Origin of the sequence: Rhizobium sp. B21/90 (genome assembly GCF_019355815.1) — a bacterium.
Taxonomy (GTDB): domain Bacteria; phylum Pseudomonadota; class Alphaproteobacteria; order Rhizobiales; family Rhizobiaceae; genus Rhizobium; species Rhizobium rhododendri.
Genome location: NZ_CP072162.1, coordinates 1,975,007 through 2,089,694, shown reverse-complemented (window position 1 = coordinate 2,089,694; position 114,688 = coordinate 1,975,007). Strand labels below are relative to the sequence as shown.

Sequence of the window (114,688 nt, the reverse complement as noted above, 5' to 3'; positions counted from 1 at the left end):
AAGACTGTCGGACTGGGTCTGCGGCATCACCTCGACGAAGCCGATGATCGACGAAACCAGGAAGAAAATCCCGACCATGGCGAGGATTCCGAGCGCACCGAGCACGATCTCGTTGTCGAGTTCGTTCTTGAACACGACGAATGCCGCCGCCGCTGCGATCAGCACCAGCGCCAGAAGAATGATCCGAAGCACGATACCGGAACGAACCCCGCGATCGACCAGCGGCACGCTATACTCGTCGGACTGACGCAGCTTGGTCATGAACCCCTCGTTGGCCCGCGCCGCATTCCGTCAATGTGTTGACGGATTTGGAATCAGGACTTTGACCTTCTTAGCAAGTTGCGGGATCGGCAAAAAGCGGCCCTTGGTGGAGAAAGGCTTGAATTCACAAGGAACTGCGCCAGCTTTCTTCAGAATATCGTTCAGAATGCGGGCATTGGCTGTATTTTGGGTGCCGGCATCACAGAATGGCCAATGACATCTTGTTTAGGCAGGGATCCTGTCCCAATGATTGCCGCCTGACACAAGCCTAATCTTGCGGCTTCAGGGCCGCACGCCAGATGACGTAAACGTTGAAATCGGAGTATCGAAACTATGCTGGACGAGATCGCTGGAACCTATGGCAGCCGCCTGTTCGTCGCCGCCGGCGGCGTAGCGGTGGCCCTTCTCGTGCTGGTCGCCATCTTGTGGCTGGTGCGCAACCGGGCGCCCTCGCCATTCGTGCGCGGCGGCAAGGGTCGCCAGCAGCGGCTGCAGGTTCTGGATGCCGCAGCCATCGACGCGAGACGCCGGATCGTCCTCATCCGCCGCGACGGCGTGGAGCATCTCGTCATGATCGGCGGACCCACCGATATAGTCATCGAAAGCGGCATCGGCGATACATCGAGGATTGCGGCGCCCGCCCAGCCAATCGCCAGCGCCCCGCCCGTCCAAACAATCACGGCTCCGGAACCGGCCCCACGGCAGCTCGAAGCCTCGACGGAACCGTCGCCTATCGTCGGTCGGCGCCGGGAGCCCGCTGCTCTCTCATCCCCGCCACCCGCACCGCCGGTCCCAACGACCGAGATCGAACGAGCGGCTCCCGCAGTCTCGTCGCCGATGGCAGCGCCGGAGCCGAGGCAGCAGTTCGCGCCACCAACGCCAGCGCCTGGACCGGAAGTGGAAGCCGCCTCTGTCACTGCCAGAGACGAGCGCCCGGTTGCGGCTGCAGCCCCCGTCCAGGCACCGCCTGTGGAACCGGTTGTCTTCGAACGACAGGCGGAGTTGGACGCCGCCGATATTCTCGATGCCGCCCGCAGCCGTGTCCTGCCCACGGAACACGCCAGGGACAACAGGCCGGCACCTGCGCGCGAGGCAGAACCTCCGGCCCCAGCGCCGATGCTCGCGCAGGATGCCTACAGCGGATCCTATGAGGTCCCAGCACCTGCAGTCGCGCAACCCAAAAAACTCGGCAGCGATTTCGAAAGCGTCCTCGAAGCGGAAATGACCAACAACCTGACGGCAGAGCGCATCGTCCAGCCAATAGCGCCACCGCCCGCCGTCCGCCCCGAGCCGACGCCACGTTCGGAGCCCGTTCCGCCGCAGCAGCGCCGCGACCCCGACATGGCGCCGATCACCGGCGGTGACGCCGCATTGCAGAAGGAAGTTGCCCGCATCTTCGGGGAAATGAGCGTCAACCGCGAGAAATAAAGCGTGGGCCTGACGACGACGCGATGCTGAAAAAACAAAAGGCACGACCGTTGCGGGTCGTGCCTTCTTAACAGATGTGGATCGCTTGATCCCTATTCGTCGCGGTAGACTTTTTCGCGACGCTCGTGGCGTTCCTGCGCTTCGATGGACAGGGTGGCAATCGGGCGGGCGTCGAGGCGCTTGAGGCCGATGGGCTCGCCGGTTTCTTCGCAGTAACCGTAAGTGCCGTCGTCGATCCGGGAAAGGGCTGCATCGATCTTGGAAATCAACTTGCGCTGGCGGTCCCTTGCACGAAGCTCGATGGCCCGGTCCGTTTCGGATGAAGCACGGTCGGCGAGATCGGGGTGATTGGCGCTTTCCTCAGCGAGATGCTCAAGCGTTTCGCGCGCTTCTCTCAGGATATCGGTTTTCCAGACAACCAACTTGGACCGGAAATAAGCCTTCTGCCGTACATTCATGAACTCCTCGTCTTCCGAGGGAACGTAGCTGCTAAGATCGATCTTCTCACTCAACGCGATTCTCCTGAAGAACATCTCATATGGCGCGGGGTATACAGCAAGCGACCGTGCCGGTTCAAGCCTAATACAGCCGCTGAACGGATTTTTAAATCTGTCATAAAAAACGGCTAAAGGTCTAATTTTTCATCATTTATTTTGGCGAAGCTTTTGAGCCGAAGCTATAAGGCTTCTGTGGACCAAGCTTTGTTTTCGCCGTTGCTTGGGATGTCGCGGTTGACGGATGGGCGTCGCGAACGCAAGGTCGATCGATAAACTTCACGATGGAACTGACCCCCATGACCCGTATTTTGCCGCCACCGTCCCGCATCTACCTGCTGCGACACGCCGAGGCAGCGCAGGCGCAGCCGGGCGAGCGCGACTTCGACCGGGCGCTTAATGACAACGGTTTTGCGCAGGCGGAAATCGTCGCCGCCAAGGCGGCAGACAAGGGCTACAGGCCGGATCTGGTGGTTGCTTCGACCGCGTTGCGCTGCCGCCAGACCACGGATGCCTTCAAGCGCGCCATCGGCGCCACCACCGAGGTTCAGTATGTAGACGGGCTCTACGACGCCTCGCAGGAGACCTATCTGGACATCCTGTCGGCCCAGGCCGGCGGCGACTCGATCATGCTTGTCGGCCACAATCCGATAATCTCGCAGGTGCTGGAGGTCCTGATCGGCCATGAGGCGATGCAGAAATCCCTGCCCGGCGGCTTTCCGACAGCGGGATTCGCTGTCCTCGACGCAATCCAGGACCCAGACGGTTCGACGGCGACCTGGATTCTCAGCGATTTCATTCGCGAATAGACGGCGAGCGGCAGGAGGCTGCTTCTTTTCACGGCAGCGCTCCCTATATTGCGATTGACTTCAATGCAGGGATGCCGCTTTGCCGCCGAGCCTCACTTCCTTCACCGACAACGCGCTGATTGCCTTTGACAATATCGCCGACCGGGCTGCTAACCTCGTCAATCCGACCATCCGCCTCGGCGTGACGGGCCTATCGCGCGCGGGCAAGACGGTTTTCATTTCCTCGCTCGTACACAACCTCCTGAACGGCGGCCGCCTGCCGCTGTTCGAGGCTATGCAGTCCGGGCGTATCTCGGCCGTGCGCCTCGAGCAACAGCCCGACGATGCCGTCCCTCGCTTCCAGTATGAAGACCACATCCGGGCGCTGGTGAAGGACCGTATCTGGCCGGATTCGACGCGTGCAATTTCCGAATTGCGCATCACGCTAGAATACCAGAGCGCCAGCGGCTGGAATCGCATTTTCTCCCCCGGCCGGCTATCGATCGATATCGTCGATTACCCCGGCGAGTGGCTGCTCGATCTGCCGCTGCTTGCCAAGGACTACCAGACCTTCAGCGACGAGACGCTGGGTTTGGCGCAAACAGGCGTCCGCGCCGAATTGTCCCGGGAGTGGCTGGCGCTCTCCGCCTCCACGGATGCGGCGTCTCCTGCCGACGAGATGCGCGCCCGCGATCTGGCCCAGGCCTTTACCGCCTATCTGCGCGCCTGCAAGTCGGATGAGCGCTCCCTGTCTACGTTGCCACCGGGACGTTTCCTGCTTCCAGGCGATCTCGACGGATCGCCGGCGTTGACCTTTGCACCTTTGCCGACACCTGCGCCGGGCAAGGCTGGCAAGGGCTCGCTTTGGGCGATGATGGAGCGGCGCTACGAGGCTTACAAGTCCGTGGTCGTCAAGCCGTTCTTCCGCGAACACTTCGCCCGGCTGGACCGGCAGATCGTCCTCGTCGATGCCTTGCAGGCCATCAATCGCGGCCCCGAGGCGATCCAGGACCTCGAGCGGGCGCTGGCCGACGTGCTGGCCTGTTTCCGACCCGGGACAAACAGCTTCCTCTCCTCCTTTGTCGGACGACGCATCGACCGGGTGCTGGTTGCTGCGACGAAGGCCGACCATCTCCACCATGAGAGCCACGACCGGCTAGAGGCCCTCACCCGCCGTCTCGTCGAGAGGGCAACCCAGCAGATCGGCATGACCGGTGCCGGCATTGACGTGATGGCGCTTGCCTCGATCCGGGCCACCCGCGAAGCTACGGTCACGCGCGACGGACAGGTGCTCCCGGTAATCGTCGGAACTCCCATTGCCGGCGAGACGATCAATGGCGATGTTTTCGATGGTATCCGCAACACCGCCGTCTTCCCCGGCGACCTGCCCCGCGATCCGCAGCAACTGTTCGCGCTTCCCGGCACCGAGAGCGATCCCGGTCCGCTGCCGGATGTCAACGTCGTGCGCTTTCGGCCGCCGCTACTCGACCGTTCGCCGACCGGCGTGGTTCTCTCGGTGCCGCACATCCGGCTTGACCGCGCCATGCAGTTCCTGTTCGGAGACCGCCTCGCATGACCCCACCGATCGAAAACGATCCGCCGCATTCCTCACGCAGTCCGGCAGCCTTCTCGATGGAGCCGGAACAGCCGCATGCCGATGCCCGTCAGGCAATGCCCGCCCGCCGTCCGCAAAGCTTCGATGCAGACGTCATCCTCACCCCTGACGAGGAGGATCCCTTCCTCAATCCGTCGTCGTCTCTCGAGGGTACGCTGCCGAGCCTCAAGCCCCGCCGGCGCTTTTCCTTTGCCAAGGTGGCGCTCAGTGCGTTCGGCATCCTCCTTTCGCTCGCCTTCGGACTCTGGACGGATGAGCTGATCCGCAATCTCTTCACCCGCGCCGACTGGCTGGGTTACACGGCGCTGACCGTGCTTGGCATCGGCATCCTCGCGGTGCTCGGAATGGTCGTCCGCGAAACAGCCGGCATGATGCGGCTGGCAACGGTACACGCCATCCGCGCCGAGGCGGAGGCCGCAGCGCTGGAGGTAAAACCTGCGCGTGCCCGGGCGCTGGTCGATCGGCTTTCGACGCTGTTTGCCGCCAAGCCAGCCACCGCCCGGGGCCGTGCCGCGCTGAAGGCGACGGAAGGCGATATCATCGATACGCAGGGCCTGATTTCGCTTGCTGAGCGCGAACTGCTGGGGCCGCTGGACCGCGATGCACGGGCGCTGATCCTCACCGCCTCCAAGCGCGTCTCAGTCGTCACCGCCGTTAGCCCGCGTGCGATCGTCGACCTGCTCTACGTGCTGTTCGAATCCACCCGCATGGTGCGCGCCATGGCCGACCTCTATGGCGGCCGGCCGGGAACATTGGGCATGCTTAAACTGATGCGCGATGTGGTTGCCCATCTGGCTGTCACCGGCTCCATTGCCGTCGGCGACGGCCTCGTCCAGCAGATCGTCGGCCATGGACTGGCCTCGAAACTGTCGGCGCGGCTTGGCGAAGGCGTCGTCAACGGGCTGATGACGGCCCGCATCGGCATTGCCGCAATGGACCTCTGCCGTCCTCTGCCATTCAGGGCGCTGAAGCGTCCGGGCATTGGCGACTTCATCGGCGACCTCTCGCCCGGCGCGGCCAAAAGACAGCCATGACAGGCCATTCTTTAAGGCCTGCACCCCAAAAGAAACCAGCTGTTAACCATTCTGAGGCAAAGTCGGAGCTTAGTTTCCGGTACACCTTTGCCAAGGAAAGCCCATGTTTTCGCGTAAGTTTATTCTTGTATGCGGCCTCGCCGTCATGGCCCTCTCCGTCGTCGACTGGGCGCAATCGGCCAATGCCTCGTCCCGCGACAAGGCTTTCTTCCAGTCGGTGTCCGGCGCATGGCGCGGTCCGGGCGAGATTGTTGCCGGCAAATACAAGGGCACCAAATTCACCTGCAATCTGATCGGCACGCCAAGCCAGGGATCCGCGACAGGCGTCAAGCTCGACGGTACCTGTCGCGTCGGCGTCTTCCAGCAGCCGATGTCTGCCGAGATCACACAGAGCGGCAGCACCTATAACGGCAAGTTCCTGGACGGCGCCGCCGGCAAGGGCCTCGACGTGACTTCAGGGTCCGTCAACGACAACACAGTCGTTGTCGGCCTGAACCGCCAGAAGCTGAACGGCGCCATGATCGCCCGCCTGCAGGACGACAAGTCGATGAACGTGACGATTTCGGTCAAGGTCGACGAGCAGATGGTCCCAGTCATCGGCCTCAGCCTGAAGCGCGAGGCTGTCGACACCATGACCGTCGGCGCCATCAAGTAATCGCTGCCATCCATTGGATTTTTAAAGGCCGGGCTATTGCTCGGCCTTTTGCTGTCTAGCCGCGCTGCCACCAGCTGTTATCTGCATCAGCTACTTCGATGCCGCCGATATCGGCGTTTGCAAGCCACGCCGTCACGGTCTTTCCGGCCACCACCAGATCTGCTGCAATATCCGCGAGCGGCATCAGCACGAAGCCGCGCTCGGTCATGCGGGCGTGCGGGATCTGCAGTTTTTTAGTATCGAGCGCAACATTCCCATAGGTGAGGATATCGATGTCGATCGTCCGGGGTCCCCAGCGCTCGATCCGTTCCCGCTTCATGCCGCGCTCGATATCGAGGCAGATGTCGAGCAAGGTCTCCGGCGGAAGCGATGTACTGATCGCCGCGCAGGCGTTGAAAAAGAACGCCTGGTCCGTTTTCCCCCACGGCGGCGTGCGGTAGAGTTTCGACACCGCGACGATGCTGCAATCGGCGCGCTCGTCGAGGGACTGCAAGGCCGTGGCCATCGCTCGGACCGGATCGGCAATATTGCCGCCAAGACCGAGCATTGCGGTGGTGAAATCAGTCTCAGGCAAAGTGCTCGATGCTCACTTGAACGTAGTCGAGAACGCCCGGGACAGGTGCGTTCGGCTTGCGGACGGTCACCCTGACGCGCTTGATCTGCGGAAACTTTTCGCACAGGCCTTTGGCTACGTCGAGCGCCAGCGCCTCGATCAGGTAGCGACGCTTGCCGGTGACGATTTCCTCGATGACGGTGAAGGCGACGCCGTAATTGACGGTGCCGTCGATCGAATCCGTCACCAGCGCCTCGCCGGCGGCAACGTCGAGTTCGGCGTCGACGAAGAACCGTTGCCCTAAAAACTCCTCCTCGTCGTGGACGCCGTGGCGGGCAAAGAATGCACAGTTCTGCAGGGTGATGGTGTAGATACCGCTCATGATGTTTTTATTCCTGATTTCGCCTGCATCTCCAGCATAGCATCGACGACGGCAAGTGCGTCCCTGTTGATTGCGACATTATGCACGCGGAAAATCGCGGCGCCCTGCATTCTGAGCAGCACCGTTGTCGCAGCTGTGCCCGCATCCCGCCCCTCGGCCTCCCGTCCGGTCAACTGGCCGATGAAGCGCTTTCGCGATGTGCCTGCGAGGAGCGGAAGGTCGAACCGCTTCAACTCGGCAAACCGCAGCATGAGTTCCAGGTTTTCATTGCCGTCCTTGGCAAAACCGAAGCCGGGATCGAGCACGATCCTGCCTCGATCGACCCCGGCAGCATCGGCAATTGCCAGCGATTGCTCGAGAAACACCCTCTGATCATCGATAACATCCGCCAACTTCTGGCGTTCGCGACCGGTGTGCATGATGCAGAGGCCGGCCCCGCTCTCGGCGGCAAGTGCTGCAATGTCCGGTTCGCGCTGCAGCCCGAATACGTCGTTGACGATGTGGGCACCGGCGGCAACTGCCAGCCGCGCCGTCTCTGCCCTGTAAGTATCGACGGAGATCAGCGCCTCGGTCTTGCCGCGCAGGGCTTCGATCACCGGCAACACCCTAGCCTGTTCTTCGGCAGCGCTGACGGGTTCGGCGCCCGGCCTCGTCGATTCGCCGCCGATATCGACGATGTCAGCACCCTCGGCGACACAGGCAAGCGCATGGGAGACTGCCGCATCGACGGACTGGAAACGGCCGCCGTCGGAAAAAGAGTCCGGTGTGATGTTGACGATCGCCATGATCGCGCTGCGGCTGAGATCAAGACGACGACCATGGCCCAAATGCCAGATATTATCGCGCATCGCTATCACGAACGTCCGCTCCGTTGAAATTGAAAAAAACCGTCGCCCGATGTTGCGCTCCCAGTGGCTATGCCGCAAGCTTCCGTGAAGTTCAACTGGTCCGATCACGAATGCCGACTGCATCGCGCTTTGCTTGCCTCCCACTCGCCGTTTTGCTGTCATGCGGCGTCTTGCGGAGCGCAGAAGCGGAAGTGGTCGCGCATAAATCCTTCTCTTATTTCGATATCAGCGGCGACACTGCCGACGAACTCGACGAGGCGCTCAATGCCGGCGGCCCAGCGGCGATGGGTGCCAGCAGCCGCCATCCCGGTGCAACCCGCATCCGCTTCGGTGGCCAGGCGACCTATGTGGAGAGCGGCGGCCGGTGCCATATCGGCGGCGCCCGGGTCACGGTTGACATCGTCGTCATCCTGCCGCGCTGGCGGGATCGCCGTCACGCGCAGCCCCGTCTTTCCGCTGTCTGGGACAGGCTGTCGGCCGACATCAAACGCCACGAGGAGCGTCATGCCGAGATTGCGAGGTTGCATGCGCGCAGCCTGGAGAAGGCCATCCTCTCGCTGCCAGCAGAGCGGACCTGCGATCTGCTGCAAGACAAGGTCAGCGGCGAATCAGTGCGCAATACCGTCCTGCACGATCAGGACCAGGCGCGGTTCGACCGTGTCGAGGCTACAAACTTCCAGATCCGCATGCAGCGCCTCGCGCAACGACGACACAGCGAAAAATCGGAAAAGATAGATTAAAAGCATATATTTAGAGAATCGCGACAATCGCTGTCGATCACCGCAACTGTGCGAAATATGACACGCTGTAGCTGAGATAGCAGGGGAAAAGCCGGCTTTACGCTTTACCACAGCCGTAATGTAGGATCATCTTACGTATAGCATCGACGATGTTATTGCGTTCCCATTTTCCTGGGTTCTCCCGGCGTATCCGAAGCCGCAAGCGCTTCCTCCCTCGCCTGTAGGCGATACGCCCGCCTGGCCTCGCTCCGCAAATGGGCGAGGTTTTTTTTGGGGCGCCTTGAGAGATGCAGGACTAGGCTTGGCGCTCCGGCACGTGAACGACAAGGCCGTCCAGCGCCGAGGTCAGCTTGATCTGACAGGAAAGCCGCGAGCTTGGCCTGACATCGAAGGCGAAATCGAGCATATCTTCTTCCATCGCAGCGGGCGGTCCCGCCTGCTCTATCCAGGCATCGTCGACATAGACATGACAGGTGGCGCAGGCGCAGGCGCCGCCGCACTCGGCTTCGATGCCGGGCACGGAATTGCGCACCGCGTTTTCCATCACGGTCGAGCCCTCGTCGGCATCGAAGTCGAAACGCGTGCCGTCGAAAGCAACGATTGTCAGTTTGGTCATGAGATAATCCGGATACGCGAGTGATATTGGCTGGGTGGATTTTCTTCCAACAATTCCAAACAGCAGTCAACATCGCCGGCTCCGAAAGCCACTGGCTCGGCCGGATACCGGTCAGCGATGTTGCCGTCCCTCATGGGGACGGCGCAGCGAATCTAGGCTTAACGGCAAAGCTTAAGAATGAAGTTTTCCGCTTCGACGACGGCGGTGCCGACAGCCGCCATGCAGGCAGCATCGCTGGAGTGCGCTTCGAAAGCCTCGGCGGATTGCGCCACCTTGAAGGCACCGACGGCGCTTGCTGCACCCTTCAGACGGTGGGTCCCGGCCTTCACCTGGTCGGCATTGCCGCTACCAATATCGTGGAGGCAGCTGCGTGCCTGGCGGGCGAACATCTGCAGAACCTCGATTTCGAGCACCTTGTCGCCCATGGTCTGCCGGGCGAGATGGACCAGATCGATCGGCTTTTCCCGCGACGGCCCCATGCCGCGCGAGTTGTCAGGGGCTTCAAATGCAATGTTCAAGGCGGCCATGGGCCCATTCTCCGGTTGTCTCTTGTCGGTGCGTTGCTGCATCCTTGCGGCTGCGGCATGGCCATCCCGTTAAATTCCGGCACAACGAAGGCGGAAAAATGCACGTATGGTTAACGATCGTTAAACACGGTTAAATTATCGGCTTTTCGACAATGCATTGATTTAAAAGGTGTTAACAACACGCTAACGCTTCCGGACGTTTGCCATCCCATAATTGTAACAGTGCTGCTAATGTGTCAGTACGGTACTGGTGTTTCGTGCCGCGGCGTCGCCTTTGCCCGACGCCCCGAAAGTGGTAATGTTTTGGTACCGCCCATTGTGCAAAATTGCACTTCGCGCGGATTGTAATGTGGATGCCGATGCCTTGTTAAGGAAATCGGTAGTACGGCTGGCGAGATGTTGCGTATCGGATCTTGGCGGATTTTCGAAATGCAGGGTCGGCCGGAACGAGTGTAACGAGGCGTATCCGTATGGCGAACAACAAATACAGCGAGTCGGTTGAAGACAAGGCTTTCAAAGCTTTGGACGAAGCGCTGCAAATCGATTTCAGCGATGACGGAATACCAGCTCGCACCGGACCTGCGCCGCGTGCAACGGAGGCAGATTTGGCCGAGACCTCGAATGCGCGTGCACGCCAGGCAAAGGAAGAAGCGGCTCGCAAGGCCGCCGCAGCCCGCGGAATTGCCGGGCGACCGGGCGATACCCCTCGCAATCAGATGTTCGAACCCGCCAACGATACCAGCAGGGCCAGCCCCCAGTCGATCCTGCGCTCGCTGGACAACGCCTCCATCGGCGGCGCCATCCGCAATGCGACGATCTTCTCGGTCATCTGGCTGATTGCCGGCATCGGTCTGACGAGCGTCATCTATTCCCCGCCGATCTGGCAGATCCGCTCGCTTGCTGAACTCGTTGCCCTCCCCGGCGTCATCGCCTGCATCATCGGCATCCTTGTGCCGATCCTGCTGTTCTATGCCTTTGCCATCATGCTGTCGCGCGCCCAGGACATGCGCAATGCCGCCCGCTCCATGGCTGAAGTGGCCCTGCGTCTCTCCGACCCCGAAACGATCGCCTCCGAGCGCATCATGACGGTCGGCCAGGCCGTGCGCCGCGAAGTCTCCGCGATGAACGAAGGCATCGAGCGGACCATCGCCCGCGCCACCGAACTCGAGACCCTCGTCCATTCCGAAGTCAACGCGCTCGAGCGCAGCTACGCCGACAACGAAATGCGTGTGCGCGGCCTCGTCCACGAACTCGGTTCCGAGCGCGACGCCATCGTCAATCACGCCGAGCGCATACGTTCGTCGATCTCTGGCGTCCACGAGCAGATCAAGGAAGACATGTCGCTCGCCACCGAGGAGATCGCCATTCGCCTGGCGACTTCAGGCGAAGCGTTTGCGACCCTGATGGACACGCGCGCCGCTGCACTTTCGGAAAAGTCGAACGCAGCCCTGCAGTCGCTCGGCTCGCTGCTGGCGGCCAAGACCGACAGCCTCATCGAAAACCTGAGTGCTTCCGGCTTCGCACTGAACCAGGAATTCGATACGCGCCTGGAATCCCTCTCCACCACCCTGTCCGAACGCGGCAAGAAGCTTCTCAGCCAGTTCGAGACACGCGCCTCGACGCTGGATGCCAACACCGACAAGCTGAATGCCGCGCTCAACGACCGCGCCCGCCAGTTGAACGAAACCCTGATCGCCCGTACCCGCGAAATTAGCGACAGCCTGAACAGCGGTGAACGCGGCATCACCGGTACCCTCGACAACGTGCTTGCAAAGCTCAACAGCGCACTTGACGAAAAGGGAGCCAGCTTCCGCCAGAGCCTGCAGTCGAGTGTCGACGACACCGTCATGGACCTAGACCTTCGCTCCGGCTTTTTCGAAGAGCGTCTGCAGTCGACGGTCGCGCAGGTGTCGACAAGCTTCGACGAACGTGTCGCGGAATTCGCAACGGCATTCGACAAGCGTGCCGGCTCGCTCGACAGCAAGCTGATAGAAAGCCTTGCGCGCATCAACGAAACGCTGGCCGGCGGCTCGGAAGCCATGGACGGCATCCTTACCACCAGCATCGAGCGTATCGGCTCCTCGCTGACCGACCATTCCTTCGCACTCGCCACAGCCCTGTCGACCGGCCATGAGGTGCTCGAAAGCGCCATCGGCTCGAAGGCAGCCGAAATTACCTCGGCGCTCGAAAGCCGCACCAGCGAATTCACCGCTGCGTTGCGCGGCGCGACTGGCGATGTCGCAGCCGTGCTCGGCACGGGCTCCGAAGAGCTGCAGGCAGCCCTCAGCGCCCGCACAGAGCAGCTGACGTCGGCACTTCGCGGCGCCACGCTCGAACTCTCATCATCCCTCACCACAAGCAGCAACGAACTGAGCAGCACCATCGCAGCCCGCTCAGCCGAGCTGACATCGGCGCTGACAGCCGCCACGACCGATGTTTCGTCGGCCGTCATTTCCGGCACCGAGACCCTGAATGCCACGTTCGAGGGTCGCGCCGAGGCACTGAGCGAGGCGCTTGCTGCACGCTCCGGACAGTTTACCAGCGTCATCGAAACAGCCACGTCCGAACTGACGACGGCGCTGTCTTCCGGTACCCACGAACTGACATCGGCCTTTGTCGGCCGCACGCAGGCGCTCAACGACACCCTGTCGGCGCGCACCGGCGAAATCACCCAGACGCTGGGCTCCGCCCACGAGCGGATCGATGCCGTCATGGCCGAACGCAGCGGCGCGCTTTTCAATGCTCTGTCGGACAGCCAGTCGCGCTTCGAACAGACCCTGGCCAGCCGTTCCGAGACCATCGTCAGCGCCGTTTCGGACAGCCACGAACGCCTGACAGACGCACTGGACGAGCGCACCATGACGCTCGCCATCTCGCTCTCCGATAGCCAGGAACGCCTCGAGCAGACCCTTGCCAGCCGCTCCGAGACGCTTTTGGGCGCAGTATCGACGACCCACGAGCGTCTGACCGATGCCCTGGACGACCGGACGATGGCTCTCGCCATCGCACTGTCCGAAACCCAGGAACGCCTCGACCAGACCCTGGCGAGCCGCACCGATGCCTTCACCAATGCCGTTACCGACAGCCGCGACCGCCTGACGGAAGCGCTGGACGAGCGTGCCATGGCGCTTGGCATCTCGCTGTCCGAGACGCAGGAGCGGCTCGAACAGACCCTGACCAGCCGCACGGACGCCTTCGCTGCTGCCGTTTCCGACGGCCGCGAACGCCTCACCGAAGCCCTGGACGAACGCGCCATGGCGCTGGCGATCTCTCTGTCGGAGACACAGGAGCGGCTCGAAAACACGCTCAGCACCCGCGGCGACGCCATCGCAACGTCGGTTTCCAGCGGTCACGATCGCATGCTGGAAACGCTGGACAGCAAGACCCGCGTCCTCGCGCAGACCTTGGCCGAAAACCACGCTCTGCTGGACGAAACGCTGGGCGTCAGCGTCGAGGCGATCAATGCAGTCGTCTCCAGCAGCCACAGCCGCCTCGGCGATGCTCTCGACGACAAGACCATGGCGCTCGCCATCTCGCTCGAAGAGTCCCAGAACCGTTTCGACAGCGCGCTCGAAGCCCGCACCAACGCCATTCTCGACAGCGTTGCCGGCGCAGAATCCCGCATCGCAGGTACCTTCGGCAAGGAAGCCGAGACCATCCGGGCGGCCTATGTCGACAATCACGAGCGCCTCGACCAGGCTCTCGGTGCCCACACCGAACGGCTGGCCAGCGTCCTCAACAACGGCGGCGAACGCCTCGAAACCGTGGTCGGCCAGTCGACCGCGCGCGTCGAGAATGCGCTTGCCGACACCACGGGCCGCCTCGAGGCCACCATCGGCACCGGCCTGACGCAGATGGACCACAGCCTCGAAAACGCCCACGAGCGCCTGCGCACCACGCTCGACCAGCGCGGCAACGCCATCCAGCAGACGTTGCGCGACGCCCACGAGCAGATCGACGGTACGCTTGCCGAACAGGCCATGACCATCGGCACGTCGATCGCCACCACCGTCGGCATGATGGAAATGTCCCTCGAAGAGCACGAAGCCTCGCTCCGGGGTGCCATCGACACCAGCGCCCGCTCGCTCGAGGAACGCCTGCAGAACAGCGCCGGTGCCATTGCCGGCAAGTTCCAGGACGCCGCCGGTGAAATCACCCGCTCGGCCGAAACATTTGCGTCGCACCTGACGACCTCCGTCGAAGGCATGACGACGCGCTTCGAAGACACGGGCTCGCGCGTCGAGTCCGGTCTCGTCGGCATCGAACACCGCATCCGCGACGGTATCTCCGGTGTCGTCGAACAGGTCGACGCTGCCGGTAACCGGCTGGCGGAAAGCCTCTCAGGCAGTGTGGAGCAGATCGACCGCGCCACCAGCGAGGCAGCTGCCCGCCTGACCGAGACCCTCGACGGACGCACTGCCAACCTCAGCAACGCCATGGAAACCGGTACCGCCCGCATCGACGAGCGCCTGTCCACCATGGATCGCGCGCTCAATCTCGGCCTCGATGCTGTCAACCGCACCATCGAGGGCAAGGCCACCGCACTGGCAACGACGCTGCGCACGGCAGTTGCCGACGCCGCGCAGGGCATGGACAACGAAGCCACGCGGACCGCAGAGCTGCTCGCCAGCACCGGCCAGCAGTTTGCCGATAATCTCGGCAACCGCAGCGAAGACTTCACCCGCACGATGGAAGAGCGCTCGCAGGACATCGTACACCGCGTCTCCGAGACCCAGAACCGCCTTGCAGGCCAGGCGGCAGCCGTCGCCCAGACGTTCTCCGAGGCCGGCAACATCATCGTCAACAAGGTTGCCGAAGCTGAAGGCCTCGTCGGCAACCAAGTCACAGCGCTGTCTGCCGCCCTCTCCGAGGTCGAACAGTCGCTCGAGGCCCGCGGCGCATCGCTGCGCTCGGCCCTTGCCGGCACCGGCGAGGAAATTGCATCCACCATGGCCCGCGTCGAACGCGCGCTTGAGGATCGCAGCACCGCCATCCGCACAAGCCTCGACGAACGCAGCCGCGATATCGATGCGACGCTTTCGGATGTCGACAAGACACTCGAAGCCCGCACCCAGCAGATGCGCTCCACATTGGCCGGAACAGGCGAACAGATTGCCTCCAGCCTGACGCGCGTCGGCGAAGCCCTCGAGGAACGCACCAACGCCATCCGCACCAACCTCGACGACCGCGCCCGCGATATCGATGCGACGCTTGCCAATGTCGACAAGGCGCTGGAAGCACGCGGTTCGTCCATTCGCAATAGCCTCGACGACCGGAGCCGCGACCTGAACTCCATGCTGGCCGGCCGCTCTGCGGAACTGGTACGCATCATCGACGAAAAGGCTCGCCCCGTGGTCGACGCCTACGCCGCCACCGGCGAACAGGCAGCCGAGCGCATCGCAGCGGCAGCACAACAGGCAGCCGAGCGCCTGCGCGCCGAGAACGCCGCGCTGGTCAATGCCATCGCGTCGCGCACCAACGAGACACTGGCCGCCATTTCGGCCCGCACGGAAAGCGTCACCAACACGGTGGATGCGCTGGAAACGAGCCTGCTTTCGAATGTCAACGGCCTCATCGAACGGCTGGGCGACAACAACTCGGCGATCGTTGCCATGCTCAACCGCGCCACGCACGATCTGGCCGAAGTCGATACACGCCTCGGCTCGACCAGCACGCGCTTTGCCGAGAGCGCCGGCAAGGCCTCCGAACTGGTCTCCGCCTCGACCCGCCTGCTCGAAGGCAAGATCGACAAGCTCAGCGACATCTCGATCCACACCCTGTCGCAGGTCGGCGGCATCATCAACCGCTTCGATGAGCACTCCAAGGTCCTGACCCAGGCATCGCAGCTTCTGGGCGCCGCCCAGTCGAACCTGATGTCGACGCTGGAAGAGCGTGAAAGCGCTCTGGAAGGCCTCTCGGTCGGGCTCGTTCAGCGCTCCGAGGAAATCGAAAAGACCCTGCGCGCCGTCGGCTCCATCGTCGAAACCGCATTCGACCGCGCCGAACAGCGTTCCAACCAGGTGTCGGGCAACCTGCGCCAGGGCGTCCAGGCATCCGTGGCCGATATCGGTCGCGTGCTGTCCGAGACGGAAGCCCGCGCCCAGCAGACGGCCGAGACGATGCGTGATGCGCTCGCCAAGGCCGGCCAGGAAGCAAACGACGCGATCGAGGGCACCTTCGCCAATGCCGAGCGTCGCTCCAACGAACTCACCAGCCGCCTCCGCGGTGGGCTGACAGCGTCGATGTCGGATGTCGAGAACATGTTCTCGGAAGCTGGCAAGACGACTGACAATGCCGCCTACTCCATGCGCGAAACCCTGCGCGTTGCCGTCGAGGAGGCCATCGACCGCTTCTCCGGCGCCACCGACGAGATCCGCCGTTCGGCCGGCGACATCCGCAAGGAACTAGACCTTACCCGTACGGAACTGAAGCGCGGTGCCTTCGACCTGCCGGAAGAAGCCAAGGAAAGCGCCGCTGCCATGCGTCGCGCCGTGGCCGAGCAGATCAAGGCCCTGCAGGATATCTCGCAGATCGTCGGGCGCTCCTCGCAGCAGCTGGAAATCGCACCGCCAGTGGCACGGGCTTCCGCCCAGCCGCAGCGCGTCGCTCCACAGCCGGCAGCCGTCGCGCCGCAGCCTCAGCCAGTTGCTCCGCAGCCGCAGCCGGTCGCCCAGCAGCGCCAGCCGATTGCCCAGCAGCCGGCACCGCAGTTCCTGCAGCAGACGGAAGCTGCCGCGCCGCAGCGTCCGATCGAGCCGATGGGCCTTCGCGGCACCATCGCTGCCGACCGCGCGCCACAGCAGCCACGCCAGCCCGCAGCAGCGCCAACGACGCCTGCCCGGCAGGATCAGGCCGGCGGCGGATGGATCAGCGACCTGTTGCGCGGCGCATCGCGCGACGACGCGGCCGACACGGCACCGGCCCGCGCACCCGCCCCGCGTGCTCCCGCCGAGACCGCCGCCCAGGCACCTCGCTCCGGCGATGCCAGAAACCCGCGTCACGTCGTGGAATCGCTGAACTCTCTGTCGGTCGATATCGCCCGCGCCATCGATCACGACGCATCGGTTGACCTCTGGCGCCGTTACCAGCGCGGCGAACGGGATGTCTTCACCCGCCGTCTCTACACGCTGAAGGGTCAGCAGACCTTCGACGAGATCAAGCGCAAGTATGACCGCGAGCCGGAATTCCGCACCGCCGTCGACCGCTACATCGGCGACTTCGAAAAGCTGCTCGCAGACGTTGCCAGCACGGATCGCGACAAATCCGTCACCCAGTCCTACCTGACCTCGGACACCGGCAAGGTCTACACCATGCTCGCCCACGCTGCCGGCCGTTTCAGCTGACAACAGCACCCCGCATAAACTGAAAAATCCCTGATCAGGGACCCCAGCACTTCAATAGAAAGCGGAGCCAAGTACCGATTATTTGGCTCCGCTTTTTATTTCCTGACATCTGCCTATCGCGACAGGGCTCTGGCCAAAATGCTTTCGTGTACGAAATGGGGTCCCCGGCCTTCATTTCGTAACTCTAGGGCTCTGATGATTTTCAGCCCATCATGGCTGTGCCGCCAATCTCGCGAAGCCTCGACCGCCACGCACAGGTAATGCGTGTTTCTGCATACGGTGCGTTTGAACCCGCCTCCGCGATCTGAAATCATTCCCTCTATCGCCTTACGCGGACCGAGAGTAAATCTTCCCGTCAGTACGAACATTCGCTGATCAAAAACAACTTCGTTATGATCCTCAAGTGCACCTTCGATTACGCCGACGTTGCCGAAGGTAGCCAGCCCGGTGTCGGTGGCGCTATCTCCGACCAGATGGGTGATCCACGTACATATGTCGTCGGATTCTTCCGGCGTGATCCTGCCATCGGCGATTGATCGACGCGCCGCATCTCTAAGGTTAGTCACCCGTAGATCAGCTTGGATGTTGGGATAGTTGGCCAATCGAGAAAGCAGCTTTTCTACTTCTCTAACAGTAATACGATTATCGCAGGCTATCCCGGCACAAAATCCATACAGCTCGTTGATTTCGTCTTTATCGTTCTCGATAATGAAATTACGGGATCGCATGGTAACGATATTTTCAACGATGTCGTAAATTTCGTGCGGCTCGTTCTTCCAGATATGAAGATCTTCAATGAGCTCGTGCGCATCTGGATCATGAAGCAGATTGAGAAAATTTCTGGCTTCGACAACTAGCGGATCGTATTCGGCAGTCTCGACCTTGCTACTTGCCAGAATGCCCTTCAGAAAGCCCAGCCAATAAGCGAGCGCCTTCCGATAGTTTGACCCGGCGTTAATTCTATCGAGCGATGCGCCTTCATGCTCGTATTGACCCAGCTTTATGGTGTCGACCATTCTATCCCCCTCGTAAGATGAGATAAAATACAACCTATCAGAGAAAATATTGAAAAGCGAGAATAAGCCTGCGAGACGCAAAATCGACCAATTTTGCGCCACTTAAAGTTGGAGAATTGCGTTAAACTATCCGGACTTTAAGCGAGGCCTATCCGCATCGCGCTCATCATCCCGTCATAACCGTTGCCGACGAGGTATAAGCACATTCTGCAGGCGGAGAGGCCCGTTAAAACTTTCTGTCGCCGTTTCTGGAGCGCGCTGCGAATATTTCGGAGTTCGGTCAAATCCTTCAAAGTATTTTGACGGTAGGTAGTCACGCAAAAATCCAGCGGCCGCTTTAGCGCGCGGCCACGACGCTGAGGATGAGGCCGCTGGTGGAGCCGACCATCAGGAAGCTTCCGCCGATGCGGACCCATCGATAGCCGTGGGGTGGCGTCTTCAGGCGGTAGCGGGTGTAGTCGAGGGGGACGGCGTGGTTGCGGTCAGAGGGCGAAAGCCGATGGCCGCGCGTCCAGCTTCCCTTGTGCAGAACAGGCCGATGAACGTCTTTTGATGGCGTCGCGGCAAGGGCCGCAGGGGCTTGCGCCAGCGGTGCAATCAGGCACGCCGCAGCAAGCAGCGCGGTGATCGTCTTCTTCATGGGCTTTCCTCGTAGTTTTACGTCTTTTAGACGCGCAGCCATATCTGAAAAAGGTGACGGATCGCGGTCAAATATATTAAATTTTGTCAATGCAGTCAGGCGCGACCTGCTGTGGGGCAGGCCGGCCAGGCAAACATGGCCCACAACGTCCGTCAACCTAGAGGATGTCGTAGTTGAACCAGTCGAAATCTGCGGGTTTCGCCCGACCAGAGAGATCGAAGGCAAACATGCCGACAAAGGCGCCGGTGAACGAGCCGTGCTCTCCTCGTCCGCCCTCGTCCGAAATCACGCCAGCGTCGAGCACCGGCCCAATCGCCTGCCATGCACCCATGCCCTCGGCCTGCCAGTAGAACTGCAGGTCGTTGTCGCGTACCTCCAGGGAGAGCTGCAATCGTCCCTCTGGAACGGCGACGCCACTGCCGATGGGGAAGGTAAGGCGTCCCTCCGGATAGTCGCCCGGGCATGAGAGAATGGTCAGGCACCTCCCCAGTTCCTCATGGACGGTGACGGCGAGCGCATAGAACTTGAAGCGGTTATAATAATGGGTCAGCCCCGCTACCTGTTGGTAGGTATCCGGCAGAAACTCGATCACGGTTTCCGCCCGGAACCGATGATGCTCCTGCCGACGGGCAACCAGCGATTGCTCGAACCAGGAGCCGATGCTTTCGCGGCCGAACAGCCGCAGATGGCCCGGCCGCTCGGTAAGACTGAACAGCCGCTCCGGCCTCGGGGTGCGAAGCCACTGGAAATCAGCCGGCAATATCGCTCCGTCGAAATTCGCACCGCTGCGTCGCGGCTTGTCGATGGGAACGGCACCGGCAAGGCCCGGAACGTCCACGTCGCCCACCACGGTGCCGTTTGCGAGATAGAGCCAGTCATCCTTCCAGACGCATTTCTGCAGGGCCGTCTCGCGGCCGAGTGTGCAGCGACGCAACGGCGCCAGCGGACGGCCACAAAGGTGGGTGTGATAGGCCTCGCCGTCAGGGGTCTCGACATATTGGCCATGCCCGGTGCGCTGCAGGCCTGCCTCCGGGTGATCCTTCGCGGTGATCAGGTGGCTGTCCGGATGCAGTTCGTAGGGCCCGCCGATATCGCGCGACCGGGCCATGGTGACGGCATGGTCGTAGCCGGTGCCACCCTCGGCGGTCGTCAGGTAATACCAGCCGTTGCGCTGGAACAGGTGCGGACCCTCGACGAGACCGAGCTGGCTGCCGGCAAAGATGTTGCGGATCGGGCCTTTGAGAGACTTGCTGGCGGCATCGTATTCCTGCAGCAGGATACCGTCGAAGGCAGGCGACTTCGGCGAGCCGCCAAAGCTCTCGCTGCGGTGGTTCCACTGCATGTTGACGAACCACTTGCGACCGTCGGCATCGTGAAACAGCGACGGGTCGAAGCCCGATGAATTGACATAGACCGGATCCGACCAATCGCCCTCGATGGTCTCTGAAGTCACGATGTAATTATGGGCGTCCTTGAAATTGCCGTCGAGCCGTTTGACGTCGGTGTAGACCAGCCAGAAAAGCCCATCGGCATGGGACAGGCAAGGCGCCCAGATGCCGCAGCTGTCCGGATTGCCGCGCATGTCGAGCTGCGCCTGGCGCTCGAGCGGCCGGCGCACCAGCGTCCAGTTCACCAGGTCGCGCGAGTGGTGGATCTGCACACCCGGATACCACTCGAAGGTCGATGTCGCGATATAGTAGTCGTCACCGACGCGGCAGATGGACGGATCGGGATTAAAGCCGGGTAAAATAGGATTGCGGATCATCGGTCTACCTCCTCCAAGGCGATGAAAGCGCCGCCCACAGGCGGCGCCTCAGTTCGAACTATCGGCACACAGTCACCGAGCAGTGACTATTCCAGCTCGGCCGACTTGGCCCAGAGGTTGATATCGGCTTCCTTGGCATAAACGTCGATTTCACTCAGCTCCTCGGCGGTGAAATCGACGTTGTCGAGCGCCTTGACGCAATCGACGATCTGTGACGAACGGCTGGCGCCGATCAGCGCCGAGGTCACCCTGCCGCCGCGCAGAACCCAGGCTATCGCCAGCTGCGCCAGCGTCTGGCCGCGCTTTTCGGCAATCGCGTTCAGCTTGCGGATATTCTCGAGGATCGACGGGCGTATGAATTCCCGCTTCAGGAAATGGTCCTGCGCGGCACGGCTGTCTTCCGGAATGCCGTTCAGATACTTGGTCGTCAGCATCCCCTGCGCCAGCGGCGAAAAGACGATGGAGCCCATGCCGACGTCGTCCAGCGTGTCGAGCAGCTTGTCGTCCTCGACCCAGCGGTTGAGCATGGAGTAGCTCGGCTGGTGGATGAGGCATGGCGTGCCCAGTGATTTCAGGATCTCGGCCGCCTCGCGGGTGCGCTGTGAGTTATAGGACGAGATACCGACATACTGTGCCCGCCCGGAGCGAACGATGTAGTCGAGAGCACCGCAGGTTTCCTCGAGCGGCGTGTCCGGATCGAAGCGGTGCGAATAGAAGATGTCGACATAGTCGAGGCCCATGCGCTTCAGGCTCTGGTCGCAGGAGGCAACGAGATACTTGCGGCTTCCCCACTCGCCGTAGGGACCCGGCCACATGTTGTAGCCGGCCTTGGAGGAGATGATCAGTTCGTCCCGCAGGCCGGCAAAATCCGTGCGCAGGATTTCGCCGAACGCCGTTTCGGCCGAGCCCGGAGGCGGGCCGTAATTGTTGGCAAGATCGAAATGGGTGATGCCGAGGTCAAAGGCGGTGCGGCACATCTCGACCTTGCGGTCATGGGACGTGTCGCCACCGAAATTGTGCCAGAGGCCGAGCGAAACGGCCGGCAGCTTCAGGCCGGATCGGCCGGTGCGGTTGTACTTCATCTTGGAATAGCGGTCTTCCGCCGGTTGCCAGCTCATCGATATCTCTCCCATGCTCGAACGCGGGCTGTTCAGCCCGCGCGCACAATAGCTCCCGCCAGCTTTACTTCAAGAGCGCCTGTGCCTCTTCAATGCCGAGCGCTGCCGGCTGGCTGCAGGTGGTCGTCAATTCGATAAACCGGTTCTCGGCGCCGGAAGTCAGGATCGACGTCATGACATCGACGCCGTGCAGCGTACGGTCGAGCGAGCACCGGGCATCGCGCCCGTCGATCAGCGAGGCCGCCATGTCGGCGAGCCCGGCGGTGCGATAATTGGCGCGCGGACCCTGCGGACTTTCCTGGTTAGCGATGCCGAAGGGATGCTCCCATGCATCCAGCGTCTTGATGTCCTTGTTGCGACCGCTGGCTTCGACCGTTCCACCGAAGAAATTCGGATCGGGCACGTAGAGCGAGCCCTCGGTGCCGTAGAGCTCGATGCTGCCATGCCGATGCGACCAGACGTCCCAGCTGGCCGTGAGCGTGATGGTCGCGCCGCTGACGAATTCCAGCAACGCCTGGATGGTCGTCGGCGTCTTCACCGGAATGATTTCGCCATGGCGTGGCTGGCTGGTGATCGTGCGGGTCTCCGACGCCATCGAGGTCATCGCGCCGACGCGCTTGACGGGCCCGATCAGGTTGATGAGATCGGCCACGTAATACGGGCCGAGATCGAGGATAGGACCGGCGCCGGGCAGGAAGAAGAAGTCCGGGTTCGGATGCCACATCTCCATGCCGGCGCTCATCACATGGCAGGTGCCCGACGTGATCCGGCCGATGCCGCCGTCGTCGATGAACTTGCGCGCCAGCTGGTGGGCGCCGCCGAGAAACGTGTCCGGGGCGCAGCCGACGGCGAGCCCCTTTTCCGTCGCAAGACGCCGCAGCGTCTCGCCCTCTTCCAGCGTCAGCACCAGCGGCTTTTCCGAGTAGACGTGCTTGCCGGCTTCGAGGATACGCTTGGAGACCGCGAAATGGGCGTCCGGGATGGTCAGGTTGACGATCACTTCGAGCTCGTCGTTTGCGAGCAGTTCGTCGATCGTTTGCGCCCTGACGCCAAACTCCTCCGCCCGGAGCTCCGCCGCACCCATGTTGATGTCGGCGCAGGCGAGCACCTTCAATCCCTTGAAGAGCGGTGACAGCGTGAAATAGGTCGTTGAGATATTGCCGCATCCAATGATGCCGACACCGAGTTCCTTGGCCATGATGAGCCCTCCGATCAGTAGGTCTTGAACGATGCGATAGAGCGCGTCACGACGCGGTCCAGATCGTTGGGATTGTCATGCTCCACCACATAATGGCGGGCGCCCGTCGACTTCAACGCCTGCATCAGCTTGGCCCAGTCGAGTGTGCCGTGGCCAACGTCGGCCCAGCCACCCTCGTCCGTGTTTTCGCCGGCCGGCGCGATGTCCTTGACATGGACGGCGGTGATGCGCGGACCCAGCGTCTCTATCCACGCGAACGGATCGGCGCCGCCGCGCACCACCCAGGCGATATCGGCTTCCCACGAAAGACCGGGGCCACCGGCCATGATGTGTTCCATCGGCGTCGAGCCATCGGCAAGCTTGACGAACTCGAAATCATGATTGTGCCAGCCGAAATCGAGGCCGGCATTCCTGAACCGGCGGCCCGCCGCCTCCAGCCGGGCGCCAAATGCATGCCAGCCCTTTGCGTCCGAGGGCCGCTGGTCAGGCATGATGTGCGGTGCGTAGATCGACTCGATGCCGAGCACGCCGGCGATCTCGAGGGCACGCTCGGGGTTGCTCTCCAGCAGGTCGAGGCCGAAGTGTCCGGTCGGCATGGTGAGGCCGTTGCTGTCGAGATCGGCACGCATCGCCTTCAGTCCGGCATCGTCGAGGCTCGCATACATCGCGCCGTAACCTTCGACCTCCTTGTAACCGGCCTTGGCAACCTTGGCGAACACGTCGGAAAACGGCGGGAACTCGCGGGCGCTGTAAAGCTGAAAACCAAGTGTCGTCATTGCTTTCTCCTCCATGGCCGTTCGGCCTGTCGTCTTGGCCGGCTTGTGCCGGTCGGGGTGCCGCCGATGGCAGCAACGTGATCGGGGTCAGTCCAGCGATTGGCAGGACTGCAGGTCGTAGAAACGGAAATCCGGCAGGGCGTCGGGCGCCATCGGCAGCGACGGCATGAACCTGACCAGCCGCGTCTCGCCGGCCGTAAGATCGAATGCGTTGTCGGAATAGCGCCCGTCCGTCTCGCTCTCGATCATGACGAAAAGTGCAAGTCCGCTGGCGGTGAGCGTCATTTCGACCGCCCCGTCCTCCGTGCGCTCGATGCGCCGGACGCTGAGGCCCGATGGCTCGAGTTCCAGCGCCTTGTAGGTACCGTGGACGTAGTGTCCCTGCCCGCCCATGCCGTTCGAAGTTGTGAATGTCCATCCGAGAAGGCAGCCGGGAGCAATCGCCGCGGCATCGACCTCGAAGGCGGCAACGGCAGCATCCGGACCGCAGGTCGCCTGCACCGAGGTCATCGGCCTGACCTCACCGGACATTGTGATGACGTGCAGAGCGAGGTCGATGCTGACCTCGTCGAGTGTGTCGTTGACGACGGACATCCGGATCGTCGCCTTGTCCTCGGAGGGGATCGCGGCAACTGCCACCGGCTGGAAGAAGCGGCGCACCATGTAGTGCATCGCCTTCCAGCGCCCGCCATAATCGAGGCTGGACCAGGAAGCGACCGGCCAGGTGTCGTTCAGCTGCCAGTATATCGTCCCCATGCAATGGGGCTTCAGCGAGCGCCAGTAATCGACCGCCGTCTGGATCGCCAGCGCCTGCTGGATCTGGCTGAGATAGACGAAATTGGCGAAATCCTTGGGGAAGCGGAAATAGCGGAACATCGTTGCCGCGATCCGCTCGTTGCCGCCGGCGTTCTTCTGGTGAAGCTCCATCACCGGCGATGCGACGTTCATGTCCTTCGGCTCGGCATAGGTCCGGATGACCGGCAGCGAGGTGTAGGACTGAAAGCCGAATTCCGAGCAGAAGCGCGGGCGCACGGAGCGGTAATTGTCAAAGCTCTTGTTCTCGTGCCAGACCGACCAGTAGTGCATGTCGCCGGAGCCATCGGCATGCCAGGCATCGCCGAAATCGAGATAGCCCGAGGCCGGGCTCGACGGCCACCAGATCGCCTCCGGCGCCGCCTGCTTCATGGCAAGCTCGATGGTCCGGTTGAGCCGGTCGTATGAGACCAGGTAGCGGTCGCGATCCTTGCGCGATTCCTCGAACCAGGTGAGAGCGCCCACCAGTTCGTTGTCGCCGCACCAGAGCGCGATCGAGGGATGGCTGGCCAGACGCTTTACCTGATACATCACCTCGGCCGCGACATTGTCGAGAAAGTCCCCGGTCGAGGGATAGAGATTGCAGGCGAACATGAAGTCCTGCCAGATCATCAGGCCAAGCCGGTCGCAGATGTCGTAGAACCAGCCGGCCTCGTAGAAGCCGCCGCCCCACACCCGGATCATGTTCATGTGCACATCGGCTGCAGACTGCAGCAGGTCCTCGGTCTTTTCCCGGCTCGAGCGCGAGAACAGCGCATCGGCGGGGATCCAGTTGGCACCGCGGCAGAAGATCTCGCGACCGTTGACCTTGAAGGCAAACCGGCTGCCGGCCGCATCCTTGTCGGTGATCAGTTCGATGGTGCGAAGACCGATCTGCCGTGTCACCACCTCGTTTCCGGTTTCGACCGACAGCCTGTAGAGCGCCTGCTCGCCGCTGCCGGCAGGCCACCAGAGCCTCGGTTCGTCGATATGGAAGACGTGGGTAATGGCGGTCTCGCCGGCCACCACGCCGCAATCAAGCCGCACCCGCTCGCCGTCCAATTCGAAATAGAGCTGTGCCACCCCCTGCCGGCCGGCAAACAAGGCCGCCGTCACCAGGAGATCGACGGTGCCGTCGTCGTTGTGCATCTGGCGCGTCGTCACGCTCTCGATCCGCGCCGTCTCCAGCCGGCGCAGCGCTACCGTGCCGTAAAGTCCGAGCGGCGCGATAGCGATATTCCAGTCCCAGCCGAAATGGCTCTGCGGCTTGCGCAGCATGTTGCCGTTGGCGATGGGCGAATTGCCGGGATGGTAGGGGATGTAGAAGGGCTGCTTCTCCTGCAAGGCGGCGCCGACTGCAATGCTGGAATGCAGCACGATGCTGAGCGTGTTTTCACCGGGTCGCAGAGCCTTGGAAACATCGGGACGATAGCGGCGAAAGCAATTGTCCGCCTCGAGCACGACGGTATCGTTGATCGTAACGGTCGCCACCGTATCGAGAGAGTCGATATCGAGATACCAGTCACCGTCGACCTCGCCGAGGACAAATCGCCGCTGCAGCACCCAGTCACGATGGGCCACCCATTGGACCACCTCCTCGTTGCGCCCGACATAGGGGTCGACAATGATGCCGGCCGCCTGCAATGCCGAATGGACATCGCCGGGGATCTGGATTTCGGCCTGGTGGTCACTGCCCGGTGATGTCAACTGCCATGGGCCGGCGAGATCGATCGAAGTTTCTGTATCCGTCATGCCGTCATTTCCTAAATTCAACGCCGAAAGCGCCTCTCGCTCTTTCTTCGCTCAGTCCTCGGCCAGCAGGGCATGCCTCAGCGGCGCGGAAGCGCCGAAGGAGACCCGCAACCCCTCGCCCCTAGATCCGCAATTCTGTCGCAGCGTCGAAGACCGAGGCCACGGACATGTCGAAAATCAGCTTGATCGCCGCACCCGGCTTGAAACGACGCGCGCCGTTGATGCGCACCGACATGATGTGGCCGGCATGCTTGATCCACAAAAGGTTGTCGGCCCCCATCGGCTCTTCGATATCGACGACCGCATCGTGGACTTCAGCACCGGGACCGGCGGCCTCGTTGACCCCTATATGCTCCGGACGCAGCCCGAGGACGACCTTGCGACCCGCCACAAGGGGGTCGGAAGCCGCATAGCCGTCGAGCGTGAAGTCCACGCCGTTGGTCGAGAAAGCCACCTTGCCATCGCGCTCGACGAGTTCGCCACGCAGGAAGTTCATCGACGGCGAGCCGATGAAGCCGGCGACGAACAGGTTGCGCGGCGCGTTGTAGATCGTGGTGGGATCGTCGAGCTGCTGGATGACGCCGTTCTTCATGATGGCGATGCGGTCTGCGAGCGTCAGAGCCTCGATCTGGTCATGGGTGACGTAGATCATCGTGTTCTTCAGCGCATGGTGCAGTCGCTTGATTTCGACGCGCAGCTCGGAGCGCAGCTTTGCATCGAGGTTGGACAGCGGTTCGTCGAACAGGAAGACGTCGACGTCGCGCACCAACGCCCGGCCAATGGCAACGCGCTGCCGCTGGCCGCCCGAGAGCTCTGCCGGCTTGCGCTTCAGCAGCGGCTGGATCTGCAGGATCTCGGCAGCCCTTGCGATGCGCTTTTCGATCTCCGCCTTCGGCAGACGCGCCACGCGGAGGCCGAAGGACAGGTTCTTTTCGACCGTCATCTGCGGATAGAGGGCGTAGGACTGGAACACCATGCCGATGCCGCGGTCCTTGGGCTCTTCCCAGGTGACGTTCTTGTCCTTGATGAAGATCTGGCCGTCGGAGATGTCCAGCAACCCGGCAATGCAGTTCAAAAGGGTTGACTTGCCGCAACCGGACGAGCCGAGAAGCACCAGGAACTCGCCGTCCTCGATTTCGAGGTTGAGGTTCTGCAGGACATTGACCGCGCCGAAATTGAGCGACAGATCGCGAATGGAAACACTGGATGTCATGATCAACCCTTTACTGCGCCGGCGGCAATGCCCCGGACGAAAAGCCGTCCCGAGACGAAATAGACGATCAGCGGAACGAGGCCGGTGAGGATCGTCGCGGCCATATTGACGTTGTATTCCTTCACGCCCTGAACGGAATTGACGATGTTGTTCAACTGCACCGTCATCGGATAGAGATCGGGCGTCGTGTAGACGACCCCGAACAGGAAGTCGTTCCAGATACCGGTGACCTGCAGGATCATCGCGACGACGAAGATCGGCAGCGACATCGGCACCATGATCTTGAAGTAGATGCCCCAGAAGCCTGCGCCATCGACGCGGGCCGCCTTGAACAGTTCCTGCGGCAGGGATGTGAAGTAGTTGCGGAACAGCAGCGTCAGGATCGGCATGCCGAAGACCGAATGCACCAGCACCAGTCCCGTCAGCGAGCCGTAAAGCCCGATCGAGCGAAGCATGATGACGATCGGGTAGAGCATGACCTGATAGGGCACGAAGGCGCCGAAGATCAGGATCGTGAAGAACAGCTGGGCTCCCTTGAAGCGCCAGTTGGCGAGCGCGTAGCCGTTGACCGAGGCGATGGCGATCGAAATCAGCACCGACGGCAGGGTGATCCTGACCGAATTCCAGAACCCGCGGCTCAGTCCGTCGCAATTGAGGCCGGTGCAGGCGGAGGACCAGGCCTTCACCCAGGGCTCGAAGGTGATCTCCATCGGCGGTGAGAAGATGTTGCCCATGCGGATCTCGGGCATGCCCTTAAGCGACGTGACGATCATCACGTAGAGCGGCAGGAGATAGTAGGCCGCAACGACGAACAGCGTTCCGTAGAGCATGATGTTGCGGGGCGAAACGATTCGCCGGGGCTTGGCACCGCTCGGGCCGGAAAGCGTACGCGGTGCCGCCATGCCGGGGGCTGGTTGATTGACTGCGAGCACGTCAGGCATTCTTCCGGCCTCCGCCAAATTCGAGATAGGCCCACGGGACGACGACGATCACCACCGAGATCAACATCATCGTCGAGGCCGCGAAACCCTGGCCGAGATTTTGAGCCAGGAACATGAGGTCGTAGACATATTTGGCGGGAACTTCCGAAGCGATCCCGGGTCCGCCACCCGTCTGCGCGACAACCAGGTCGTAAAGTTTGACGATGCCGCTGGTGATGATCACCAGCGTGGTGATGAAGACCGGACGCATCATCGGGATGATGATCAGCAGGTAGGTTTTCCACATCGGGATGCCGTCCACCCGGGCCGCCTTCCATATATCCTCGTCGATACCGCGCAGGCCGGCGAGCATAAGGCACATGACGAGCCCGGTGCCCTGCCAGAGACCGGCAATCAGCACACCGTAGATGACGATCCTCTGGTCATAGAGCGGATCGAAGGTGAAGGTCGAAAAGCCTAGGCTGCGCACGATGTGCTGGATGCCGAATTCCGGGTTGAGGATCCACTGCCAGACAAGCCCCGTGACGATGAAGGACATCGCGAACGGGTAGAGGAAGATCGTTCGAAACGTGTTTTCGAACCGGATCTTCTGGTCCATCAGGGCCGCCAGCAGGAAGCCGATCAGCAGGCTGAAGATCAGCGACAATATTCCGTAGATCGCCAGGTTCTCGATGGAGATCAGCCAGCGCTGCGTCCCCCACAGCCGGCGGTACTGGTCAAGCCCGACGAAATTGAGCCGGGGCAGAAGCTTCGAGTTGGTGAAGGAATAAACGACGGTCCAGATCGTTCCGCCGGTGAAGACGCAGAGAGCCGTCAGGATCATCGGGATGGAAGCGACCTTGGCGTTGAGATTTTTGAAAAGCTGCCTCGGGCGAGCATTCTGGGGCATGGGGGCCTCGCGGTCCTGTCTCGGAAAGAGTGGCCGGCCCTGGGGGGGGCCGGCACCAAAGCGAGCTTATTCGGCGCTGCCGATGATTTCGGCATAGCTCTTCTGCGCATCTTCAGGCTTGATGCTGGCGTCGTTGAAGAACTGCGTCATCAGGTTGTTGAGCTGCGTCGTCGTGTCCGGAGTGATCAGTTCGTCCGTACTTTTGACGACGTTGCCCTTCTTCAGGACAGCCAGTCCCTTCTTCATGCAGTCATTGGCAGCCGTCAGGTCGACGTCGCCACGAACCGGCATGGAGCCCTTCTTGAGATTGAAGGCGAGCTGCCCTGCCGGCGACATCATCACGGAGGCGAGAACTTCCTGCGCCTTGGACTGGTCGGCATTGGCAAGCTTGGGGAAGTAGATCGAATCCCCGCCGGTGCTGATGTAAGGATCGGCGGCACCGAGATCGACGAGGCAGGTATAGTCCTTGCCGGCGACCTGGTTGGCCACCTGGAACTCGCCCTGCGCCCAGTCGCCCATGGACTGCGCCCCGGCCTTGCCGGTGATCACGAGGTTGGTTGCCTGGTTCCAGTCCTGCACGTTGGAACCCTTGGCCAGCTTGCGGGCGTCGTCCGCAGCCTTGAAGATCTTGGCCATCTCCGGACCGGCCGCTGCCTTTGCGTCCTTCTTCTCATAGACACTGAGATAGAGGTCCTTGCCGCCGAGGGCGAGAAGCAGGTTGTTGAACAGTCCGGTGACCTGCCAGGACTGCTGACCCAGCGCCAGCGGAAGAATGCCGGCCTTCTGCAGCGCCGGACCGGCCGCGACGAATTCATCCCAGTTCTTCGGAACAGCAACGCCAGCCTTTTCGAAAGCGGCGTTCGATAGCCACAGCCACTGCCAGGCATGGATGTTGACCGGTACGCAATAGATCTTGCCATCGACGGTGCATCCGTCGAGAAGCGATGGCGGGTTGATGACTGATTTCCAGTTTTCCTTCATCGCGACATCGTTGAGATCGCGCATCAAGCCGGCCTGGACGAGCTCTTCTGCCTGCCGACCATGGTTGAACTGCGTGGCACCCATCGGCTTGCCGCCGGTAATGCGCGAGACCATGATTGGCCGGGCTGTATCACCGGAGCCGGCAATGGCACCGTCCACCCAATGGTTGCCTGTCGCATCGAATGCTTTCGCAAACTCCTTGACCGCCGCAGCCTCCCCGCCGGACGTCCACCAATGCGTCACTTCAAGATCTGTAGCCTTCGCCGAAACGGCAGAAAGCGCCACGGAAGCCAGCATGGCGACCGTCAAAAAACGCATATTCATGAGTTCTCCTCCCTCACTGAAACGTTACAGTAAAAACGTAGAGCAATCGTTTTGAGGGCGCAACTACCTGGGCGCAATTTTCTCAGAAAAAAGCCTATCCTTCCCATTGTGAGCATCTGCTAAGCAAAAATGAGCGTTGCGCTCAGCAAAAAGGCAAATCCGATTCACGCGCCTTATTATCGCCAATGCATTGTTTTCGTGCATTTTTCTTTTTCAAGAGACCCCTCTATTTTGGTGGTTATTTCGCAGCCGCACAAATTTGCGGCATTGCAGCAGAGGCAGCAGGGATGGAGATCTCCAATGAAGAAAAGCAAAATATGGGCTCGACATCGGAACTGTATCGTTACAGATTTAGCACCTCAGATCGCCACAGGCCCACCCGTTGACGCTTGCGGTCCAAGCGCCATCATACTAAGGCGTCCCATCAGGAACGGCGTTGGACAGCATGGACAATCAAGAAAATTCAGAAGGAGACCGGCGCCCAGCCGCTATCCGCGAGCGACCGACCTTGAAAACCATCGCCTTCATGACGGGCCTCGGCATCACGACCGTGTCGAGGGCGTTGAAGGACGCCTCCGATATCGGCGCAGAAACGAAGGAGCGGGTGAAAATGGTTGCCCGCCAGCTCGGCTATCAGCCGAACCGCGCAGGCGTGCGCCTGCGCACCGGCAAGACCAACGTCATCGCCCTGGTGCTCAGCATTGACGAGGAAATTCTCGGTTTCACCAGCCAGATGGTATTCGGCATCTCCGAGGTCCTATCTGGAACGCAGTATCACCTCGTGGTGACACCCTATTCCCACGACCGCGATCCGATGATTCCCGTCCGCTACATTCTCGATACGGGGTCGGCCGACGGCGTCATCATTTCGCGCACGGAGCCGGACGATCCGCGCGTCCGGTTGCTGGCCGAGCGCAACCTGCCCTTCGTCACCCATGGCCGCACAGACATGGGCATCGTCCACCCGTTCCATGATTTCGACAACGAGGCGTTCGCCGAGGAAGCGGTCAGGGCGCTCACCGCCAAGGGCCGCCGCCGCATTGCCCTGCTGCCTCCGCCGGCGCGGCTGTCCTATTACACCCACACGCGCAACGGCTTCCAGAGCGGCTTGCTCCGCTATGGTGCCGAGGAAGTCCCGCTGAAGATCACCATCGATGCGCCGCTGGAAGAAATCCGCAACGCTATCGAGCAGCTGATGCGCTCCCCCAATGCGCCGGACGGTATCGTCTCCACAGCCGGCGGCGGTGCTATCGCCGTCAACGCGGGCATCGAGGCAGCCGGCCTGCGGCTCGGGCACAATGTCGATATGGTCGCCAAGCAATCGAGCCATATCCTGAACTGGATCAGGCCCGAGATCGTCACGATCTACGAGGACGTACGTCACGCCGGCCGCGAACTGGCGCGCTCGCTGATCCGCAGCATCGACGGCACCGGGCCGGCAGAGCTGCAAAGCATCAGCGCCCCCGTCTGGCCGGACGCCTCGTAGATAACGTCGCGACTTCAGCCGCACCCAACGAGAAGAGCCCGCCGAAACGTCGGCGGGCTCTCTCATTTTTCTAGATGGCATCTAGGGCGAAATCAGCCCTGTGCGCCGCTGCCCCAGGGGCCGTGGTGGATATCCTTGCCATCGACCCGGTCGAAGCCGTGGGCGCCGAAGAAATCGCGCTGGGCCTGGATCAGGTTGGCGGTACCCCGCGCCTGGCGATAGGCGTCGAAATAGCCGAGTGCCGAGGCAAGTGCTGGAACCGGCAGACCGGCAGTCACGGCGGCGGAGACGATGCGGCGCAGCGATGGCAGCGATTCCTTGACCATGTCGGAGAAGGCCGGCGTCACCACCAGGTTGGCGGCATCCGGCGCCTTGGTGAAGGCGCTGGTGATTTCATCCAGGAACTGCGAGCGAATGATGCAGCCGGCGCGCCAGATCTTGGCGATAACAGGCATTGGCAGCGACCAGTCGAACTGGCGCGATGCCTCGGCCATGACGGCGAAGCCCTGCGCATAGGCGCCGATCTTTGCCGCGAACAAGGCCATTTCCAGATCGTTCAGCAGGTCGGCGCCAAATGTCATCGGAAATTCGTTTGTCGGTGCGCCAAAGATCTTTTCGGCGGCCTCGCGCTGCTCCTTCATCGACGACAGGCTACGGGCAGCCACGGCTGCCTCGATGGCGGTTGCCGGGATGCCCATGTTCTGCGCTTCGATCACCGACCACTTGCCGGTGCCCTTCTGGCCGGCCTTGTCGAGGATGATGTCAGGCATGGCAGTCCCTGTGGTCGGGTCTTTCGCCGCCAGCACCTTCTCGGTGATCTCGATAAGGTAGGAGTTCAGACGACCCTTGTTCCAGTCGCCGAAAATCTTGCTGATCTCGTCCGCGCTCTTGCCGAGACCGTCGCGCAGGATGCCGTAGATCTCGGCGATCATCTGCATGTCGGCATATTCGATGCCGTTGTGGACCGTCTTGACGAAATGGCCTGCACCGTCTGTGCCGAGCCAGGCGCAGCAGTCCTCGCCGTTGTATTTGGCCGAGATCGAGGTCAGTACCTTCTCGACGCGCTTGTAGCTTTCCTCGGTGCCGCCGACCATGATCGACGGGCCGTGGCGGGCACCCTCCTCGCCGCCGGAGACGCCCATGCCAATAAAGGTCAGCTCGGTGTCCTTGAGGCGGTCGAAGCGGGCCATGGTGTCGCGGAAATTGGCGTTGCCGGCGTCGATCATGATGTCGCCCTTGGACAGATGCGGCTGCAGCGCCGCCATCTGCTGGTCGACGGGTTCGCCGGCCTTGATCATGATGATGATCGGCCGTGGCGGCCGGATAGCCTCCACGAACTCCTCGATCGTCCGGCAAGGGATGATCTGCTTCTTGAGGTCACCAGCACTCTCGTAGAACTCGTCGGTAACCGAGGTGGTCCGATTGAACACGGCGATCCGATTGCCTTTTTCAGCGATGTTCAGTGCGAGGTTGGACCCCATGACCGCAAGGCCGATGAGACCGATTTCTGCCTTTTCCACGACAACTCTCCCTTGTTGAAACTTGGACGGACTTTGTCGCACCACCATCGGCCATGGGCAAGCCTTGCCGTGTTCAAAACGGATCGATTGACAGAACCAGGCAGGATTACCGTAGGATCGGGCAAGGGGTTTTGCGGCCGCAAATTGCGGCACTGCGCCTATATCGCGGAACCTCATAGGAACAAGGGGACGCCAGGAGGGAAAGATGTCCGCAATGGCGGCAAAGATTGTCCATGTAACCATCCATCGCGACTGTCGGGCGGTCTACGACTTTGCATCGAAGCCGGAAAACATGCCGCTTTGGGCATCCGGCCTGGCGACTGCCCTCGTGCCCGACGGTGCTGACTGGATCGCAGCCGGAGCGCTTGGCACCGTGCGGATCGCCTTTGCGCCGCCGAACGACTTCGGCGTCATCGACCATACCGTCACCGAGCCTTCCGGCCGGCAATTCTACAATGCACTGAGGGTCGTTAGGAACGGCGCCGGGTGCGAAGTGATGTTCACCCTGCTGCGCGTCGAAGGCATGACGGATGCGCAGTTCGAAGCCGATGCCGAGCACGTCGCCAGGGATCTGGCGACGCTGAAGGGGCTGATGGAGAGCGAGGCGCCCTAGATGCTTTTCAGCGTCCAGTCGACGATCTGAGCCGACACGGATGCGAAGGCCTTGTCGAGCGACTTAACATAGGCGTCGTTGGTCGTGCCGGTCGTCGGCACGGCGACGCGGAAGACGTCCTGCTTGCGCACGGTGCCGGTCTTGTCGTTGAGGATCTTGGCCGAGATCTCTACGACTGCTGCCTGCTTGGTGGTATCGATCTCGAACGCGCGGATATCGGTCACGACCTGGTAATCGATTGCCAGACCCTGGCCGGGAACGCCGACGCCGCCGACCTTGCCGGAGTTCTCGAAGGCTTCCACCAGCTTCGACTGCACCATGCGGCTGAGCTTGTCGCTCCACTGCGCCTTGGCGAGATACTGCAACTCGGAGCCGCTGACCCGCACAACGATCTGGTTGCTGTCGATGGCGCTGAGCGCCGTCGGTGCAGGTACCAGGATCTGCTTGCCATGGGCTGCCGGACCCTTGCCGCTGACATTGGCAGCCAGATCGAACGTATCGTTCTTGGCGCCACCACCACAGGCCGTCAGCAGCACGGCCACCAATGGCAAAGCCACTGCGGACCTGCGTGCCGCGAACCAACCCTGAACCGAACCATATTCGAACATGCTGCGCCTACCCCTTGAAACCTTGCCGCCGGTCAATGCCGTGTCCGCCCGTTATACTGCTTGACGGTGTCGCCACCGAACAGCAGGCGCTGCGGGTTCTTGTCGAAATTGCTGATCGTGTCGTTCAGATTCTGTACCGTCCGCCTTGTATCGTTGACCAGCGTCTGCACGTCGTTCAGGCCACCGGCCGAAAAGCGCTGCAGGTTGTCGGCGATCGGTCCGATACGCGAGTTGATGCTGTCGGCAACCTTCTTGAACGATTCCAGCGTGTCACGTGCTTCCGTAAACAGCGACTGGGTGTTGTCGGTTCCCAGCAACGCATCGACTTTGATCAGAATTCCATCGACGCGGGTCGAAGCAGAGTTCAGCTTGTTGGCCATCTGCGACACATCCTGGATCGTCTGGCTGATTTCGGCCTGCTTGGCCGACACGCTGGCGGTGATATCGCGGATCGAGGCGACAGCAACGCGGGCATCCTTGGTCGCCTGCGAGATATCGTCTACCGAGCCCTTGATCTTCGAAGGATCGATCGAGGCCACCAGCTGGTCGACCTTGTCGAGCGTCAGCTGAGCCTTCTTGCCGAATTCGTTGTAGGTATCCGACGTTTCCTTGATGCTGGTGATCGTTGCCTTCAGGTTGCTGGATGCATCGGCGACGTTCGCTGTCAGCTTGTCCACGTTTTTCACGACGTCGTTGATGCTCTGGGCGTCGACCGCACGAACCAGCTTCTCGACGGCATCGAGCGTCGAATTGACCTTGCCGGAGACGCTGCTGAAGGTCTTGGCGAGTTCACCAGCACTGGCAAGAAACTGATCGATATTGCCGGCATTGTCCGCAAGCGCCTTGGAGAAGGTATTGGCGTTCTTGACGGTATCGGTGAGCGGCCCACGGGCATCCTTCACGAAGCCCTGGAAATCGCCAATAGTGTCGTTGGCGCGGTCCATGATCTTGTCGGCGGTCGCCAGCAGATTGGTAACGCTCGATTGGTCGGCGAGCAGAACGGCCCGCTTGCCGGTATCGAGCGAGCGCTTGAGGATGTTTTCGTCGCCGGTGCGACCGCCGGAGAGTTCGATATAGGCAGCACCCGTCAGGCCCTGGATTTCGAGAACGGCCTTGGTCGTCTCATAGACCGGCGCATCTGCCCGCACTTCGGTGAAGGCCAGCGAATAGCGCGGATCGTCGGCATCGATCGAAAGCGTCTTGACGCTGCCGACCTGGATACCGTTGAAGCGCACCGGCGAGCCGACGCTCAGGCCGTTGGCAGATCCCGGGATACGCACGATCAGCTCGGTCATCGTACCGCCACGGCCGTATTCGGCCATCCAGTAGACGAAGCCGAATGCGGCGGCGATGACCAGGACGGTGAAAATTCCGACGATCGTGTAGTTTGCTCTGGTTTCCATGATCTCAGTTCTTCTCGCGGCTCTGGTTGCCGGGTTCTGCAGTCTCTTCGTGGCGGACGACGGTACGAGCCCGTTTGCCGCGGAAATAGGATTTCACCCAAGGTTCGTCGCAGGCAAGCATGTCGTCAACAGTTCCCTCGATCAGGACACGCTTTTGTCCGAGCACGGCAATGCGGTCGCAGACGGAAAACAGGCTGTCGAGGTCGTGGGTGACCATGTAGACGGTAAGGCCGAGTGTATCGCGCAGCTTGGCGATCAGTTCGTCGAATTGGGCAGCGCCGATAGGGTCGAGGCCGGAGGTCGGCTCGTCGAGGAACACCAGATCCGGATCGAGCGCCAGCGCCCGTGCCAGCGCCGCGCGCTTGATCATGCCGCCCGACAGTTCCGACGGATATTTGTCAGCCGCATCCGAGGCGAGACCGGCAAGCCGGATCTTCATATGCGCAAGCTCGTCCATCATCGAAACCGGCAGGTCGAGATATTCGCGCATTGGCACCTGGATGTTTTCCTTCACCGTCAGTGATGAAAACAGCGCACCTTGCTGGAAAAGCACGCCGAGACGCATGTCGAGCTTGTTGCGGTTCGATTCGTCGAGCGAATCGTAGTCTGTACCGAGAATTTTGATCGTCCCGGCGCTGCGCGGCAGAAGCCGCAGCACGGTGCGCATCAGCACCGACTTGCCGGCACCGGAGGGACCGACGAAGCCGAGGATTTCCCCGCGATAGATGTCGAGATCGAGCTTGTCGAGCACGATTTTCGGGCCGAAGTTCACCGTGACGCCACGCGCCGACAGCACGACGTCGCGGCCATCCGCGGCGCGTTCCATCTGTGTGTCATCCCGGTCTGGCTGAGGCGCGTCCAAATGCTGGTCCTTAAAAATCGATTGCGGCGTAGAAGATGGCAAACACACCGTCCATCATGATGACGACGAAGATCGACTTCACCACGGAAGATGTCACGTGCTGACCCAGAGACTCGGCGCTGCCGCCGACCTTCAGGCCTTCGACTGCGGCGACGATACCGATCACCAGCGCCATGAAAGGCGCCTTGATCATACCCGATATCACCGTCGATACGCTGATTGCCTCGTGCAGACGGGCAATGAAGGTCGCAAAAGTGATGCCCGAATAGGTGTAGGTGACGGTCGCGGCACCCAGCAGCGATGCAAAGTTGGCCAAGACCGTCAGCAGCGGCAGGGCGATGGTCAGCGCCACCAGCCGCGGAAAAATCAGCACGCCGATCGGGTTCAGGCCCATGACCTTCAGCGCGTCGACTTCTTCGCGCATCTTCATCGAGCCGATTTCGGCCGTGATCGCACTGCCCGAACGGCCGGCGATCATGATGGCGGTCAGCAGCACACCGATTTCACGCAGCTGCAGGATGCCGACCAGATCGACCACGAAAACTTCGGCGCCGAAATAGCGCAGCTGGAAGGCGCTCTGCTGGGCGATGATGGCGCCAATGAGGTAGGACATCACCAGGATGATCGGCACGGCGCGAACGCCCATGTGATCGAGCTGGTTGACGATGGATGCCGGAGAAACACCGCTGCCGCGACCGAGCTTCAGCTGCGCACCGCGCACGGCCGAGCCCAGGATGTACATCGCAGCCACGAAGAAGCTGCCGAGCTCGGCGACTTTCTCACCCATCGGCGAGAAAATCCGGTCGAGCAGCGGCACTTTCGGCTTTTCCTGGGCCGCGATCTCGCTTGCATCCTCGTCGAAGGATTTCAGCAGTTCGTCGATGTGGTCGTTCGATCCTTCGATCGTGACGGTCGCATCGTGCGATTCCTGGCTGAGCTTCAGCCTGCGGATCAGCAGCACGCCCGCAGTATCGACATCAGACAGGCCGGTCAGGTCGATGACGACGTCACCGCCGCTCGTGCGCTTGGAAAGGTCGTCTATTCGTCGCAGCACGCCGTGAATGCTGGCGCTGCGCCAATTGCCTGCAAGCCGGTAACGATGACCGGAACCATCGGCCTCATCGTCGATCGTCGGCGCATCCGGTATGTTTTCAGCTACGCTCAAACTCATGCGTCTTTCAGATTGGCGGCATCATGCCGACTCAGCGATGTATCGCATCCCGCTCATTACGCGACTATACAGAAACGATCTACAGTCTCGTGCCGCAGAAAGAGCAGATATGTCACGCCTTCTCAATGTCCAAATGAATTCCTGGCCGATCGCCGGCACATTCACAATTTCGCGTGGCAGTAAGACCACAGCGGAGGTCGTCACATGCAACATTAGCGAGAGCGAATGGCAGGGAAGTGGCGAATGCGTGCCGTATCGGCGCTACGGCGAGACAATCGAAAGTGTCATTTCGGAGATCGAGTCGGTCCGGACTGCCGTCGAATCAGGCATGACTCGCGAAGAGTTGGCGGTCGCCATGAAGCCCGGCGCTGCCCGAAACGCCGTCGACTGCGCGCTCTGGGATCTCGAGGCAAAGCGCTCCGGTATATCGGTGGCGCGGACCATTGGCCTCTTGACGATGGAGCCTCGCACGACCGCCTTTACGATTTCGCTGGGCGAGCCCGAGGTCATGGCGGCAGCAGCCGGCGCACAGGCGCACCGCACCCTGCTGAAAGTCAAGATCGGCACCTCCGACGACGAAAGCCGTATCCGCGCGGTACGCATGGCAGCGCCGCAATCGGCGATCATCCTCGATGCGAATGAAGGATGGACGGAAGACAATCTTGCCCGCCACCTCGAGATCTCCGCCGAAGCAGGGATTGCCCTGGTCGAGCAGCCCCTGCCCGCCGGCAACGACAGGCTGCTGGCAACTATCAGAAGGCCCGTCCCCGTCTGCGCCGACGAAAGCGTCCATCACACCGGCGATCTCGAAAGCCTCCGCGACCGCTACGACGCCATCAACATCAAGCTCGACAAGACAGGCGGGCTGACGGAGGCCCTCCGCATGAAGGCAGATGGCGAACGGCTCGGCTTCCGGATCATGGTCGGCTGCATGGTCGGCACCTCGCTGGCGATGGCACCGGCGCTGATGCTGGCCCAGGACGCGGCCTTCGTCGATCTCGACGGACCGCTGCTGCTTTCCCGCGACCGCGAACCCGGATTGCGCTACGAGGGGTCGCTGGTCTTTCCACCGCTCTCGGAATTGTGGGGCTGAAGGCGCGAGGCGACGACGATCATGGCGAGCCCGGCAGCGGCGATCAGCGCCATCAGGTAGAAACCCGACGTGCCAAGCCAGCCGTAGACATAGCCGGAGGCGATGGTCGCGATGCCGAGGCACATGCCGTTATAGAAGAAGTAGACGCCCTGGGCCGACGCCTCCTGCGTTTCCTGCACCGTCGCCACGATGCGGCGCTGCACCCCGATATGGACGCAGGCATAGGTGAAGGCGTGAAAGCACTGCAGCACGAAGTGGCCGGCAAAGCCGAGGTCCATCGGAAAGACGATCCACCGGCAGACGCACATCGCAGCGCCGAAGCGCATCAGGGTCCAGGCGCTGAACCGGCGCCCCAACCGCTTGGAGAGGAAGAAGATCGTCACCTCGGCCGCCACCCCGGCGCTCCAGAGTATCCCCACCTGCGTGCCGGAAAAGCCGATCTGGTGCCAGTAGATCGAAGCGAATGTGTAGAACAGCGCATGGCTTGCCTGCTGGACCGAAACGCCGATCATGGTCAACAGCAGGCGCGGATTACTGAGCGCATTGCCGATGGGCGGCGCCTTGATGTCGAGCGGCAGGCCGCGCCGCCGCGTCGGCCCGATCCGGGGACAATAGAGCGCCATCGCAGTCGTCAGGATGAAGCCGATAACCATCAGCGGCAGAACCATCCTGCCGCCGAACGCGCCGATCACCTGGCCGCCAATCAGCGTCGAGACAATGAAGGCTATCGATCCCCACACCCGGGTCGAGCCGTAGTCGATCCCCCAGCGCCGGACACCGGAGATGGTAATCGACTCGACCACCGGCAGGTATGGCGCATAGGTGGCGCCCTGCAGCGCATAGACCAACAGGACGGTCGCGAAGTCGTCGGTCCAGAACAGCGCGATAGCGGTCAACAGAGACAGGCCTCCCGACCAGAGAAGCACGGTCGCCCGCTCCCGCATCCTGTCGGCAAACAGCGCCACGACAGGCGCCACCAGCACACGCACGACCATCGGCAGGGCGAGAATGATGCCGATCTGCTGGTCGTTGAACTTCAGGGTCGCGAGGAACACAGGAAAGAACGGCAGGGCGATGCCGTTGACGATCAGCGGGGCACAATAGGACAGGGCGCTGCGCAGCCGGAAATAGGCAGGAGCCTCCCTGCCCGTCGAAGTCATCGTTGCGGGAATCATGACAATGCCTGATTTGGAAACGCTGATTCCCTACCACGCATTCGCCATCGCGCCTACGGCGCCTTCAGGTCGGTGGGAAATTCAAGGCGCTGGAAGGCCTTGTCCGCTCACTCGGCAGCGGTCATACCGGACGCCGCCTTTGCTTCGGCCATCATCAGCGCAAGGTCCATGGCCGGGCGCGACGGCAGGCGATCCTGGCGGCTCTCGGCCACGGCAGTAGCAGGCTTCGCGTCGAGGATCTGGCGCCAGGTGATCAGTTCGAAGCTTCCATCCTCATGCTCGGCAATCGCCGTACAGCTTTCAACCCAGTCGCCGGTGTTGATGTAGCGCAGGCCATCGATGTCCTCGATGACGGCATGGTGGATATGGCCACAAATGACCCCGTCGGCATGGTTGCGCTTGGCCTCTTCGGCCACCACGCGCTGGAACTCGCCGATGAAGTTGACCGCATGCTTGACCTGCTGCTTGGCCCAGGCTGAGAACGACCAGTAAGGCATGCCGAGCCGGCAACGAATGCTGGCGAGCGCGATATTCAACACAATGGCGACGTCGTAGGCCCAGTCGCCGAGATAAGCGAGCAGCCGGGCGTTGCGCACCACGACATCGAACTCGTCGCCGTGCAGCACGAGATATGTCTTGCCGTCGGCAGTGGTGTGGATCGCCCGTTCGGCGACCTCGATACCGCCGAAATGGTTGCCCGGGAAATCGCGCAGGAATTCGTCGTGATTACCGGGGATGTAGACGATGCGCGTGCCCTTGCGCGCCTTGCGCAGGATCTTCTGGACGACATCGTTGCAATCCTGCGGCCAGTACCAGCTGCGCTTCAGCCGCCAGCCGTCGATGATGTCGCCGACGAGGTACAGGGTATCGGCTTCGTGATAGCGCAGGAAGTCGAGAAGATAGTCCGCCTTGGCGGCCTTCGATCCCAGATGAACGTCGGAAATGAACAGGGTTCGGAAGTGTCGAGTGTCCATCAATGTCTCCACGAACGTAATGCCCGTGCCCCAATCTTCGCTGTGCCCGGAATAATCAGACTCGTGTTTCAGGAAGATGACATCACATCCAATTCGAGCGCGAAGATGGCGTAGCTTACCCTGCCGCGCATCGGCAAAATCTTGCCGCCCTGCCACAATTCCGTACTGTGCACCCCCGAGGATTGTTGTATGCAGTGACGTGAAATCGTTAGACGAATGGTAATGGAGAAGCGTGATGGACCCGCAGGATGCATCGAAGGCACAGAAGAACATGACCAGCGGTGACCTCGACGAACAGGCGCTTTTCTTCCACCGCTATCCCCGTCCGGGCAAGCTGGAGATCCAGGCGACCAAGCCGCTCGGTAACCAGCGCGACCTGGCGCTCGCCTATTCGCCGGGCGTTGCCGCTCCCTGTCTCGCCATCCGCGACAACCCTGAAATGGCTGCCGAATATACATCGCGCGCCAATCTCGTGGCCGTCATATCGAACGGCACGGCCGTGCTTGGCCTTGGCAATATCGGTCCGCTGGCCTCAAAGCCGGTGATGGAAGGCAAGGCCGTACTGTTCAAGAAGTTCGCCGGCATCGACGTCTTCGATATCGAGATCGAGGCACCGACCGTCGACGAGATGGTCTCGACGATCTCGGCACTGGAGCCGACCTTCGGCGGCATCAATCTCGAGGACATCAAGGCGCCCGAGTGCTTCGACGTCGAGCGCCGCCTGCGCGAGATGATGAAGATCCCGGTCTTCCACGACGACCAGCACGGCACTGCGATCATCGTCGCCGCCGCCATCCTGAACGGCCTGGAACTGGCCGGCAAGACGATAGAGAACGTCAAGATCGTCGCATCCGGTGCAGGCGCTGCCGCCCTCGCCTGTCTCAACCTTCTCGTCATCCTCGGCGCCAAGCGCGAAAACATCTGGGTCCACGATATCGAGGGCCTGGTCTACACCGACCGCAACGTGCTGATGGACGAGTGGAAATCCGTCTATGCCCAGCCGAGCGACAAGCGGACGCTGGCCGAATCGATCGGCGGCGCCGATGTGTTCCTCGGCCTGTCGGCCGCTGGCGTGCTGAAGCCGGAACTGCTGGTGCAGATGGCCGAAAAGCCGCTGATCATGGCGCTCGCCAATCCCAACCCCGAAATCATGCCGGAACTCGCCCGCGCCGCCCGGCCTGACGCGATGATCTGCACCGGGCGCTCGGATTTCCCGAACCAGGTCAACAACGTCCTCTGCTTCCCCTACATCTTCCGCGGCGCGCTGGATTGCGGCGCGACGACGATCAACGAGGAAATGAAGATGGCGGCGGTGCGCGCCATCGCAGCCCTTGCCCGCGAAGCCCCCTCGGATGTTGCCGCCCGCGCCTATACCGGCGAAACGCCGATCTTCGGCCCGGAATACCTGATCCCCTCGCCCTTCGACCCGCGCCTGATCCTGCGCATCGCTCCGGCCGTCGCCAAGGCTGCGGAAGAGAGCGGCGTGGCGCTTCGCCCGATCACTGATTTCGACGCCTATCTCGATACGCTCAACCGCTTCGTCTTCCGCTCCGGCTTCGTCATGAAGCCGATCTTTGCAGCTGCCAAGCTCGCTCAGCCGAAGCGCGTCGTGTTTTCCGAAGGCGAAGACGAACGCGTGCTGCGCGCCGCCCAGGTGCTGCTCGAGGAAAACACGGCCGTGCCGATCCTCATCGGCCGCCCCAGCGTCATCGAGACACGCCTGAAGCGCTACGGCCTGAAAATCCGCCCGCACACCGATTTCGAAGTCATCAACCCGGAAGACGATCCGCGCTTCCGCGATTACGCCGACCTCTATTTCTCGCTTGTCGGCCGCAGCGGCGTCATCCCGGAGGCAGCCCGCACAATCGTCCGCACCAACACCACCGTCATCGGCGCACTGGCGCTGAAGCGTGGCGACGCCGATGCACTGATCTGCGGCCTCGAAGGCCGCTACGAGCGGCACCTGCGCGTTGTCCGCCAGATTATCGGCAAGCGCGCCAATGTCCGCGACTTCTCGGCCATGAGCCTGCTGATCTCGCAACGCGGCAACACGTTCTACACGGACACCTACGTCAACTTTAATCCGACGGCCGAAGAGATTGCCGAATCGACAGTGCTGGCAGCGGAGGAAATCCGCCGCTTCGGGATCACGCCACGCGCCGCCCTTGTCTCGCATTCGAACTTCGGCTCGCGCGAATCGGAGAGCGCCACGAAGATGCGCAATGCCCTCAGGCTCATCCGGCTTGCAGCCCCCGATCTAGAGGTCGATGGCGAAATGCACGGCGACAGCGCGATTTCCGAGCATCTGCGCCGCCGCGTCATGCCGGATAGCACGCTGACCGACGAGGCCAACCTGCTGGTGTTCCCGAACCTCGATGCGGCCAACATCACGCTTGGCGTTGTCAAGGAGATGATCGACGGGCTGCATGTCGGCCCAATCCTGCTCGGAACGGCCCTGCCGGCCCATATCCTGTCGCCCTCGGTCACCTCCCGTGGCGTCGTCAACATGGCAGCCGTGGCCGTGGTCGAGGCATCGCAGCCCGGCTGATACTGACGGGACCGCCGGGCATCATCCCGGCGGTCGACCACCTGCTGCCGAGCGCAGGGCTGGCGCAAGTCTGTGGGCGCCATATATCTTGCGCGTGATAATGGATGAACTGCAACTTCGCCCCGGCTGAGGCGGACACCATCCGAACGGAGCAGGCCAAAGGCGTGACAGTGGGCTGGAAACATTCATTTTGGGCGCTTGCCGCATCCTTGGCGATGGCAGCGCCACTGGCTGCCCAGACGAACGCAATCTGCGACGACCTGCGCGGCCAGATGGCCAATCTCAGCGAAACCGTCGGCACCAACCGCCAGCTCCGGCAATACCGCACCGCCATCGCCCAGCAGATATCCGAGTTGCGCCAAGTCGAGAACGACCTTGAGGACAACGAGTGCTCGTCCGGCAGCATGGTGATCATAAACGGTGACGACGACGGCACCTGCGCGCGGATCGAGGATACCCTGCAGCGCATGCAGGAGAACCTGCAGTATCTCGTTGCCAAGCGCGACCAGATCCAGCGCGGAGACGTTTCGGAAGGACCCACGCGCAACCAGCTTTCCGCAGCGCTGCGCGCCAACGGCTGCGAAGATCAGGATAGCGGCGATACCATCATCACCAACCGCCCGGCCCCGCAGGCAGGCATCGAGCCCAGCTACCCCGCAACCCCAGGGGCAACGACGCTGGACAGCAGCGGCGGTCCATCCGGCAACGAACCGGCACCGCAATCGCCGATCCAGAGCTACGCCTTCGGTCAATCCTATGGCGGCGGCAATGTCCGCACGGTCTGTGTGCGCACTTGCGATGGCGGTTTCTTTCCGATGACCCAGAATGCATCGCCCGGCGATTTCCAGCGGGATGGCGAAACCTGCGCGAGGATGTGCCCGGGCGTAAAGACCGAGTTGTTCTTCCACCGCCTGCCCGATCAGGAAACATCGGCGATGGTCTCCGCCTCGTCGGGCACCCCCTACAGCGCCATGCCCTACGCCTTCGCCTTCCGCAAACGGCCGCCGAACGAAAAGACCAGCTGCACCTGCAATCTGCCGGCCTATTACGAGGAAATGCGAAGGCAGAACGCACTGACAAAGCCGCCAGCCGCAGGCACGCAGCAAGGCTCGATCACGACGATCATTCCAAAAGAGTCGCCGCCGGCCGTGCCGACCGCACCCGCAAAGGGCGATGCGCCGCCGGTGGAACGGCCGTACGATCCGTCAGCCGGCAATGTCCGCCAGGTCGGCCCGGCATTCCTGCAGCCCGACCAGCGCAAACTAGACCTCACCCGTCCGGCCGTACCCGGCGAGCAGCCCCAGCAATAGGCCTCAGCCCTGCGGCCGGCCCCAGCCATTCTCGAACACCAGATCCTCCAGCGGCAATCGCTGCCGCCAGCCTTTGACGGCGAGTTCCGGTTCGCCATAGAGCTCGTCTACGAACCCCAGGCAGAGCCAGGCGATCATCTCGATCCGCTCCGGTATGCCGAGCAGCGCCCGGATATCGGCGTCGTGAAAAATGCTGACCCAGCCGACGCCCACACCCTCGGCGCGCGCCGCAAGCCAGAGATTCTGCACGGCGCAGACTGTCGAATAGGCATCCATGCGCGGATTGTGGGTGCGGCCGAGCACGACGGGCCCGGCACGATCCGGATCGCAGGTGATGCAGATGCTGAGCGGCGCCTTGCGGATCCCCTCGAGCTTCAGCGACCGGTAACTCTCGCGGCGGGCACCCTCGAACTGCAGCGCTGCCTCACCATTGGCGCGCTCGAAGGCTTCGAAAGCCTTCTCGCGGATACCGGCGTCGCGCACGAGAATGAAATTCCAGGGCTGCATGAAGCCAACCGAAGGCGCGTGATGGGCAGCGCCCAGCAGCCTTGCGATCAGGTCGTCCGGCAGCGGCTGCGGCAGGAACTGGTCCCGCACGTCCCTGCGCGTTTCGATCGCATGGTAGATGGCGTCGCGCTCGGCGACGGAAAAGGCTTGTGCGCGGACGAGATCGTCCCTGCAGTCAGGTCGCATCGTTTATATCCCCAACAATGCCAACCGCCCGCCGTCCTCGCGGGATCAGTCTATCTTATCAGGCCGGTCTTCTGGCTCGGCTTCATCTGGCGATGCTGCCTTCCCGGTCGAAACCAGTGGCATATCGGAGAACTGACCGTTCCCCCTGCATCGCCATCCGCCTTACAGCGTTGGGCACGCGCCGGATTTACACCGGCTTCCCGATTCTCCCGCCTGGGCGGGCACCTGATGAAGGAGATATGCGCGATCCGGCTAGCGATGGCAAGCGGATCGCAGGCCTGCTCAGCGCTCCGGTTCGTACCGGACAAAGGCGAACTCCTCGCCATCGGGTGACCAACTCGGTACGTTGATTGTCCCCTGGCCCCCGAACAGCTCGAACAACGTCGTGATGTTGCCGCCATCCATGTCCATCAGGCGCAGGCGGACGTCGAGATCGCGCGGATGATCGAAGACGTCGCCGTCGTAGGAGAGCAGCACGACCTTGTCGCCCTTCGGCGATGGATGGGGAAACCAGTTGCCGAACTCGTCGTCGGTCACCTGCTGCAGGTCGCGACCGTCAGGCCGGATCCGCCAGATCTGCATACGGCCCGTCCGGCTGGAGTTGAAATAGATCCACGCGCCATCGGCCGACCAGTCCGGCCCGTCGTTGCGGCCCTCGCCATGGGTCAGCCGCGTCTCCGCACCGCCCTCGACCGAGATCGTGTAGATGTCGAAGAGATCGCCGCGAATGCCGCAGTAGCTGACATGCTTTCCGTCGGGCGACCAGCCGTGCCAGTAGGACGGCAGGTTTGCCGTCACCTGCCTGGGAACGCCGCCTTCCGCCGGTACGAGATAGATGCAGGACTTGCCGTACTGGACCTTGTCGCAGAGCGCGATCAGCGTACCGTCGGGCGAGATGCCATGGTCGTTGTTGCAACGGTTGGCAAAGCCTGTATCGACGCGCTCGACAGTGGCGAGCCCGTCGAGCGACAGGCGGTAGAGAAGCCCGTCATCGTTGACGAGCAGGTAGCGTCCGTCCGGCGCGAAGTTCGGCGCCTCTACGAGACGATCGGTCTGCCAGACGACCCGCCTCTGACCTGTTGCAATGTTGAAGATCTCGACCGAACTGCGCATGTCTCACCCATCCTCGAAGCCGGCGCCCGAACCAAACAGCGACCGCGGAGGTTTTAACGGCTCGCCCAACGGACATCAACTGGCTCGACCGGACGCGATTGCGTGAGGCATCGCCATTCCCATGTTTTGCCGTTGCAATTCATCGTGGCAACCGAATACTGCCGCTAACCAGCATCGGAGCCACGCATGCCCAATCTCCCGAACTTCTTTCACACCCACTTCGATAAATCGTCGGACGATCTCGGCGTCATCGAGAAGCGGGTGCTGAAGCGAGCCCGCGAACGCAAGATCATCTCGACGGATGTCAACGCCGCCTTTTCCGCAAATGCCTCCGTCGGAGAGCGGCTCGCAGACGGGATTGCCCGCGTCGGCGGATCATGGGCGTTCATCGTCTCCTTCCTGTTGTTCCTGGTCGCCTGGACGGTGCTCAACACCATCCTGCTCTCGTCACGCGCCTTCGATCCCTACCCGTTCATCTTCCTCAACCTGATCCTCTCGATGATCGCAGCCATCCAGGCGCCGATCATCATGATGTCGCAGAACCGCCAGACCGAACGCGACCGCTTCGAGGCTGCCAAGGACTACGAAGTCAACCTCAAGGCCGAACTGGAAGTCCTGTCGCTGCACGAGAAGATCGACCTGCAGGTGTTGACCGAACTGTCGGCCCTCAGGGAGGAAGTGGGCCGCATTACGAGGCTGCTGGAGGCAAAGGCCTAGCGTCTGCGGGACTGCCCCTTGCGGACGATGGCTAGTCGGATTTCGGGAACTGGGGCAGACCGTCGTGGAGGCCGTAGAAGCCTGCCTTGTCGGCGCAGTAGATGTGATGACCCATCTTCAGGTCATTCGGATCATCGAACAGGCCGGCCATGATCGAGATCTGGTCGGCATCGTCGGCGACCCAGAACAGCGCGGAACCGCAGGTCTTGCAGAACCCGCGGCTGGCAGCGGGACTGGAGCGATACCAGCTGACATTCTCACCGCCCTCGACCGTAAGGTGGTCGGTCGCCGCGTTGGTGGCGGCGAAGTAGAGGCCGGTCTGCTTGCGGCATTGCGAGCAGTGACACCCGACCACATCCCTGAGCGGACCTGTCGTCCGTATTTTCACCGCGCCGCAAAGGCAAGATCCGGTATGGTCGTCCTTCATAGCGCCTTCTCGATCCTTGTCGTTAGGTATCATCCTGATGGTGCGGCATGCAGCTGTCAACTTCAGATTTCATGACTGCAGCATCAGCCACGCTGATAGCAGACCCTTTGCTGAATGCTCCCGGCATGCCCTCGTCGAAAGACGGTTAACAGGGCATTAAGCCACCTTTTCCCCCCGTCGTTGCCATGGCCGCACCAAACAGCCGGGTCCGTCGGCCAAGGTGCGATTTTGGGACAACCTATTCTGAAACGCGCCATTCATGCGTGCGTGTGGTTCAAAAATAAACCCGCCCAAAAATTGTATAGGTAACCTAATATTAGGATATCGCAATTCAAATTAAACCAGCAGGAATGGGAAGGTTGCGGCGACCGAAGGGGAGACGGAGACGATGATCAAGACCAAATTTCGCCATTGCGAACGTGGTACCGCAGCCCTCGAATTTGCGATCATCTTTCCTGTGTTCATTCTCGTGCTGATGACGCTGATCGCCTACGGCATCTATCTCAGCGCCGCCCATTCCGTTCAGCAGATCGCGGCCAATGCAGCCCGGACAGCCATCGCCGGCGTCACCGCGGCAGAGCGGGAGCAACTGGTCAACACCTACATAACCACCTCCACCCTTAACGATGCCATTCTGAACCCGGCTAAATTCACAGTCACGGTGCAGCCGGATCCGGCCAACGCCAACCAGTTCACGGTCAAGTTGTCCTACGACGCTCAGGACCTGCCGATCTGGAACCTCTACAGCTTCGCCATGCCAAGCAAGACGATTGTACGCACCGCAACGATCCGCATGGGAGGCATCTGATGCCGATCGGAACCATCCTGCGGCGCTGGACCCTGAGCGAGCAAGGCAACGTCGCAATCCTGGCTGCCATCACCGCACCTCTCATTCTGTACTGCATGAGCCTGGGTCTCGATTATGGCATGCTGACGCTGCAGCAGCGCCGCCTGCAGCAGACGGCCGACCTGTCCGCAATTGTCGCGGCATCCGACGTCAACAATGCCCAGGCCAATATTCTCAACTACTTCAGCACCAACAACCTGAACATGGCTGTCCAGACGGCAAGCGGCTATGTCTCGAACACCGGAACGTCACCTCTTGGAGACGCCGTGAGTGCGGCAAAGTTCGACGGTATCGCAACGATAACGCTCGGCACCTACGTCGCTGATCCGACGATTGCCCTCGGCAGCCGCTTCGTGCCGGGCGCCACGCCATACGACGCCGTCAAGGTGAAAATCGAGCAGACCGGTGGACTGATTTTTGCCGCGAGTTTCGCAACCCCGCCGACCCTTCAGGCCGTCGGCACTGCATCGACGGAGAAGATTGCGGCGTTTTCGATCGGCTCGGGGCTGGCAAGCGTCAACAACGGACTTCTGAATGCCGTCCTGGGTGGCTTGCTCGGAACCAGTCTTTCCCTCAGCGCCATGGATTACAACGCGCTGCTGTCCACCAAGGTGAACGCCCTCTCGGTCGCCGACAAGCTGGCGACCAATCTCAACCTCACCGCCGGCAGCTATGCCGACACACTGGCGGCGGACGTCAAGTTCGGCGACGTGCTCAATGCAATCGGTGGTCAGGCCGGTCTCAACTCGGCCACCCGGAAAGCCATTCAATCCGTACAGACGGCGGCAAACAGTGCCCAGCTCCGGCTCAAGCTCGCCGATATATTGTCGCTCGGGCCTGTCGCCCAAAGACCCACCGGCAGCGGCTCGCAAATCAGCCTCGCTGCCAACGTCAGGGATCTGGTCACGGCCGCCGCCCTCGCCGCCAATGGCAGCAAGCAGGTTTCCGTCAATCTCGGCGGCACCATACCAGGCCTCACCACGGTGCAGATGACGATGGCCATCGGCGAACCGCCGCAAAGCACACCATCCCTGGCCGTTGGCGCCGTCGGCACGGTGGTGCGCACCTCCCAGACCCGTATCAAGCTATCCATAGCGATCGACGCACTGGCGGCGCTGGCTGGCACCAAAGTGCAGCTGCCGCTTTACGTGCATCTGGCCAATGCGACGGGAAAGCTTTCGGCCATCACCTGCCTCGGCAACGGCGCGCAGAACGCCAATGTCTCCGTCAGTACCATACCTGGCGTCGCCGATCTCTACATCGGCAACGTCGACACCACGCAGTTTTCCAATTTCGCGACCGGCCCGGACGTGACAGCTGCAACCTTGGTCAACGTGCTGGGCCTGATCACCGCCACGGCCAGCGCCCACGTCGCCATTACAAATATGACAAAGACGACGCTCACCTTCACGCCAGCCGACATAGCTGCCGGGGTGACAAAGACTGCCTCCACCACGGACACACTGACCTCCGCGATCTCGTCCCTGCTCGCCAACACCAACTATTCGATCAATATCCTGGGCCTCACCCTCGTCACCAAGGCCGTCTTTCAGCAAGCTCTGGCCATGACGCTTTCGAGCGTCAGCACGCCGCTCAACGATCTGCTCAGCAACGTGCTGCTTCTGGCCGGCGTCAAGGTCGGCCAGGCCGACGTCACGGTAACAGACGTCCGCTGCCAGCAGCCCGTACTCGTCCAATAGACGACGTCCCCAAAAAAACGGGCCGATCTTTCGACCGGCCCGTTTTCAATGTGATGTAGAGACTGCTCAGCCGTTGGCGACAAGTCGCTTTTCGTCGCGACCGCCCTTCATGCGCTCGGCCAGCAGGAAGGCGAGCTCCAGCGCCTGGTCGGCGTTGAGGCGTGGATCGCAATGGGTGTGGTAGCGATCCTGCAGGTCGTCGGCGGTGACGGCGCGGGCGCCGCCAGTGCATTCGGTGACGTCCTTGCCGGTCATCTCGATGTGGATGCCGCCCGGATGCGTGCCTTCGGCGCGGTGGATCTGGAAGAAGCTCTCGACTTCCGACAGGATGCGCTCGAACGGCCGTGTCTTGTAGTTGTTGAGCGTTATCGTGTTGCCATGCATCGGATCGCACGACCACACGACCTTGCGGCCCTCGCGCTCGACGGCGCGCACCAGCTTCGGCAGGTTGTCGGCGACCTTGTCGTGGCCGAAGCGGCAGATCAGCGTCAGGCGCCCGGCCTCGTTGGCGGGGTTGAGCACGTCTATCAGTTCCAGCAGGTTGTCGGCCGTCAGCGACGGGCCGCATTTCAGTCCGATCGGGTTCTTGATGCCACGGAAATACTCGACATGGGCGTGGTCGAGCTGGCGCGTGCGGTCGCCGATCCACAGCATGTGGCCCGAGGTCGCGTACCAGTCGCCCGAGGTCGAATCGACGCGGGTCATCGCTTCCTCATAGCCGAGCAGCAATGCTTCGTGGCTGGTGAAGAAATCGGTTTCGCGAAGGCTCGGATTGTTCTCTGCCGAGATGCCGATGGCCTTCATGAATTCCATGGTTTCGCTGATCCGGTCGGCCAGCTTGCGGTAGCGCTCGCCCTGCGGGCTGTCCTTGACGAATCCGAGCATCCATTGATGAACGTTTTCGAGGTTGGCATAGCCACCCATCGCGAAGGCGCGCAGCAGGTTCAGCGTCGCGGCGGACTGGCGGTAGGCCATGATCTGCCGTTCCGGATCAGGAATGCGGGCCTTTTCGGTGAACTCGATACCGTTGACGATGTCGCCGCGGTAGGCCGGCAGCGTCACATCGCCCTGCGTCTCGACATTCGACGAGCGCGGCTTGGCGAACTGCCCGGCGATACGACCGACCTTGACGACAGGCAGCTGGGCGCCGAACGTCAGCACCACGGCCATTTCGAGAAAGGCGCGGAAGAAATCACGGATGTTGTCGGCGCCATGTTCGGCAAAACTCTCGGCACAGTCTCCGCCCTGCAGCAGGAAGGCGTTGCCTTCGGCGACATTCGCCAGGTGCTTCTTCAGGCGACGCGCCTCGCCGGCAAAAACCAGCGGAGGATAGGTCGCAAGCTGCGCTTCCATTACCGTCACGGCATCCTTGTCCGGGTATTCCGGAACCTGGCTGATAGGCTTCTGCCGCCAGCTGCTGGGGGACCAATTCTGTACCATCGTGCTCACCTGTTTTCCGCCCGGTCTCCGCCGGTTCTCCCGCTATGTCGAAATAAGCGCGGCTTATATCCCTTTGCGTGCGACTTGCATAGCGGGGCTACTCTCTGCGCGTTCCGATGCAGATTTTAACCGAATACAAACCACGGCAATTGCCGGATTGTTGATGAAACTACCCTATAAAGCGCGCAAACGCCGCGACGATGATAGCCGCGACCGATCGCCATGACGGCAAAGCTGCGAACGGGCTATCGACGATGCGCATTCAAAACCTCTGGAAAGACAGATCCGGCAACTTCGGCATCATGACGGCACTGCTGCTTGTGCCCATCGTCGGCACCGCGGGCATGGCCGTGGATTTCGCCAATGCGCTGAATATACGCAACCAGCTATATGCTGCAGCCGACGCCGCTGCCGTCGGTTCTCTGGCCGAAAAATCGGCTGGCGTGACCGCTGCCATGGGGATGACATCGGATGGCACCGTCGCGGTTGCCCAGACCGATGCGAATTCGCTGTTCTTTGCCCAGAACAGCGCGGCACTCACCAGCAGCAACGTCAAGGTCGCCATCGCAGTCACCAAGACCGGCAACACGCTTCAGTCGAATGTCAGCTTCACGGCAACAGTGCCGACGACGTTCCTGCACGTAATCGGTCAGGACACCATCTCCATCGCAGGCAAGGCCACGGCGCAAAACCAGACGCAGACCTACATGGATTTCTACATCCTGATCGACAACACCCCATCCATGGGCGTTGGCGCGACGCCTACCGATGTGGCGCTTATGGAGGGCAACACCCCTGACAAGTGCGCTTTTGCCTGCCACGAAACCGGCGTGAACGACGGCAAGGATTACTATACGCTCGCCAAGAGGCTGAATGTGAAGAAGCGGATCGACGTCGTCCGCGAAGCCACAATGAGCTTGACGTCCACCGCCAAGACGCAACGGACCATCGATAACCAGTATCGAATGGCAGTTTATACCTTTGGCAAATCAGCGGATGAGGCATGGCTGACAACGATATCGCCGCTGATTTCCGACATGGACAGTGTTCAGGACCTTACAAGTAAGGTCGACCTGATGACAACCGTCGGACAAAACTACAAAAGCGATGCGCAGACCAGTTTCGACACGGCCCTGACAACCTTGAATACCACAATCCCGACACCGGGAAATGGCTACACCAGCAGCAGCCCCCAGAAGACCTTGTTCTTCGTGACGGACGGCGTCGGCGACAGCATAAAGCCGGTCGGCTGCACTGCACCGTTGGATGGTAACCGCTGCCAGGAGCCGATCGACACATCTTTCTGTACGCCCCTGAAGAACCGCGGCGTCAAGATAGCCATTCTTTATACGACCTATCTGCCGTTGCCGAATAATGATTGGTACATGCGGTGGATCAATCCGTTTAGCAAGCAGATCCCTGCCAAGCTGCAGAGCTGCGCGTCACCCGGCCTCTATTTCGAGGTCAGTCCGACCCAAGGCATCAGCGATGCCATGAATGCGCTGTTTATGCGGGTGGTCAACGGGTCCAGGCTGACGAGCTGATACCAGGTAAACTGGAGGCGAGCGCGAGATAGCGCGCTCCCTCCATAATCTTGATCAGACGCGCACGCCGTTCTTGATCAGATAGCTCGGCGTATACATCGTCACCAGCTCTTCGGACGCAGTCGGGTGGACGGCCATGGTGCGATCGAAATCGTCCTTGGTGCAGCCGGCCTTCAATGTGATGCCGAGCAGCTGCGCCATCTCGCCGGCATCGTGGCCGAGAATGTGGGCGCCGACCACCTTGCGGTCGGCCGCATTGACGATCAGCTTCATGATGCTCTTTTCGGCCCGCCCCGATAGCGTCGCCTTCATCGGCCGGAACTGGGCGCGATAGACTTCAAGCGCCTCATATTTTTTAGCGGCCTCCTCCTCGCTCAGGCCGACGGTGCCGATTTCAGGCTGCGAGAACACGGCGGTGGCGATCAGCTGGTGATCCGGCTTGGTGGGATTGTTCTTGTATTCGGTCTCGATGAAGCACATCGCCTCGTGAATGGCGACCGGCGTCAGTTGTACCCGATCGGTGACGTCGCCGAGTGCAAAGATGTTTGGCACCGAGGTGCGCGAGTATTCGTCGACGACGATGGCGCCACGACCGTCGACCTTGACGCCGGCGGCCTCCAGCCCGAGCCCCTTGGTGTGGGGATCGCGGCCAAGCGCCAGCATCACCGTGTCGACGCTCAGCGTATCGCCCTGCTTCGTGCGGGCCTGCAGGCCCTCCGCCGTCCTAGTGACTTCCTCGATGACATCATGGCAGCGGATCTTGATGCCCTTGGCGACCATTGCCTCATGCAGGCCCTGGCGCATGTCGTTGTCGAAACGCGACAGGATCTCGGCGCCGCGATAGATCAGCGTCGTATCGACGCCGAGGCCATGGAAGATATTGGCGAATTCGACGGCGATGTAGCCGCCGCCGGCAATCAGGATCGACTTCGGCAGCGTCTTCAGGTCGAACGCCTCGTTCGAGGAAATGCAGAACTCGTGGCCCGGAAGCGACTGGTGCGCATTCGGCATTCCGCCGACGGCGATGACGATGCGCTCGGCAGTCACCGTCTGGCCGGTCTTGGTGAGGCGCACGGTATGGGCATCGACGAGCTCGGCGCGGCTGTCGTATATCTCGGCCTTGGCATTATCGAGGCCCTTGCGGTAAAGCCCTTCGAGACGGGTGATTTCCCTGTCCTTGGCCTCGACCAGCTTGCTCCAGTCGAACGTGCTCTTGCCGACAGTCCAGCCGAACCCTTCCGCATCCTCGAAATGCTCGTGGAACTGCGAGGCGTAGACGAACAGCTTTTTAGGAACGCAGCCACGGATGACGCAGGTCCCGCCATACCGGAATTCCTCGGCAATCCCGACTTTCTTGCCAAGCGACGCCGCGACGCGGGCGCTGCGCACGCCGCCGGAGCCTCCACCGATGACGAAAAGATCAAAATCGAATGACGGCATGGGAGCTCCTGGAATTTCTATGCCGGCGAGCCGGCTGGATCGATGCTGATATAGGAATACCGGCGATAAAAAGAAAAGCCCGGATGAACCGGGCTTTGGAATAACAGATATGCGAAGCGATTAGGGCTTCGGAGCAGGTGCCGGCTTTGCAGCAGGTGCCTTGGCAGCCGGAGCCGGTGCGGCGTCGGCAACTGGCGGAGCCGGCGGAACCTTGACGATCTTCTCGAGTGCCTTGTTGCTCTGGTTGGCGAGGTCACGCGAAATGCCCTGTCCCCAGATGTCGGCAGCCTTGTAGAGTTCGCGTGTGGCGATCGGGCCATCCTTCAGCAGCTTCTTGCCCGCTTCCGAATTGTAGAAGTCGGCCATTGCCTTTAGTTCTTCGGTTGTGAACGACTTGGCATAGGTTGCAGCCGCTTCCTTCTCGAGGTCGGCGCGGCGGGCAGCAAGCGCGAGCGCCTGCTGGTCGACGGTCGAGCTGATGGCTTCCTGGAAATTCGGGTTGGCCTGGATCATCGTGCTTTTCAGCTGCTCGGCCAGCGTCGGCAGGATGGAATCGAACTGATTGGTGATGCCGAGCGCGTTGATCGCGGCACGGGCAGCCTTCATCTGTTCTTCGGAGATTTCCTGCGCGCTGACTGAACCGAACGCCATGCCGGAAAGAAGAACGGTTGCAGCGGCCAGGCGGCCGAAACCCGCTATTTTGATCATGTGTTCAATCTCCTGTATGATGCGCGTGAAGCGTGTGCGCGCCTGCCGGGCCGGCAATGACCGCAAGCGTCGCCAAGTTGATAAAGAGCCCGTGTTCGACAACGCCGGGTATGGAATGAAGTGCGGCTGATAGCGCCTCTGCATCAGCAATGCGGCCAAAAGATGCATCGAGGATGTAGTGCCCGCCATCGGTCGTAAAAGTCTGGTCGCCCGCTTGGCGCAATGCCAGGGCGCCGGATAACCCAAGTCTGGCCGCAGCCTTTTCGATCATCAGCCGCGTTGCCGTCAGCCCGAAGATGTTGACCTCGATGGGCAATGGAAATGCACCCAGGGTTTCGACAAGCTTGCTCTCGTCGGCAATGACGATCATTCGGCCGGATGCGGCAGCGACGATCTTTTCGCGCAGCAGCGCGCCGCCACCGCCCTTGATCAGTCGCAAGCTGTGGTCGAGTTCGTCGGCGCCGTCGATGGTCAGGTCCAGTTCCGGGCGCTCGTCCAGTGATTTGAGCGGCACGCCCAGCTCCATGCAGAGCCGCGCCGTGCGCTCGGATGTCGGAATGCCTTCGATCCGCAATCCGTCGGCGACCTTTTCGGCAAGCAGCCTGACGAATTCCTCAGCGGTGGTGCCGGTGCCGACGCCAAGCCGCATGCCGCTCTCGACATAATCGAGAGCCACTGCCGCAGCTTTGATCTTCATTTCGCGGGCGTCCATGCGCCACGTGCTCCCACCGTTTCGATGGAGTGCTGTTTACACGGCCCGCTTGGCAAACGGAAGCCAAAATTCGGCGGTGCGGAAGAATTGCGGCGGCATCCCGAGAGGCGCGCAAGAGGCAGCCGGAGTTCGCCGGCGTTGCATTGGCAGACGCGATCTTTTACTGGAAAGGCTCGTTTTTCCCTCCCCGTTAGCCAAGGCGGTCTGCCCGTGAAAACTCCCACTGTAGTCTTCGATCTCGATGGAACGCTGGTCGATACCGCGCCGGATCTCGTCGCCAGCCTCAACCATACGATCGCCGCCCTCGACCTCCAGCCGGTCGGCTATAACGACCTCAGCTATCTGGTAGGCCACGGTGCAAAAACTATGATCGAGCGGGCCTGCAAGCTCGGCGGTTACGATCTCGAGGAAAAGGACATGCCGCCTCTGATGGAGCGCTTCATTGACTTCTACGGCAAGACCATGCCGGGCGACAGCAAGCCTTATCCCGGTCTCGTCGCCGCCCTGGACCGCCTAAGGGCCGAAGGCTTCGCGCTTGCTGTCTGCACCAACAAGATGGAGGCGCTGGCTGTCACCCTGCTCCAGAAGCTACGCCTCGACCACTACTTCGCAACCATCGTTGGCGGCGATACCTTCCCTGTCCGCAAGCCTGACGGCCAGCATATCCTCGGCACCATCGACAAGGCTGGCGGCGATGCGACGCGGGCAATCATGGTCGGCGACAGCATCAACGACATCCTCGCCGCCCGCAATGCCGCAGTTCCGTCGATCGCCGTGCCCTTCGGCTACTCAGACGTGGAGATCGCAAGCCTGTCTCCAAACCATATCATCCAGCACTACGAAGAACTGACGCCCGAACTGGTCACAAGGCTGCTCGCAACGCGCTGAGGCATATCTCCGAAACGAAACAGGCGACCCGAGGGCCGCCTGTCGAAAGTAATTGTCCGAGGGACGCGATCAGATCTGCGCTTCGCGGACCTTGGTCGTCGTAGCGAACGCCTTCATCGTGTAGGTGTCGCGATCGTAGACATCGTCGAAGTAGCGAACGACGCCATCCTTGTCCGGCCACGCCGTGAAGTAGGCGATGTAGACCGGGAAGCGCTGCGGCACGGGCACGGCCTTGTTCTCGCCGGTGGCGATCTGCTTGGCGACATCGGCAACAGTCGTGTTCAGCACTGCCGCTGCCATGGCGCGCGGATCGGCCAAGCGGACGCAGCCGTGGCTGAGGGCGCGCATGTCCTTCTTGAAGAAGCTCTTCGACGGCGTATCATGCATGTAGATCGCATGGCTGTTCGGGAACAGGATCTTCAGTTCGCCCAGCGCATTGTCGCTGCTCGGCGGCTGGCGCACGGCAATGTTGGTGGTCGATCCGTACCAGTCGACGCTGGACGAAGGGACGGCGCGACCGTTGACCTCGACCTGGTAGCCGGTCTTGTCGAGATAGTTCGGATCGGCCCTGAGCTTCGGCAGCATCTCGTTGACGATGATCGACTGCGGCACGCCCCAGTACGGGTTGAACTCGACGGTCTGGATCTGGTTCTCGAAGAAGTTCGTCTGGTGCCCCTTGGCACCGACGACGACGCGCATCGACAACGCTTCCTTGTTGTCGTTGTAGTAGTAGACCATGAAGGCCGGCTGGTTGATGAAGACGTAGCGCGGGCCGAGCTGGTCCGGCAGCCAGCGAAGCTGTTCCATGGCGATGGTCAGCTTCTGCAGCTTGGCATCGCTGTTTTCCCCGACGATCGCACGAACGGTCGACTGGCCGATGACGCCATCGGCCGTCAGGCCTTTTTCCTTCTGGAACGCTTCGACCAGCGAAACCAGTTCCGGCGTGTACAACGGCGTCTGCTGATAGGACGAGAACACGTCGGCATGAGATGTCGTCAACGCATCGGAACCCTTGAGCTGGATGCCCTTGACGATGTTGGCGATCTGCGGCGAGGTATCGCCGGGCTTGATGATGCCGCTGAGGGTAATCGCGACGCGGTTGGCATCGTTGGTAGTCTCGGCCTTCAACCGGGCATATTCAGCCTTCAGGGCATCGAACTGCGGGTTCTGCGGGCTGCGGCTGTTGAGGTAGGCAGTGACGTCAGGGCTGAGCGACAGGTTGCCCAGCACGGGCATCAGGTTGACGTCCTTGCGCTTGAAGTCGTGATAGCCGGACAGCTTGTTCGGATCGATGCGGCCGCGCTGGTTGTCCTGCACGAAGGCGAGAACCTTGGCCGACAGCGCCAGTTCGAACTGAGTCAGCGCCCGGTCACGGTCGGCAGGATTGACGCTGCCCTCGTCGATGACGGGAACGGCAACCTTGTAGTCGTCGGGATCGAGACCGATGAGATCGGCCTGCGCCAGCACAGCCATGGCGGCCTTGGCCTTCTCGGACACCGCGTTATCGGCAACCCAGACCATCGGCTTCTTGCTGTCGGCGTAATAGTCCTCCAGAGCCTTGGCGACATCGTTGGTCGCCGACACCCGGGCTTCGGTGAGATAACGACGCTGGGCGCTGGACGGGTCGACTGCGACAGGAGCAGAAGACACATCGGCAACGGCACCGGTGACCACCGGATCCGCGAATTTGCTCGTTGCGACCAGGCGCATCGGCTCGGGCTTGTAGGTGTAGTAGGTCGGCGAGCTGACCTTCGGAGCCGGGCCACCACCACCCGCACCTTCTCTGGGGACGGGAGCAATCGGCATGCTCGGAGGCAGGATCTGATTGCTGTCAACCTGCTGCTGCGACCGACCCTTGCCGCCACGAATGAAATCCATCAGCGTCATGGCATGCGCAGACGTGCCAACGATCGTCAGGCCACAGGATAGTGCCAGGACGGATGCTGCTGCTTTCGTCAGAAATGTCGTTCTCAATTCAGTCCCCTGTCATGGGTGTGTCGGACAGCCCGAGCTCATGTCAAATAATTCAGCGATACTAGAAGATCGGGCGGTGAATTGGAAGAAAACCACCCGGTCGGAACGACGCACGAATACTTGCTTTTCGCATGGGATTCGGCCGCGTCGAACGCTCAGAAGTTCACACAAAATTATGAAATTATTGGTTAATTTTTTGTGGAATTTTGCGTTGCAATTGAGGCGTAAAAATCGGCCGAAAAACATTGGCAAGGCGCGTGATATAAATAGCACGGGAATTTGCGGCCTGGAAAGATCGAGTCGACGCAACTTTCAGGAGACTTCTCTTTGCTGTTTTCTTACCGGCGGATCGGCCTTATAACAACGCGGATTTTCGAACGGAGCGGCAGCTCCACGGTCCCACGAAAGGCAGCAGAATGACTTCCACCCGTAAGGAAACCGACACGTTTGGCGCGATCGACGTTGCCAGCGACCGGTACTGGGGCGCACAGGCGCAGCGCTCGCTCGGCAACTTCAAGATTGGCTGGGAAAAGCAGCCGATGTCGATCGTCCGCGCGCTGGGCATCGTCAAGCAGGCAGCCGCCCGCGCCAATATGCAGCTCGGCGGGCTCGACGCCGATCTCGGTAAAGTGATCGTCGCCGCCGCGCAGGAAGTCATCGACGGCAAGCTCGATGCGCATTTCCCGCTGGTCGTCTGGCAGACCGGCTCCGGCACCCAGTCGAACATGAATGCCAACGAAGTGGTTTCCAACCGGGCAATCGAAATGCTCGGCGGCGTCATGGGCTCGAAGAAGCCGGTGCATCCGAACGATCACGTCAACATGAGCCAGTCGTCCAACGACACCTATCCGACGGCGATGCATGTCGCCTGCGCCGAGCAGATCGTCCACCACCTGCTGCCGGGCCTGCGCCACCTGCACGAGGCTCTGGAAGCCAAGGTCAAGGCTTTTGCCCACATCATCAAGATCGGCCGCACCCACACGCAGGATGCCACGCCGCTGACGCTCGGCCAGGAATTTTCCGGCTATGCAGCCCAGGTCGGCTCGGCCATCAAGCGTATCGAACTGACGCTGCCCGGTCTCTATGAACTCGCCCAGGGCGGCACGGCCGTCGGCACCGGCCTTAATGCACCGATCGGCTTTGCCGAGAAAGTTGCCGAAGAGATCGCGGCGATCACCGGCCTGCCCTTCGTCACCGCGCCTAACAAGTTCGAGGCGCTGGCCGCCCACGATGCCATGGTATTCGCCCACGGCGCCATCGCGGCTGCTGCCGCCGCCCTGTTCAAGATCGCCAACGACATCCGCTTCCTCGGCTCCGGCCCACGCGCCGGTCTGGGCGAACTGTCGCTGCCGGAAAACGAACCGGGCTCGTCGATCATGCCGGGCAAGGTCAATCCGACCCAGTCGGAAGCCCTGACACAGGTCTGCGCCCACATCTTCGGCAACAATGCCGCCATCACTTTCGCCGGCAGCCAGGGCCACTTCGAGCTCAATGTCTTCAATCCAATGATGGCCTACAATTTCCTGCAGTCCGTCCAGCTCCTCGGCGACGCCGCCGTCTCCTTCACCGACAATTGCGTCGTCGGCATCGAGGCGCGCGAGGATAACATCCGCAAGGGTGTCGAGAACTCGCTGATGCTGGTGACAGCGTTGAACGGGCGCCTCGGCTACGATGCCTGCGCCAAGATCGCAAAGACCGCCCACAAGAACGGCACCACGCTGCGCGAGGAAGCCGTTGGCGGAGGATATCTCAGCAACGAGGAGTTCGACACACTGGTTCGGCCTGAAAACATGATCGGCCCGAAGTAACATTCGGCCCTCGCATCCCGGCTTCGGCCGGGATGCCCAACGCAACCAAAACATTTAATTAGATAAATATAATATTAACTTCCGGTAGACTTTTCTTGCCAACAAAGACAAAATCTGCAACCGCACTTTCAATAATTACAATTATATTCAATAGCTTAACAGTATTCGCAGGATTTCATTACTAATTTCCAGCAAGGTTACCCTTAATCTTTTCAAAAGAAATTTAGGCTACATAAACCATAGTCATTTAAATCCTTAGGAGTTCGCCAATGAGCACGGTGATTGCGTCCAAGTCGCAAATTCCCGACGTGGCAGGACAGATCATCTATGCTATGCGAGCTATGGGCGTTGCTCCGATCCCGCGCAATTACGAGCTTTTCTACGAAGCCTATATTGGCTCCAACCCAGCTCTCACCCGTGACTTGGCAGCACTTGGCAGCAACGCCACGCAGGAAGAGATCGATCTTCTCGGCAGCCAGTATTTTTCACATTCCACACGGATCTACGACGACGCCCATTCGCGAATCATAAACGAGCTGGATGGCGTCCTGCGCACCCTGAAGCAGGAACAGACATCGCTTTCCAGCTACAACAAGCTCCTCGGCGAAACCTTCGCCCGTATCACCTCGAAGACCGCCAACAGCGCCGACCTGCTGCGCAATGCGATTGACATGCTGACCGAAGCCACCGGCGACACTATGGCGCGCGGCGAAAAGACGGTTGAGGATGTTGCCCAGCGCTCTCAGGAGATGGATCAGGTTCGCAAGGAACTCGACGAATATAAGCGCATCGCCAACACCGATTCCCTGACGCGCCTCTCCAACCGCCGCGCCTTCGATGACCGCCTCGCATCGGTGTTCGACAATCCGATGGCTAAGTCCGTCACGGCGCTGGTGTTATGCGACATCGACAATTTCAAGAAGGTCAACGACAACTTCGGCCATCCGGTCGGCGACAAGATCCTGGCGACAGTCGCGTCAGTAATCCGCGCCAACGTCCGTCGTGACGTCTTCGTTGCCCGCACCGGCGGCGAGGAATTCGCCCTGATCATCGATGGCAATACGGCTGACGAGGTGATGGCGATCTGCGAGCGGATCCGCCGCACTCTCGAATCGACCCCCTTCCGCAATTCGCGCACCCGCGTCGACTACGGGCCGATCACCATGTCGCTTGGCGTCTGCATGGCGTCGGAAGCGAAGGATCCGGGCGAACTCTACAGCAACACCGATATCGCGCTCTATCAGGCCAAAAATTCCGGACGCAACTGCACGTCGCAATATCAGAGCGGCATGCAGAAGGATTTCAGCAAGAGCTGGCTGATCTACAAGAACTGAGCCTCGATACCGAGGCCGGTCAGCGCTGCCGCAAGGTCTGTGAACTGTGCCGCAGCGACACGAATTCCCACAGCGCCACCCCTACAAGAATGCCGGTCGCAAGGATTGCCAGGTCGAACCTGTCGACCCGCGACGCGAGCATCATCGACAGCAGCAGAACAGCAATACCAACAAGATGCGACAGCGGCGGACGGTTGCCGGTGGTCGCCTTGAACCAGAGATTACCGCATAGGAAAATCAGCGGGCCACCGAGGATAGCGCCGGCAACGCCTAGGTCCGCCACATCGTCCGGATGCGTCAGGGCGAGCTTGTTGGCGACCACGGTGACGATAATACCGGCGAGAATAGGGATATGCGCGTAGGTGAACGCCTGCCTCGCGAGACTGCCGGGCAACTCGGCATGCTCAATCCGATGGGCGGCACGCTCGTGGCCGAACTGGAAGTAGATCCACCACATCGCCACAGTGCCGGCGAAAACGCAAACGAGCATCATCATGCTCTGCGGCACGAGCGGCATCTCGGAGAAGGTCTCCCCGGCCTCGAGAATGGCCTCGCCGAGGCAGATGATGATGAACAGCGCGCAGCGTTCCGCCAGGTGTGCGCCCGAGACGTTCCAGTCCGCAGGCGTCGAGCGCCCGAGGCCCGGCACCAAGAAACCGGCGGCTGGTGCTGCATATTCGATCGCCAGCGCTACCAGCCAGCACACCAGCCGTACCTCTCCCTCTTCCAGGCCACCGGCGATCCAGAAGACGCCGGACAACAACAGCCAGACGGTGATGCGCAGGAAATTGCGGTGATTGGAGGGGGCGGCGTGGCGCAGCGCGTAGACCGCGAACAGCGAGCGCCCTACCTGCATGAACACGAATGCGCCCGCAAACATCAGGCCCTTCTCGCCGAACGCCTCGGGGATCGATGCCGAGAGAATCAACCCGGCGAGCATCAGCACGAACAGCATCACCCGCACCGGCTGCCGGTCCGGATCGAGCCAGTTGGTGACCCAGGTTGTGAATATCCACACCCACCAGACGGCGAGCGTCAGCAGCAGCGCCTGAAGTACGCCGAGCACGGTGAAATGCTCGTAAAGCGCATGGGCGAGCTGAGATATCGAGAACACAAACACGAGGTCGAAAAACAACTCGACGAACGAGACCCGGTGCTCGTTCCGGCTCCCCTTCTGACGTAACCATCCATCCGCTTTACGACCGGTCATACTCTATCCCCACCTGATGTTCTCAGTGCTGGCCGACCCTGTCGCGACTCAGGCCTTTGTCGGCCAGTTCGCTCTCGTAGGCTGCCATCAGCGCCGGCCCATTCTCACCCAGCTCTCGCAGATAGGTCCAAGTGAAAATGCCGGTGTCGTGAAGGTCGTCGAAGCCGATGCGGACCGCATAATTTCCGGTTGGCGTAATCGTCATGATGCCGACATCGCGCTTGCCGGCAACGGTCACCTTCTGGCCGGGTCCGTGCCCCTGAACCTCGGCAGACGGGGATGTCACCCGCATCAGTTCGGCCGGAATGTCGAAACTGGCGCCATCGTTGAAAGTCACCAGCAATCGTTGCCGATCCTTCGATACCCGCAACTCGGTCGGCCAAATCCCGCTCATACTGCGCCCCACTCTTTGCTACAACCGCAGGACTAGGCTGCGGCCGCACCGCGCGCAAGACTCTTTTCTCGAGCATTTGCCTTGACGCAACAAGCCAGTCGTCCCAGTTATGTTCAATCACGGAGATATATTTGTGAACAGCATCGTCGGCACTATCGCCAGCGCCTCTCCACTTTCGGCAAGCCCTTCCTCCATGATCGACCCCTTCGGTCGGATGGTCAGTTACCTGCGCGTTTCCGTGACGGACCGCTGCGACTTCCGCTGCACCTATTGCATGGCGGAAAACATGACGTTCCTGCCGAAGAAGGACCTTCTGACGCTGGAAGAGCTGGACCGGCTCTGTTCGGCATTCATCGCCAAGGGCGTGCGCAAGATCCGGCTCACCGGCGGCGAACCACTCGTCCGCAAGAACATCATGCAGCTGATCCGCAGCCTCGGCGACAAGGTCAAGTCCGGCGCGCTGGAGGAGCTGACGCTGACCACCAACGGCTCGCAGCTCGCCCGTTTCGCAGACGAGCTTTACGCCTGCGGCGTGCGCCGTATCAACGTTTCGCTCGACACGCTGGATGCCGACAAGTTCAAGGAAATCACCCGCTGGGGCGATATCGCCCGGGTGATGGAAGGTATCGATGCCGCCCTTGCCGCCGGCCTCAAGATCAAGCTCAATGCCGTCGCGCTGAAAGGCTTCAACGAAACGGAAATTCCCGACCTGCTGCGGTTTGCCCATGCACGCGGCATGGACCTCACCGTCATCGAGACGATGCCGATGGGCGAGATCGAGGAAGACCGCACTGATCGGTATCTTCCCTTATCCAAGGTGAAGTCGGATCTGGAAAAGCAGTTTACCCTGACTGATATCGGCTATCGCACCGGCGGCCCTGCCCGCTATGTCACCGTCGAGGAAACCGGCGGCCGGCTGGGTTTCATCACCCCGCTCACCCATAATTTCTGTGAAAGCTGCAACCGCGTCCGCCTGACCTGCACCGGCACGCTCTACATGTGTCTCGGCCAGAACGACGCCGCAGACCTGCGCGCCGCCCTTCGCGCGACCCCCGACGACGAACTCCTCAGCATGGCAATCGACGAGGCCATCCGCCGCAAGCCGAAAGGCCACGACTTCATCATCGACCGCACCCACAACCGCCCCGCCGTCGCCCGCCACATGAGCGTCACCGGCGGGTGATATTTTTCTGCACGGTCCTTCGTCCGGCTACCTGCCAGTGCCGCTCTCTGTAACCGAACTGCCGGACCCATCGGGGGATACCGCATCGCACAAACGATTTTCCCGATAACCTTTCCGTCACAGATTCCCAATCGCCGCTTTCCCGCGTAGACACTGCCACGCAAACCGGTGGAAGTGACCAATGGCCCGATCGAAGAATACGGAAGGTGCGCTGTATATGGCAGCGGCCATGGCGGCCTTTTCCTGCAGCGATGCCCTGTCCAAATCTGTCATCTCGGTCATGAATGCCGGCGAGATCATGTTGCTGCGCGGCCTGCTCACCAGCGTCATGGTCTACCTGATCGCCAGACACCTGGGCGCGCTGCGTTCGTTCAAGGTCATTGCCCAGCCGATGATCCTGCTGCGGGTGGTCTGCGAGGCGCTGGCGGCCGCTACCTACATCTCGGCGCTCGGCATGATGCCGATTGCCAATGCCTCGGCGATCATCCAGGCTTTGCCGCTGGCCGTGACGCTCGGCGCCGCATTGTTCCTGAAAGAGCCGGTCGGCTGGCGGCGCTGGTCGGCAATCACGGTCGGGTTTCTCGGCGTGCTGGTCATCGTCCGTCCCGGGCCGGAGGGTTTCACGCCGGCAGCGTTGATCGTCATCGCCAGCGTCTTCATCACCGCCGCCCGCGATCTCGCCACCCGTTGCGTCGACAAGCAGGTGCCGTCGCTGATGGTGACCGTCTGCACGGCCATCGGCGTGTCGCTGATCGGCGGCATCCTCGTCGTGCCGCTGGGCGGCTGGCATAGCCCAGGTCCGGTCGCGCTGATGCATCTGGCGCTGGCGTCGGTGATGGTGCTTGCCGGCTACCAGACGGCGATCCTTGCGATGCGCACCGGCGACATCGCCGTCGTTGCGCCGATGCGCTATCTCAGCCTGATTTTCGCAGCCCTGCTCGGCATGATATTCTTCGGCGAGATGCCTGATCTGTGGACGGCGGTCGGCGCGGCCATTGTCATCGCCTCCGGCCTCTATACTTTCTACCGCGAAAGCCGGCGCAAACACGCCAGCCAGCTGGCACAAAGATCGGATCCGCGCGTTCCCGTCTGACAGAGGAACAAGACACGATGGTGTTCGCGACAGAAAAGCTGCCCTGCGTCATCCTTGCGGGCGGCCGCTCGAGCAGGATGGGAAGCAACAAGGCATTGGCAACCGTCGGCGGCGTGCCGCTTATTGCGCACATCGTTGCCCGCATGACCCCGCAGTCGAGCGAGGTCGCCGTCAATGCGCCGCTGGACTTCGAAGGCGGCGAGGGCCTGCGCCGGGTGCCCGACACCCTCCCCGGACAATTGGGCCCGCTGGCCGGCGTGCTGGCCGCCATGCGCGATACAGAGGCGAACCATCCCGCCGCCAGCCATGTCCTGACCGTGCCGACCGATGGCCCGTTCCTGCCGACGGACCTGATGGCACGGCTTGCCGATGCCCGCCACGACGGACAGACCATCGCCATCGCCTCGTCGAGCGGCGAGCAGCACCCTATCGTTGCCCTTTGGCCGGTGTCGCTGGCCGACGAACTCGAGCGCTGGATACTTTCGGATGGAAAGCGGCGGGTGCGCGACTTCCAGCGGCGCTATCCGCTGGCCGAAGTCATCTTCCCGCTGATCCAGACGGAAAACGGCACCATCGATCCCTTTCTCAACGTCAACACACCAGAGGAACTCGCCGCCGCCGAGCTCTGGCTGCAGGCTCTGCACCGATGACAGCGCCGAAGATTTTTGGCATTGCCGGCTGGAAGAACTCCGGCAAGACGGGGCTCGCGGTCCGCCTCGTCACCGAGTTCACCCGTCGCGGCTACCGGATCTCGACGATCAAGCATGCCCACCATGACTTCGACATCGACAAGGTCGGCGCCGACAGCTTCCGTCACCGCGAGGCCGGCGCCCATGAAGTGGCGCTGGTGTCGGGCACGCGGTACGCCATCATGCACGAGATGCGCGGCGCACCGGAGCCGGGCTTCGACGAGATCCTCGCCCGCCTCGCCCCCTGCGATCTGGTTCTGGTCGAGGGCTACAAGCGCGAGCCGATCCCCAAGATCGAAGCCCGCCGGTCGGCATCGGCCAACCGCGAACCTTTGGCACCGCAGGACCCGCATATCGTCGCAATCGCCGCCGATCACGCAGTCCTCGACGACAGATTGCCCGTGTTCGACCTCGACGACACAATGGCCATCGCCGACTTCATCGCCACGACCGTCGGCCTGGAAAAGCCGAGCCCATAAAAAAGCCGCCGAATTTCTCCAGCGGCGCAGACTGATGACAAAGCTATGATCTAATAACTCTGCAGGTTACTCGGGAAATTGAGCCGGTTGTCAAACTCCCCTCATCCTCGCCCTTGTGGCGGGGATCCAGTCAGCTCAAGTCTTTGAGCTGAAAGAGTCTTTTGACCCGACAGACGTCGTGTCGCTGGATCCCCGCCACAAGGGCGAGGATGAGGGAGAGTAAGGTATCGCTCTCGTCAAACACGCTTCTTCAGGGTTTGTCATCAGTCTGAGCCGCCGGATTTCTCCGGCGGCGTATTTTCTTCATCAGGACAGGTGGTTAGCGGACGGCGACAGGGCGGACCAGCGCCGTGACGCGGCGGATGGTGACGCGGCGGTTTTCCTGCTCCGGTCCCGGCGTGTTGATCTTCAGGTACTGCTCGCCATAGCCCTGCGTCGCAAGGTTTTCGGGCGGGATGCCGTAGACGTCGGTCAGCACGTTTGCGACGGATTCGGCGCGCTGGTCCGAAAGGATCAGGTTACTCTGGGGCGTACCCACGGCATCCGTATGACCCTCGATCAGGAAGGTCTCGGTCGGATCCTTCTTGACGATACTGCCGATGGCCTCGGCAATTCCGCGCAACGTCTTTGCCTGCTCCATCGGGATTTCGGCACTGCCCGTCGCAAAGGTGATCGTATCGAGATCGATACGCCGCACCTTGTCACGAATACGAGCCGAATATCGGACCTCGTTCAGCGAATAGACACGCTCGACCGGCTCGACCGGAGGCTTGCGCAGGAAGTCGTAGTAATCCTGGTCCTGATCGGCACTGGTATCGATGATGTACTGGTTGAGCGGAATGCGCAGGCGCATCGGCGGCAGTTCATCACCGGGATCGCGGTAATAGTCGTCCTGATCCGGCGAATTCTCCAGTTCGGGCGAATAGAACAGCACGTATTCCCGGCCGCGTGCATCGATGCGCGAGCGCTGGATGATATCGCCGTAGCGATTGCGCACGGTGACGATGCGGTCGCCGTCGGGACGGTCGATCGTCTCGCGGTAACGGTCGCGGGGCAGCTGCTCGTAGACCGGGCGTTCGCCGTCACGCACGAAGCGCTGCGTATCGTCGTGCCGGACGAAGACGTTGTCGCCGAAGTTGACGATGACGCGGTTGTCCTGGCGGTCGTCGATGCGCACGCCCTGGGGCGAGACGTAATCCGGCTGCCGATCCATGCGACGACCCTGCTCGCTGGTGACGGCCTCCATCTTTACAGGTGGCGCCTGGTTGCCGCCGGCTGCACGTTGCGCGTCGGCATCGGATGTCGGCGCACGGACGTTGGCAGGTGCTGGCGGAGCAGGCTGGCCCGGTGCGGCCGCTGCCGGCTGCCCGGGAGCCGGGGGCTGGCCGGGAGCGCCCGGCTGACCTGCGCCCGGCTGGCCACGGTGACCGCGACGCGCGGCATCCTTGTCGCTGTCGAGGACGGCAGTGCCGTTCTGGACGGGCAGGATGACGGGGCCGCTGCCTGCGCCGGCAGCAGCCGGGTTCTCGGCGATCTTCTGACGACGCTGCAGTTCGGCTGGCGAAACCTGCTCGCCGGCAGTGCTGGGCGCTGCCGGTGCTGCGGCTGCCGGTGCGGCACCGTTGGCTGCAGGGGCGACGGCTGCTCCGGGTGCCGGCTTGCCGGGGGTAACCGGTTCGGTGCCTGGGGCCACCTGGCGCTGGCCAGCCGCTGCGGGTGGCTGTTCGGCGGCAGGCTTGGCAGGCGCAACGCCTTCAGCGGCCGGTGCCGGAGGCTTCTCGGCGTTCGGGGCGACCTTTTCGGCCGGCATGACGGGCTTTACGGGCTTCTCACCCGGCGTTGCAGGCGCCGGCGCTGCCTCACCATTGGCCTCTGCAGGCTTCTGGTGCTTGCCGGCTGGCGGCGGTGCAGGCGCTGCCGGCTCTGCTGCGGGGGCTTCGGCTGCCTTGGAGCGAACAGCAGGCGCTTCGGCCGCAGGCTTCCTGGTTTCGGGCTGTGCCTCTGGCTCGGCTGCCGCAGGCTTCTCGGCCTTCGGAGGCTTCGGCGCTTCCAGTTCCTGTACCTTCGGCTTTGCAGGGGCAGCTTCCGGCTCGGCAGGCTTTTCGGCCTTCGGCGGCTTCGGTGCTTCCATTTCGACGGGCTTTTCAGCCTTCGGTGGCTTCGGCGCTTCCGGTTCAGCCGGCTTCTCAGCCTTCGGCTCTACCGGCTTCTCGGCCTTCGGCTCTGGAGGCTTCTCAGCCTTGGGCTCTACCGGCTTCTCGGCTCTGGGCTCTGCGGGCTTTTCAGCCTTGGGCGCTTCGGGCTCACCATGCTTTTCGGCCTTCGGCGGCTCCTTGCCGGGCTCCTCAGCGCCGGGCTTCTTTTTCTTCTTGGGGTCCTGCTCGTCTTCCGCAGGCTCGGCTGTCGCCTGCGCTACCTCGAACGATGCAGCATTGTCCGCTTGCCGGACAGTGGTGTTGACGGTGCCGCCGACCAGCATCGCGGCGTGTACCGGCTGCAGCATCAGCGACAGGGACAGCAGCGGAAAGGCGGCACTGGCGAACAATCTTGATCTGGTACCCACGGAATTTCCTCTTCGTTTCTTGTCGTTCTGGTCTTGTCGTTATGGCGAACCGAATTTCTCGATCCGGCCGCCCTCGGGTGTCTTGTTCCGATACATTCGGGCCAATTTGCGGTCGGGCGCATCCAAAGGGTATCGGCCTTCATTTTGTTCCGCTTTTCTAAAGTCCGTGAAATGAATCCCCGATGAATGTTGCGTGCAGCCACCGTTCACATGGCCTCCGGGCGCGGAAACTGTGCACTGCATCATCGACAGATGATTCCGGTTGCAATTCTCTCGAAAAGAGGAAAATTATCTCCGCAAGGCGGTCCTCGCGATTTCCGCCCCATTCAAACCGCGCGCGGAAAACAAGAACACCCCGCGGTCACCAACAGAGAGGATCCACATGCGCAACTCAACCCGTCTCTTCGCCGCAGCGTCGCTCGCAGCGATGTCGCTCTTTTCCGGCGTGGCCATGGCCGACGGCGACACGCTGACCATCGGCACCGATGCGACCTACCCGCCCTTCGAATCGCTGGATTCAGCCGGCAAGTTCCAGGGCTTCGACATCGACATCGCCAACGCCTTGTGCGACCAGATGAAAGTCAAGTGCACGATCGTCAACCAGGATTTCGACGGCATCATTCCTGCCCTGCAGGCGAAGAAGTTCGACATGATCGTCTCCTCCATGTCGATCACGCCTGAGCGCTTGAAGTCGATCGACTTCACCAACAAGATCTACAACACCCCACCTGCCATTGCCGTGCCGAAGGATTCCAAGGTCACGGAAGCGACCGACGCCGGCCTCAAGGGCAAAACCATCGGCGCCCAGTCGTCGACAACCCATGCCAACTATGCGACGGCCCACCTGAAGGATGCCGAACTGAAGCTGTACCCGACCGCTGACGAGTACAAGCTCGACATGACGAACGGCCGTATCGATGCCGTCATCGACGACGTTGTCGTCCTGTCGGAATGGGTCAAGTCGGATGCCGGCAGCTGCTGCAAGATGCTCGGCACCCTGCCAATCGATCCGGTTATCAACGGCGAAGGCGCCGGCATTGGCGTCCGCAAGGGCGACGATGCGCTGAAGACCAAGCTCAACACCGCGCTTGCCGCCATCCGCGCCGACGGCACCTACAAGAAGATCCAGGACAAGTATTTCGACTTCGACGTTTACGGAAAGTAATCGCCGGGTTTAGATGCGATGCAAAATACTGGCGGCGGGAGGCTTGCTCTTCCGCCGTTTTTATTTGAGAACTGTCGGTAATAGTAAGCGACGAAACAGTCGCGAGGGGAAATAAAGGCATGAGCGGAGCGTTTTCCGCCCTCGGATCCCTGTGGGATCGGATGAGCACTATCTTCGATCCTTTATGCGGGCCGGTCGGCCTTTTCAGTCTGTTCGGTTCGGGAACGGTCATCGCCTGCGGCGATACAGGCTGGGGCGACGAGATTGCCCTCGGCATGAAGGTCACCATCGTCGTCGCGCTGTCCACCCTGCCGGTCGGCCTTGCCATCGGCTTCCTCGTGGCGCTCGGCCAGCAGTCGGAAGAAAAGTCCGTACGGCTGGCGGCCAGCATCTACACGACGATCTTCCGCGGTCTTCCCGAACTGCTAACGCTGTTCATCGTCTATTACGGCATCCAGATCGCCCTCCAGAGCCTGCTTGCCTCTCTCGGCTACGAGGGACGCGTCGAGATCAATGCCTTCGTGGCCGGCATGCTGGCTCTCTCGGTGGTGTTTTCCGCCTATTGCGCCGAAGTCCTGCTGTCGGCATTCCGCGCCATCCCCAAGGGCCAGTACGAGGCTGGCGATTCGTTGGGCCTCGGACGGTTTCGCACCATGCAGCTGATCGTCCTGCCGCAGCTGATCCGTATCGCCCTGCCCGGCCTCGGGAACCTCTGGATGAACCTCCTGAAGGACACCTCCTACGTCTCGATCATCGGCCTAACCGACATCCTGCGCCAGACCGGCATCGCGGTGCGCGTCACCAAGGATGCCTTCGGCTTCTACCTGCTGGCCTGCGGCCTCTACCTGTTCCTTGCCATCGTCTCGTCGGTCGGCCTCGGCTTTGTCGACCGGTGGACCAAGCGTTCGGAGGCATCGCGATGAGCTATTCGAAGGCCCTTATCCCGCCACGCGCGCCGCCACCGGAAGCGATGACCCGGATGCGACCGGCCCGGATGACGGGCTACATCGTCGTGACCCTCTGGGCCCTCCTCGGTGTTGCCCTGCTGGCGATGATGATTACCAACTGGGACAACGAGAAATTCTTCAAATACGGGCCGCGCTTCGTGCATGGCCTGATAACGACGCTCGAACTGGTGGCCTTCTCGATCGTCTTCGGCGCCGTGCTGTCGGTACCGCTGGCATTTGCCCGCATGTCGAAGAACCGGCTGTTCAGCGGCTTTGCCTATGTCTACGTCTACGTCTTTCGTGGAACGCCGATCCTCGCCCAGCTTTTCCTGATCTACTACGGCCTCGGCAGCTTTCGGCCCGAATGGCAGTCGGTCGGCCTCTGGTGGTTCTTTCGCGAGGCTTGGTATTGCGGGCTGCTGTCGCTGACACTGAACACCGCTGCCTACCAGACGGAAATCCTGCGTGGCGCCATCATCAGCGTCTCCAAGGGCCAGCACGAGGCAGCCTCGTCGCTCGGCATCCCCAAGCTGGTAGCCTTCTTCAAGATCATCCTGCCGCAGGCACTGATCGTCGCGCTTCGCCCCTACGGCAACGAAATCATCCTGATGGTAAAGGGCTCGGCGGTCGTTGCCATCATCACCGTCTTCGACCTCATGGGTGAAACGCGCTATGCCTTCTCCCAGACCTACGATTACCAGAGCTACCTCTGGGCGGCGATCTTCTACCTCAGCATCGTCGAAATCCTGCGCCATTTCCTGGAATGGACAGAACGCCGGCTGACACGGCACCTCGTCCGGTAAGGGCGAGGTCCGACACGCTGGCAGCACTCCCCTTGGAGAACTGCTAACCTGTTGATTACCGTCACAAAAATGTCTTGAAAAGGCATTTCCGAAAGCTTCGGTTAAGCATCCCGTGTTTCCATATCCTTGTGACGACCGTCACGCTCAAGAGTTGGAACCGCAAGCGAGGGACCGATGCACAAGGAAATGGAATTGCAGCTGAAAGGCTACGGACTGACCACTGCCGAGATTTTCTACCGCCTTCCCGACCATCCCGCCATCCTCCAGACCTATCTCTGGCAGGACTACGATCTCTCCCCGGACTTTCCGGAAATGCGCAGCTTCCTGAAATTCTGGCAGGAGAAACTCGACGGCCCCCTCCACTCCGTCCGCTACGTCCACCGCAAGCTGATCTCGGCGACAGACTGGCGCGCCCTCAAAGGCGAATTCATCCTGAACTGAAATAGCGGTTGCAGCGGCTTTTGACCCGGCTTAAAAAGCCGGCATGAAAAACAAGATCGACGAAGACGCGCTGGCCGACGCCTATAACCGAGCCCTCGAACTGGAGAAATCCGGAGACATCGACGCGGCCGTCGCCGCCTACAACGAGGTCCTTGCGATCGACCCCGACGATCATGGCGGCGCCTCCGTGCGCATCGCTTCGATGGGACGCGGCGACACGCCGACGCGGGCGCCCGACGCCTATGTCGAGACGCTGTTCGACCAGCATGCCGAAGTCTTCGAGGACGTCCTCGTCGAGCAACTAGGCTACCACGTGCCGATGCTGGTTCGCCAGCGCCTGCAGGCACTCGGCCTCGGGCCCTTCAAGCGGCTGCTCGATCTCGGCTGCGGCACCGGGCTGACCGGCGGCGTGCTCAGCGACATCGTCGACGACATGACCGGCATCGACCTGTCGGAAAACATGGTCGAGATCGCCGACGAGAAGGACATCTACGATTCGCTGTTCGTCGCCGAGGTCGAGGACTTCCTCGAGGACAACGACGAAGAACCCTTCGACATCATTACCGCCACCGACGTACTGCCCTATCTCGGTGCACTCGAGCCGCTGTTCTTCGGAACCGCCGAAAACCTGACGCCCGGCGGCCTCTTCATCTTCTCCTCGGAAACACTGCCCGAAGAAACACTCGCCGGCCGCCCCTACATGGTCGGCCCCCACCAGCGCTTCGCCCATGCTCAGGCCTACGTCCGCGAACGCCTGACAGCCACCGGCTTCGACCTCATCGAAATCACCGACATCAATGTCCGCATGGAAGACGGGCAGCCAACCCCGGGCCATCTGGTGGTGGCAAGGTTGAAGCAGCAGCACTGATAACCGAGCGCGCTACCGGCTACAGCCAAAAATTCGTCGATCGGAAAGCGAGCCGCTTTCTCAGTCGCCTCAATGCCCCAGGATCGCGGCCAGCAGCTTGCCTTCCAGCTCCGCCAGCGCCGGATTGCCGTGGCGGCGGGGGTGGACGTGGGGGATGGGCAGGTCGAGGGCGATGCGGCCTTCCTCAAGCACGATGACGCGGTCGGCCAGATGCACCGCTTCGCTCACATCGTGGGTGACGAGGACGGCTGTGAAGCCGAGTTCGCGCCAGACGCGGTTCAAGAGCTCCTGCATGCTGATGCGGGTGAGCGCGTCGAGGGCGCCGAGCGGCTCGTCCAGGGCAAGGATGCCGGGCTTGCTGACCAGCGCGCGGGCGAGCGCTACGCGTTGGCGCTGCCCACCGGACAGTTGCGCCGGCCAGTTGCCTGCCTTTTCAGCCAGTTGCACTTCCGAGAGAACCCTCGCCGCAGCCTTGCGACCTTCTGCCTTGGAAACACCCTCGCCGAGACCGACGGCGACATTGTCGGCGACGCTCAGCCAGGGCAGCAGGCGTGGCTCCTGGAAGACGATGCGGGCGTTCGGAGCCGCCTCGCCCGAGGTCGTGCCGAAGGCGACGCTGCCGCCGGTCGGCGCGTCCAACCCCATCAGGATGCGTAGCAGCGTGCTCTTTCCGCAGCCGCTCTTGCCGATGACGGCGACGAACTGGCCGGCCGGAATATCGAGATCGATACCCCGCAGGACCTGGTTGTCGCCGAAACGCTTTTCGAGGCCGCGGACGCGGATGGCACCGGCGCCTGGTGCAACGCTCGCCGCCTCGGGCTGCGTGATTTTATTTTCGATCGGCTGAAATCGTGGGTGGGCGATGACGTTCATGTCTCTGTCCTCAGCGCTGCTGATAGGTGGGGTTCCAGCGGAGCGCCCTGCGCTCCATCGCCCGGGCGGCAACATCGGCCAGCTTGCCGAGCACCGCATAGATCACCAGCGACAGCACGACGACATCGGTCATCATGAATTCGCGGGCATTATTGGCCATGTGGCCGATGCCGGATGAAGCAGCGATCGACTCCGAGACAATTAGCGTCAGCCACATGATACCGAGCGCATAGCGCAGGCCGACAAAGATCGACGGCAGGGCGCCGGGAAAGATAACCTTGCGAAACAGCGTCCAGTTGCCCATGCCATAGACGCGCCCCATCTCGATCAGGTCGCGGTCGACATTGCGGACGCCATGATAGGTGTTCAGGTAGACCGGGAACAGCACGCCGAGCGAGGTCAGGAACAGCTTCGATTCCTCGCCGATGCCAAACCACAGGATGACCAGAGGGATCATCGCCAGATGCGGCACGGTGCGCATCATCTGCAAGGTCGTGTCGGTCAGCTTTTCCGACAGCCGCGACACGCCGTTGGCGAGACCGAGCAGGAACCCGATGCTGCCGCCGACAAACAGGCCGGCAAATGCACGGCCGGCGCTGACGGCAATGTCTTTCGGCAATTGACCGGAGGTCGTCGTCTGCCAGAAGGCCATCACCACATCGAGCGGCGATGGCATGATCCGCGACGAAATCCATCCGGCCGACGAGCCGAGCTGCCAGAGTGCGACGATGACGACCGGAACCAGATAAGGCAGCGAGGCCTCCAGGTTTTTGCGAGCGCGGCTGGCGATATCGTTGTCCGCCGTCCGCGCTGCCCTTACCTCGACGAAGTGTGTGTCGACTGCCGCCATGATCTTGTCCCTCTCTGCCGGATCAGGATCCGGACACGACCTTCAGGTTGCCACCATGGCTGCCGCCGCCGAAAACCTGGCGCTTGCCGAACTCGACGTCGAAGCTGCCGCGCTGCAGTTCGCGTCCGAGCCCCAGTTCCGGGAAGAGCAGCTCGGAAACGCGGTAAGCTTCTTCCAGATGCGGATAGCCGGAGCCGATCACCGTCTCGATGCCGATCTCCTGGTATTCGCGCAGGCGTGCGGCCACAGTCTTCGGCGATCCGACCAGGGCCGTGCCGGCTCCCGCGCGCACCAGGCCAACACCGGCCCAGAGGTTGGGAGACACTTCGAGATTGTCGCGGCGTCCGCCATGCAGGGCGGCCATGCGCTTCTGTCCGACGGAATCGGACTCCTTGACGAAGCGCTCCTGTGCTTCGCGGATCGTATCGTCGTCGAGCTGCGAGATCAGCCGGTCGGCGGCGGCCCAGGCCTCGTCGTCGGTTTCACGAACGATGAAGTGGAGGCGGATGCCGAAGCTGACTTCGCGGCCGGTGCGCTTTGCTGCAGCCCGCACCTTTTCGACCTTTTCGGCAACCTGCGCCGGAGGTTCGCCCCAGGTCAGGTACTTGTCGACGCGACCGACGGCAAAATCGATGCCAGCGTCCGAAGAACCGCCGAAATACAGCGGCGGACGCGGCGATTGCACCGGCGGCAAGGCCAGCCGTGCACCGGTCGCCTTGATATACTTGCCATCCAGCGTCGACGTGCCCTTGGCCATCAGCTCTTCGAACACGTCGAAGAATTCATTGGCATGATCGTAGCGCTCGTCATGCTTCAGGAAGATGCCGTCGCCTGCAAGCTCCGAGGGACTGCCGCCGACCACGATGTTGAGCAGCAAGCGTCCGTGCGAGATGCGATCGAGCGTTGAGGCCAGCCGGGCGTAATAGGCCGGCGACGCCGTACCGGGACGCACCGCCACCAGGAATTTGAGCTTCTGCGTATGTGCTGCAAGCGCTGCCGCCGTGACGAAGGATTCCTCGCATGACACGCCGGTCGGCAGCAGCACGCCGGAATAGCCGAGGCGATCGACGGCCTGCGCGATCTGCGTCAGATAGCCGATATCCGTGTCGCGGTTGAGGTCGGCGGAACCGAGATAGCTGCCGTCGCCCGAAGTCGGGATAAACCAGAGGAAGTCGATTGGCTTGGAAGTGTTTGTCATGTCTGTTTCCCTTGTTCCGTGGTCGCGGGGATCAATCAGCTGGCTTTCGGGTGCCAGACGATGTCGCTGACTTTGAGCTTCTTCGGCACGATGCCGAGGCTGTAGAAATCGTCCGCCAAAGCCTGCTGGTAGGCGAGCGCCGCGTCCGGCATCAGCGAGACCTTGCCGAGGTCAGCCTTGCTGCGGGTCAGCGTGACGCGGGTGATCGGCTCCGGCACGCCGGTGATCTGTGCGAGCGCCGTCACCGTTGCATCGAGATTGGTCTGCGCCGCGGCACCGACCTTGGCGAGTTCGTCGATGACGTCGGCAATCACCTCTGGGTTCTTGGCCGTGAAGCCGCCGTTGCCGAGGAAATAGCCCCAGTTGTCGATGATGCCCTCGGAGGTGGTCAGCACGCGTGTCTGCGGATCGGCCTCTGTGACGGCAAAGTAGGGATCCCAGATCGCCCAGGCATCGATGCTGCCGTTCTTGAAAGCAGCAGCGGCGTCCGGTGGCGCCAGATCCACCTCGGTGATGTCAGAGACCGTCAGGCCGCCCTTGCGCAATACCTGGATAGCGAAGTTGTGGCCGCTGGAACCGCGCTTGTAGGCGAGTTTCTTGCCCTTCAAATCCTCGATCTTCTGGATCGGCGAATCCTTGTGCACCAGCAGGCCGTGAAAGGCGGCCGGCCCCTGATAGGCACCGACGTAGAGGAGGTCACGACCGGCGGCCTGGGCGAATAGCGGCGGTACGTCGCCGGTGATCCCGAAATCGATGGCGCCCGCTCCGATGGCTTCGAGCAGCGGCGGCCCCGAGGTAAACTCATTCCACTCGACGGTCACGCCCTTGCCGGCCAGGCGCTTCTCCAGCGCACCGCTTTTCTTGGCGAGTGGCACCACGCCGAATTTCTGCCAGCCGACCCTCAGCGTCGTGCCGGTGGCGGCGCTCGCCCCTCTCACTTGCGGAAGGATGGCAGCAGAAGCGGCTGCACCAAAAAGCCCAAGCGTCTGTCTGCGGGTAATCATCGAAGTGCCTCATAAAAATTCGCAACCGGATCCCTATCCGGCAAGTTCATAGTGTCATGGTCGCGGCGCAAGATCGAAGCCGCGGTTTCCCAACCGCAGCAAGGTCTTAGAATAATTTTGCTTGAAGTCGGGCTCCGGCATTGTCAGGGAAGCGTCTGCATGAGGCTTGCAAACTCAACTCGCCTTCGGCCGCCAGACGATATCGCTGACATTGAGCTTCTTCGGCACGATGCCCAGACCATAGAATTCCTCGGCCAGCGATTGCTGGTAGGCAACCGCCGCATCTGTCATCGTCGAGACGCTGCCGAGATCCGCGCCGGGCCGCGTCAGCGTCACCCGCGTCACGTCGGCCGGCACACCGGTGATGCCGGAGAGCGCCGCCACGGTGTCCTCGAGTTGCCCCTGTGCCGCAGCACCCACCTTTGCCAGTTCGTCGATGACGGCAGACACGAGCTGCGGGTTGCTCGTCGTATCGTCGCCATTGGCGAGGAAAAACGAATAACTGTCGACGATACCCCGCGCCGTCGCCAGCACGCGGGTCTGGGGATCGGCCTCGGCAATCGCCAGATAGGGATCCCAGATCGACCAGGCATCGATGCTGCCGGTCTTGAAGGCGGCAGCCGCATCCGAGGGCGACAGGTCGATCGGCTCGACATCTGAAGGCGTCAGGCCTGCCTTTTGCAGGGCCTTGACAGCAACGTTGTGGGCGCTGGAGCCACGCTTGAAGGCAAGCTTCTTGCCCTTGAGGTCGGCAAGCGACTTGATCGACGAATCCGCCCGCACCAGTATGGCAGAGCCTTCCGGGCTGCCGCGATAGAGCCCGACATAAAGGAGATTGCCATTCGCCGCCTGGGCAAACAGCGGCGGGACATCGCCGGTTGCGCCGAAATCCAGCGCGCCGGCCCCGAGTGCTTCCAGCAGAGGCGGCCCCGAGGTGAACTCCGACCATTCGACCGAAACACCTTGCCCCGCCAGCCGCTTCTCCAGCGCTCCCTGGCGCTTGGCCAGCGCCAGCACGCCGTTCTTCTGCCAGCCGATGCGCAGCTGCTTGGCGGCTGCGGCGCGTGCGATGCCGCCGAGCGGTAGAAGCGATGTAGCGGCGACGGCGCCCAAAAGCCCGAGTGTCTGTCTGCGCGATATCATGTCACATCTCCTTGCGTCAGCATTCTGCTGCCATGGCCCCTACACTGGAGAAATCTAGTCGGCTTATCGACAAAGGATTTTGTGAAATTCACCGACTTCGTCGAAATTTGCTTCTGCGGAAAGCGACAATTGCGAAATCAGCGCCCTCGCTCGTCCCCTGACGCCAAACGGCCTTTCCTGGATTTCGGCTTTCAGCTAATGCTCTGGCGAAATCTGAGAAGGAATGTACGCATGTCGAATGTCACTTTCATCGGCCTCGGGGTCATGGGCTATCCGATGGCCGGACATCTCGCCGTCAAGGGCGGACACACCGTCACCGTCTATAACCGGACGGCTGCCAAGGCCGAGGCCTGGGTGAAGCAATATGGCGGCAAATCCGCTGCCACCCCGGCAGATGCCGCCAGGGATGCCGACTTCGTCTTCACCTGCGTCGGCAATGACGACGACCTGCGCTCCGTCACCACAGCCGAGAACGGCGTGTTCTCTGGCATGAAGCCCGGGGCAATCCTGATCGACAACACAACAGCCAGCGCCGAAGTCGCACGCGAACTCGATGCCGCCGCAAAAGCCAAGGGCTGCCATTTCATCGATGCTCCGGTGTCCGGTGGCCAGGCCGGTGCCGAGAACGGCGTGCTCACCGTCATGTGCGGTGGTGAAGCTGCGGTGTTCGAGAAAGCGAAGCCCGTGATCGACGCCTATGCCCGCATGGTCGGGCTCATGGGCGATGTCGGCGCCGGGCAGCTGACCAAGATGATCAACCAGATCTGCATCGCCGGCCTCGTCCAGGGCCTGGCCGAAGGCATCCATTTCGGCCAGAAGGCCGGGCTCGACATAGAGAAAGTGGTTGAGGTGATCTCCAAGGGCGCTGCCGGCTCCTGGCAGATGGAAAACCGCCACAAGACGATGATGGCCGGCAAATACGATTTCGGCTTCGCCGTCGACTGGATGCGCAAGGATCTCGACATCGTCCTCAGCGAAGCCCGCCGCAACGGTGCAACGCTGCCCGTGACCGCGCTGGTGGATCAATTCTATGGAGAAGTCCAGGCGATGGGTGGCAAGCGCTGGGATACGTCGTCGCTGCTGGCCCGGCTGGAAAAGAAGTAGGCTGTACCGGAGGCCGGCAAAAAGCCCGGGGCCTCGACGCCACAAGCGAAAGAGCAGCGCGCACCGGCACGCTGCCCTTTTCTGTTATTCGTCGTTCGACTTGCTGGCGTCGAGCAACATGTAGTCGAGCGGCAGTTGCGTCGAATACTTGATCTGCTCCATGGCAAACACCGACGACACGTCGCGGATTTCGATCTTGGCGATCATCCGCTTGTAGAACGCGTCATAGGCGGCAATATCGGGCACGACGACGCGCAGCAGGTAGTCGACGTCACCGCTCATGCGGTAGAATTCCACCACTTCCGGAAATTCGGAAACCACCTCGGAAAAACGCTTCAACCATTCGATCGAGTGGCTGGCCGTCCGGATCGAGACAAAGACGGTGACCTTGGTGTTGACCTTGACGGGGTCGAGCAGCGCGACGCGGCCACGGATGACGCCGTCTTCTTCCATCTTCTGGATACGCCGCCAGCAGGGCGTCGTCGACAGCCCGACCTTCTTGGCGAGATCTGCGACGGCAAGCGTTGAATCTTCCTGCAGAAGCCGCAGGATCTTTCTATCTAGACGATCCATCCCCAATGTCCTTTTTCGAAATATATTCTGTCTATAGCGCGATTCCGGGGAAAGAAAAGAACATGATTTCAGAAAGCGAGGGTTTTCACCCGATTTTGCAGCACCGGCAGCAAATCGCCCTCGAACCACGGGTGGCGCTTCAGCCAGCCGCTGTTGCGCCAGCTCGGATGCGGAAGCGGCATCACCGCGGGCCCCTCATTGGTCAAAACATAACGCTTCCATGCAGATACCGTCTCCGTCATCGACGCCATCCTTGAAGGCCCGAGATGAAAGGCTTGCGCATACTGGCCGATTGCCAGCACCAGCTCGATCTGCGGCATGGCATCCAGCACGGTCCGGCGCCAGGCCGGCGCGCATTCACGCCGGGGCGGCAAGTCGCTGCCGGCAGCGTCGTAGCCGGGAAAGCAAAAGCCCATGGGGACGATGGCAAAGCGATCGCGATCGTAGAACGCCGCCCGGTCCACCCCCAGCCATTGTCGCAGCCGGTCGCCTGATGCATCGTCGAACGGCAGGCCACTTTGGTGCACCCGCAGTCCCGGCGCCTGTCCTGCGATCAGGATGCGCGCCCTGGACGAGACCACCACCACTGGGCGTGGCTCGTGCGGCAGACGATACTCCATGCCCCGCGCCGGACTATCGCGGCAGATACGACATCCGGCGATCGCAATACGCAGGCCCTCGAGCCGCTCTTCTCTTCCTGCTCCGAAATCCGTCATCGCCATCCCATGAGGTCGCGGACATACTCGCCGATACCAGCCAGCGGATCGCGGCTCGACTGTGCTGCACCGCCATCGCGCCGATAATCCCGGGGTCGCTCGAAACTGCCCGCCCAAAGCCCTGCCTTGGCGCCACGCGCCTCCGCCTCCTCAGCCTCGTAGGCGCCATAGGCGACAGCCATGCCGCGACGAACCATCTCGGCATTGACGTCGAGCCCGCCGACGCTGCAGGTGACGAGAAGCCGGTCATAGCGGTCCCGTTGCCGGCCCCGGCACTCGACCGGGCCGGCAGCCAGCATCTTCGAAAGCGCATCCCGCGCCACCTGCCCGCAATCCCAGGATCGGGAATCGCGCTGGCATTGCTGTCGCAATTCCGGCGCATCGATGCCGACCAGACGAAATCGCCCTCCCTCGCGCTTCAGACTATCGCCGTCGACGACCGAAAAATTACCGTTTGCAACCGTTTCCGGCTGAAGGTTCAACTTGAATGCGAGGAGGCCCAGCAAGCCCAGAAACGCAAATGCCATGAAGCTATCGCCCCACAGACCACGGGGCTTCGCCACCTTTCGGCCTCCTTGAAAAACAACTCGTTTGCGAAGATGGCAAACAAAACCTTGCATGGCAGCATCTTCTTAAGGATTCCGGCATACGCTTTGGCCATCTTCAGAGCAAGTATGTGCACATGAGTACCGGCACCAGCATCTCCTCGGACAAGATCATTGTTGATCGGTCGCGAAGCCATCGCAACAAGGCGGTGTCCAAAGCCGTGCGCGAAACGCGCGAGCGTTTGCAATCCGGTCATATCGGCAGTTTCGACCGTGAATTGCTCTCCATGTACATCGGCAACATGCTGCAGGGCGCCACGCTCGTTCCGCTGTTCGTCATCGTCGTCTCGGCGCTTGGCCTCTACCTCACCCACGACATCGGCTTCCTTGCGTGGGCGTTGCTGACGCTGAGCGCCCATGCCGTCAACCTCGTGCTCGGCCAGCGTGCCAGCCGCAAGCAACTGACCGTCGAGACCGCGCAGAAATGGCGGCGGATACTGCTGTTCGGGCAAGTTTTGGTCGGCTTTTGCTGGGCTGCCTTCGCCATGAAGGGCTGCGACACCTGCGACGGCGACGGCTTCCTGCTCTACAAGGGCGCCACCCTGCTGGTCGCACTCTGCGTCATGGCGATGTCCAATTTCCTGCTGCCACGCAGCGTCCTCTATGCCTTCGCACCAACTGCGATAGCGCTCGCCCTAAGGGCAGTGTTGACGCGGGACCTGCTCGATATCAGCCTCGCCTCAACCTTTGCCGCAGCCGTGATCTTTTTCGTCTTCATCGGCAATCGGATGTTCCAGTTCAATCTCAAGATCCTGTTTTTCCAATCGGAAAAAGATGACCTGATCGCGGAACTCGAGGTTGCCAAGTCCATGTCTGATGAGGCAAGGCGCCGCGCCGAGGAGGCTAATCTTGCCAAGTCGCGCTTCCTCGCCTCGATGTCGCACGAATTGCGCACGCCTCTGAACGCCATCCTGGGCTTTTCCGAGGTCATGTCGGCCGAGGTCATGGGGCCGCTCAACAACCCGACCTACAAGGAATACACCGACGACATCCACCGCTCCGGCCAGCATCTGCTCAACCTTATCAACGAAATCCTCGACCTGTCGCGCATCGAAGCCGGCAAGTACGACCTCAGCGAAGAGGCAATCTCGCTGCTAGATGTCGCCGAGGATTGCATCGGCATGGTGCAACTGCGGGCCAGAGGCAAGAACATCTCGATTTCGCAGCAGTTCGAGGGCTCGCTGCCATCCGTCTGGGCAGATGAAAAGTCTCTTCGCCAGGTGATCCTCAACCTTCTGTCGAATGCCGTCAAGTTCACGCCGCAGGGCGGCGAAGTGGTGGTCAAGGTCGGCTGGACACTCAGCGGCGGCCAGTATGTCTCGATCAAGGACAACGGCCCGGGCATTCCCGAAGAGGAGATCCCGATCGTGCTTTCGGCTTTCGGCCAGGGCTCCATTGCCATCAAGAGCGCCGAACAGGGCACCGGCCTCGGCCTGCCCATCGTCCAGGCGATCCTTGCCAAGCACGACGGTCAGTTCATCCTGAAATCGAAACTGCGCGAAGGCACCGAAGTCATCGCCATCCTGCCCGCCAAGCGCGTCCTCCAGACCCTCCCCGCCGAACAAACTCCTTCGATCGACAAGAAACGCCGGAGTTTTGCCTGATTATCCCAGCCAGTAGTGGCTGAACACCGTGAAGGCGAGATGCAGGCCGCAGGCGACGAGCATGCAGAAGACGGCGAAGGAGCCTAGATCCTTTGCGTGTTTGCCGACGTTCGAGAGCTCCGGCGAGATGCGATCGATGACCTCTTCGACTGCCGTATTCAGCGCTTCGGCCGCGAACAATCCGAGAAACAGGAAGATCGAGACCAGGATATCCGAAAGCCGCGTGCCGGTCGCAAAAAGGATGATTTGCGCCACGACGAAGAACAGCAGTTCCTGGCGGAAGGCCGCTTCCTTCAGCAGGCGGCGAAAACCTCCCCAGGAATAGCCGGCGGCGGCGAAGAAGTGTCGTACGCCGGTTTCCTTGGTGACTGCTGATTTCGACAAGTGCGCGTTCTCCGGCCATCGCATTCAGAATGCGTTGCGCATACAGAACCCTCAGCTGCAATTCAAGATGCCGCAGCGCCCCGATCCCGTCAGTCGATGTCACCGGTCTTTGCTGCCAATCAGTGGGTGTGGCTGTGTCCGTCGCTGACGCCGGCCGCTGCGAATGTCGCCATGCCGGAGTGGCACGCGGCGGCGGCCTTGACGATGCCGGCGGCAAGGGCTGCACCCGTACCCTCGCCGAGCCGCATGCCGAGCGCTAGGAGCGGTGTCTTGCCGAGCTTCTCGATCGCCTTCATATGGCCCGGCTCGCCGGAGACGTGGCCGATCAGGCAATGGTCGAGGGCAGCGGGATTGGCAGCCTTGAGGATCGCGCCTGCCGCCGTCGACACATAGCCGTCGAGGATGACGGGAATGCGCTCGACGCGAGCGGCAAGGATGGCACCCGCCATAGCCGCGATCTCGCGACCGCCGAGACGACGCAGGATTTCCAGCGGATCGGACAAATGGTCGCGGTGCAGCGCCACGGCCTTTTCGACCGCTGCGGTCTTGCGCTGCAGCATCTCACCCTGCGAGCCCGTGCCGGGCCCCACCCAGTCGGCAGCGGTGCCGCCATAGAGTGCGTAGTTGATTGCCGCCGCGATAGTCGTGTTGCCGATGCCCATTTCGCCGATGCAGAGAAGATCCGTGCCGCCGGCGATGGCCTCCATGCCGAAAGCCATGGTCGCCGCACAGTCGCGCTCGGACAGCGCCGCCTCCTCGGTGATATCACCGGTCGGGTATTCCAAGGCCAGGTCAAAAACCTTGAGGCCGAGGTCGTAGGCGACGCAGATCTGGTTGATCGCCGCGCCGCCGGCCGAGAAGTTCTCGACCATCTGCTGCGTGACCTCAGGCGGAAATGGCGTAATTCCCTGGCGCGTGACACCGTGATTGCCGGCAAAGATCGCCACCAGCGGCCGGGTGACGGAGGGCTTGCGACCGCTCCAGGCCGCCAGCCAGAAAGCGATTTCCTCGAGCCGGCCGAGAGAGCCGCGCGGCTTGGTCAGCTGCGCATCCCGCTCGCGCGCATCGACAAGCGCCCGCTGGTCGGGACCCGGCAGATCGCGCAGCAGCGCACGGAAATCGTCGAAGGGAAGGCCGCTGACGCTCATCGTTTTGGTTCCTTGTCTTTTCGTCGCAAATCGGCTTTTTTTTGCTGGCCACTCTCTTAATCACGGAAGCCGGCGCGAACAACTGCAAAAGCGTCGCGGCCCCCGCCTTCACAAGGACCGACCACCATCGCAAGGCTGCAAGCCATCACCGCCTACGCCGCCGATATTGCCCGCGCGATCGGCTTCCTCAGCCGCATACGCATGCCGGATGCCGTCTTCCATGGCCATGACGGCAATCTCGGGCAGGTCGCCCGCGCCTTCCCCATTGCCGGCGCGCTGATTGCGCTCCCCGCAGCCCTGCTGTTCGGCGTGCTCGCAGCCGGCGATGTCGATCCTCTGCTCGCAGCGCTTCTGGCGCTCGGCCTGCAGACGCTGCTGTCGGGCGCCCTGCACGAGGATGGCCTCAGCGACACTGCCGACGGGCTCGGCGGCGGACGCGATGCGACGCGGGCGCTTGCCATCATGAAGGACAGTCGCATCGGCACTTATGGCGCCGTGGCGCTGATCCTCTCCTTTGCCTTGCGCGCCGCAGCCCTTGCCGCCATCGCACGCGGTCTGCATCCTCTTGCAGCAGCCCTGACGTTGCCCGCCACCGCCGCCCTCAGCCGCGCCGCGCTGGTCTGGCACTGGCACCGTCTTCCTGTCGCAAGGCCAGATGGCGTCGCTGCCGCCGCCGGCCAGCCGGACCGCGAGGCAACCCTCGTAGCGGTCGTAAGCGGCCTGCTGCTCGGCGCACTGCTGCTCTGGCAGAGCCTGACGACGATCGCCCTCCTCGACGTCATCGGCCTTGGCGTCGTCGCCACCCTGGCATTCACCGCCTATGTCCGGCGCAGGCTTTCCGGCCACACCGGCGACACCATCGGCGCAACGCAGCAGATTTGCGAGATCGCCGTTCTCTGCGCCCTTGCCATGGCCGTCTGAAACCCCGATATGAAGCCCATGCAAACACCCTGCGTACTTATCTGCAACATCGACGCCGACAGCGGCTTGTGCGTCGGCTGCGGCCGCACGCTCGCGGAAATCGGCGGCTGGTCGACCTACGACGATGCCGGGCGCCATGAAATCATGGCGAAACTGCCGGACCGGTTGGCCGATCTCGTCCCCCGCCGGGACGCTGCCGAATGAACCGTGTCACCGTCTTCCTCGGCATCCTTGCCATCGGACTGGCACTTTTGGTTTTCAACCATGACAGCGGCACCACCTTCGGCATCGACAACGAGGATTTCGGCCGCATCGTCTACCTCCTGCCGATCAGCCTGATGCTGGCGGCAGGTATCTGGGCCAGCCGGCGCACCGTCAGCGAGACCCTGCGCAACCTGTTCATCTGGCTGGTCATCCTGCTGGCGCTGGCGACCGCCTATCTCTACCGCTACGACGCGCTGGACGCCGGCAACCGGCTGATGGCCGGCCTCATCCCCGGCCGGGCCTTCGTCGTCACCACCAGCGAAGGCGGCCAGGAAGTCATCCTCCACAAGCTGCTGAACGGCCACTTCTCGGCAGACGTGATGATCGATGGCCACCGCATCAACATGCTCGTCGACACCGGCGCAAGCTTGCTGGCCCTCACCCAGGCCGACGCAAGGCGCACCGGTCTCGACCCGAAGACCATGAACTATTCGATGTCGATCATGACCGCCAACGGCCGGGGCCGTGCCGCGCCGGTGACCCTCAAATCCGTCGGCATCGGCCCCATCGCCCGCCAGGACGTAGCCGCCGCCGTCTCCGAGGACGGCAAGCTGGACCAGAGCCTGCTCGGCATGAGCTTCCTCGAAACCCTCGGCTCTATGCAGATGCAGACGGACGAACTGCGGCTTCGGGACTGACGGTGTCCGCCACTAAGTCGCCACGGCTGGATGAGCATCGAGATGAAATTTTGGCGGAAATTGCAGCGGTGATTCCCCAAAATTGATGGTTTGCTTTTTGTGCCTATTGGTGGATTTTCTACCGCCTTGTGCCTTTCTCTGTATGTTTTAAGGTGCGCGGGCCAACCCCTGTCGACACTTAGGAAAAATGTCATGAAGCTGCCCGTCGCTGCCTTTGTTCTTGCTCTCACGCTTGGTTCTGGCGCATTTGCGCAAGAGGCTGTTGTGGGTGTGGCCGGTCCCGATCAGCTGTTTACCAGCAAAGATCCTGCGCTGAACCACAACAAACAAGTGACCTATAAGATCATCAAGGAACTGCTCGAGGCCAATCAATGGGATCGCGCTGATCAGTATTTGACTGCGCGGTATATTCAGCACAATCCCAATGCTGCGTCGGGGCGTCAGGGTGTGATTGATTATTTCACAAAGGTCCTCAACAAGAAGCCAAGTCCTGTTCCTGAAAAGATGAGCACCAAGATTGTCTCCGTGGTGGCCGAAGGTGATATTGTCACCGTCGCCTATCCGCGCGAGGTCAAGGATGCCAAAGATCCGACAAAGACCTATACCACCACCTGGTTTGACAGCTGGCGTTTTAAGGATGGCAAAGCGGATGAACATTGGGATTCGGCATTGAAACCCTGAGGATCAAGGGGATATCGCATGAATGGGCGATCGACGCTGGTTGGTTCACAGCAACCGCGGATCGTCGAGCATGATCGCATCCGGGGCCAGCTTGCGCAGTTTCTCCAGCCCCTCCGCATCCACCAGTCCCACCGGGAACTGCGGATAGTGCGGCAACGCCACGTTGCGCGGTTGGCCGACCATGATGGCGACCTGCAGGCCGGCTTTGCGGGCCGTGGCGATGCGGTCGGCGCTGGCCTCGCCCTGCCACAGGCGAAACCAGTCCGCTCCGAGGTCAGCGGCTTCCTCAGACGAATCGGCATCGGGCAACAATCCGAGGACCGCCATTTCACAGCCCATGCTTCGGACCTCGGCAATCAGACCCATGCTGCGCAGCCCGAGGATGGCGCGCCGGGATGCCCCGCCGGCCTCGACGGTGCGGACGATCTCGGCGATGTGCGTTCCATCCGTCAATTTCACATCGAGCAGGATGCCGAGCGGTGCAGATGCGGCTATCGCTGCTTCGAGGGTGAGAAGGTCCGGGACGAGGTCTTGCAGCGTTGCGAGATCGAGCGCCTCGACAGAACGGGGGTCGCCGGCGATCCTCTGCATGTCGGCATCGTGCAGGCAGACGAGAGCGCCGTCGGCACTGACGCGGACATCGGTCTCCACCGCATCGGCGCCAGCCTCGCCTGCCAGCGAAAATGTTATCGCGGAGTTTTCAGGACCGAGTGCCGCGCCGCCGCGATGGGCGATGACCAGAGGCCGGCTCCGCCCGGTGTCAATCCAGGATCCGAATGTCATTGTCTGCTCCACCAGCCCATGCCGTTGCAAGACCGCTTTAGGTAGACGGCTTTTGTATCGGCTTTGCGACGGAGGGCGCGTGGGCGGTGGAAAGGCCTAGTTGCGCAGCCGATAGCCCGTTCTGAAGATCCAGTAGACGGTGGCCAGACAGATCGCCAGGAAGAACAGCACCATGCCGAGGCTGACCAGCGGGTTGACGTCGGCGATCCCGTAAAAACTCCAGCGGAAACCGCTGACGAGGTAGAGCACCGGATTGAAATGGCTGACAGCCTGCCAGAAGGGCGGCAGCATGCCGATCGAATAGAAGCTCCCGCCGAGAAAGGTCAGCGGTGGCACGACCAGCATCGGGATGAGATTGAGCTGCTCGAAATTCTTCGCCCAGATGCCGATGATGAAGCCAAACAGGCTGAACGTCACCGCCGTCAGCACGAAGAACAGCACCATCATGAAAGGATGCTGGATGGTGACGTGCACGAAGAAATTCGCCGTCAACAGGATGATCGCGCCGATCAGCATTCCCTTGGTGGCCGCCGCCCCGACATAGCCGAGCACGATCTCGGTCATCGCCACCGGCGCCGACAGCACCTCGTAGATGGTGCCGACGAATTTCGGGAAGTAGATGCCGAACGAGCCGTTGGTGATGCACTGGCTGAGCAACGTCAGCATGATCAGGCCGGGCGTGATGAAGGCACCATAGGAGATGCCCTCGACCTCCTGGATGCGCGATCCGACGGCCGCACCGAAGACGATGAAGTAGAGCGACGTCGAGATGACGGGCGACACCACGCTTTGCAGCAGCGTGCGACGCGTGCGGGCCATTTCGAACATGTAGATGGCTTTGACGGCCTCGAAATTCATTGATCGTCTCCGACAAGCTGGACGAAAATATCCTCGAGCGAGCTTTGCCGCGTCGAGAGGTCCTTGAAGGCAATACCGGCAGCGGCAAGGTCGGTCAGCAGCCCGGCGATGTTGCCGTGCCCGTTTTCGGCATCGAGCTCGTGGATGAGCGACAAGCCACCCTCGCCGATTGTCAGCCCACGGCCTTCGAGGCTGGGTGGAAGGACGGCGAGCGGCGTGTCGAGGTCGAGGATGAGCTGCTTTCGGCCGAGCTTGGCCATCAGCGCCGTCTTGTCCTCGACCAGCAGCAGCTTGCCGCCATTGATGACCCCGACGCGATCGGCGATCTCCTCGGCTTCCTCGATATAGTGGGTGGTGAGAATGATGGTGACGCCCGTCTGGCGGAGCTTTTCGACCACCTGCCACATGTCCTTGCGCAGCGTCACGTCGACGCCGGCGGTGGGCTCGTCGAGAAACAGGATCTGCGGCTCGTGGCTCAGCGCCTTGGCAATCAGCACCCGGCGCTTCATGCCGCCGGAGAGCTCGCGCAGCATGTTGTCGCGCTTGTCCCACAGCGACAGGTCGCGCAGCACCTTTTCGATATGGGCGGCGTTGGCCTTCTTGCCGTAGAGGCCGCGCGAAAAGCTCACCGTGTTGAAGACGGTCTCGAACTGGTCGGTGGTCAGTTCCTGCGGCACCAGCCCGATCATCGACCGCGTCGCGCGAAAATCCTTGACGACATCGTGACCGTCGACGAGCACCGTCCCGCCGCTTGGGTTGGCAATGCCGCAGACGATGGAAATCATCGTCGTCTTGCCGGCGCCGTTCGGCCCGAGCAAGGCCAGGATCTCGCCCCTCTGGATATCGAGATCGATCCCCTTCAGTGCTTGAAATCCGTTGTCATAGACTTTGGTGAGATTGCGGATGGAGACGATCGGGGGCATGGGCGAGATGGGGCTCTTTGATTATTTTTGCGGCAATAGCCCGCTATATAACCTCGAACCGGAGTTTTGCCAGAGCGCGCCCGGCGAACAATCTATTCGGCAGCAGAGATGACCCGTTACAGGGCTGAGTTGCCGGTCGCTGCCATCCGCAGCGGCATCCTTCTCAGTTGCAGTACCTCCGTCCGCCCTTCCTCTCGCGAAGGTCGAAGTGAAAATGGTTCCAGTGCTCCGGATTGCTGCCGGGGCCCATGACGGTGTCGAAATAGTTGCAGCTGTCGGTGCGCACCGCCTTCAGCAACGCGCCTTCGCGGAAGGAAAACAGCCCCTTTTTCCGGATATCGATGGCGTGGCCATTCTTCAGCACGAACTTGCCCACATCGATGGCGTTCCCGTGCGCATGCTCCGACATCGGGTTGTAGCGTTGCGCGCTGTTGTTCATCCGCCGGCAGGAATAGCCGCCGAGCGGGATGATGGTGCCGATCCCGGAAAGGTAGCGCAGCCGCGCCGAGGGAGCCAGTTCGTTCTTGACCCATTTGGCAAAGGCCAGTGTCACCTGGCAGTTCAGCGTCACCGCCGGCCGGACGGCGATGTTGCCGGAGAGGCCGCGCAGCGACACCGGATAGGGAACCTGGCAGGCTGGTCCTTGCGAGATCGCCGGCTTGTCCTGGAAGACGACGCCCATCTGGCGCAGCTGCTGACGGCACTGCAATTCGGAATTGGGCATGCCGGCCGACATGGGCGGTGGCGCTTGCGGCGCCTCGTACTGCGGCTCCGTGGTGGTCATCGGATTTTCCACACGCGGCAACATCGCCACCTGCTGCCCCTGCAGCCGTGGCGCGGTCGATTGCGAGATCTGCGTCTGGGCGCTGGTGCGCAGCACAGGCCGGTTCGCCTGAACGGGATTGTCCGTGCCGATGCCACTGACAACCGGCTCGTCGGACTGGCCCTCGGCGATGTTCTGCTCTTCCTCCTCGGCCAGCCCGACGACCCGTTGCGGGGTGCCACCGACACCGAGCTCGGCGTCCATGTTGATCCCTTCGGCAGGCACCGGAGAGGAATTCTGGACGGAATGCTGCGATGCCAAGCCGGTGGATTGCGGCGCCACCATCGCATCCGGCGACTGGATCGCAGACTGCCTGCCGCTGACATGGCCGACATCGGCAAGGTTCGGCGTATCGAGGTAGTCGACAGAGGCCGAGCTCACCGGCGTTGTCGTGCTCTGGTAGGTGTATTGGCTCGGTGCATTCGTCGGTACGGAGCGACGCGGCTGGATCGAACCGACACGCGTCTTGTTGTCGATGCCCGACGGCGGGACAAGGCTGTCGGCAGAACAGGCAATCAGTGTCGACGATAGCAAAACGGGCAGCAATGCCCGCCGCAGAAAGGGAAAATACGCCATACACACACCACTTCCGACGCCGCAATCGATCGGCAATCGTCTACAAATTTAAGCAAAATTGGTGAATGAAAGCTTAGCGGCGCGAACGCCCGCGAAATGGCCGCGAAAACATGGCACCGGCCCTTTTGCAAACGGCGGCGTTTGCCTTACGGTGCATCATATAGATTAGGCCCGACAGGAGAAGCCGACATGAACGACACCGCCAAGCCGCTGGGCGAACTGACGCTGCGCACCCTGGCGATGCCCGCCGACGCCAATCCGGCCGGCGACATCTTCGGCGGCTGGGTCATGGCGCAGATGGATCTGGCAAGCGGCATCCGCGCCGCAGAGCGCGCCAAGGGCCGCGTCGTCACCGCCGCCGTCAAGGAAATGGCCTTCCAGCTGCCGGTAAAGATCGGCGATACGCTGAGCATCTACACCCACATCACCCGCGTCGGAACAACCTCCATCACCCTGCTGATCGAAGCCTGGGCACAGCGGTCGCGCTACCAGAAGATGGAAAAGGTAACCGAAGGCACCTTCATCATGGTGGCACTCGCCGATGACGGAAAGCCGAAAGCCGTTCCGCCGGCGGAGGAATGACGGGAGGCCACCTCACGCCAGGGGCAACTGTGTCGGAAAAACAGGGGTGAACCTGGCCTTCACCAGCCGGGTTATCTGCCGCTGGACCTCGTAAAGCGCAAGGCAAAAGGCGATCGTCGCAACAACGATCAAAAAGAACGAACCGGTGTCGAGCCCGAAATTTCGCATCCACCAGTAGGCAAAGGCGATCAACACCGTCTGGTGCAGCACGTAGCAGGTCAGCACCGACCTGTTGAGGTAGGTGATCACCGGGTGAGGCCGGGTGATCAGGGCGCGACCGTAGCCGAGTATCGCCACCATCGCCGACCACTGGAAGATCGATCGCCCGACGCGGTGTATCACAGCCACCCCGAAGCTGCGGGCGCCCGGCGGATAGGCCACCAGCAGGCAAGCCAGGATTACCAGCGAAACGATAGCGACAAGCGCCGCATGCTTTCGGTAGCGGACCGCGGTCGCCCAGAATTTCTCGTCCTCGGCAATCACATAGCCAAATGCGAAAAGCGAGAAATAGACGATGTGGGCGTACCAGTCCGAGCCCACCTCCATCGTCTCGCCGAAGATCGGGAAAAGGGTGAGGCGCAGAACCGCCAGATAAAGGATCGGCCAGACAAGCAGGCCACGCCCCTCCACCAGGCGCCTGAGACCTGCGGTCAGAGGCGAAAGCCAGCCGCGCAGAAACGCCAGGCCCAGGGTCAGGACGACCGTATAGAGCCAGAGATAGCCAATGAACCAGAGGTGTTGAAGGCTGACCAGCGAGACCGCCTGGCCATCCTGGACCATGATGGTGCCGAACTGGAGATAGATCCCCCAAAAATCCAGATAGGGAAGGTCCGTCGCCGACGCAGCCTTGAGCGCGAGGTAGATCTGCGGCGGCACCAGCACGAAGATGCCGAGCAGCAAGGGCGGAATGAGCTGGAGCGAGCGCTTTTTGCGGATATCGGCAGGCGCAAGCCGCTTGGCGAGCGCTGCTGTCGATATCCCGGACACGAGAAACAGCAGGCCGAGGCGCCACGGATGCAAGGCAAGCAGCAGCAGATCGAAGGCCCGGTTCGGAGTGCTGGCCTGCAGCAGCCAAGACCTCGTCCCGAAGATAAGTGCGGTATGATAGACCATCAGAAGCGCGAAAAGCACGACGCGGATCACGTCGATATCGTGTCGGCGCTGTGCCTGCCCATTCCTTCCCATGCCCGCCCCCAAGCGTCAAAAAGACTGACACAACCGCGAGCGTCCAGGCACCCGACAATTCACAATCCAAGGTAAGCATGAGAAGTTAATTAAATCGTAACGGGTGCCATCTCGGATTGCATCCGGGAGGCCGCACCGCAGCCTCTCCCGTTATACCGACAGAGGCAATACTCACACCCTCAGGAACTGCGAGCCCTTGCTGAAATCCAGCCCGTGAAAGATCTTGGCGTTAAGATCGCCGGGCGGCACGTCGAACTGCTTGTAGAGCATGGCCGCAGCGACTTCGCGGACGTCGGCCGTCGGCATCAGGTCCCGGTCGTCGAGCAGTTGCTGGTCGCCGATACCCGGCCATTTGCCGAGCACCTTGCCGCCTTCGATCGCGCCGCCGGCAAGCAGACAGCATCCGCCGGTGCCGTGGTCCGTTCCCCCGGAGCCGTTCTGGCGGACGGTACGGCCGAATTCGGTCATCGCCAGCACCACCGTCGTTTTCCAGACGTCCGGCCCCATCGTATCTTTCAGCGTTACGATCGCCTGTGTCAGGTCTCCGGCCGCCTTCTTGAACTGGCTTGCCTGCTGGACATGCGTGTCCCAGCCGTTGATCGAGAAGCTGGCGATCCGATAGTCGCCGCGCAGCATCTTAGCCGCCAGCCCAGCGATATCGGCGATCTGTTCGCCCCGCTTGGCGCCGGGCGGCATGCCCATCTCGGCCGACTGGTCTGCCCGCGTCGCCTCCTCCATGGCCTTGGCGAAGGCCGGGTCGTTGGCATAGAGGCGCTTCAGGAACTGCGCCTCGTCGCCCCCCGTCCCGAGCGTCGAATCCGAAGCCCAGACATCGGCGATGTTCGGCCCGGAGAGAATGAGTTCCGTCGAGGTATTGATGTCGATCGCCTTGCGCGCCGTCGAGCGCGGTATCACTGCGAGCGCCCGGTTCAGCCAGCCGGTCTTTTCCTCCGCCACATGATCGCCGCCCGATTCCAGCATGTCCTGGCCGTCGAAATGGCTGCGCGCATTGCGGTAGGGGGTCGAGACCGCGTGGATGAACGCCAGTTCCCTCGCCTTCCACATCGGCATCAGCCCGGCGGCTGCGGGATGAAGCCCGAAAAAGCCGTCGAGGTCGAGAAGGCCCTGGTCCGGCCTGATGGCGATATCCGGTCGCAGTCCCGCAAAAGACGCGTCGCCATAGGGCTGAACAAGGTCCAGCCCGTCCATGGCACCGCGCAGGACGATGGTGACGAACCGGTTGTCGCCCGGCATCGCGGCAAAGCTTATCGGCGTGAACACGGGCGCTGCGGCGAGGCAGCAGGCGGAGGCGAGAAAGCTGCGGCGGGAAAGGGACATGATCCTGCTCCTAGCGTCGGTTGAAGTCGGGCGAGGCGAGCACCAGTGTCAGCCCCGTCATCCGGTTGGGTGCCTGCGAGACGACACGGATGGTGTCGTCTCGCGCCGCATCGGCGAGCGTCGTCTTGAGGAACTCGCGCGGATCGTCCTGCTTGCCGTAGCGGCCGGCGGCACGGCGGGCCCAGGCGAGCCGCTCCGACAGGGCGCTGGCATTGATCCAGGCATCGAAACTGTCGGGAAAGCCCGCAGGGCTCGGCGGCTCCCACACCGGCTCACCCATGCGGCGAAGGGCATAGAGCCCGAGGCCCCGCGGCACATAGAGGGTCGCGTCGAAGGCCGCCTGCTCCTGCTTGCGCCGCTGCGCCTCGGCATCGGCCGCCATATCGCCGGGCGGTGACATCTGTGCACCTGTGCCGCCGCCGCTCATGGTGTTGGCCATGGTCGCCGCACCGGCTGTAGCGACCGGCGCGCCTGCATTGGCTGGCGCAGGCGCAACGGCCGGAGTGACCGATGGCGCCATCGTCGCGGCAGCTGCTGCTGCCGGTGGCGTTGCATCGGCGACTTCGAGGCTTTGCGGCGGTGGGCTGACGGCCACTGGATTGCGCGGCATATTGAGGGCGCGCAGGCCGGCGACGACGAAATCGAACGGCGCACGCGCCTTGGCACCCTCGCCGCTCCAGGCATCGGGATGGTCGAGCATGGTGGCATAGACGGCGGTCAGGTCGCCCTTGGTGTTCTTCCAGCAATCGACCATGACGTCGATCATCGCTTGCGGCGGCTGGTCGGCGATAAAATGCGCGACCAGCTTGCGACAGATATGCTGGGCGGTCTTTGAATGAAGCGCGAGATCGTCGAGCATGGCCAGATAGTCGCCCTCGCGACGGACCTTGCCGCCATAGGTCACGCCCAGCACGTCATGGCTGCCGGGCTCCGACATGCCCGGCTTGAAATCCACCGACACCGCCTGCCGGTCGAGCGCGATACCGGTCAGCACCATGGCGGCCGAGCGCACGTCCGCCTGGGTGTAGCCGCTGCCCGCACCGAGCGTGTGCAGTTCGATCAGTTCACGCGCGAGATTTTCGTTGAGACCCTTTTTCTGTTTCAGGCCGGCGGGCGAGTTCGGTCCGAGCGATTGCGACTGGTCGAGATAGATCAGCATCGCCGGATGGCGCGTCACCGCTTTCAGAAGCACGGGAAACGGTGCACCGATATTCGGACGGATCGCCTCGGCCTCGAAGAGCGGCACGATCAAACGCATCTGCTGGGTCTTCTGGGCGCTGACGGAAAAATGGTTGACCCAGAAGCTTGCCAGCCGCTCGTAGAAGCCATTCGGCGAGAACACCGCCTGGGCGATGCGCGCGTCGGCGTCGCGCTGGTAGATGGCGTCGAGGCGGTGGTAGACCGCATTCTCCCGCGCCCGTTTGGTCTCATCGGGATCGTTTCCCTTGCGGATCGCCTGCAGCTGGTCGGCGACATCGGCCACCGCCTTGCGACGGGCATCGAACCCGCCGACGGGAAACAGCGGCGGGCTGGTGCTACCGTCCCTGATCTGCGCGAGAAGGGCTTGCTTGTCGGCAGGTGGCGGTTCGCCCGGCCGAAGACCGGTGCCAAACCGCAACGCTGCCATTGTCTGAAAAGAAATGCTCATGCCTGCCACCGTTATCGTTCATTCGGGGATCAAGAACGAGTGACAGGCTGCCAGCCAATTGCGTCCGGAATGTTCGGAAAATGCGGCTTTTTCCAGACATGGACAAGATGTAACCGGACGTGGACGAACCTGTCCGGATGTTAATGCAGGACGATCAAGGCGAGCAGCGACAGAAGCAGCGCCGGCACCATCACCACGACGCCGAGTTTCAGGAAGGCAAAGGCTCCGACCTGCAGCCCTTCGCGCCGGAGTGCCGTCAGCCACAGGATGGTCGCCAGCGAGCCGGTCACCGACAGGTTGGGGCCGAGATCGACGCCGATCAGGATCGCCCCGGATATGGTATCGGAGGCATGCGCCGCCTGGACCGCACCGCCCGCAACGAGGCCTGCCGGCAGGTTATTGACGAGATTGGCAAGGAAGGCGACGGCAACGCCGGCAACCGCCGCCGTCTGTCCCGGTGCCGAGGCGGCGCCGGCCGAAAGCTGGTCGGCCAGTATCTTGGTCAGCCCGGTCTTCTCCAGCGCCTGGACGACGACGAAAAGCCCTCCCACCAGCGGCAACACGCTCCAAGACATCGCGCGCAATGTCTCCATCGGGCTCTCCCGGCCGACGACCACGATCAGCGCTGCCGTCACGAGACCGCAAACGAAAGTCGGCAGTCCGAGGTCGAGACCGAATGCCGAGGCGCCGATCAGGATCAGCGCGGTGACGACGAGACCGGCACCGGCAAGCTTTGCGGTCGGCGTCAGATGCGGCGCCTCGACATTGCTGGCGACGCTGTCCTGCAACAGCACGCGGCGCTGCGTCCAGTAGAGCAGCACATAGGTGGAGACGACGGCCGCGATCGAGGGCAGCGCAAAGGTCGCAAGCCAGCGCCCGAGCGGCGGCATGTGACCGCCCCCGAAAATCACCAGATTGGCGGGATTGGAGATCGGCAGCACGAAGCTTGCAGCATTGGCGATGAACGCGCAGATGAACAGGTAGGGCAGCGGCTCCTTGACCTTGGCGGCCTTGGTCGCGGCGTAGACGGCCGGCGTCAGCACCACGGCGGTCGCGTCATTGGACAGGAACACGGTGACGACGGTGCCGACGATATAGATGAGTGCGAACAACCGGACCGGCGACCCTTTCGCGCGACTGGTGGCGATGGCGGCCAGCCAGTCGAACAGCCCTTCGCGGCGGGCAAGTTCGGAGAGCAGCATCATGCCGACCAGGAACAGGTAGACGTCGAGCCCCTTGCCGACGCCCTCCCATGCCTCCGGCAGCGTTAGTAGCCCGAGGGCAACCAGCAGCACGGCGCCGGCAACGGCCCATATGGCTTCAGGCCAGCGAAACGGGCGCGTGATGACGCCAAGCGCGGTCAGGGCGGCGATGCCCCACGTCAGGGGAACGGCGTGGCTCATCATAGGCTCGGGCCCGTCCTTAGAGCTGCCTGCATGTCTTGCCTCCTGGTTTCCCGACCAAATCATTGTGTTGAATGTCATAGTTGGCGTCGGGCCGGACAACGGTGCCGGCAGCGCCGACCCTCTACGTTAAGCGCCCTCCCCGGATCACCACGGCAGCGGACCAAAGTCGTGAAGACTGCCGGACACCGGGTTCATTCAGGCATGTGGGAGGTGCCGGCCGCGTCCCGGAGTGGGTCGCGTACAAATCAGCCGCAGCGAACGAAAAGCCGCCCTGTCGACCTCACGGATGGTCCGCGCCAAGGACTTTCACCCGGGATCAAACAAAAAGGCCTGCGCTGGGTAAGGCGATTACTCCGCAGCTTTTTTCTTTGCCGGCTTTTTCTTGGGCGCCGCTGCGGCGGCGGCCTTGGCGTCCTCTTCTTCCTTGGCAAGGCGAAGGGCGCGCAGGCGCGTGGTCTTGGCTTCGCGGGCGCTGTCGCGCGCGTCGATCAGCGTGTAGGCCGCCTCGTTGGTCGCGTCGATCTTGGTTATCGCGGTTGGTCTTTTTGTCGGCGCGTCGGTCATGGGTCGGTCTCCGCGTTCTGCTCACAGCCAAACCGGGGCATGAAAATCATCACCCCGGCCGCTATCCAATTGACTTGCCTGCCGTTCCGTGCGGTAACGAACAGACCTAACTATATAAGCGCAATCAACACTAAGCGGCCTCCAAGGTCAATCGATAGCGCTGCGGATAATCATTCATGGGCAATAACCGGCTGGCAATCTCGTTGCCATCTTTTATACTATTCGGCATCCATACTTTCGATTGCGTTGAACTGGAACTGAGCTGACGATGAGCGATGACACACCCATCCGTACGCCGTTCGATGCGATCGACCTGGATCATCTCCGCCGCCTGGAAGCGCTGGAGGCCTACGACATCCTGGATACCGCGCCCGAGCCGGAATTCGACGATATCGTCTACATCGCCTCTACCGTCTGCAATACCCCGGTATCGCTGGTCAGCCTCGTCGAGGCCGATAGGCAGTGGTTCAAGGCACGGATCGGTTTCGAGCCCGGCGAAACGCCGATCGACCAGTCGGTGTGCGCCCATGCGCTGACGTCGCCGGAACTGCTGATCATTCCCGACCTCACCGTCGATCCCCGCACCCGGCACAATACACTCGTCACCCAATCGCCATTCATCCGCTTCTATGCCGGAGCGCCGCTGATCGTGCCCGGTGGCGCGGTGATCGGCACGCTCTGCGTCATCGATACGGTGCCACGCCCGGAAGGGCTGGATGAAAACCAGCAGAACCTGCTGCGGGCACTGGCGCGCCAGGTGGTCGCCTTCATGGAAACGCGGCGCGTATCCCACCGCAAGGACGAACTCTTCCAGCGCCAGAAACGTCTCGCCGCCAGCATCCGCAACAGCGCCAACAAGAACGTCGCCGCCCAGCAGGCCGGACGCATCGGCACCTTCGAAATCGATATTGCCACAAGCCAGGTGCGCGCCTCCGACGAGTTCTGCCGCATCTTCGACGTGCCCCCCGCCGACGTCCATCCGACCTCGCTGTTCGAGTCGATGGTCGTGCCGGAAGACCGCCATATACAGTCGAACGAGGCGACCCGCAGGAATGGGGCAGCGCCTGTCGAAGTCGAATACCGCATCCAGACGGCAAACCACGGGACGCGATGGATCTCCCGCCACGCCAAGTACCAGTACGACGCCGACGGCAAGCCGATCACCATGTTCGGCATGGTCCAGGACGTCACGTCGCTGAAGCGGGATGCGGCGCGCGTCCAGGCGCTGCTCGATCTCGGCGACCGGCTGCGCGAACTCGACGACATCGAATCGATGGCGCTGGCAGCCTCCGACCTGATGGCCAAGGCGCTGGACGCCAGCCGTGCCGGTTTCGGGCTGGTCGACGTCGTCGCCGAAACCCTGATGATCCAGCCGGAATGGCGAGCGCCCGGCGTTGCCAGCCTCGCCGGTCTCCACCATTTCCGCGACTACGGCGATTTCGTCGATGAGCTGAAGGCAGGTCAGACGGTTATCGTCACCGATGTCGCGACCGACCCGCGTACCCGCCACAGGGCACAAGCGCTGCTCGATATCGGCATCCATGTCCTCGTCAACCTGCCGGTCTTCGACCACGGACAGTTCAAGCTGGCCGTCTTCGTCCACCACGACAGACCGCACGAGTGGACGCAGCAGGAAATCGACTTCGTGCGCAGTTTTGGCGACCGCATGCATCTTGCTATCGCCAGGCTCCAGGCGGAATCCGACCAGGATGTGCTGAACCGCGAAATCGGCCATCGCCTGAAGAACACATTCGCGATGGTCCAGGCGATCGCCTCGCAGACCTTGCGGCCGATCATCGAGCAGGAGCATGTTCGCAATTTCGAGCGCCGGCTATACGCACTTAGCTCCGCCCACGATTCGCTTATCACCCAGGACAGCGACGGGGCGGACATCGGCGCAGTCCTCATGCGGACTGCCGAAACCCTCGGTGTCACCGAGCGGATCGACGTGCACGGGCCGTCCATCAATTTCGGTCCGCGCAGCACTCTGTCGGTGTCGCTGCTGTTCCACGAGCTGGTGACCAACGCCATGAAGTACGGTGCCCTTTCGAACGAGGACGGCCGTGTCGCGGTCGAGTGGCAGGTGCTTGAGAGCAACGGCAACCGCGTGCTGACGATGCGGTGGACGGAGAGTGGCGGCCCGCCGGTGACAGAGCCTACACGCACCGGTTTTGGTTCAAGGCTGATTAAACGCGGCTTCATGGGAACAGGCGGCGTTACGCAGAGTTACTCAAGCCTGGGCTACTCGGTCGAAATGACCGCCGCGCTTTCACAGCTCCAAAGGGCGAACTGACAGATGGCAGAGACATCGCCGACCAAGAAAATCGTTCTCGTCGTCAAGGATGAACCGCTTTTGCGGATGATGGCGGCAGATCTGGTTGAGCGGGCCGGCTTCGAAGTGATCGAGGCGACCGATGCAGACGAGGCGGTGCATATCCTCGAAACCAGGACCGACATCCGCATCGTTTTTACGGATATCGACATGCCAGGTAGCATGAATGGGATGTTGCTTGCCGCCGCCATCCGCGACCGCTGGCCTCCGATCGACATTATCATCACCTCCGGCCATGCCACTGCCGAAGAGGTCATAATGCCGGCACGCAGCATCTTCTTCTCAAAGCCCTACGACACGACCAAGCTTACCGCGACGCTGCACGCTCTGGCGGCCCGCGTCTACTAGTCTCAGCCGCCAGTGGTGTGCCCGCACCATTATCATTCAGACATGGCGCCGTGTCACAAACCGGCAGCGGGCTCTTGCAGCAGGCATTGCTCCTTCATACCTTAAGGTCCGGGATCTGACCGACCGCGCAGCGTCCTCGTGCTCCCCCGACCAACAGACTGCCGCGAGGATAAGCCCGTGCCAATTGAAAAACTCCTGCCATCCATAGTCGCCCTACGCTCCAGCATTGCCGAGGACGCCTTCACCGCCTCGACGCTTGGAACCATCCGCGAGGGCAGCGGCGTCGTCATTCGCGACAACGGCCTGGTGCTGACGATCGGCTATCTCATCACCGAGGCGGAAGAAGTCTGGTTGACGCGCAGGGATGGCAAGGTCGTCCCGGCGCACGCCCTCGCCTTCGATCAGGAGACCGGCTTCGGGCTCGTCCAGGCGCTCGGCCCCCTCGACGTACCGGCTCTGCCGATCGGCGATGCGACCGCCACGCAGCTCGGAGATGCGGTCGTGCTCGCAGATGGCCTCGGCAATGCGGTGTCGTCGAAAATCGTCGCCAAGCAGGAATTCGCCGGCTACTGGGAATATCTCCTCGAGGAAGCGATCTTCATCTCGCCGGCCCACCCGTCCTGGGGCGGTGCTGCCCTGATCGACGAACACGGCAAACTGCTCGGCATCGGCTCTCTGCGGCTGCAGATGAGCCAAGGCGGCAAGGTCGCCGATATCAACATGGTCGTGCCGATCAACCTCCTGGAGCCGATACTCGACGACCTGCTGAACCGCGGCCAGATCGACAAGCCCCCACGTCCGTGGCTGGGCGCTTTTTCGGCAGAGAACAACGGTGAAGTCGTGGTGATGAATGTGGCTCCAGGCGGACCGGCTGCGGAAGCAGGCCTGCGTCCCGGCGACATCATCTCGGAAATCCGCGATGCGGAAGTCGATGGGCTGGCAGATTTCTACCGTCAGGTCTGGAAGAGCGGACCGGCTGGCGCCGAGATCCCGATGCGCGTGCTGCGCGACGGCCGCGAAGCCTGGCTGCGTGTAAAATCCGCGGATCGCGGCAGCTTTCTCAAGAAGCCGCAGATGCAATAGGCAGATAAACGTCGGCAGCGATCACCGAACCGCTGCCGACATCGTTTTCGTCAGTTGAATTTTCCACGCCTGGATTTCTTGGCGAGCCGCAGGACATGGTCGTCGGCGATGTCGGCGAGAATGACCGCCACTTCCATCTCACGCCAGCCAGCTGCACTTGCCTCGGCAACGAGGCGCGCAAAAGCGATCTCCATCGCGCTCGCGCAATCGGTCGCGCGTTCGTGGTCTTCTTCTGTGGTTTTGGGCGAAATTTGACTATCCATTACTCTACCATGACGCGAAACGGATTGAATGTGAAGTCCCGTTGACTTGATATCAGACCATATAACCTATCCGTGTGTCATTCTGGGGCCCATTTTTGGGTTCACTTTGTTTGCCGCCTCCGTGACCCTGCGGCTGTGGCCGCCTGTAAAATGAGATCAGCAGGGAACCATTATTTCTACCGTGTGTTGGTTGCCGCTTTACAAGAGACAGCAAATATATAATTCGCTGGAACTCTTGAGCTATCAACGCCATCGGCTGGTGCAGCCACGGCCCATCCGGAGGTGCGAATGCAGACATCATCGAAAACCGGCCTCTCCGGCCGTTCGCTCGTGGCGCTGGCGTTTCTCAATTTTTTCCTCGCAGATGCCCGCGATGGGCTCGGGCCCTTTCTCGATGGGTTCCTTGCGACCAACGGCTGGAGCCCGATGACGCTGGGGTTCATAGCCACCCTCGGCGGCATCCTCGGCATGGTGGCAACGCCGCTGTTCGGCGCCTGGGTGGATGCATCCAGCCACAAGCGAATGCTGATCATCCTGCCCGTCGTGCTGATCAATGCAGCCGCCGTGTGGACGCTGGTCAGTCCCGGTGATTTTTCGGTGTTCGGCGGCCAGTCGGCCACCGCCGTCGTCGGTGCCGTCGTCGGCCCGGCGCTGATGGGACTGACGCTCGGTCTGGTCGGCCAGAGGGCGTTTTCACGCCAGGTGTCGCGCAACGAGTTCTGGAACCACGCCGGCAACGTCGTATCGCTCGCCGGCGTCTATGCAGCCTCGGTGTTCTTCGGCCTCACAGGCATCATCGTGCTGATGGTCGTCACGGCGGTAGCAACCATCATCGCGGTGCTGGCGATCGACCCGGACAAGATCGACAACAGGGTTGCCCGTGGCCTCGGCTCGGAAGACGGCGACGGCAAGGACCAGCCCTCCGGGTACAACGTTCTCATCGGCACCAAGGGGCTAGTGCTGCTGGCGGTGACATTGCTGGTCTTCCATTTCGGCAATGCGCCGATCAGCCGCCTGATTGCCCAGGACTTCTCTCTGCAGCTCGGCACCCCCTTCCGGACAACAGCCATCACCACGGGCGTCTCGCAGCTGTCGATGATCGTCATGGCGCTTGCCGCACCGTTTCTGATCCGTCGCTTCGGCCTTGCCACGGTATTCATCCTTGCTCTCTGCGCCCTCCCCATTCGCGGCGCCATCGCCGGCAGTTTCCACGAATTCGCCGTCATCTTCCCGGTCCAGGTGCTGGACGGCATCGGCGCCGGGCTGATCGGCATCGCCACGCCCATCGCTGCGGAGCGCATCCTGTCCGGTAGCGGGCGCTTCAACGTCGGCCTTGCCGCCGTCATGACGGTGCAGGGCATCGGCGCCTCGCTCAGCAACGTCGTCGCCGGCTGGCTGACATCGGAGGGCGGCTACCCGCTGGCCTATTGGGTGCATGGCGGCGTTGCGGCGATTGCTCTCGCGATCTTCATCTACGGTCGCCACAGCATTGCGCCGGAAACACGGGACCGCCGTGGAGTGACAGACGGCGCCACCGCATAGCCCTCGCCCTTGACTTCGCAGGCCAACAAGAACATTTTGAGAACAAATTAAAGGGCATACATCATGGCGGCGGAAAAATTCATCATCATTCCATACAAGAAGGTCCGCAATGGCCTGGCTCCCGGCGAAATGCGCCAGGCTTCCAACGCCGCCAGCGCGGAAAAGATCGCGGCTGCCATGTCTGAGCGATTCGTCGGCGTTGCCGCCTATGCCGTCACCGTCGACGAGGAGACCGGTGACATGACCTCGCCGCGCCTGCTGGCAAAGCACGGTGACATCGCCGAACTCAACCCGTAATCTGTTGCATTAATCCGGATGCGTCGTATCGCGCGGCGCATCTATCGCCTCAGCGCTTGGCAATCGTCGGGCTTGAAACCTTGTCGCCGACGGCAAGGCCGAGCTTCTTCACGATGCCGCCGTTCAGTTCGATCACGTATTTCACCGGCCCGCCGGAATCGATGATCGTCTGCGAATAGGGCACGGCGTTCTCGACAATATGCGTCACACCGCCTGCCGTGTCGACGAACAGCATGTCGAGCGGCAGGACGGTATTTTCCATCCACATCTGCACATGCTGCGCCTTGTCGAAATCGAACAGCATGCCGTGGTCGGCAGCCATCTGGCGACGAAACATCAGGCCGTATTCGCGCTGTGGACCGCTGACGGCAACCTCTACGGTGAACGTATGCGCTGTGCCCGTCTTGCCGGTGATCGTCAGCGTCTCGCTCGCAAAATGCGGCGCCTGCTTGACGACATCTGCGGCATCGGCTGTTGCTGCATGACCGGAGAAAGCCAAAAAAAGCGCCAGAGGGGCGCTTTTCAGGAGAGATGCGAGACGCATGGCCATCAGTGCGACCTGCCTACCGGGCTTGGCGTATCCGGATGGATTTCAGCTGCCATCATGCCCTTGTCGCCCGGTCCGAAGCGTACAAGCACCACCTGTCCCGGCCGAAGCTCGGTGAGGCCGAAACGGCGCAAGGTTTCCATGTGGACGAAGATGTCCTCCGTCCCCTCGCCTCGCGTCAGAAAGCCAAAACCCTTGGTACGGTTGAACCATTTGACGATAGCACGCTCGAGACCGCTGGTGGCGGTGACCTGGACATGGGTGCGGGCTGCCGGCATCTGCGAAGGGTGCAGCGCGGTCGACTGGTCCATCGAAAGGATCTTGAAGGCCTGGTAGCCACGCTCGCGGCGCTGGATCAGCGCGACAATCCGCGTTCCCTCGAGGATCGTCTGGTAGCCGTCGCGGCGCAGGCACGTCACGTGCAGCAGCACGTCCTGCATGCCATTGTCCGGAATGATGAAACCGAAGCCCTTGGCAACGTCGAACCACTTGACCAGCCCGGTGATCTCGATGAGATCGACGGCTTCACCCGCCAGATCCTCAAAGTCGGCAATTTCAGTCGATGAAGTCCTGTCACCCATCTTCGCCAGCCCCTTGGATACACGTTACGCTGTTACGGTTAACTGATTCTCGAAATCAAGATTAACATCTTGGTAACGGAAAAGCGCAAGTCCTGTTTTGTTTATTCCCTGACGCTGATTTGAGCCGCTACACTTGCCTGGGGCTGGCGTTGGTACAGATAAGACTGGACCCATTCACATTAGAAAGGAAATAGAATGCGTTATCTCCACACGATGGTCCGGGTGAAGGATCTCGACGCCGCGCTGCACTTTTACACGACGCTGTTCGGCATGACGGAAATCCGTCGCTACGAGAACGAGAAGGGGCGGTTCACCCTGGTGTTTCTCGCAGCCCGCGACGATCTCGACCATGCCGGCACGCATATGTCGCCCTGCCTCGAGCTCACCTACAACTGGGACACCGAGGACTACGACGGCGGCCGCAACTTCGGTCACCTCGCCTATGAGGTCGACGACATCTATGCGACATGCCAGAAACTGATGGATGCAGGCGTCATCATCAACCGTCCGCCCCGCGACGGTCACATGGCCTTCGTGCGCTCGCCGGACGGCATTTCCATCGAGATTCTCCAGAAGGGCGACAACCTGCCGAGCGCTGAGCCCTGGGCTTCGATGACCAACACGGGCGTCTGGTAGCCCCAGGCTTTCCCGAGGCTTGCAGGAAAGTCGAATGACGACCTGCAAGCCATCTTCGCCCTTGCCGACGGGCAAGCGCGCCAGCATGGTCCGGCTATCGAAGCATCACGCATCGAATCGTCGCGGCCTTGTCTCTCTCCCGCCGGCGGATCCACGGCGTCGTCCCTCCTGGACAGCGGTGCTTCTCGAGAGCCAACGCGGGGGACCGATCCTTTGGGCACAGTGCAGACGACTTCAAGCAGACAGTTCCTGCTCCGCGCGACGACAGCCGCGTTATGCCTCGCGATGTTGTCGGGATGCATGACGACCTCGGCCAGGAAAGCCAAGGAACAGCAGGTCGCCGATGCGGCCGAACCCGCGCCGGAAGTGGTCATGCGGACGCCGGGCGAACAACTCGCCGCAGAACTGAACGCCAAGGCGCAGGCACAGGGCCAGAAACCGGGCACATATCGCGACCCGCAGGTCCGCACCGGCTCAGGCCAGCAGACGGTAGCCCAGCAATCAGCGACCGGCCTGTTCCCCAACGCGCCGATGCCCGCATCACAGGCGCCGACCGAGCCCGCCAATATCGGCGGCCTGATCACCCAGCCGACGGCGGTCAATGCCAACCGATCCAGCATATACGCGGCCCCGCCACCCATCGCCGTCAACCCAGACGGCACGCTGGCACCCGTCTCGGCCTATGCGGCGCCGGCCTTGCGCAACGTTTACGCCCTGCCACCGGGAAGCGCGATGCAGCAGACGCAGCCACAGCCGCAGCAACAGCAGCCCATGATGGCGCCGCCATCCGGCCAGTCCTCGAATGCGATGCCCCAGAGTGCGCCCAGGATGGCATCTGCCTCCGCGACCCGACCGACTGCGGACGCAACACCTTCCCACGTGTTGCCGGCCCCTGGTTCGAAGGGCAGGCATCTCGATAGCCAGGAAGCGCTGATGATGGCGCGCAATCTTGCGTCGGGCGGCAAGAGCACTCCTGCAAACTCGATGATGCCGCCGTCCTCCTCCGGCCTGACCCTGCCGCAAGGCGTTACCCTACCACCGGGCGTGACCTTGACGCCGGGCATGGAAGCCTCGCTGAAGTAGCCTGCTGCCCGGTCAAAGCCTGCGCCCCGCACACCTGCAACGACATCCGAAAGCCCCTGCAACCCGCTGTTTCCGCCCGTTAATCGCTTCATGCCGGAACGACAATATAGAGCTCGATTTTTTTCGGGAAAAAACAAATTCCCGGCTTGCAGGATCTGAAACGCCCCCCTATAAGGGCGCCACAAGTTATGCGCCCTTCGTCTATCGGTTAGGACGACAGATTTTCATTCTGTAAAGAGGGGTTCGACTCCCCTAGGGCGTACCACTTGTTCTTCCTTTTCAGTGATGACCAATGTTTGCCATGGCGGCAGCTGTGAGCACTTGTTTTCTGGTGATCGCCCTTGCCGTCAGAACATCGGATTATCTTGCCGCAACGAGCGCTCATGTCCCCGAGGCCTGTTACGCATGGCAAATCGCGGGCCTTCAAACGCCTCTCAAAAATCCGCTTTTCATTGTGGATTTATGACGATTTTGCGCTTGCGGGATCGGAATGGCCTGACTATAAGGGCGCCACAGTGATTGCGCCCTTCGTCTATCGGTTAGGACGACAGATTTTCATTCTGTAAAGAGGGGTTCGACTCCCCTAGGGCGTACCACTGCTTTTCCCTTACCAAATGATGATTTTGCGTTTTCACTTAATTTGGCTGCTATGGCGCCTTTAGGTGCCGTTGCTGCCGCAGCAGAAATGAGCGAAAACTCGCCGATATGTCCTGAAATATATGTAACTTTAGGACATAGCCGTGATCAAACGAGTTAGACAATATCCTCCGCATGCGGTGCATATAATTGATGCCACAACTGCAATTACACATGACCACCTAAAAAAATTTCCCGTTCGTGCAAACATGTCGCTTTTGCGACTTGGAATTACGAAAGGTGGTTCGAATGACTTTGTCTGGTGGAAGGTTTGATTGAGATAGGCGAGCTGACTGAAGTATGCCAAAGCTGGCGCCAATATCGTGATCAACAAAGCGATCAGGAGCCACAATAGAATGTTCGCAAACGCCTGTGCAGCGATTTCGGATTTTGAAATCAACTGGTGGTTAGTGCTATAAAACGCAAGCGCTGCTGCAATGCCTCCAGCTGAAGCAAGAGCCGGAGCCCGCATCGCGGCGATGGAGAAGGCCTCAATTTGGCCCAAACAAGTCTCTGCTTGCTTTTGGAGATTGTCATGAGCTCTTTCAGCTGCTCTGACCTTTAAGTCAAAATTCTTTTCATCCACCGACATCGTTTACTTCCGATCCGCTCGAGCAGACATAAGCTATAGTGTAGTGTTGTTCCGGTCGCTATCGATGATATTGAGCGACTTCTCATCGCCAATTTCACTTAACACCAACTCTGTCGATCCCAACAGTACCGCTGCCTCGCGGCAGGCAACCTGCGTCACGGCGCCTTGGCGGCATCCGTGACCCGGAGCTGGACGCGGCGGGCGCCTTGCCAGTGGTCGGCACCCAGCGTTCCCGCGACGTGCAGCTGTGCCCCGCGAGAGCCGAGCAGCAGGTCGCCGAGCGGCGTTTCCGCGGCGCGGAACGCAATGCCTTCCAGACGGCCGCCATCCATCGCTTCCAGCGTCACCTTGATATGGTTCTGCCCGACCAGTCGCGAATCGCGCAGGCGATGGCTGGGGATGGCAAAGATCGGCTGCGGGTGGCCGGAGCCAAAGGGGCCCGCCGTCTCCAGTTGATCGACCAGTTCGACCGTTGCGCCGCTCGCCCCGAGCGCCCCGTCGATCTTCAACGTCGAATCGGCGACGAGCCCGAACACCTGTTTTTCGGCCCGCTCGGCAAAGAATGTCCGCAGCTTGCCGAGATTGGCGCGTTCGACCGTCAGGCCGGCAGCCATCGCATGACCGCCGCCCTTGACGAGCAGCCCGGCATCGACGGCGGCGCGCACCATCTTGCCCATGTCGAAGCCGCTGATCGAACGGCCGGAGCCGGTACCCTTGCCCTGCGAATCAAAGGCGATGGCGAAGGCCGGTCGGCGGAACGAATCCTTCAGCCGCGACGATATCAGCCCGACGATGCCCGGATGCCAGTTGTCATGGGCAGTGACGATGACGGCGGCGCCCTCGCCGTTGCCATATTCGGCCAGCGCTTCCGCCTCGGCCTCCTTCAGCATGACGGCTTCCATCGCCTGGCGCTCGCGGTTGAGCTCGTCGAGCTTCTCGGCAATGACGTCGGCTTCCGATGCATCCTCCAATGTCAGTAGCCGGCTACCGAGCGCGGCATCGCCGATACGTCCGCCGGCGTTGATGCGCGGGCCGATCATGAAGCCGAAATGGTAGGGCGTAACGGGTCCGCCGAGCCCGGCCTTGCGGAACAGCGCCGCCAGCCCCGGATTGGACTGATGGCGAGCGGCCAGCAGGCCCTTGACCACATAGGCGCGGTTCAGCCCCTTCAGCGGCACCACGTCGCAGACGGTGGCGAGCGCTACGATATCGAGCCATGCCAGCAGGTCGATATTGCCGGCCCGGAGATCGCCGGACTGGCGCAGCAGCCGCAACGTCGCCACCAGCACCAGGAAGACCACGCCGGCAGCGCAGAGATGCCCCTGCCCCGACAGATCGTCCTCCCGGTTCGGATTGACCAGCGCATGGCAATGCGGCAGCGCGTCGCCGACCTGATGGTGGTCGATGACGACGACGTCGATGTTCCGCGCCTTGGCAGCGTCGAGCGATTCAAAGCTGGTCGAGCCGCAGTCGACGGTGACGATCAGCCGGGCACCGTTGTCGATCAGCTGGTTGATGGCTGTCGGGTTCGGGCCGTAGCCTTCGAAGATCCGGTCGGGGATATAGATGGTCGCGGGCACGTCGAAGTGCCGCAGGAATTTGTACATCAGCGCCGAGGAGGCTGCACCGTCGACATCGTAGTCGCCGAATACAGAGACACTCTCGCCGGTCTTGACCGCCTGCAGCAGCCGCTCGGCCGCCTTCTCGCAATCCGTCAGCCGGTGCGGGTCGGGCATAAGGCCGCGGATAGTGGGGTCGAGAAAGGCCATAGCCTCGTCGAGACCGACGCCACGGCCGGCAAGCACGCGGGCAATCAGGTCGGCCATGCCGTGGGTCTGGGCCATCGCCAGCGCCCGGTTCTGGCCCGCTTGGTCGAGCCGCGATACCCAGCGGTTACCGCCGGCCGAACGTTCCACCCCCAGAAATGCCCGCTGTACCGGGTCTGCCGCTTTGATCGGTCCCATCAGATTGGCCGGATCCGTTCTTTCATCCGCCGAAGCCCGCCATCAGGGAGCGGCTTCGCGTGCTTTCGGTGCAGATTATCGCAAGCAGGAGGCGCGTCCACGGAAATTGCGGTTGCCTCACTGCTCGTGCTTCGGACGCTCGATGCGGATGACCTGCGGTTCGCCGACCAGATAGCCATCGGTCTTGATCGCCGCCACCGCCTTGCGCACCGAATCCTCCATGGTCGCATGGGTGACGAGTATGATGGTCTGCTGGTCGGAGGGCGAGACGTGCTGCTTGGAGCGCTGGACGATCGATTCCAGCGAAATATGGTTTTCCGCCATGTGGCCGGCAATGCTGGCAAACACGCCGGTGCGGTCCTGCACGCTGAGGCGAATGAAATAGCCGCCCTCGTGGCTTTGCATCTGCGCCTTGCGGTAAGGCTCGAGCGACTTGGCGGGATGGCCAAGCACGGGAACGCGCTGCGTGCCGGGCTGGCTCTTGGCGATGTCGGCGATGTCGCCGAGCACGGCCGATGCCGTGGCATTGCCGCCGGCGCCTGGGCCGACCATCAGCAGTTCGCCGAGAATATCGGATTCGATGGCCACCGCATTGGTCACGCCGTCGACCTGGGCAATGACCGAATCGAGCGGCACCATGGTCGGATGGACGCGCTGCTCGATGCCGGTCTCGGTGCGCTGGGCAACGCCGAGCAGCTTGATCCGGTAGCCGAGATCGGCAGCCGCGCGGATATCCTCGATGGAGATGTTGGAGATGCCCTCGAGATAGATATCGTCGGCGGCAAGCCGGTTGCCGAAGGCGAGCGTCGTCAGGATCGCCAGCTTGTGCGCCGTGTCGTTGCCGTCGATGTCGAAGGCCGGGTCAGCCTCGGCATAGCCGAGCCGCTGGGCTTCCTTCAGGCAATCCGCAAATGACAGGCCTTCCTTCTCCATCCGTGTCAGGATGTAATTGCAGGTGCCATTCATGATGCCGTAGATGCGCGAAATGGTGTTGCCCGTGAGCGACTCGCGCAAGGCCTTGATGACCGGAATGCCGCCGGCGACGGCCGCTTCGAAGTTCAGCAGCGTGCCCTTCTCCTCGGCGATCTCGGCAAATTCGACGCCGTGATAGGCGAGCAGCGCCTTGTTGGCGGTAACCACATGCAGACCGCGAGCCAGCGCCGCGCGCACCGATGCATTGGCCGCGCCCTCGGAACCGCCGATCAATTCGACAAAGACATCGATATCGGCTTTGTGCGCGAGATCGACCGGACCGTCGAACCACTCGACGCCATCAAGATCGATGCCGCGATCCTTGCTGCGATCCCGCGCCGAGACGGCGACGATCCTGATCGGGCGGCCGCAGGTGGCCGTGAGCTCGGCGCTGCGGCTCTGAATGATACGGACAAGCGAGGCACCAACGGTGCCCAAGCCCGCAATGCCGATTTTGAGGGCATCTGCCATGATCGATCCTGATATGTCACGAAGCGGCAGCCGCATGGCGGCTGCCCTTGAAGTTAGCGGTGGGCGTTGAGCGAGATCACGTTGTGCATGGTCTCGTCTGCCGTCGATAGAAAGCGTTTCAGATTGCGCGCCGCCTGTCGGATGCGGTGTTCGTTTTCCACCAGCGCGATGCGGACATAGTCGTCACCCATCTCGCCGAAACCGATGCCGGGCGCAACCGCGATGTCGGCCTTCTCGACCAGCAGCTTGGAGAACTCCAGGCTGCCGAGATGGCGAAACTTCTCGGGGATCTTTGCCCAGGCGAACATCGTTGCGGCCGGTGGTGGAATTTCGAAGCCGGCCTTGCCAAAGCTATCGACCAGCACGTCGCGGCGGCGTTTGTAGATCGAGCGCACCTCGGCAATGTCGGAGCCGTCGCCGTTCAGCGCATGGGTCGCCGCCACCTGGATCGGCGTGAATGCGCCGTAGTCGAGGTAGGATTTCACACGCGTCAGCGCTGCAACCAGGCGCTCGTTGCCGACGGCAAAACCCATGCGCCAGCCGGGCATGGAGAAGGTCTTCGACATCGAGGTGAACTCGACGGCGACATCGATAGCGCCGGGCACTTCGAGGACCGAAGGCGGCGGGGCGTTGTCGTCAAAATAGATTTCCGAATAGGCGAGATCCGACAGAACGATGATGTCGTGCTTCTTGGCGAAGGCGATGACGTCCTTGTAGAAATCCAGCGTCGCGACATAGGCGGTCGGATTGGACGGATAGTTGAGGATCAGCGCGATCGGCTTCGGGATCGAGTGCTTGACGGCCCGCTCCAGCGGCGGAAAGAAGCTTTCGTCCGGCTCGACCGACATCGAGCGAATAACGCCGCCCGCCATCAGGAAGCCGAAGGCATGGATCGGATAGGTCGGGTTCGGGCAGAGGATCACGTCGCCGGGCGCGGTGATCGCCTGGGCCATGTTGGCAAAGCCCTCCTTCGAGCCGAGCGTCGCCACGACCTGCGTATCCGGGTTGAGCTTGACGCCGAAACGACGGGCATAATAGCCGGCCTGCGCACGGCGCAGCCCCGGGATACCCTTCGACGAAGAGTAGCGATGGGTACGCGGATCCTGGACGGCTTCGCAGAGCTTGTCGACGATCGACTGCGGTGTCGGCAGATCGGGGTTGCCCATGCCGAGATCGATAATGTCGGCACCGCCCGCTCGTGCGCTGGCCTTCAAACGGTTGACCTGTTCGAAGACGTACGGCGGCAGGCGACGGACTTTATGAAACTCTTCCATTTCTTTCCCCATGGGACGGCGGTGATCGAGGCGGCAATGAAGTTCGTGTGTCTCCGGGTAGCCGCGATACGAACCTCAGGATCGCGGCGCCATATTCTCGTTTGACGCGAGTGATGCGGTGAATTTGGGGCGAGCACGGCACACTTGCCGCCTCAAACCCGAACGATACATGCAAACGCTTCTTGATTGAACCCTTTGCGTGCAAATGGGCTTTTGCGCAAGGTTACTTTTGGAGATCCGAGAGCGTCTGCTTCTGTTCGGCAGCCAGCTTGCGCATTTCCGCGACCTTGGCATCGTACTGCGCCTGCGTCAGCGCGCCGGAATCGCGCGCAGCGCCGGCGGCCGTCAGCTGCTTGCGGATATCCAGCGCCTGCGGATCGGCGATCTGGACGTTGGCGGACGTGAGCGGGCCGTTGAAGGTGGGATAGCCGTCCTTGCCGTATTCGAGAGTCTTGACGGCGGGTTCGCCCTTGCCTGTCTTCATCACCACGGCAGTCGGGGCTGCACGCTTGCGGGCGTCTTCCGCCTGCTTTTCGGCAATGGTCTTGCAGCCGGTCAGTGTCAGCGCAACGAGCCCGAAGACCACGGAATACCGGTAGAAACTTGCCACTATGCCGCTGCCTATCATCATTATCCTGCCCGGTCCCGCATTGCCCGGAACGACTGTTAAATTCGTCGCCGCAGCAAAGCAAGAGCAGGCGTGCCTGTCATTGGAACTTGTATTCCATTTCCCGGGCGATGTACAAACGGAAATGAGAGCAGCACCGCCGCCGGAGAATGACGCGTGAGCGACAGCAAACGGGACGATAGCAAGGGCGAACCGGCCAAATCCGCGTTCGACGCGGCATCGGCGGATCCCTATATCGTCAAGGATCCGGAGACGATGGCGTTGAATTTCGCCCGTGCCCTGCAGAATCTCGGCAAGGCTGCGTCCGCCTGGCTGGCCCCGCGCGAACGGGGCGAGCGGATCGAAGGCAATGATTCGATGACCGATATGGTCAAGACGCTGTCGACCGTCTCAGATTACTGGATGTCCGACCCGC

At 61.8% G+C, this 114,688-nt stretch carries 106 protein-coding genes, 2 tRNA genes and 1 riboswitch (2 of these 109 cut by a window edge); of the genes, 45 read left to right on the top strand and 63 right to left on the bottom strand.

All coding sequences use genetic code 11. From position 1 onward, the window contains the following. On the bottom strand, positions 1–261 hold the 5' portion of the coding sequence (gene cckA / locus J5278_RS09895; protein ID WP_142822868.1) for a cell cycle histidine kinase CckA. It extends 2,346 nt beyond the left edge of the window; only the first 261 of its 2,607 coding nucleotides appear in the window; it begins with the start codon at positions 259–261; the stop codon falls past the left edge of the window. Positions 262–594: 333 nt separating this feature from the next. On the opposite strand from cckA, the gene J5278_RS09890 reads away from it, so the two are divergent. Then, positions 595–1,689: a flagellar biosynthetic protein FliO gene (locus J5278_RS09890; protein ID WP_209183851.1), complete on the top strand. Its 1,095-nt coding sequence runs from the start codon at positions 595–597 to the stop codon at positions 1,687–1,689. A gap of 92 nt (positions 1,690–1,781) precedes the next feature. Here J5278_RS09890 and dksA read toward each other — a convergent pair whose 3' ends face one another. Beyond that, positions 1,782–2,201: an RNA polymerase-binding protein DksA gene (gene dksA, locus J5278_RS09885; protein WP_142822871.1), complete on the bottom strand. Its 420-nt coding sequence runs from the start codon at positions 2,199–2,201 to the stop codon at positions 1,782–1,784. A gap of 281 nt (positions 2,202–2,482) precedes the next feature. Here dksA and J5278_RS09880 point away from each other — a divergent pair, with 281 nt between their 5' ends. The 4 genes from J5278_RS09880 (at position 2,483) to J5278_RS09865 (ending at position 6,275) form a co-directional block, all read left to right on the top strand. Next, positions 2,483–2,992, top strand: coding sequence for a histidine phosphatase family protein (locus tag J5278_RS09880; protein ID WP_209183852.1), 510 nt, complete (start codon positions 2,483–2,485; stop codon positions 2,990–2,992). Between the two features lie 79 nt (positions 2,993–3,071). Next, positions 3,072–4,547 carry a YcjX family protein gene (locus J5278_RS09875; protein WP_209183853.1) on the top strand — a complete coding sequence of 492 codons (1,476 nt, stop codon included), beginning with the start codon at positions 3,072–3,074 and terminating at the stop codon, positions 4,545–4,547. Further along, complete coding sequence (locus J5278_RS09870; RefSeq protein ID WP_209183854.1) at positions 4,544–5,620, top strand: YcjF family protein; 1,077 nt, start codon at positions 4,544–4,546, stop codon at positions 5,618–5,620. Before J5278_RS09875 ends, J5278_RS09870 begins: the two co-directional genes overlap by 4 nt. 103 nt (positions 5,621–5,723) lie before the next feature. Then, complete coding sequence (locus J5278_RS09865) at positions 5,724–6,275, top strand: hypothetical protein (protein ID WP_209183855.1); 552 nt, start codon at positions 5,724–5,726, stop codon at positions 6,273–6,275. Positions 6,276–6,330: 55 nt separating this feature from the next. Here J5278_RS09865 and folK read toward each other — a convergent pair whose 3' ends face one another. The 3 genes from folK to folP are packed head-to-tail and all read right to left on the bottom strand — an operon-like array spanning position 6,331 to position 8,058. Continuing rightward, positions 6,331–6,849, bottom strand: a complete 519-nt coding sequence (gene folK / locus J5278_RS09860; RefSeq protein WP_247749095.1) for a 2-amino-4-hydroxy-6-hydroxymethyldihydropteridine diphosphokinase — start codon at positions 6,847–6,849, stop codon at positions 6,331–6,333. Then, complete coding sequence (gene folB, locus J5278_RS09855; RefSeq protein WP_142822878.1) at positions 6,842–7,210, bottom strand: dihydroneopterin aldolase; 369 nt, start codon at positions 7,208–7,210, stop codon at positions 6,842–6,844. The genes folK and folB overlap by 8 nt, the downstream gene beginning before the upstream one ends. Beyond that, positions 7,207–8,058 (bottom strand): dihydropteroate synthase, encoded by an 852-nt coding sequence (gene folP, locus J5278_RS09850; protein WP_247749096.1) that lies wholly within the window; start codon positions 8,056–8,058, stop codon positions 7,207–7,209. Before folP ends, folB begins: the two co-directional genes overlap by 4 nt. A 110-nt stretch (positions 8,059–8,168) precedes the next feature. Between folP and J5278_RS09845 the strand changes: the two genes are divergently transcribed. Further along, positions 8,169–8,798: a DUF922 domain-containing Zn-dependent protease gene (locus J5278_RS09845; protein ID WP_209183856.1), complete on the top strand. Its 630-nt coding sequence runs from the start codon at positions 8,169–8,171 to the stop codon at positions 8,796–8,798. 295 nt (positions 8,799–9,093) lie between these two features. Here the strand turns inward: J5278_RS09845 and J5278_RS09840 are convergent, their stop codons facing one another. Both J5278_RS09840 and J5278_RS09835 read right to left on the bottom strand, forming a co-directional pair. Continuing rightward, entirely contained in the window at positions 9,094–9,414 is a 321-nt protein-coding gene (locus J5278_RS09840; protein WP_142822881.1) for a 2Fe-2S iron-sulfur cluster-binding protein, read from the bottom strand. 158 nt (positions 9,415–9,572) lie between these two features. Beyond that, entirely contained in the window at positions 9,573–9,941 is a 369-nt protein-coding gene (locus tag J5278_RS09835; RefSeq protein ID WP_142822883.1) for an Hpt domain-containing protein, read from the bottom strand. A gap of 470 nt (positions 9,942–10,411) precedes the next feature. Here J5278_RS09835 and J5278_RS09830 point away from each other — a divergent pair, with 470 nt between their 5' ends. After that, positions 10,412–17,284 (top strand): hypothetical protein, encoded by a 6,873-nt coding sequence (locus J5278_RS09830; protein WP_209183857.1) that lies wholly within the window; start codon positions 10,412–10,414, stop codon positions 17,282–17,284. A gap of 113 nt (positions 17,285–17,397) precedes the next feature. On the opposite strand, the gene J5278_RS09825 is transcribed toward J5278_RS09830, so the two are convergent. The 11 genes from J5278_RS09825 to J5278_RS09775 form a co-directional block, all read right to left on the bottom strand. Then, a complete protein-coding gene (locus J5278_RS09825; RefSeq protein WP_209183858.1) occupies positions 17,398–18,300 on the bottom strand; it encodes a hypothetical protein in 903 nt (300 codons plus the stop codon). Between the two features lie 337 nt (positions 18,301–18,637). Then, positions 18,638–18,940: an RcnB family protein gene (locus J5278_RS09820; protein WP_209183859.1), complete on the bottom strand. Its 303-nt coding sequence runs from the start codon at positions 18,938–18,940 to the stop codon at positions 18,638–18,640. Positions 18,941–19,097: 157 nt separating this feature from the next. After that, on the bottom strand, positions 19,098–20,705 hold the full coding sequence (locus tag J5278_RS09815; RefSeq protein WP_209183860.1) for a glycoside hydrolase family 43 protein: 1,608 nt from the start codon (positions 20,703–20,705) through the stop codon (positions 19,098–19,100). Positions 20,706–20,791: 86 nt separating this feature from the next. After that, a complete protein-coding gene (gene mgrA, locus J5278_RS09810; protein ID WP_209183861.1) occupies positions 20,792–21,823 on the bottom strand; it encodes an L-glyceraldehyde 3-phosphate reductase in 1,032 nt (343 codons plus the stop codon). A gap of 64 nt (positions 21,824–21,887) precedes the next feature. After that, positions 21,888–23,021 (bottom strand): Gfo/Idh/MocA family protein, encoded by a 1,134-nt coding sequence (locus tag J5278_RS09805; protein ID WP_209183862.1) that lies wholly within the window; start codon positions 23,019–23,021, stop codon positions 21,888–21,890. Between the two features lie 14 nt (positions 23,022–23,035). Next, positions 23,036–23,797, bottom strand: a complete 762-nt coding sequence (locus J5278_RS09800; RefSeq protein WP_209183863.1) for a sugar phosphate isomerase/epimerase — start codon at positions 23,795–23,797, stop codon at positions 23,036–23,038. An 87-nt stretch (positions 23,798–23,884) separates the two neighbouring features. Then, the gene (locus J5278_RS09795; RefSeq protein ID WP_209183864.1) at positions 23,885–26,341 is read right to left on the bottom strand and encodes a glycoside hydrolase family 2 protein; all 2,457 of its coding nucleotides are present in this window, start codon (positions 26,339–26,341) and stop codon (positions 23,885–23,887) included. Positions 26,342–26,462: 121 nt separating this feature from the next. Beyond that, the gene (locus J5278_RS09790) at positions 26,463–27,554 is read right to left on the bottom strand and encodes an ABC transporter ATP-binding protein (RefSeq protein ID WP_209183865.1); all 1,092 of its coding nucleotides are present in this window, start codon (positions 27,552–27,554) and stop codon (positions 26,463–26,465) included. 2 nt (positions 27,555–27,556) lie between these two features. Further along, on the bottom strand, positions 27,557–28,495 hold the full coding sequence (locus J5278_RS09785) for a carbohydrate ABC transporter permease (protein WP_209183866.1): 939 nt from the start codon (positions 28,493–28,495) through the stop codon (positions 27,557–27,559). Then, positions 28,488–29,384: a carbohydrate ABC transporter permease gene (locus J5278_RS09780; RefSeq protein WP_142822901.1), complete on the bottom strand. Its 897-nt coding sequence runs from the start codon at positions 29,382–29,384 to the stop codon at positions 28,488–28,490. Before J5278_RS09780 ends, J5278_RS09785 begins: the two co-directional genes overlap by 8 nt. A 66-nt stretch (positions 29,385–29,450) precedes the next feature. Next, complete coding sequence (locus tag J5278_RS09775) at positions 29,451–30,689, bottom strand: ABC transporter substrate-binding protein (protein ID WP_209183867.1); 1,239 nt, start codon at positions 30,687–30,689, stop codon at positions 29,451–29,453. 445 nt (positions 30,690–31,134) lie between these two features. On the opposite strand from J5278_RS09775, the gene J5278_RS09770 reads away from it, so the two are divergent. Then, a complete protein-coding gene (locus J5278_RS09770) occupies positions 31,135–32,175 on the top strand; it encodes a LacI family transcriptional regulator (RefSeq protein ID WP_209183868.1) in 1,041 nt (346 codons plus the stop codon). 92 nt (positions 32,176–32,267) lie between these two features. Here the strand turns inward: J5278_RS09770 and gndA are convergent, their stop codons facing one another. Further along, positions 32,268–33,695, bottom strand: a complete 1,428-nt coding sequence (gene gndA, locus J5278_RS09765; RefSeq protein ID WP_209183869.1) for an NADP-dependent phosphogluconate dehydrogenase — start codon at positions 33,693–33,695, stop codon at positions 32,268–32,270. Between the two features lie 205 nt (positions 33,696–33,900). On the opposite strand from gndA, the gene J5278_RS09760 reads away from it, so the two are divergent. After that, positions 33,901–34,308, top strand: a complete 408-nt coding sequence (locus tag J5278_RS09760) for an SRPBCC family protein (protein WP_209183870.1) — start codon at positions 33,901–33,903, stop codon at positions 34,306–34,308. Here the strand turns inward: J5278_RS09760 and J5278_RS09755 are convergent. Genes J5278_RS09755 through J5278_RS09740 form a run of 4 tightly spaced genes read right to left on the bottom strand, consistent with a single transcriptional unit; the run spans position 34,305 to position 38,352 of the window. After that, a complete protein-coding gene (locus J5278_RS09755) occupies positions 34,305–34,916 on the bottom strand; it encodes an ABC-type transport auxiliary lipoprotein family protein (RefSeq protein ID WP_209183871.1) in 612 nt (203 codons plus the stop codon). The genes J5278_RS09760 and J5278_RS09755 overlap by 4 nt on opposite strands. 32 nt (positions 34,917–34,948) lie before the next feature. Continuing rightward, a complete protein-coding gene (locus tag J5278_RS09750; RefSeq protein WP_142822911.1) occupies positions 34,949–36,319 on the bottom strand; it encodes an MlaD family protein in 1,371 nt (456 codons plus the stop codon). A 4-nt stretch (positions 36,320–36,323) separates the two neighbouring features. Next, complete coding sequence (locus tag J5278_RS09745; protein ID WP_142822913.1) at positions 36,324–37,145, bottom strand: ABC transporter ATP-binding protein; 822 nt, start codon at positions 37,143–37,145, stop codon at positions 36,324–36,326. 46 nt (positions 37,146–37,191) lie between these two features. After that, positions 37,192–38,352, bottom strand: a complete 1,161-nt coding sequence (locus J5278_RS09740) for an ABC transporter permease (RefSeq protein ID WP_111221833.1) — start codon at positions 38,350–38,352, stop codon at positions 37,192–37,194. A 109-nt stretch (positions 38,353–38,461) separates the two neighbouring features. Here J5278_RS09740 and dgcA point away from each other — a divergent pair, with 109 nt between their 5' ends. Beyond that, complete coding sequence (gene dgcA / locus J5278_RS09735) at positions 38,462–39,445, top strand: N-acetyl-D-Glu racemase DgcA (RefSeq protein WP_209183872.1); 984 nt, start codon at positions 38,462–38,464, stop codon at positions 39,443–39,445. On the opposite strand, the gene J5278_RS09730 is transcribed toward dgcA, so the two are convergent. Together J5278_RS09730 and J5278_RS09725 are read right to left on the bottom strand one after the other, a co-directional pair. Next, complete coding sequence (locus J5278_RS09730; protein WP_209183873.1) at positions 39,397–40,620, bottom strand: MFS transporter; 1,224 nt, start codon at positions 40,618–40,620, stop codon at positions 39,397–39,399. The two genes, dgcA and J5278_RS09730, sit on opposite strands and share 49 nt — an antisense overlap. A gap of 107 nt (positions 40,621–40,727) precedes the next feature. Then, on the bottom strand, positions 40,728–41,594 hold the full coding sequence (locus J5278_RS09725; RefSeq protein WP_209183874.1) for a UDP-2,3-diacylglucosamine diphosphatase: 867 nt from the start codon (positions 41,592–41,594) through the stop codon (positions 40,728–40,730). Between the two features lie 235 nt (positions 41,595–41,829). Here J5278_RS09725 and J5278_RS09720 point away from each other — a divergent pair, with 235 nt between their 5' ends. Both J5278_RS09720 and J5278_RS09715 read left to right on the top strand, forming a co-directional pair. After that, the gene (locus tag J5278_RS09720; protein WP_209183875.1) at positions 41,830–44,142 is read left to right on the top strand and encodes an NADP-dependent malic enzyme; all 2,313 of its coding nucleotides are present in this window, start codon (positions 41,830–41,832) and stop codon (positions 44,140–44,142) included. 104 nt (positions 44,143–44,246) lie between these two features. After that, a complete protein-coding gene (locus J5278_RS09715; protein WP_209183876.1) occupies positions 44,247–45,452 on the top strand; it encodes a DUF2865 domain-containing protein in 1,206 nt (401 codons plus the stop codon). Positions 45,453–45,455: 3 nt separating this feature from the next. On the opposite strand, the gene bluB is transcribed toward J5278_RS09715, so the two are convergent. Together bluB and J5278_RS09705 are read right to left on the bottom strand one after the other, a co-directional pair. Then, a complete protein-coding gene (gene bluB, locus J5278_RS09710) occupies positions 45,456–46,145 on the bottom strand; it encodes a 5,6-dimethylbenzimidazole synthase (RefSeq protein ID WP_209183877.1) in 690 nt (229 codons plus the stop codon). Positions 46,146–46,188: 43 nt separating this feature from the next. Continuing rightward, a riboswitch (cobalamin riboswitch) is annotated at positions 46,189–46,389 on the bottom strand. Between the two features lie 38 nt (positions 46,390–46,427). Continuing rightward, positions 46,428–47,258: a PD40 domain-containing protein gene (locus J5278_RS09705; protein ID WP_209183878.1), complete on the bottom strand. Its 831-nt coding sequence runs from the start codon at positions 47,256–47,258 to the stop codon at positions 46,428–46,430. A 186-nt stretch (positions 47,259–47,444) separates the two neighbouring features. On the opposite strand from J5278_RS09705, the gene J5278_RS09700 reads away from it, so the two are divergent. Continuing rightward, positions 47,445–47,975, top strand: coding sequence for a DUF1003 domain-containing protein (locus J5278_RS09700; RefSeq protein WP_142822927.1), 531 nt, complete (start codon positions 47,445–47,447; stop codon positions 47,973–47,975). Between the two features lie 31 nt (positions 47,976–48,006). Here the strand turns inward: J5278_RS09700 and J5278_RS09695 are convergent, their stop codons facing one another. After that, a complete protein-coding gene (locus tag J5278_RS09695) occupies positions 48,007–48,402 on the bottom strand; it encodes a GFA family protein (RefSeq protein WP_209183879.1) in 396 nt (131 codons plus the stop codon). A gap of 388 nt (positions 48,403–48,790) precedes the next feature. Here J5278_RS09695 and J5278_RS09690 point away from each other — a divergent pair, with 388 nt between their 5' ends. Both J5278_RS09690 and J5278_RS09685 read left to right on the top strand, forming a co-directional pair. Next, positions 48,791–49,210 carry a TadE/TadG family type IV pilus assembly protein gene (locus J5278_RS09690; RefSeq protein ID WP_209183880.1) on the top strand — a complete coding sequence of 140 codons (420 nt, stop codon included), beginning with the start codon at positions 48,791–48,793 and terminating at the stop codon, positions 49,208–49,210. After that, positions 49,210–50,949 carry a pilus assembly protein TadG-related protein gene (locus J5278_RS09685; RefSeq protein WP_209183881.1) on the top strand — a complete coding sequence of 580 codons (1,740 nt, stop codon included), beginning with the start codon at positions 49,210–49,212 and terminating at the stop codon, positions 50,947–50,949. The genes J5278_RS09690 and J5278_RS09685 overlap by 1 nt, the downstream gene beginning before the upstream one ends. A gap of 66 nt (positions 50,950–51,015) precedes the next feature. Here the strand turns inward: J5278_RS09685 and J5278_RS09680 are convergent, their stop codons facing one another. Beyond that, positions 51,016–52,389, bottom strand: coding sequence for a class II 3-deoxy-7-phosphoheptulonate synthase (locus J5278_RS09680; protein ID WP_142822934.1), 1,374 nt, complete (start codon positions 52,387–52,389; stop codon positions 51,016–51,018). 254 nt (positions 52,390–52,643) lie between these two features. Here J5278_RS09680 and J5278_RS09675 point away from each other — a divergent pair, with 254 nt between their 5' ends. After that, entirely contained in the window at positions 52,644–53,933 is a 1,290-nt protein-coding gene (locus J5278_RS09675) for a TadE/TadG family type IV pilus assembly protein (protein ID WP_209183882.1), read from the top strand. A gap of 54 nt (positions 53,934–53,987) precedes the next feature. On the opposite strand, the gene gor is transcribed toward J5278_RS09675, so the two are convergent. The 3 genes from gor to rpiA all read right to left on the bottom strand — a co-directional run bounded on the left by gor (position 53,988) and on the right by rpiA (position 56,793). Next, positions 53,988–55,373, bottom strand: coding sequence for a glutathione-disulfide reductase (gor, locus tag J5278_RS09670; RefSeq protein ID WP_209183883.1), 1,386 nt, complete (start codon positions 55,371–55,373; stop codon positions 53,988–53,990). Between the two features lie 120 nt (positions 55,374–55,493). Beyond that, positions 55,494–56,081 (bottom strand): DUF2059 domain-containing protein, encoded by a 588-nt coding sequence (locus tag J5278_RS09665; protein ID WP_142822940.1) that lies wholly within the window; start codon positions 56,079–56,081, stop codon positions 55,494–55,496. 4 nt (positions 56,082–56,085) lie between these two features. Then, complete coding sequence (rpiA, locus tag J5278_RS09660; RefSeq protein WP_209183884.1) at positions 56,086–56,793, bottom strand: ribose-5-phosphate isomerase RpiA; 708 nt, start codon at positions 56,791–56,793, stop codon at positions 56,086–56,088. 210 nt (positions 56,794–57,003) lie between these two features. Here rpiA and J5278_RS09655 point away from each other — a divergent pair, with 210 nt between their 5' ends. Further along, positions 57,004–57,681, top strand: coding sequence for an HAD family hydrolase (locus J5278_RS09655; RefSeq protein ID WP_257623359.1), 678 nt, complete (start codon positions 57,004–57,006; stop codon positions 57,679–57,681). Positions 57,682–57,750: 69 nt separating this feature from the next. Here J5278_RS09655 and J5278_RS09650 read toward each other — a convergent pair whose 3' ends face one another. After that, positions 57,751–59,568 carry a murein L,D-transpeptidase gene (locus J5278_RS09650; RefSeq protein WP_209184121.1) on the bottom strand — a complete coding sequence of 606 codons (1,818 nt, stop codon included), beginning with the start codon at positions 59,566–59,568 and terminating at the stop codon, positions 57,751–57,753. Between the two features lie 503 nt (positions 59,569–60,071). Between J5278_RS09650 and fumC the strand changes: the two genes are divergently transcribed. Together fumC and J5278_RS09640 are read left to right on the top strand one after the other, a co-directional pair. Beyond that, positions 60,072–61,463, top strand: coding sequence for a class II fumarate hydratase (gene fumC, locus J5278_RS09645; protein ID WP_209183886.1), 1,392 nt, complete (start codon positions 60,072–60,074; stop codon positions 61,461–61,463). A gap of 269 nt (positions 61,464–61,732) precedes the next feature. Beyond that, positions 61,733–62,797 carry a GGDEF domain-containing protein gene (locus tag J5278_RS09640; protein WP_209183887.1) on the top strand — a complete coding sequence of 355 codons (1,065 nt, stop codon included), beginning with the start codon at positions 61,733–61,735 and terminating at the stop codon, positions 62,795–62,797. Between the two features lie 19 nt (positions 62,798–62,816). On the opposite strand, the gene J5278_RS09635 is transcribed toward J5278_RS09640, so the two are convergent. Next, the gene (locus J5278_RS09635; RefSeq protein ID WP_209183888.1) at positions 62,817–64,007 is read right to left on the bottom strand and encodes a low temperature requirement protein A; all 1,191 of its coding nucleotides are present in this window, start codon (positions 64,005–64,007) and stop codon (positions 62,817–62,819) included. Between the two features lie 22 nt (positions 64,008–64,029). Next, entirely contained in the window at positions 64,030–64,401 is a 372-nt protein-coding gene (locus tag J5278_RS09630; protein WP_209183889.1) for a gamma-butyrobetaine hydroxylase-like domain-containing protein, read from the bottom strand. Positions 64,402–64,510: 109 nt separating this feature from the next. Between J5278_RS09630 and moaA the strand changes: the two genes are divergently transcribed. From moaA to mobB, 4 genes are all read left to right on the top strand, one after another. Continuing rightward, entirely contained in the window at positions 64,511–65,584 is a 1,074-nt protein-coding gene (gene moaA / locus J5278_RS09625) for a GTP 3',8-cyclase MoaA (RefSeq protein WP_247749097.1), read from the top strand. Between the two features lie 181 nt (positions 65,585–65,765). After that, positions 65,766–66,677 carry a DMT family transporter gene (locus J5278_RS09620; protein WP_209183891.1) on the top strand — a complete coding sequence of 304 codons (912 nt, stop codon included), beginning with the start codon at positions 65,766–65,768 and terminating at the stop codon, positions 66,675–66,677. Between the two features lie 17 nt (positions 66,678–66,694). After that, positions 66,695–67,327, top strand: a complete 633-nt coding sequence (gene mobA, locus J5278_RS09615) for a molybdenum cofactor guanylyltransferase MobA (protein ID WP_209183892.1) — start codon at positions 66,695–66,697, stop codon at positions 67,325–67,327. Continuing rightward, positions 67,324–67,845: a molybdopterin-guanine dinucleotide biosynthesis protein B gene (mobB, locus tag J5278_RS09610; protein WP_209183893.1), complete on the top strand. Its 522-nt coding sequence runs from the start codon at positions 67,324–67,326 to the stop codon at positions 67,843–67,845. Before mobA ends, mobB begins: the two co-directional genes overlap by 4 nt. Positions 67,846–68,164: 319 nt before the next feature. Here the strand turns inward: mobB and J5278_RS09605 are convergent, their stop codons facing one another. Further along, positions 68,165–70,408: an OmpA family protein gene (locus J5278_RS09605; protein WP_209187478.1), complete on the bottom strand. Its 2,244-nt coding sequence runs from the start codon at positions 70,406–70,408 to the stop codon at positions 68,165–68,167. Between the two features lie 382 nt (positions 70,409–70,790). Here J5278_RS09605 and J5278_RS09600 point away from each other — a divergent pair, with 382 nt between their 5' ends. The 5 genes from J5278_RS09600 to J5278_RS09580 all read left to right on the top strand — a co-directional run bounded on the left by J5278_RS09600 (position 70,791) and on the right by J5278_RS09580 (position 74,632). Beyond that, the gene (locus J5278_RS09600; RefSeq protein WP_142822966.1) at positions 70,791–71,573 is read left to right on the top strand and encodes an ABC transporter substrate-binding protein; all 783 of its coding nucleotides are present in this window, start codon (positions 70,791–70,793) and stop codon (positions 71,571–71,573) included. 119 nt (positions 71,574–71,692) lie between these two features. Then, on the top strand, positions 71,693–72,496 hold the full coding sequence (locus J5278_RS09595) for an ABC transporter permease (RefSeq protein WP_209183895.1): 804 nt from the start codon (positions 71,693–71,695) through the stop codon (positions 72,494–72,496). Continuing rightward, complete coding sequence (locus J5278_RS09590; RefSeq protein ID WP_142822970.1) at positions 72,493–73,323, top strand: ABC transporter permease; 831 nt, start codon at positions 72,493–72,495, stop codon at positions 73,321–73,323. Before J5278_RS09595 ends, J5278_RS09590 begins: the two co-directional genes overlap by 4 nt. A gap of 174 nt (positions 73,324–73,497) precedes the next feature. Then, on the top strand, positions 73,498–73,764 hold the full coding sequence (locus J5278_RS09585; RefSeq protein WP_111221809.1) for an usg protein: 267 nt from the start codon (positions 73,498–73,500) through the stop codon (positions 73,762–73,764). A 43-nt stretch (positions 73,765–73,807) separates the two neighbouring features. Further along, entirely contained in the window at positions 73,808–74,632 is an 825-nt protein-coding gene (locus J5278_RS09580) for a methyltransferase domain-containing protein (protein WP_209183896.1), read from the top strand. A gap of 69 nt (positions 74,633–74,701) precedes the next feature. On the opposite strand, the gene J5278_RS09575 is transcribed toward J5278_RS09580, so the two are convergent. The 5 genes from J5278_RS09575 to J5278_RS09555 form a co-directional block, all read right to left on the bottom strand. Continuing rightward, complete coding sequence (locus J5278_RS09575; RefSeq protein ID WP_209183897.1) at positions 74,702–75,505, bottom strand: ABC transporter ATP-binding protein; 804 nt, start codon at positions 75,503–75,505, stop codon at positions 74,702–74,704. A gap of 10 nt (positions 75,506–75,515) precedes the next feature. Further along, a complete protein-coding gene (gene ssuC / locus J5278_RS09570) occupies positions 75,516–76,355 on the bottom strand; it encodes an aliphatic sulfonate ABC transporter permease SsuC (protein ID WP_209183898.1) in 840 nt (279 codons plus the stop codon). Positions 76,356–76,377: 22 nt separating this feature from the next. After that, on the bottom strand, positions 76,378–77,553 hold the full coding sequence (gene ssuD, locus J5278_RS09565; protein WP_111221805.1) for an FMNH2-dependent alkanesulfonate monooxygenase: 1,176 nt from the start codon (positions 77,551–77,553) through the stop codon (positions 76,378–76,380). 35 nt (positions 77,554–77,588) lie between these two features. After that, the gene (locus J5278_RS09560; RefSeq protein WP_142822978.1) at positions 77,589–78,557 is read right to left on the bottom strand and encodes an aliphatic sulfonate ABC transporter substrate-binding protein; all 969 of its coding nucleotides are present in this window, start codon (positions 78,555–78,557) and stop codon (positions 77,589–77,591) included. Between the two features lie 174 nt (positions 78,558–78,731). Then, positions 78,732–79,700: an aliphatic sulfonate ABC transporter substrate-binding protein gene (locus J5278_RS09555; RefSeq protein WP_209183899.1), complete on the bottom strand. Its 969-nt coding sequence runs from the start codon at positions 79,698–79,700 to the stop codon at positions 78,732–78,734. 231 nt (positions 79,701–79,931) lie between these two features. Between J5278_RS09555 and J5278_RS09550 the strand changes: the two genes are divergently transcribed. Continuing rightward, positions 79,932–80,804: an NAD(P)-dependent oxidoreductase gene (locus tag J5278_RS09550; RefSeq protein ID WP_142822982.1), complete on the top strand. Its 873-nt coding sequence runs from the start codon at positions 79,932–79,934 to the stop codon at positions 80,802–80,804. Positions 80,805–80,888: 84 nt separating this feature from the next. Here the strand turns inward: J5278_RS09550 and J5278_RS09545 are convergent, their stop codons facing one another. The 3 genes from J5278_RS09545 to J5278_RS09535 all read right to left on the bottom strand — a co-directional run bounded on the left by J5278_RS09545 (position 80,889) and on the right by J5278_RS09535 (position 82,656). After that, entirely contained in the window at positions 80,889–81,377 is a 489-nt protein-coding gene (locus J5278_RS09545; protein ID WP_111221801.1) for an Lrp/AsnC family transcriptional regulator, read from the bottom strand. 68 nt (positions 81,378–81,445) lie between these two features. Further along, positions 81,446–82,093 (bottom strand): uracil-DNA glycosylase family protein, encoded by a 648-nt coding sequence (locus J5278_RS09540; protein ID WP_209183901.1) that lies wholly within the window; start codon positions 82,091–82,093, stop codon positions 81,446–81,448. Continuing rightward, positions 82,090–82,656 carry a thermonuclease family protein gene (locus J5278_RS09535; RefSeq protein ID WP_257623358.1) on the bottom strand — a complete coding sequence of 189 codons (567 nt, stop codon included), beginning with the start codon at positions 82,654–82,656 and terminating at the stop codon, positions 82,090–82,092. Before J5278_RS09535 ends, J5278_RS09540 begins: the two co-directional genes overlap by 4 nt. Positions 82,657–82,775: 119 nt before the next feature. Between J5278_RS09535 and J5278_RS09530 the strand changes: the two genes are divergently transcribed. Beyond that, positions 82,776–84,302, top strand: a complete 1,527-nt coding sequence (locus tag J5278_RS09530) for a HAMP domain-containing sensor histidine kinase (protein ID WP_209183902.1) — start codon at positions 82,776–82,778, stop codon at positions 84,300–84,302. Here J5278_RS09530 and J5278_RS09525 read toward each other — a convergent pair whose 3' ends face one another. Both J5278_RS09525 and cobT read right to left on the bottom strand, forming a co-directional pair. After that, the gene (locus tag J5278_RS09525; RefSeq protein ID WP_247749098.1) at positions 84,303–84,686 is read right to left on the bottom strand and encodes a diacylglycerol kinase; all 384 of its coding nucleotides are present in this window, start codon (positions 84,684–84,686) and stop codon (positions 84,303–84,305) included. Positions 84,687–84,805: 119 nt separating this feature from the next. Beyond that, positions 84,806–85,834, bottom strand: coding sequence for a nicotinate-nucleotide--dimethylbenzimidazole phosphoribosyltransferase (cobT, locus tag J5278_RS09520; RefSeq protein WP_209183904.1), 1,029 nt, complete (start codon positions 85,832–85,834; stop codon positions 84,806–84,808). A 201-nt stretch (positions 85,835–86,035) separates the two neighbouring features. Here cobT and J5278_RS09515 point away from each other — a divergent pair, with 201 nt between their 5' ends. The 4 genes from J5278_RS09515 to J5278_RS09500 all read left to right on the top strand — a co-directional run bounded on the left by J5278_RS09515 (position 86,036) and on the right by J5278_RS09500 (position 88,338). Further along, positions 86,036–86,755 carry an adenosylcobinamide-GDP ribazoletransferase gene (locus J5278_RS09515; RefSeq protein WP_247749099.1) on the top strand — a complete coding sequence of 240 codons (720 nt, stop codon included), beginning with the start codon at positions 86,036–86,038 and terminating at the stop codon, positions 86,753–86,755. An 18-nt stretch (positions 86,756–86,773) separates the two neighbouring features. Next, a complete protein-coding gene (locus J5278_RS09510) occupies positions 86,774–86,959 on the top strand; it encodes a DUF1289 domain-containing protein (RefSeq protein WP_209184124.1) in 186 nt (61 codons plus the stop codon). Next, the gene (locus J5278_RS09505; protein ID WP_219258269.1) at positions 86,956–87,657 is read left to right on the top strand and encodes a TIGR02281 family clan AA aspartic protease; all 702 of its coding nucleotides are present in this window, start codon (positions 86,956–86,958) and stop codon (positions 87,655–87,657) included. Before J5278_RS09510 ends, J5278_RS09505 begins: the two co-directional genes overlap by 4 nt. 192 nt (positions 87,658–87,849) lie before the next feature. Further along, positions 87,850–88,338 (top strand): nuclear transport factor 2 family protein, encoded by a 489-nt coding sequence (locus J5278_RS09500; RefSeq protein WP_111221794.1) that lies wholly within the window; start codon positions 87,850–87,852, stop codon positions 88,336–88,338. Positions 88,339–88,383: 45 nt separating this feature from the next. Here J5278_RS09500 and J5278_RS09495 read toward each other — a convergent pair whose 3' ends face one another. From J5278_RS09495 to J5278_RS09480, 4 genes are all read right to left on the bottom strand, one after another. Beyond that, positions 88,384–89,121 (bottom strand): glycerophosphodiester phosphodiesterase, encoded by a 738-nt coding sequence (locus tag J5278_RS09495; protein ID WP_209183906.1) that lies wholly within the window; start codon positions 89,119–89,121, stop codon positions 88,384–88,386. Positions 89,122–89,217: 96 nt separating this feature from the next. Continuing rightward, positions 89,218–89,979: an ABC transporter permease gene (locus J5278_RS09490; protein WP_209183907.1), complete on the bottom strand. Its 762-nt coding sequence runs from the start codon at positions 89,977–89,979 to the stop codon at positions 89,218–89,220. After that, entirely contained in the window at positions 89,976–90,902 is a 927-nt protein-coding gene (locus J5278_RS09485; RefSeq protein WP_209183908.1) for an ABC transporter ATP-binding protein, read from the bottom strand. The genes J5278_RS09490 and J5278_RS09485 overlap by 4 nt, the downstream gene beginning before the upstream one ends. 163 nt (positions 90,903–91,065) lie before the next feature. Further along, on the bottom strand, positions 91,066–92,301 hold the full coding sequence (locus J5278_RS09480) for an extensin family protein (RefSeq protein ID WP_209183909.1): 1,236 nt from the start codon (positions 92,299–92,301) through the stop codon (positions 91,066–91,068). A gap of 189 nt (positions 92,302–92,490) precedes the next feature. Between J5278_RS09480 and J5278_RS09475 the strand changes: the two genes are divergently transcribed. Then, on the top strand, positions 92,491–92,883 hold the full coding sequence (locus J5278_RS09475) for an acyl-CoA thioesterase (RefSeq protein WP_111221789.1): 393 nt from the start codon (positions 92,491–92,493) through the stop codon (positions 92,881–92,883). Between the two features lie 12 nt (positions 92,884–92,895). Here the strand turns inward: J5278_RS09475 and J5278_RS09470 are convergent, their stop codons facing one another. The 5 genes from J5278_RS09470 to J5278_RS09450 form a co-directional block, all read right to left on the bottom strand. Then, complete coding sequence (locus tag J5278_RS09470) at positions 92,896–94,068, bottom strand: acyltransferase family protein (protein ID WP_209183910.1); 1,173 nt, start codon at positions 94,066–94,068, stop codon at positions 92,896–92,898. Positions 94,069–94,239: 171 nt separating this feature from the next. Beyond that, the gene (locus J5278_RS09465) at positions 94,240–95,406 is read right to left on the bottom strand and encodes a DUF1501 domain-containing protein (RefSeq protein ID WP_209183911.1); all 1,167 of its coding nucleotides are present in this window, start codon (positions 95,404–95,406) and stop codon (positions 94,240–94,242) included. 10 nt (positions 95,407–95,416) lie between these two features. Beyond that, positions 95,417–97,054: a DUF1800 family protein gene (locus J5278_RS09460; RefSeq protein WP_209183912.1), complete on the bottom strand. Its 1,638-nt coding sequence runs from the start codon at positions 97,052–97,054 to the stop codon at positions 95,417–95,419. Positions 97,055–97,194: 140 nt separating this feature from the next. Continuing rightward, positions 97,195–98,460: an arsenic transporter gene (locus tag J5278_RS09455; RefSeq protein WP_374108267.1), complete on the bottom strand. Its 1,266-nt coding sequence runs from the start codon at positions 98,458–98,460 to the stop codon at positions 97,195–97,197. A gap of 348 nt (positions 98,461–98,808) precedes the next feature. Beyond that, positions 98,809–99,024, bottom strand: coding sequence for a hypothetical protein (locus tag J5278_RS09450; RefSeq protein ID WP_133255649.1), 216 nt, complete (start codon positions 99,022–99,024; stop codon positions 98,809–98,811). 268 nt (positions 99,025–99,292) lie between these two features. Between J5278_RS09450 and J5278_RS09445 the strand changes: the two genes are divergently transcribed. From J5278_RS09445 to J5278_RS09435, 3 genes are all read left to right on the top strand, one after another. Continuing rightward, a complete protein-coding gene (locus J5278_RS09445) occupies positions 99,293–101,317 on the top strand; it encodes a GAF domain-containing protein (protein ID WP_209183914.1) in 2,025 nt (674 codons plus the stop codon). Between the two features lie 3 nt (positions 101,318–101,320). After that, on the top strand, positions 101,321–101,704 hold the full coding sequence (locus J5278_RS09440) for a response regulator (protein WP_209183915.1): 384 nt from the start codon (positions 101,321–101,323) through the stop codon (positions 101,702–101,704). 177 nt (positions 101,705–101,881) lie between these two features. Then, on the top strand, positions 101,882–102,787 hold the full coding sequence (locus tag J5278_RS09435; RefSeq protein ID WP_209183916.1) for a S1C family serine protease: 906 nt from the start codon (positions 101,882–101,884) through the stop codon (positions 102,785–102,787). A 50-nt stretch (positions 102,788–102,837) separates the two neighbouring features. On the opposite strand, the gene J5278_RS09430 is transcribed toward J5278_RS09435, so the two are convergent. Beyond that, on the bottom strand, positions 102,838–103,050 hold the full coding sequence (locus J5278_RS09430) for a hypothetical protein (RefSeq protein ID WP_209183917.1): 213 nt from the start codon (positions 103,048–103,050) through the stop codon (positions 102,838–102,840). Between the two features lie 288 nt (positions 103,051–103,338). On the opposite strand from J5278_RS09430, the gene J5278_RS09425 reads away from it, so the two are divergent. After that, the gene (locus tag J5278_RS09425; RefSeq protein WP_209183918.1) at positions 103,339–104,592 is read left to right on the top strand and encodes an MFS transporter; all 1,254 of its coding nucleotides are present in this window, start codon (positions 103,339–103,341) and stop codon (positions 104,590–104,592) included. A gap of 60 nt (positions 104,593–104,652) precedes the next feature. Next, a complete protein-coding gene (locus J5278_RS09420) occupies positions 104,653–104,889 on the top strand; it encodes a hypothetical protein (RefSeq protein WP_111221779.1) in 237 nt (78 codons plus the stop codon). 49 nt (positions 104,890–104,938) lie between these two features. Here J5278_RS09420 and J5278_RS09415 read toward each other — a convergent pair whose 3' ends face one another. Further along, the gene (locus tag J5278_RS09415; RefSeq protein ID WP_209183919.1) at positions 104,939–105,439 is read right to left on the bottom strand and encodes a DUF192 domain-containing protein; all 501 of its coding nucleotides are present in this window, start codon (positions 105,437–105,439) and stop codon (positions 104,939–104,941) included. Further along, positions 105,439–106,017: a cold-shock protein gene (locus J5278_RS09410; protein ID WP_142823021.1), complete on the bottom strand. Its 579-nt coding sequence runs from the start codon at positions 106,015–106,017 to the stop codon at positions 105,439–105,441. The genes J5278_RS09415 and J5278_RS09410 overlap by 1 nt, the downstream gene beginning before the upstream one ends. A 195-nt stretch (positions 106,018–106,212) precedes the next feature. Between J5278_RS09410 and gloA the strand changes: the two genes are divergently transcribed. The 4 genes from gloA (at position 106,213) to J5278_RS09390 (ending at position 108,332) form a co-directional block, all read left to right on the top strand. Next, positions 106,213–106,653 carry a lactoylglutathione lyase gene (gloA, locus tag J5278_RS09405; protein ID WP_209183920.1) on the top strand — a complete coding sequence of 147 codons (441 nt, stop codon included), beginning with the start codon at positions 106,213–106,215 and terminating at the stop codon, positions 106,651–106,653. A 300-nt stretch (positions 106,654–106,953) separates the two neighbouring features. Then, complete coding sequence (locus J5278_RS09400; protein WP_209183921.1) at positions 106,954–107,736, top strand: hypothetical protein; 783 nt, start codon at positions 106,954–106,956, stop codon at positions 107,734–107,736. Between the two features lie 190 nt (positions 107,737–107,926). After that, positions 107,927–108,001, top strand: a tRNA-Glu gene (locus J5278_RS09395). Positions 108,002–108,257: 256 nt separating this feature from the next. Next, positions 108,258–108,332 (top strand) — tRNA-Glu (locus tag J5278_RS09390). 131 nt (positions 108,333–108,463) lie between these two features. Here J5278_RS09390 and J5278_RS09385 read toward each other — a convergent pair. From J5278_RS09385 to J5278_RS09365, 5 genes are all read right to left on the bottom strand, one after another. Further along, positions 108,464–108,964 (bottom strand): hypothetical protein, encoded by a 501-nt coding sequence (locus J5278_RS09385; RefSeq protein WP_219258268.1) that lies wholly within the window; start codon positions 108,962–108,964, stop codon positions 108,464–108,466. Positions 108,965–109,119: 155 nt separating this feature from the next. Next, the gene (gene recJ / locus J5278_RS09380; protein ID WP_209183923.1) at positions 109,120–110,928 is read right to left on the bottom strand and encodes a single-stranded-DNA-specific exonuclease RecJ; all 1,809 of its coding nucleotides are present in this window, start codon (positions 110,926–110,928) and stop codon (positions 109,120–109,122) included. 117 nt (positions 110,929–111,045) lie between these two features. Continuing rightward, complete coding sequence (locus J5278_RS09375) at positions 111,046–112,371, bottom strand: homoserine dehydrogenase (protein WP_209183924.1); 1,326 nt, start codon at positions 112,369–112,371, stop codon at positions 111,046–111,048. Between the two features lie 53 nt (positions 112,372–112,424). Continuing rightward, positions 112,425–113,645 carry an LL-diaminopimelate aminotransferase gene (locus tag J5278_RS09370; RefSeq protein WP_142823025.1) on the bottom strand — a complete coding sequence of 407 codons (1,221 nt, stop codon included), beginning with the start codon at positions 113,643–113,645 and terminating at the stop codon, positions 112,425–112,427. A 223-nt stretch (positions 113,646–113,868) separates the two neighbouring features. Then, positions 113,869–114,276 (bottom strand): hypothetical protein, encoded by a 408-nt coding sequence (locus J5278_RS09365; protein ID WP_247749101.1) that lies wholly within the window; start codon positions 114,274–114,276, stop codon positions 113,869–113,871. Between the two features lie 153 nt (positions 114,277–114,429). Here J5278_RS09365 and phaC point away from each other — a divergent pair, with 153 nt between their 5' ends. Next, positions 114,430–114,688, top strand: partial view of a class I poly(R)-hydroxyalkanoic acid synthase gene (gene phaC / locus J5278_RS09360; RefSeq protein WP_209183925.1) — the start only. The gene runs 1,586 nt beyond the window's last position; only the first 259 of its 1,845 coding nucleotides appear in the window; it begins with the start codon at positions 114,430–114,432; the stop codon falls past the right edge of the window.

Coding starts and splice junctions, on each gene's coding strand:
- J5278_RS09890 (WP_209183851.1), top strand. CDS start 595: ATGCTGGACGAGATCGCTGGAACCTATGGCAGCCGCCTGTTCGTCGCC.
- J5278_RS09880 (WP_209183852.1), top strand. CDS start 2,483: ATGACCCGTATTTTGCCGCCACCGTCCCGCATCTACCTGCTGCGACAC.
- J5278_RS09870 (WP_209183854.1), top strand. CDS start 4,544: ATGACCCCACCGATCGAAAACGATCCGCCGCATTCCTCACGCAGTCCG.
- J5278_RS09865 (WP_209183855.1), top strand. CDS start 5,724: ATGTTTTCGCGTAAGTTTATTCTTGTATGCGGCCTCGCCGTCATGGCC.
- folB (WP_142822878.1), bottom strand. CDS start 7,210: ATGAGCGGTATCTACACCATCACCCTGCAGAACTGTGCATTCTTTGCC.
- folP (WP_247749096.1), bottom strand. CDS start 8,058: ATGCGCGATAATATCTGGCATTTGGGCCATGGTCGTCGTCTTGATCTC.
- J5278_RS09845 (WP_209183856.1), top strand. CDS start 8,169: ATGCCGACTGCATCGCGCTTTGCTTGCCTCCCACTCGCCGTTTTGCTG.
- J5278_RS09840 (WP_142822881.1), bottom strand. CDS start 9,414: ATGACCAAACTGACAATCGTTGCTTTCGACGGCACGCGTTTCGACTTC.
- J5278_RS09835 (WP_142822883.1), bottom strand. CDS start 9,941: ATGGCCGCCTTGAACATTGCATTTGAAGCCCCTGACAACTCGCGCGGC.
- J5278_RS09830 (WP_209183857.1), top strand. CDS start 10,412: ATGGCGAACAACAAATACAGCGAGTCGGTTGAAGACAAGGCTTTCAAA.
- J5278_RS09825 (WP_209183858.1), bottom strand. CDS start 18,300: ATGGTCGACACCATAAAGCTGGGTCAATACGAGCATGAAGGCGCATCG.
- J5278_RS09820 (WP_209183859.1), bottom strand. CDS start 18,940: ATGAAGAAGACGATCACCGCGCTGCTTGCTGCGGCGTGCCTGATTGCA.
- J5278_RS09815 (WP_209183860.1), bottom strand. CDS start 20,705: ATGATCCGCAATCCTATTTTACCCGGCTTTAATCCCGATCCGTCCATC.
- mgrA (WP_209183861.1), bottom strand. CDS start 21,823: ATGAGCTGGCAACCGGCGGAAGACCGCTATTCCAAGATGAAGTACAAC.
- J5278_RS09805 (WP_209183862.1), bottom strand. CDS start 23,021: ATGGCCAAGGAACTCGGTGTCGGCATCATTGGATGCGGCAATATCTCA.
- J5278_RS09800 (WP_209183863.1), bottom strand. CDS start 23,797: ATGACGACACTTGGTTTTCAGCTTTACAGCGCCCGCGAGTTCCCGCCG.
- J5278_RS09795 (WP_209183864.1), bottom strand. CDS start 26,341: ATGACGGATACAGAAACTTCGATCGATCTCGCCGGCCCATGGCAGTTG.
- J5278_RS09790 (WP_209183865.1), bottom strand. CDS start 27,554: ATGACATCCAGTGTTTCCATTCGCGATCTGTCGCTCAATTTCGGCGCG.
- J5278_RS09785 (WP_209183866.1), bottom strand. CDS start 28,495: ATGCCTGACGTGCTCGCAGTCAATCAACCAGCCCCCGGCATGGCGGCA.
- J5278_RS09780 (WP_142822901.1), bottom strand. CDS start 29,384: ATGCCCCAGAATGCTCGCCCGAGGCAGCTTTTCAAAAATCTCAACGCC.
- J5278_RS09775 (WP_209183867.1), bottom strand. CDS start 30,689: ATGAATATGCGTTTTTTGACGGTCGCCATGCTGGCTTCCGTGGCGCTT.
- J5278_RS09770 (WP_209183868.1), top strand. CDS start 31,135: ATGGACAATCAAGAAAATTCAGAAGGAGACCGGCGCCCAGCCGCTATC.
- J5278_RS09760 (WP_209183870.1), top strand. CDS start 33,901: ATGTCCGCAATGGCGGCAAAGATTGTCCATGTAACCATCCATCGCGAC.
- J5278_RS09755 (WP_209183871.1), bottom strand. CDS start 34,916: ATGTTCGAATATGGTTCGGTTCAGGGTTGGTTCGCGGCACGCAGGTCC.
- J5278_RS09750 (WP_142822911.1), bottom strand. CDS start 36,319: ATGGAAACCAGAGCAAACTACACGATCGTCGGAATTTTCACCGTCCTG.
- J5278_RS09745 (WP_142822913.1), bottom strand. CDS start 37,145: ATGGAACGCGCCGCGGATGGCCGCGACGTCGTGCTGTCGGCGCGTGGC.
- J5278_RS09740 (WP_111221833.1), bottom strand. CDS start 38,352: ATGAGTTTGAGCGTAGCTGAAAACATACCGGATGCGCCGACGATCGAC.
- dgcA (WP_209183872.1), top strand. CDS start 38,462: ATGTCACGCCTTCTCAATGTCCAAATGAATTCCTGGCCGATCGCCGGC.
- J5278_RS09730 (WP_209183873.1), bottom strand. CDS start 40,620: ATGATTCCCGCAACGATGACTTCGACGGGCAGGGAGGCTCCTGCCTAT.
- J5278_RS09725 (WP_209183874.1), bottom strand. CDS start 41,594: ATGGACACTCGACACTTCCGAACCCTGTTCATTTCCGACGTTCATCTG.
- J5278_RS09720 (WP_209183875.1), top strand. CDS start 41,830: ATGGACCCGCAGGATGCATCGAAGGCACAGAAGAACATGACCAGCGGT.
- J5278_RS09715 (WP_209183876.1), top strand. CDS start 44,247: ATGAACTGCAACTTCGCCCCGGCTGAGGCGGACACCATCCGAACGGAG.
- bluB (WP_209183877.1), bottom strand. CDS start 46,145: ATGCGACCTGACTGCAGGGACGATCTCGTCCGCGCACAAGCCTTTTCC.
- J5278_RS09705 (WP_209183878.1), bottom strand. CDS start 47,258: ATGCGCAGTTCGGTCGAGATCTTCAACATTGCAACAGGTCAGAGGCGG.
- J5278_RS09700 (WP_142822927.1), top strand. CDS start 47,445: ATGCCCAATCTCCCGAACTTCTTTCACACCCACTTCGATAAATCGTCG.
- J5278_RS09695 (WP_209183879.1), bottom strand. CDS start 48,402: ATGAAGGACGACCATACCGGATCTTGCCTTTGCGGCGCGGTGAAAATA.
- J5278_RS09690 (WP_209183880.1), top strand. CDS start 48,791: ATGATCAAGACCAAATTTCGCCATTGCGAACGTGGTACCGCAGCCCTC.
- J5278_RS09685 (WP_209183881.1), top strand. CDS start 49,210: ATGCCGATCGGAACCATCCTGCGGCGCTGGACCCTGAGCGAGCAAGGC.
- J5278_RS09680 (WP_142822934.1), bottom strand. CDS start 52,389: ATGGTACAGAATTGGTCCCCCAGCAGCTGGCGGCAGAAGCCTATCAGC.
- J5278_RS09675 (WP_209183882.1), top strand. CDS start 52,644: ATGCGCATTCAAAACCTCTGGAAAGACAGATCCGGCAACTTCGGCATC.
- gor (WP_209183883.1), bottom strand. CDS start 55,373: ATGCCGTCATTCGATTTTGATCTTTTCGTCATCGGTGGAGGCTCCGGC.
- J5278_RS09665 (WP_142822940.1), bottom strand. CDS start 56,081: ATGATCAAAATAGCGGGTTTCGGCCGCCTGGCCGCTGCAACCGTTCTT.
- rpiA (WP_209183884.1), bottom strand. CDS start 56,793: ATGGACGCCCGCGAAATGAAGATCAAAGCTGCGGCAGTGGCTCTCGAT.
- J5278_RS09650 (WP_209184121.1), bottom strand. CDS start 59,568: ATGACGCTGATGGATTTCATTCGTGGCGGCAAGGGTCGGTCGCAGCAG.
- fumC (WP_209183886.1), top strand. CDS start 60,072: ATGACTTCCACCCGTAAGGAAACCGACACGTTTGGCGCGATCGACGTT.
- J5278_RS09640 (WP_209183887.1), top strand. CDS start 61,733: ATGAGCACGGTGATTGCGTCCAAGTCGCAAATTCCCGACGTGGCAGGA.
- J5278_RS09635 (WP_209183888.1), bottom strand. CDS start 64,007: ATGACCGGTCGTAAAGCGGATGGATGGTTACGTCAGAAGGGGAGCCGG.
- J5278_RS09630 (WP_209183889.1), bottom strand. CDS start 64,401: ATGAGCGGGATTTGGCCGACCGAGTTGCGGGTATCGAAGGATCGGCAA.
- moaA (WP_247749097.1), top strand. CDS start 64,511: ATGTTCAATCACGGAGATATATTTGTGAACAGCATCGTCGGCACTATC.
- J5278_RS09620 (WP_209183891.1), top strand. CDS start 65,766: ATGGCCCGATCGAAGAATACGGAAGGTGCGCTGTATATGGCAGCGGCC.
- mobA (WP_209183892.1), top strand. CDS start 66,695: ATGGTGTTCGCGACAGAAAAGCTGCCCTGCGTCATCCTTGCGGGCGGC.
- mobB (WP_209183893.1), top strand. CDS start 67,324: ATGACAGCGCCGAAGATTTTTGGCATTGCCGGCTGGAAGAACTCCGGC.
- J5278_RS09600 (WP_142822966.1), top strand. CDS start 70,791: ATGCGCAACTCAACCCGTCTCTTCGCCGCAGCGTCGCTCGCAGCGATG.
- J5278_RS09595 (WP_209183895.1), top strand. CDS start 71,693: ATGAGCGGAGCGTTTTCCGCCCTCGGATCCCTGTGGGATCGGATGAGC.
- J5278_RS09590 (WP_142822970.1), top strand. CDS start 72,493: ATGAGCTATTCGAAGGCCCTTATCCCGCCACGCGCGCCGCCACCGGAA.
- J5278_RS09585 (WP_111221809.1), top strand. CDS start 73,498: ATGCACAAGGAAATGGAATTGCAGCTGAAAGGCTACGGACTGACCACT.
- J5278_RS09580 (WP_209183896.1), top strand. CDS start 73,808: ATGAAAAACAAGATCGACGAAGACGCGCTGGCCGACGCCTATAACCGA.
- J5278_RS09575 (WP_209183897.1), bottom strand. CDS start 75,505: ATGAACGTCATCGCCCACCCACGATTTCAGCCGATCGAAAATAAAATC.
- ssuC (WP_209183898.1), bottom strand. CDS start 76,355: ATGGCGGCAGTCGACACACACTTCGTCGAGGTAAGGGCAGCGCGGACG.
- ssuD (WP_111221805.1), bottom strand. CDS start 77,553: ATGACAAACACTTCCAAGCCAATCGACTTCCTCTGGTTTATCCCGACT.
- J5278_RS09560 (WP_142822978.1), bottom strand. CDS start 78,557: ATGATTACCCGCAGACAGACGCTTGGGCTTTTTGGTGCAGCCGCTTCT.
- J5278_RS09555 (WP_209183899.1), bottom strand. CDS start 79,700: ATGATATCGCGCAGACAGACACTCGGGCTTTTGGGCGCCGTCGCCGCT.
- J5278_RS09550 (WP_142822982.1), top strand. CDS start 79,932: ATGTCGAATGTCACTTTCATCGGCCTCGGGGTCATGGGCTATCCGATG.
- J5278_RS09545 (WP_111221801.1), bottom strand. CDS start 81,377: ATGGATCGTCTAGATAGAAAGATCCTGCGGCTTCTGCAGGAAGATTCA.
- J5278_RS09540 (WP_209183901.1), bottom strand. CDS start 82,093: ATGACGGATTTCGGAGCAGGAAGAGAAGAGCGGCTCGAGGGCCTGCGT.
- J5278_RS09530 (WP_209183902.1), top strand. CDS start 82,776: ATGAGTACCGGCACCAGCATCTCCTCGGACAAGATCATTGTTGATCGG.
- cobT (WP_209183904.1), bottom strand. CDS start 85,834: ATGAGCGTCAGCGGCCTTCCCTTCGACGATTTCCGTGCGCTGCTGCGC.
- J5278_RS09515 (WP_247749099.1), top strand. CDS start 86,036: ATGCCGGATGCCGTCTTCCATGGCCATGACGGCAATCTCGGGCAGGTC.
- J5278_RS09510 (WP_209184124.1), top strand. CDS start 86,774: ATGCAAACACCCTGCGTACTTATCTGCAACATCGACGCCGACAGCGGC.
- J5278_RS09505 (WP_219258269.1), top strand. CDS start 86,956: ATGAACCGTGTCACCGTCTTCCTCGGCATCCTTGCCATCGGACTGGCA.
- J5278_RS09500 (WP_111221794.1), top strand. CDS start 87,850: ATGAAGCTGCCCGTCGCTGCCTTTGTTCTTGCTCTCACGCTTGGTTCT.
- J5278_RS09495 (WP_209183906.1), bottom strand. CDS start 89,121: ATGACATTCGGATCCTGGATTGACACCGGGCGGAGCCGGCCTCTGGTC.
- J5278_RS09490 (WP_209183907.1), bottom strand. CDS start 89,979: ATGAATTTCGAGGCCGTCAAAGCCATCTACATGTTCGAAATGGCCCGC.
- J5278_RS09485 (WP_209183908.1), bottom strand. CDS start 90,902: ATGCCCCCGATCGTCTCCATCCGCAATCTCACCAAAGTCTATGACAAC.
- J5278_RS09480 (WP_209183909.1), bottom strand. CDS start 92,301: ATGGCGTATTTTCCCTTTCTGCGGCGGGCATTGCTGCCCGTTTTGCTA.
- J5278_RS09475 (WP_111221789.1), top strand. CDS start 92,491: ATGAACGACACCGCCAAGCCGCTGGGCGAACTGACGCTGCGCACCCTG.
- J5278_RS09470 (WP_209183910.1), bottom strand. CDS start 94,068: ATGGGAAGGAATGGGCAGGCACAGCGCCGACACGATATCGACGTGATC.
- J5278_RS09465 (WP_209183911.1), bottom strand. CDS start 95,406: ATGTCCCTTTCCCGCCGCAGCTTTCTCGCCTCCGCCTGCTGCCTCGCC.
- J5278_RS09460 (WP_209183912.1), bottom strand. CDS start 97,054: ATGAGCATTTCTTTTCAGACAATGGCAGCGTTGCGGTTTGGCACCGGT.
- J5278_RS09455 (WP_374108267.1), bottom strand. CDS start 98,460: ATGATGAGCCACGCCGTTCCCCTGACGTGGGGCATCGCCGCCCTGACC.
- J5278_RS09450 (WP_133255649.1), bottom strand. CDS start 99,024: ATGACCGACGCGCCGACAAAAAGACCAACCGCGATAACCAAGATCGAC.
- J5278_RS09445 (WP_209183914.1), top strand. CDS start 99,293: ATGAGCGATGACACACCCATCCGTACGCCGTTCGATGCGATCGACCTG.
- J5278_RS09440 (WP_209183915.1), top strand. CDS start 101,321: ATGGCAGAGACATCGCCGACCAAGAAAATCGTTCTCGTCGTCAAGGAT.
- J5278_RS09430 (WP_209183917.1), bottom strand. CDS start 103,050: ATGGATAGTCAAATTTCGCCCAAAACCACAGAAGAAGACCACGAACGC.
- J5278_RS09425 (WP_209183918.1), top strand. CDS start 103,339: ATGCAGACATCATCGAAAACCGGCCTCTCCGGCCGTTCGCTCGTGGCG.
- J5278_RS09415 (WP_209183919.1), bottom strand. CDS start 105,439: ATGGCCATGCGTCTCGCATCTCTCCTGAAAAGCGCCCCTCTGGCGCTT.
- J5278_RS09410 (WP_142823021.1), bottom strand. CDS start 106,017: ATGGGTGACAGGACTTCATCGACTGAAATTGCCGACTTTGAGGATCTG.
- gloA (WP_209183920.1), top strand. CDS start 106,213: ATGCGTTATCTCCACACGATGGTCCGGGTGAAGGATCTCGACGCCGCG.
- J5278_RS09400 (WP_209183921.1), top strand. CDS start 106,954: ATGACGACCTCGGCCAGGAAAGCCAAGGAACAGCAGGTCGCCGATGCG.
- J5278_RS09385 (WP_219258268.1), bottom strand. CDS start 108,964: ATGTCGGTGGATGAAAAGAATTTTGACTTAAAGGTCAGAGCAGCTGAA.
- recJ (WP_209183923.1), bottom strand. CDS start 110,928: ATGGGACCGATCAAAGCGGCAGACCCGGTACAGCGGGCATTTCTGGGG.
- J5278_RS09375 (WP_209183924.1), bottom strand. CDS start 112,371: ATGGCAGATGCCCTCAAAATCGGCATTGCGGGCTTGGGCACCGTTGGT.
- J5278_RS09370 (WP_142823025.1), bottom strand. CDS start 113,645: ATGGAAGAGTTTCATAAAGTCCGTCGCCTGCCGCCGTACGTCTTCGAA.
- J5278_RS09365 (WP_247749101.1), bottom strand. CDS start 114,276: ATGATGATAGGCAGCGGCATAGTGGCAAGTTTCTACCGGTATTCCGTG.